The sequence below is a fragment of the Reyranella aquatilis genome, from assembly GCF_020880995.1.
Classification (GTDB): Bacteria; Pseudomonadota; Alphaproteobacteria; order Reyranellales; family Reyranellaceae; genus Reyranella; species Reyranella aquatilis.
The window spans coordinates 169,199-280,067 of the sequence record NZ_JAJISD010000006.1 but is presented as its reverse complement, the minus strand read 5'-3'; the positions used below and the strand labels follow the sequence as shown (position 1 = coordinate 280,067).

117 protein-coding genes and 1 tRNA gene (2 of these 118 cut by a window edge) are annotated in these 110,869 nt (G+C 67.4%); 62 read left to right on the top strand and 56 right to left on the bottom strand.

Annotation, left to right across the window (positions count from 1 at the left end; translation table 11 throughout):
• From LJ725_RS15805 to LJ725_RS15790, 4 genes are all read left to right on the top strand, one after another.
• A protein-coding gene (locus tag LJ725_RS15805) for an ABC transporter substrate-binding protein (RefSeq protein WP_230551602.1) crosses the window boundary here: on the top strand, window positions 1–1,389 show its 3' portion. It extends 180 nt beyond the left edge of the window; 1,389 of the gene's 1,569 nt are visible here — the last part of the coding sequence; its start codon lies off the left edge, out of view; the stop codon is at window positions 1,387–1,389.
• Between the two features lie 90 nt (window positions 1,390–1,479).
• Entirely contained in the window at window positions 1,480–2,421 is a 942-nt protein-coding gene (locus LJ725_RS15800) for an ABC transporter permease (protein ID WP_230551601.1), read from the top strand.
• A complete protein-coding gene (locus LJ725_RS15795; RefSeq protein ID WP_268990678.1) occupies window positions 2,418–3,353 on the top strand; it encodes an ABC transporter permease in 936 nt (311 codons plus the stop codon). Before LJ725_RS15800 ends, LJ725_RS15795 begins: the two co-directional genes overlap by 4 nt.
• Window positions 3,353–4,984, top strand: coding sequence for an ABC transporter ATP-binding protein (locus tag LJ725_RS15790; protein WP_230551600.1), 1,632 nt, complete (start codon window positions 3,353–3,355; stop codon window positions 4,982–4,984). The genes LJ725_RS15795 and LJ725_RS15790 overlap by 1 nt, the downstream gene beginning before the upstream one ends.
• A 51-nt stretch (window positions 4,985–5,035) precedes the next feature.
• Here LJ725_RS15790 and purB read toward each other — a convergent pair whose 3' ends face one another.
• Window positions 5,036–6,445 (bottom strand): adenylosuccinate lyase, encoded by a 1,410-nt coding sequence (gene purB / locus LJ725_RS15785; RefSeq protein ID WP_230551599.1) that lies wholly within the window; start codon window positions 6,443–6,445, stop codon window positions 5,036–5,038.
• Between the two features lie 69 nt (window positions 6,446–6,514).
• On the opposite strand from purB, the gene LJ725_RS15780 reads away from it, so the two are divergent.
• The 4 genes from LJ725_RS15780 to LJ725_RS15765 all read left to right on the top strand — a co-directional run bounded on the left by LJ725_RS15780 (window position 6,515) and on the right by LJ725_RS15765 (window position 12,442).
• Entirely contained in the window at window positions 6,515–8,143 is a 1,629-nt protein-coding gene (locus LJ725_RS15780; protein WP_230551598.1) for an acyl-CoA dehydrogenase family protein, read from the top strand.
• A 39-nt stretch (window positions 8,144–8,182) separates the two neighbouring features.
• Window positions 8,183–9,382, top strand: a complete 1,200-nt coding sequence (locus tag LJ725_RS29205; RefSeq protein WP_230551597.1) for a helix-turn-helix domain-containing protein — start codon at window positions 8,183–8,185, stop codon at window positions 9,380–9,382.
• A 43-nt stretch (window positions 9,383–9,425) separates the two neighbouring features.
• Window positions 9,426–10,877, top strand: coding sequence for a serine hydrolase domain-containing protein (locus LJ725_RS15770; protein WP_230551596.1), 1,452 nt, complete (start codon window positions 9,426–9,428; stop codon window positions 10,875–10,877).
• A gap of 95 nt (window positions 10,878–10,972) precedes the next feature.
• Entirely contained in the window at window positions 10,973–12,442 is a 1,470-nt protein-coding gene (locus LJ725_RS15765) for a M81 family metallopeptidase (protein ID WP_230551595.1), read from the top strand.
• 21 nt (window positions 12,443–12,463) lie between these two features.
• Here the strand turns inward: LJ725_RS15765 and LJ725_RS15760 are convergent, their stop codons facing one another.
• Both LJ725_RS15760 and LJ725_RS15755 read right to left on the bottom strand, forming a co-directional pair.
• Window positions 12,464–13,204 carry an amino acid ABC transporter permease gene (locus LJ725_RS15760; protein ID WP_230551594.1) on the bottom strand — a complete coding sequence of 247 codons (741 nt, stop codon included), beginning with the start codon at window positions 13,202–13,204 and terminating at the stop codon, window positions 12,464–12,466.
• A gap of 18 nt (window positions 13,205–13,222) precedes the next feature.
• Window positions 13,223–14,056 carry an ABC transporter substrate-binding protein gene (locus tag LJ725_RS15755; RefSeq protein WP_230551593.1) on the bottom strand — a complete coding sequence of 278 codons (834 nt, stop codon included), beginning with the start codon at window positions 14,054–14,056 and terminating at the stop codon, window positions 13,223–13,225.
• Between the two features lie 131 nt (window positions 14,057–14,187).
• Here LJ725_RS15755 and LJ725_RS15750 point away from each other — a divergent pair, with 131 nt between their 5' ends.
• The 5 genes from LJ725_RS15750 to ychF all read left to right on the top strand — a co-directional run bounded on the left by LJ725_RS15750 (window position 14,188) and on the right by ychF (window position 18,719).
• A complete protein-coding gene (locus LJ725_RS15750) occupies window positions 14,188–15,096 on the top strand; it encodes a TauD/TfdA dioxygenase family protein (RefSeq protein ID WP_230551592.1) in 909 nt (302 codons plus the stop codon).
• Window positions 15,097–15,241: 145 nt separating this feature from the next.
• A complete protein-coding gene (locus tag LJ725_RS15745) occupies window positions 15,242–16,174 on the top strand; it encodes a ribose-phosphate pyrophosphokinase (protein WP_216957112.1) in 933 nt (310 codons plus the stop codon).
• 76 nt (window positions 16,175–16,250) lie between these two features.
• Window positions 16,251–16,937, top strand: coding sequence for a 50S ribosomal protein L25/general stress protein Ctc (locus LJ725_RS15740; protein WP_230551591.1), 687 nt, complete (start codon window positions 16,251–16,253; stop codon window positions 16,935–16,937).
• A 27-nt stretch (window positions 16,938–16,964) separates the two neighbouring features.
• On the top strand, window positions 16,965–17,618 hold the full coding sequence (pth, locus tag LJ725_RS15735) for an aminoacyl-tRNA hydrolase (RefSeq protein ID WP_230551590.1): 654 nt from the start codon (window positions 16,965–16,967) through the stop codon (window positions 17,616–17,618).
• 3 nt (window positions 17,619–17,621) lie between these two features.
• A complete protein-coding gene (ychF, locus tag LJ725_RS15730; RefSeq protein WP_230551589.1) occupies window positions 17,622–18,719 on the top strand; it encodes a redox-regulated ATPase YchF in 1,098 nt (365 codons plus the stop codon).
• A 186-nt stretch (window positions 18,720–18,905) separates the two neighbouring features.
• Here ychF and LJ725_RS15725 read toward each other — a convergent pair whose 3' ends face one another.
• Window positions 18,906–20,837 (bottom strand): PhoX family protein, encoded by a 1,932-nt coding sequence (locus LJ725_RS15725; RefSeq protein WP_230551588.1) that lies wholly within the window; start codon window positions 20,835–20,837, stop codon window positions 18,906–18,908.
• 153 nt (window positions 20,838–20,990) lie between these two features.
• Here LJ725_RS15725 and LJ725_RS15720 point away from each other — a divergent pair, with 153 nt between their 5' ends.
• Window positions 20,991–22,361, top strand: a complete 1,371-nt coding sequence (locus LJ725_RS15720) for an esterase-like activity of phytase family protein (protein WP_230551587.1) — start codon at window positions 20,991–20,993, stop codon at window positions 22,359–22,361.
• A 1-nt stretch (window position 22,362) separates the two neighbouring features.
• On the opposite strand, the gene LJ725_RS15715 is transcribed toward LJ725_RS15720, so the two are convergent.
• The 5 genes from LJ725_RS15715 to LJ725_RS15695 all read right to left on the bottom strand — a co-directional run bounded on the left by LJ725_RS15715 (window position 22,363) and on the right by LJ725_RS15695 (window position 27,077).
• The gene (locus LJ725_RS15715) at window positions 22,363–23,871 is read right to left on the bottom strand and encodes a tripartite tricarboxylate transporter permease (protein WP_230551586.1); all 1,509 of its coding nucleotides are present in this window, start codon (window positions 23,869–23,871) and stop codon (window positions 22,363–22,365) included.
• A gap of 3 nt (window positions 23,872–23,874) precedes the next feature.
• Entirely contained in the window at window positions 23,875–24,360 is a 486-nt protein-coding gene (locus LJ725_RS15710; protein ID WP_230551585.1) for a tripartite tricarboxylate transporter TctB family protein, read from the bottom strand.
• Window position 24,361: 1 nt separating this feature from the next.
• Complete coding sequence (locus LJ725_RS15705; protein ID WP_230551584.1) at window positions 24,362–25,342, bottom strand: tripartite tricarboxylate transporter substrate binding protein; 981 nt, start codon at window positions 25,340–25,342, stop codon at window positions 24,362–24,364.
• Window positions 25,343–25,387: 45 nt separating this feature from the next.
• Entirely contained in the window at window positions 25,388–26,314 is a 927-nt protein-coding gene (locus LJ725_RS15700) for a tripartite tricarboxylate transporter substrate binding protein (RefSeq protein ID WP_230551710.1), read from the bottom strand.
• Between the two features lie 139 nt (window positions 26,315–26,453).
• Window positions 26,454–27,077: an FMN-binding negative transcriptional regulator gene (locus LJ725_RS15695; RefSeq protein ID WP_230551583.1), complete on the bottom strand. Its 624-nt coding sequence runs from the start codon at window positions 27,075–27,077 to the stop codon at window positions 26,454–26,456.
• 67 nt (window positions 27,078–27,144) lie between these two features.
• Between LJ725_RS15695 and LJ725_RS15690 the strand changes: the two genes are divergently transcribed.
• From LJ725_RS15690 to LJ725_RS15680, 3 genes are all read left to right on the top strand, one after another.
• Window positions 27,145–27,816, top strand: a complete 672-nt coding sequence (locus LJ725_RS15690; protein WP_230551582.1) for a dienelactone hydrolase family protein — start codon at window positions 27,145–27,147, stop codon at window positions 27,814–27,816.
• Between the two features lie 113 nt (window positions 27,817–27,929).
• Entirely contained in the window at window positions 27,930–29,180 is a 1,251-nt protein-coding gene (locus LJ725_RS15685) for a CaiB/BaiF CoA transferase family protein (protein ID WP_230551581.1), read from the top strand.
• Window positions 29,177–30,070: an HpcH/HpaI aldolase/citrate lyase family protein gene (locus LJ725_RS15680; protein WP_230551580.1), complete on the top strand. Its 894-nt coding sequence runs from the start codon at window positions 29,177–29,179 to the stop codon at window positions 30,068–30,070. Before LJ725_RS15685 ends, LJ725_RS15680 begins: the two co-directional genes overlap by 4 nt.
• A 40-nt stretch (window positions 30,071–30,110) precedes the next feature.
• Here LJ725_RS15680 and LJ725_RS15675 read toward each other — a convergent pair whose 3' ends face one another.
• The 4 genes from LJ725_RS15675 to LJ725_RS15660 form a co-directional block, all read right to left on the bottom strand.
• A complete protein-coding gene (locus LJ725_RS15675) occupies window positions 30,111–30,908 on the bottom strand; it encodes a cytochrome c1 (RefSeq protein WP_230551579.1) in 798 nt (265 codons plus the stop codon).
• Window positions 30,909–30,913: 5 nt separating this feature from the next.
• The gene (locus LJ725_RS15670) at window positions 30,914–32,149 is read right to left on the bottom strand and encodes a cytochrome b (protein WP_230551578.1); all 1,236 of its coding nucleotides are present in this window, start codon (window positions 32,147–32,149) and stop codon (window positions 30,914–30,916) included.
• A 41-nt stretch (window positions 32,150–32,190) separates the two neighbouring features.
• Window positions 32,191–32,757 carry a ubiquinol-cytochrome c reductase iron-sulfur subunit gene (petA, locus tag LJ725_RS15665; protein ID WP_230551577.1) on the bottom strand — a complete coding sequence of 189 codons (567 nt, stop codon included), beginning with the start codon at window positions 32,755–32,757 and terminating at the stop codon, window positions 32,191–32,193.
• A gap of 318 nt (window positions 32,758–33,075) precedes the next feature.
• On the bottom strand, window positions 33,076–33,864 hold the full coding sequence (locus LJ725_RS15660; RefSeq protein ID WP_230551576.1) for a bestrophin-like domain: 789 nt from the start codon (window positions 33,862–33,864) through the stop codon (window positions 33,076–33,078).
• Window positions 33,865–34,252: 388 nt separating this feature from the next.
• Here LJ725_RS15660 and LJ725_RS15655 point away from each other — a divergent pair, with 388 nt between their 5' ends.
• Both LJ725_RS15655 and hemF read left to right on the top strand, forming a co-directional pair.
• On the top strand, window positions 34,253–34,711 hold the full coding sequence (locus LJ725_RS15655; RefSeq protein WP_230551575.1) for a tRNA (cytidine(34)-2'-O)-methyltransferase: 459 nt from the start codon (window positions 34,253–34,255) through the stop codon (window positions 34,709–34,711).
• Entirely contained in the window at window positions 34,708–35,634 is a 927-nt protein-coding gene (gene hemF / locus LJ725_RS15650; RefSeq protein ID WP_230551574.1) for an oxygen-dependent coproporphyrinogen oxidase, read from the top strand. The genes LJ725_RS15655 and hemF overlap by 4 nt, the downstream gene beginning before the upstream one ends.
• Window positions 35,635–35,720: 86 nt before the next feature.
• Here the strand turns inward: hemF and LJ725_RS15645 are convergent, their stop codons facing one another.
• From LJ725_RS15645 to LJ725_RS15625, 5 genes are read right to left on the bottom strand one after another with little or no spacing between them, the layout of a single operon-like run.
• On the bottom strand, window positions 35,721–36,869 hold the full coding sequence (locus LJ725_RS15645; RefSeq protein ID WP_230551709.1) for an AAA family ATPase: 1,149 nt from the start codon (window positions 36,867–36,869) through the stop codon (window positions 35,721–35,723).
• Window positions 36,870–36,871: 2 nt separating this feature from the next.
• On the bottom strand, window positions 36,872–37,276 hold the full coding sequence (locus LJ725_RS15640) for a hypothetical protein (protein WP_230551573.1): 405 nt from the start codon (window positions 37,274–37,276) through the stop codon (window positions 36,872–36,874).
• Window positions 37,273–38,487 (bottom strand): CCA tRNA nucleotidyltransferase, encoded by a 1,215-nt coding sequence (locus tag LJ725_RS15635; protein WP_230551572.1) that lies wholly within the window; start codon window positions 38,485–38,487, stop codon window positions 37,273–37,275. Before LJ725_RS15635 ends, LJ725_RS15640 begins: the two co-directional genes overlap by 4 nt.
• A complete protein-coding gene (locus tag LJ725_RS15630; protein ID WP_230551571.1) occupies window positions 38,484–38,717 on the bottom strand; it encodes a hypothetical protein in 234 nt (77 codons plus the stop codon). The genes LJ725_RS15635 and LJ725_RS15630 overlap by 4 nt, the downstream gene beginning before the upstream one ends.
• A gap of 18 nt (window positions 38,718–38,735) precedes the next feature.
• Window positions 38,736–39,362 carry a CoA pyrophosphatase gene (locus tag LJ725_RS15625; RefSeq protein ID WP_230551570.1) on the bottom strand — a complete coding sequence of 209 codons (627 nt, stop codon included), beginning with the start codon at window positions 39,360–39,362 and terminating at the stop codon, window positions 38,736–38,738.
• 47 nt (window positions 39,363–39,409) lie between these two features.
• Between LJ725_RS15625 and LJ725_RS15620 the strand changes: the two genes are divergently transcribed.
• The 5 genes from LJ725_RS15620 to LJ725_RS15600 all read left to right on the top strand — a co-directional run bounded on the left by LJ725_RS15620 (window position 39,410) and on the right by LJ725_RS15600 (window position 46,878).
• The gene (locus LJ725_RS15620; RefSeq protein WP_408015745.1) at window positions 39,410–40,444 is read left to right on the top strand and encodes an AAA family ATPase; all 1,035 of its coding nucleotides are present in this window, start codon (window positions 39,410–39,412) and stop codon (window positions 40,442–40,444) included.
• Between the two features lie 33 nt (window positions 40,445–40,477).
• Window positions 40,478–41,374 carry a DUF58 domain-containing protein gene (locus LJ725_RS15615; protein ID WP_230551568.1) on the top strand — a complete coding sequence of 299 codons (897 nt, stop codon included), beginning with the start codon at window positions 40,478–40,480 and terminating at the stop codon, window positions 41,372–41,374.
• A 4-nt stretch (window positions 41,375–41,378) separates the two neighbouring features.
• The gene (locus LJ725_RS15610) at window positions 41,379–44,171 is read left to right on the top strand and encodes a DUF4159 domain-containing protein (protein WP_230551567.1); all 2,793 of its coding nucleotides are present in this window, start codon (window positions 41,379–41,381) and stop codon (window positions 44,169–44,171) included.
• A 2-nt stretch (window positions 44,172–44,173) separates the two neighbouring features.
• Window positions 44,174–46,252, top strand: coding sequence for a hypothetical protein (locus tag LJ725_RS15605; RefSeq protein ID WP_230551566.1), 2,079 nt, complete (start codon window positions 44,174–44,176; stop codon window positions 46,250–46,252).
• A gap of 92 nt (window positions 46,253–46,344) precedes the next feature.
• Window positions 46,345–46,878, top strand: a complete 534-nt coding sequence (locus LJ725_RS15600; protein ID WP_230551565.1) for a hypothetical protein — start codon at window positions 46,345–46,347, stop codon at window positions 46,876–46,878.
• An 11-nt stretch (window positions 46,879–46,889) separates the two neighbouring features.
• Here LJ725_RS15600 and LJ725_RS15595 read toward each other — a convergent pair whose 3' ends face one another.
• From LJ725_RS15595 to LJ725_RS15585, 3 genes are read right to left on the bottom strand one after another with little or no spacing between them, the layout of a single operon-like run.
• Entirely contained in the window at window positions 46,890–47,618 is a 729-nt protein-coding gene (locus tag LJ725_RS15595) for an SDR family NAD(P)-dependent oxidoreductase (protein WP_230551564.1), read from the bottom strand.
• On the bottom strand, window positions 47,615–48,586 hold the full coding sequence (locus LJ725_RS15590; protein WP_230551563.1) for a Bug family tripartite tricarboxylate transporter substrate binding protein: 972 nt from the start codon (window positions 48,584–48,586) through the stop codon (window positions 47,615–47,617). The genes LJ725_RS15595 and LJ725_RS15590 overlap by 4 nt, the downstream gene beginning before the upstream one ends.
• 23 nt (window positions 48,587–48,609) lie before the next feature.
• Window positions 48,610–49,665 (bottom strand): LacI family DNA-binding transcriptional regulator, encoded by a 1,056-nt coding sequence (locus LJ725_RS15585; protein WP_268990676.1) that lies wholly within the window; start codon window positions 49,663–49,665, stop codon window positions 48,610–48,612.
• Between the two features lie 81 nt (window positions 49,666–49,746).
• On the opposite strand from LJ725_RS15585, the gene LJ725_RS15580 reads away from it, so the two are divergent.
• From LJ725_RS15580 to LJ725_RS15560, 5 genes are all read left to right on the top strand, one after another.
• Entirely contained in the window at window positions 49,747–51,408 is a 1,662-nt protein-coding gene (locus tag LJ725_RS15580; protein ID WP_230551561.1) for a flavin-containing monooxygenase, read from the top strand.
• Window positions 51,405–51,944, top strand: a complete 540-nt coding sequence (locus LJ725_RS15575) for a VOC family protein (RefSeq protein ID WP_230551560.1) — start codon at window positions 51,405–51,407, stop codon at window positions 51,942–51,944. Before LJ725_RS15580 ends, LJ725_RS15575 begins: the two co-directional genes overlap by 4 nt.
• Window positions 51,945–52,130: 186 nt before the next feature.
• The gene (locus LJ725_RS15570) at window positions 52,131–52,847 is read left to right on the top strand and encodes a pirin family protein (protein WP_230551559.1); all 717 of its coding nucleotides are present in this window, start codon (window positions 52,131–52,133) and stop codon (window positions 52,845–52,847) included.
• A 70-nt stretch (window positions 52,848–52,917) separates the two neighbouring features.
• Window positions 52,918–53,691 (top strand): SDR family NAD(P)-dependent oxidoreductase, encoded by a 774-nt coding sequence (locus LJ725_RS15565; RefSeq protein WP_230551558.1) that lies wholly within the window; start codon window positions 52,918–52,920, stop codon window positions 53,689–53,691.
• Window positions 53,692–53,730: 39 nt separating this feature from the next.
• Entirely contained in the window at window positions 53,731–54,255 is a 525-nt protein-coding gene (locus LJ725_RS15560; protein ID WP_230551557.1) for a hypothetical protein, read from the top strand.
• A gap of 172 nt (window positions 54,256–54,427) precedes the next feature.
• On the opposite strand, the gene LJ725_RS15555 is transcribed toward LJ725_RS15560, so the two are convergent.
• Entirely contained in the window at window positions 54,428–55,198 is a 771-nt protein-coding gene (locus LJ725_RS15555; RefSeq protein WP_230551556.1) for a glucose 1-dehydrogenase, read from the bottom strand.
• A 72-nt stretch (window positions 55,199–55,270) separates the two neighbouring features.
• On the opposite strand from LJ725_RS15555, the gene LJ725_RS15550 reads away from it, so the two are divergent.
• Together LJ725_RS15550 and LJ725_RS15545 are read left to right on the top strand one after the other, a co-directional pair.
• Window positions 55,271–55,867 carry a 2-hydroxychromene-2-carboxylate isomerase gene (locus tag LJ725_RS15550; protein ID WP_230551555.1) on the top strand — a complete coding sequence of 199 codons (597 nt, stop codon included), beginning with the start codon at window positions 55,271–55,273 and terminating at the stop codon, window positions 55,865–55,867.
• Window positions 55,864–56,301 (top strand): OmpA family protein, encoded by a 438-nt coding sequence (locus LJ725_RS15545; RefSeq protein ID WP_230551554.1) that lies wholly within the window; start codon window positions 55,864–55,866, stop codon window positions 56,299–56,301. The genes LJ725_RS15550 and LJ725_RS15545 overlap by 4 nt, the downstream gene beginning before the upstream one ends.
• Window positions 56,302–56,396: 95 nt before the next feature.
• Here LJ725_RS15545 and LJ725_RS15540 read toward each other — a convergent pair whose 3' ends face one another.
• The 5 genes from LJ725_RS15540 to LJ725_RS15520 all read right to left on the bottom strand — a co-directional run bounded on the left by LJ725_RS15540 (window position 56,397) and on the right by LJ725_RS15520 (window position 60,662).
• The gene (locus LJ725_RS15540) at window positions 56,397–57,416 is read right to left on the bottom strand and encodes an NADPH:quinone oxidoreductase family protein (RefSeq protein WP_230551553.1); all 1,020 of its coding nucleotides are present in this window, start codon (window positions 57,414–57,416) and stop codon (window positions 56,397–56,399) included.
• A 19-nt stretch (window positions 57,417–57,435) separates the two neighbouring features.
• On the bottom strand, window positions 57,436–59,271 hold the full coding sequence (locus LJ725_RS15535) for a carbamoyltransferase family protein (protein ID WP_230551552.1): 1,836 nt from the start codon (window positions 59,269–59,271) through the stop codon (window positions 57,436–57,438).
• 18 nt (window positions 59,272–59,289) lie between these two features.
• A complete protein-coding gene (locus LJ725_RS15530) occupies window positions 59,290–59,442 on the bottom strand; it encodes a DUF5989 family protein (protein ID WP_216957152.1) in 153 nt (50 codons plus the stop codon).
• Between the two features lie 18 nt (window positions 59,443–59,460).
• Entirely contained in the window at window positions 59,461–59,904 is a 444-nt protein-coding gene (locus LJ725_RS15525) for an SxtJ family membrane protein (protein WP_230551551.1), read from the bottom strand.
• A gap of 83 nt (window positions 59,905–59,987) precedes the next feature.
• Window positions 59,988–60,662, bottom strand: coding sequence for a TetR/AcrR family transcriptional regulator (locus tag LJ725_RS15520; protein WP_230551550.1), 675 nt, complete (start codon window positions 60,660–60,662; stop codon window positions 59,988–59,990).
• 116 nt (window positions 60,663–60,778) lie between these two features.
• Between LJ725_RS15520 and LJ725_RS15515 the strand changes: the two genes are divergently transcribed.
• From LJ725_RS15515 to LJ725_RS15490, 6 genes are all read left to right on the top strand, one after another.
• A complete protein-coding gene (locus tag LJ725_RS15515; protein WP_230551549.1) occupies window positions 60,779–61,444 on the top strand; it encodes an HAD-IA family hydrolase in 666 nt (221 codons plus the stop codon).
• A 4-nt stretch (window positions 61,445–61,448) separates the two neighbouring features.
• The gene (locus tag LJ725_RS15510) at window positions 61,449–62,000 is read left to right on the top strand and encodes a regulatory protein RecX (RefSeq protein WP_230551548.1); all 552 of its coding nucleotides are present in this window, start codon (window positions 61,449–61,451) and stop codon (window positions 61,998–62,000) included.
• A gap of 33 nt (window positions 62,001–62,033) precedes the next feature.
• Window positions 62,034–62,384: an arsenate reductase (glutaredoxin) gene (gene arsC / locus LJ725_RS15505; RefSeq protein ID WP_230551547.1), complete on the top strand. Its 351-nt coding sequence runs from the start codon at window positions 62,034–62,036 to the stop codon at window positions 62,382–62,384.
• A gap of 4 nt (window positions 62,385–62,388) precedes the next feature.
• Window positions 62,389–64,056, top strand: a complete 1,668-nt coding sequence (locus LJ725_RS15500) for an adenylate/guanylate cyclase domain-containing protein (RefSeq protein WP_230551546.1) — start codon at window positions 62,389–62,391, stop codon at window positions 64,054–64,056.
• Window positions 64,057–64,118: 62 nt separating this feature from the next.
• Window positions 64,119–64,601 carry a tetratricopeptide repeat protein gene (locus LJ725_RS15495; RefSeq protein WP_230551545.1) on the top strand — a complete coding sequence of 161 codons (483 nt, stop codon included), beginning with the start codon at window positions 64,119–64,121 and terminating at the stop codon, window positions 64,599–64,601.
• Between the two features lie 171 nt (window positions 64,602–64,772).
• A complete protein-coding gene (locus LJ725_RS15490) occupies window positions 64,773–68,294 on the top strand; it encodes an indolepyruvate ferredoxin oxidoreductase family protein (RefSeq protein ID WP_230551544.1) in 3,522 nt (1,173 codons plus the stop codon).
• A gap of 423 nt (window positions 68,295–68,717) precedes the next feature.
• Here LJ725_RS15490 and LJ725_RS15485 read toward each other — a convergent pair whose 3' ends face one another.
• The gene (locus tag LJ725_RS15485) at window positions 68,718–68,879 is read right to left on the bottom strand and encodes a hypothetical protein (RefSeq protein ID WP_230551543.1); all 162 of its coding nucleotides are present in this window, start codon (window positions 68,877–68,879) and stop codon (window positions 68,718–68,720) included.
• 220 nt (window positions 68,880–69,099) lie between these two features.
• Here LJ725_RS15485 and LJ725_RS15480 point away from each other — a divergent pair, with 220 nt between their 5' ends.
• The gene (locus LJ725_RS15480; protein WP_230551542.1) at window positions 69,100–70,035 is read left to right on the top strand and encodes a hypothetical protein; all 936 of its coding nucleotides are present in this window, start codon (window positions 69,100–69,102) and stop codon (window positions 70,033–70,035) included.
• A 102-nt stretch (window positions 70,036–70,137) separates the two neighbouring features.
• Here LJ725_RS15480 and LJ725_RS15475 read toward each other — a convergent pair whose 3' ends face one another.
• Window positions 70,138–70,662, bottom strand: a complete 525-nt coding sequence (locus tag LJ725_RS15475) for a hypothetical protein (protein ID WP_230551541.1) — start codon at window positions 70,660–70,662, stop codon at window positions 70,138–70,140.
• Window positions 70,663–70,904: 242 nt separating this feature from the next.
• On the bottom strand, window positions 70,905–71,501 hold the full coding sequence (locus LJ725_RS15470) for a YqgE/AlgH family protein (RefSeq protein ID WP_230551540.1): 597 nt from the start codon (window positions 71,499–71,501) through the stop codon (window positions 70,905–70,907).
• Window positions 71,502–71,667: 166 nt separating this feature from the next.
• Between LJ725_RS15470 and LJ725_RS15465 the strand changes: the two genes are divergently transcribed.
• Entirely contained in the window at window positions 71,668–72,150 is a 483-nt protein-coding gene (locus tag LJ725_RS15465; protein ID WP_268990675.1) for a peroxiredoxin, read from the top strand.
• A 68-nt stretch (window positions 72,151–72,218) separates the two neighbouring features.
• Window positions 72,219–73,088, top strand: a complete 870-nt coding sequence (locus LJ725_RS15460; RefSeq protein ID WP_230551539.1) for a shikimate dehydrogenase family protein — start codon at window positions 72,219–72,221, stop codon at window positions 73,086–73,088.
• Between the two features lie 155 nt (window positions 73,089–73,243).
• Here the strand turns inward: LJ725_RS15460 and LJ725_RS15455 are convergent, their stop codons facing one another.
• The gene (locus LJ725_RS15455; protein ID WP_230551538.1) at window positions 73,244–74,005 is read right to left on the bottom strand and encodes an SDR family NAD(P)-dependent oxidoreductase; all 762 of its coding nucleotides are present in this window, start codon (window positions 74,003–74,005) and stop codon (window positions 73,244–73,246) included.
• A 25-nt stretch (window positions 74,006–74,030) separates the two neighbouring features.
• Window positions 74,031–75,248 carry an SGNH/GDSL hydrolase family protein gene (locus LJ725_RS15450; protein ID WP_230551537.1) on the bottom strand — a complete coding sequence of 406 codons (1,218 nt, stop codon included), beginning with the start codon at window positions 75,246–75,248 and terminating at the stop codon, window positions 74,031–74,033.
• A gap of 65 nt (window positions 75,249–75,313) precedes the next feature.
• Here LJ725_RS15450 and LJ725_RS15445 point away from each other — a divergent pair, with 65 nt between their 5' ends.
• Complete coding sequence (locus LJ725_RS15445) at window positions 75,314–76,165, top strand: class I SAM-dependent methyltransferase (RefSeq protein ID WP_230551536.1); 852 nt, start codon at window positions 75,314–75,316, stop codon at window positions 76,163–76,165.
• Window positions 76,166–76,181: 16 nt separating this feature from the next.
• Here LJ725_RS15445 and LJ725_RS15440 read toward each other — a convergent pair whose 3' ends face one another.
• Window positions 76,182–77,309: a 2OG-Fe(II) oxygenase family protein gene (locus LJ725_RS15440; RefSeq protein WP_230551535.1), complete on the bottom strand. Its 1,128-nt coding sequence runs from the start codon at window positions 77,307–77,309 to the stop codon at window positions 76,182–76,184.
• Window positions 77,310–77,456: 147 nt separating this feature from the next.
• On the opposite strand from LJ725_RS15440, the gene LJ725_RS15435 reads away from it, so the two are divergent.
• On the top strand, window positions 77,457–77,846 hold the full coding sequence (locus LJ725_RS15435; protein ID WP_230551534.1) for a translational machinery protein: 390 nt from the start codon (window positions 77,457–77,459) through the stop codon (window positions 77,844–77,846).
• Between the two features lie 34 nt (window positions 77,847–77,880).
• On the opposite strand, the gene LJ725_RS15430 is transcribed toward LJ725_RS15435, so the two are convergent.
• Entirely contained in the window at window positions 77,881–78,432 is a 552-nt protein-coding gene (locus tag LJ725_RS15430) for an HdeD family acid-resistance protein (protein ID WP_230551533.1), read from the bottom strand.
• Between the two features lie 19 nt (window positions 78,433–78,451).
• Window positions 78,452–78,931 carry a DUF992 domain-containing protein gene (locus tag LJ725_RS15425; protein ID WP_230551532.1) on the bottom strand — a complete coding sequence of 160 codons (480 nt, stop codon included), beginning with the start codon at window positions 78,929–78,931 and terminating at the stop codon, window positions 78,452–78,454.
• A 161-nt stretch (window positions 78,932–79,092) separates the two neighbouring features.
• On the opposite strand from LJ725_RS15425, the gene LJ725_RS15420 reads away from it, so the two are divergent.
• From LJ725_RS15420 to LJ725_RS15405, 4 genes are all read left to right on the top strand, one after another.
• Entirely contained in the window at window positions 79,093–79,929 is an 837-nt protein-coding gene (locus LJ725_RS15420; protein WP_230551531.1) for a universal stress protein, read from the top strand.
• A 98-nt stretch (window positions 79,930–80,027) separates the two neighbouring features.
• Entirely contained in the window at window positions 80,028–80,405 is a 378-nt protein-coding gene (locus LJ725_RS15415) for a response regulator (protein WP_268990674.1), read from the top strand.
• Window positions 80,392–81,351, top strand: a complete 960-nt coding sequence (locus LJ725_RS15410; protein ID WP_230551529.1) for an ABC transporter transmembrane domain-containing protein — start codon at window positions 80,392–80,394, stop codon at window positions 81,349–81,351. The genes LJ725_RS15415 and LJ725_RS15410 overlap by 14 nt, the downstream gene beginning before the upstream one ends.
• Before the next feature lie 90 nt (window positions 81,352–81,441).
• A complete protein-coding gene (locus LJ725_RS15405) occupies window positions 81,442–82,122 on the top strand; it encodes a helix-turn-helix domain-containing protein (protein ID WP_230551528.1) in 681 nt (226 codons plus the stop codon).
• A gap of 31 nt (window positions 82,123–82,153) precedes the next feature.
• Here LJ725_RS15405 and LJ725_RS15400 read toward each other — a convergent pair whose 3' ends face one another.
• The 13 genes from LJ725_RS15400 to LJ725_RS15340 all read right to left on the bottom strand — a co-directional run bounded on the left by LJ725_RS15400 (window position 82,154) and on the right by LJ725_RS15340 (window position 92,371).
• Window positions 82,154–82,903: a L,D-transpeptidase family protein gene (locus LJ725_RS15400; RefSeq protein ID WP_230551527.1), complete on the bottom strand. Its 750-nt coding sequence runs from the start codon at window positions 82,901–82,903 to the stop codon at window positions 82,154–82,156.
• Entirely contained in the window at window positions 82,882–83,709 is an 828-nt protein-coding gene (locus LJ725_RS15395; RefSeq protein ID WP_230551526.1) for a universal stress protein, read from the bottom strand. The genes LJ725_RS15400 and LJ725_RS15395 overlap by 22 nt, the downstream gene beginning before the upstream one ends.
• A gap of 37 nt (window positions 83,710–83,746) precedes the next feature.
• Complete coding sequence (locus LJ725_RS15390; protein ID WP_230551525.1) at window positions 83,747–84,730, bottom strand: zinc-dependent alcohol dehydrogenase family protein; 984 nt, start codon at window positions 84,728–84,730, stop codon at window positions 83,747–83,749.
• 27 nt (window positions 84,731–84,757) lie between these two features.
• Entirely contained in the window at window positions 84,758–85,075 is a 318-nt protein-coding gene (locus tag LJ725_RS15385) for a hypothetical protein (RefSeq protein WP_230551524.1), read from the bottom strand.
• On the bottom strand, window positions 85,072–85,389 hold the full coding sequence (locus tag LJ725_RS29200; protein ID WP_230551523.1) for a glycine zipper domain-containing protein: 318 nt from the start codon (window positions 85,387–85,389) through the stop codon (window positions 85,072–85,074). The genes LJ725_RS15385 and LJ725_RS29200 overlap by 4 nt, the downstream gene beginning before the upstream one ends.
• Window positions 85,390–85,473: 84 nt before the next feature.
• Window positions 85,474–86,583: an SbmA/BacA-like family transporter gene (locus LJ725_RS15375; protein ID WP_230551522.1), complete on the bottom strand. Its 1,110-nt coding sequence runs from the start codon at window positions 86,581–86,583 to the stop codon at window positions 85,474–85,476.
• Window positions 86,580–87,530, bottom strand: a complete 951-nt coding sequence (gene glk, locus LJ725_RS15370) for a glucokinase (RefSeq protein ID WP_230551521.1) — start codon at window positions 87,528–87,530, stop codon at window positions 86,580–86,582. Before glk ends, LJ725_RS15375 begins: the two co-directional genes overlap by 4 nt.
• The gene (locus tag LJ725_RS15365; RefSeq protein WP_230551520.1) at window positions 87,527–88,909 is read right to left on the bottom strand and encodes a GH1 family beta-glucosidase; all 1,383 of its coding nucleotides are present in this window, start codon (window positions 88,907–88,909) and stop codon (window positions 87,527–87,529) included. Before LJ725_RS15365 ends, glk begins: the two co-directional genes overlap by 4 nt.
• 7 nt (window positions 88,910–88,916) lie before the next feature.
• Complete coding sequence (locus LJ725_RS15360) at window positions 88,917–89,990, bottom strand: NAD(P)-dependent alcohol dehydrogenase (protein ID WP_230551519.1); 1,074 nt, start codon at window positions 89,988–89,990, stop codon at window positions 88,917–88,919.
• A gap of 78 nt (window positions 89,991–90,068) precedes the next feature.
• Window positions 90,069–90,368: a hypothetical protein gene (locus tag LJ725_RS15355; protein ID WP_230551518.1), complete on the bottom strand. Its 300-nt coding sequence runs from the start codon at window positions 90,366–90,368 to the stop codon at window positions 90,069–90,071.
• Between the two features lie 35 nt (window positions 90,369–90,403).
• On the bottom strand, window positions 90,404–90,778 hold the full coding sequence (locus LJ725_RS15350) for a hypothetical protein (RefSeq protein WP_230551517.1): 375 nt from the start codon (window positions 90,776–90,778) through the stop codon (window positions 90,404–90,406).
• The gene (locus tag LJ725_RS15345; RefSeq protein ID WP_230551516.1) at window positions 90,778–91,041 is read right to left on the bottom strand and encodes a hypothetical protein; all 264 of its coding nucleotides are present in this window, start codon (window positions 91,039–91,041) and stop codon (window positions 90,778–90,780) included. The genes LJ725_RS15350 and LJ725_RS15345 overlap by 1 nt, the downstream gene beginning before the upstream one ends.
• Before the next feature lie 34 nt (window positions 91,042–91,075).
• The gene (locus tag LJ725_RS15340; RefSeq protein ID WP_230551515.1) at window positions 91,076–92,371 is read right to left on the bottom strand and encodes an Nramp family divalent metal transporter; all 1,296 of its coding nucleotides are present in this window, start codon (window positions 92,369–92,371) and stop codon (window positions 91,076–91,078) included.
• Between the two features lie 172 nt (window positions 92,372–92,543).
• On the opposite strand from LJ725_RS15340, the gene LJ725_RS15335 reads away from it, so the two are divergent.
• Window positions 92,544–93,302, top strand: coding sequence for a YbaY family lipoprotein (locus LJ725_RS15335; protein ID WP_230551514.1), 759 nt, complete (start codon window positions 92,544–92,546; stop codon window positions 93,300–93,302).
• A gap of 13 nt (window positions 93,303–93,315) precedes the next feature.
• Here LJ725_RS15335 and fixJ read toward each other — a convergent pair whose 3' ends face one another.
• From fixJ to LJ725_RS15310, 5 genes are all read right to left on the bottom strand, one after another.
• Window positions 93,316–93,960: a response regulator FixJ gene (gene fixJ / locus LJ725_RS15330; protein WP_230551513.1), complete on the bottom strand. Its 645-nt coding sequence runs from the start codon at window positions 93,958–93,960 to the stop codon at window positions 93,316–93,318.
• Complete coding sequence (locus LJ725_RS15325) at window positions 93,953–95,107, bottom strand: two-component system sensor histidine kinase NtrB (RefSeq protein WP_408015743.1); 1,155 nt, start codon at window positions 95,105–95,107, stop codon at window positions 93,953–93,955. The genes fixJ and LJ725_RS15325 overlap by 8 nt, the downstream gene beginning before the upstream one ends.
• Window positions 95,108–95,177: 70 nt before the next feature.
• Entirely contained in the window at window positions 95,178–95,393 is a 216-nt protein-coding gene (locus tag LJ725_RS15320; protein WP_230551512.1) for a hypothetical protein, read from the bottom strand.
• Between the two features lie 12 nt (window positions 95,394–95,405).
• Window positions 95,406–96,764 carry an oxygen-independent coproporphyrinogen III oxidase gene (gene hemN / locus LJ725_RS15315; protein WP_230551511.1) on the bottom strand — a complete coding sequence of 453 codons (1,359 nt, stop codon included), beginning with the start codon at window positions 96,762–96,764 and terminating at the stop codon, window positions 95,406–95,408.
• 11 nt (window positions 96,765–96,775) lie between these two features.
• Window positions 96,776–97,609 carry a universal stress protein gene (locus LJ725_RS15310; protein ID WP_230551510.1) on the bottom strand — a complete coding sequence of 278 codons (834 nt, stop codon included), beginning with the start codon at window positions 97,607–97,609 and terminating at the stop codon, window positions 96,776–96,778.
• Window positions 97,610–97,712: 103 nt separating this feature from the next.
• Between LJ725_RS15310 and LJ725_RS15305 the strand changes: the two genes are divergently transcribed.
• Window positions 97,713–98,447 (top strand): sulfite exporter TauE/SafE family protein, encoded by a 735-nt coding sequence (locus LJ725_RS15305; RefSeq protein ID WP_230551509.1) that lies wholly within the window; start codon window positions 97,713–97,715, stop codon window positions 98,445–98,447.
• A 76-nt stretch (window positions 98,448–98,523) separates the two neighbouring features.
• Here LJ725_RS15305 and LJ725_RS28970 read toward each other — a convergent pair whose 3' ends face one another.
• Window positions 98,524–98,658, bottom strand: a complete 135-nt coding sequence (locus tag LJ725_RS28970; protein ID WP_268990673.1) for a hypothetical protein — start codon at window positions 98,656–98,658, stop codon at window positions 98,524–98,526.
• Window positions 98,659–98,749: 91 nt separating this feature from the next.
• Window positions 98,750–99,568, bottom strand: a complete 819-nt coding sequence (locus LJ725_RS15300; protein ID WP_230551508.1) for a DUF2189 domain-containing protein — start codon at window positions 99,566–99,568, stop codon at window positions 98,750–98,752.
• 122 nt (window positions 99,569–99,690) lie between these two features.
• Here LJ725_RS15300 and ccoN point away from each other — a divergent pair, with 122 nt between their 5' ends.
• The 9 genes from ccoN to LJ725_RS15255 are packed head-to-tail and all read left to right on the top strand — an operon-like array spanning window position 99,691 to window position 107,650.
• Window positions 99,691–101,151, top strand: a complete 1,461-nt coding sequence (gene ccoN, locus LJ725_RS15295; RefSeq protein WP_230551507.1) for a cytochrome-c oxidase, cbb3-type subunit I — start codon at window positions 99,691–99,693, stop codon at window positions 101,149–101,151.
• 10 nt (window positions 101,152–101,161) lie between these two features.
• Window positions 101,162–101,887 carry a cytochrome-c oxidase, cbb3-type subunit II gene (ccoO, locus tag LJ725_RS15290; protein ID WP_230551506.1) on the top strand — a complete coding sequence of 242 codons (726 nt, stop codon included), beginning with the start codon at window positions 101,162–101,164 and terminating at the stop codon, window positions 101,885–101,887.
• Between the two features lie 9 nt (window positions 101,888–101,896).
• Complete coding sequence (locus LJ725_RS15285; protein WP_082751840.1) at window positions 101,897–102,052, top strand: cbb3-type cytochrome oxidase subunit 3; 156 nt, start codon at window positions 101,897–101,899, stop codon at window positions 102,050–102,052.
• A 10-nt stretch (window positions 102,053–102,062) separates the two neighbouring features.
• Complete coding sequence (gene ccoP, locus LJ725_RS15280; protein ID WP_230551505.1) at window positions 102,063–102,923, top strand: cytochrome-c oxidase, cbb3-type subunit III; 861 nt, start codon at window positions 102,063–102,065, stop codon at window positions 102,921–102,923.
• A gap of 22 nt (window positions 102,924–102,945) precedes the next feature.
• Window positions 102,946–104,415 (top strand): cytochrome c oxidase accessory protein CcoG, encoded by a 1,470-nt coding sequence (gene ccoG, locus LJ725_RS15275; RefSeq protein WP_230551504.1) that lies wholly within the window; start codon window positions 102,946–102,948, stop codon window positions 104,413–104,415.
• 11 nt (window positions 104,416–104,426) lie between these two features.
• Entirely contained in the window at window positions 104,427–104,912 is a 486-nt protein-coding gene (locus LJ725_RS15270; protein ID WP_230551503.1) for a FixH family protein, read from the top strand.
• Window positions 104,909–107,278, top strand: coding sequence for a copper-translocating P-type ATPase (locus tag LJ725_RS15265; protein ID WP_230551502.1), 2,370 nt, complete (start codon window positions 104,909–104,911; stop codon window positions 107,276–107,278). Before LJ725_RS15270 ends, LJ725_RS15265 begins: the two co-directional genes overlap by 4 nt.
• Window positions 107,278–107,424 carry a cbb3-type cytochrome oxidase assembly protein CcoS gene (ccoS, locus tag LJ725_RS15260; protein WP_068194737.1) on the top strand — a complete coding sequence of 49 codons (147 nt, stop codon included), beginning with the start codon at window positions 107,278–107,280 and terminating at the stop codon, window positions 107,422–107,424. Before LJ725_RS15265 ends, ccoS begins: the two co-directional genes overlap by 1 nt.
• A gap of 25 nt (window positions 107,425–107,449) precedes the next feature.
• Window positions 107,450–107,650, top strand: a complete 201-nt coding sequence (locus LJ725_RS15255) for a hypothetical protein (protein WP_230551501.1) — start codon at window positions 107,450–107,452, stop codon at window positions 107,648–107,650.
• A gap of 83 nt (window positions 107,651–107,733) precedes the next feature.
• On the opposite strand, the gene LJ725_RS15250 is transcribed toward LJ725_RS15255, so the two are convergent.
• Window positions 107,734–107,810: transfer RNA gene (locus LJ725_RS15250), tRNA-Arg, on the bottom strand.
• A 331-nt stretch (window positions 107,811–108,141) separates the two neighbouring features.
• Here LJ725_RS15250 and LJ725_RS15245 point away from each other — a divergent pair.
• The 5 genes from LJ725_RS15245 to lon all read left to right on the top strand — a co-directional run.
• Window positions 108,142–108,882, top strand: a complete 741-nt coding sequence (locus tag LJ725_RS15245; protein ID WP_230551500.1) for a hypothetical protein — start codon at window positions 108,142–108,144, stop codon at window positions 108,880–108,882.
• A gap of 79 nt (window positions 108,883–108,961) precedes the next feature.
• Complete coding sequence (locus LJ725_RS15240) at window positions 108,962–109,384, top strand: DUF4864 domain-containing protein (protein ID WP_230551499.1); 423 nt, start codon at window positions 108,962–108,964, stop codon at window positions 109,382–109,384.
• Window positions 109,385–109,398: 14 nt separating this feature from the next.
• Window positions 109,399–110,280, top strand: a complete 882-nt coding sequence (locus LJ725_RS15235; protein WP_230551498.1) for a DMT family transporter — start codon at window positions 109,399–109,401, stop codon at window positions 110,278–110,280.
• Window positions 110,281–110,334: 54 nt separating this feature from the next.
• Window positions 110,335–110,757 (top strand): Hsp20/alpha crystallin family protein, encoded by a 423-nt coding sequence (locus LJ725_RS15230; protein WP_230551497.1) that lies wholly within the window; start codon window positions 110,335–110,337, stop codon window positions 110,755–110,757.
• Window positions 110,754–110,869, top strand: the 5' portion of a protein-coding gene (lon, locus tag LJ725_RS15225; protein WP_408015742.1) for an endopeptidase La. Its footprint extends 2,290 nt past the window's final position; 116 of the gene's 2,406 nt are visible here — the first part of the coding sequence; it begins with the start codon at window positions 110,754–110,756; its stop codon lies beyond the right edge, outside the window. The genes LJ725_RS15230 and lon overlap by 4 nt, the downstream gene beginning before the upstream one ends.

Sequence of the window (110,869 nt, the reverse complement as noted above, 5' to 3'; positions counted from 1 at the left end):
GCCTCCGACGAGAACAATGCCATCAAGCCGCAGATGGTCGACAAGTACGACGTCTCCGCCGACAAGACGGTGTGGACCTTCACCCTGCGCGACGGTCTCGAATGGCACGACGGCAAGCCGGTGACGTCCGAGGACTGCATCGCCTCGATCAAGCGCTGGGGCGCGCGCGACTCGATGGGCCAGAAGCTCATGGACTTCGTGAAGGAATTCAAGGAAGTCGATCCCAAGACCTTCCAGATGGTGCTGAAGGAGCCCTACGGACTGGTGCTCGACTCGCTCGGCAAGCCGTCGTCGCAGGTTCCGTTCATGATGCCGAAGCGGATTGCCGACACCGACCCCTTCAAGCAGATCGACAGCCAGATCGGCTCCGGCCCGTTCATCTACGTGAACGCCGAGTCCAAGCCCGGCGAGAAGCACGTCTACAACAAGAACGCCAAGTACAAGCCGCGCGCCGAGCCGCCCTCGGGTCTGGCCGGCGGCAAGGTCGTGAAGGTCGACCGGGTCGAGATCATCGAGATGCCAGATCCGCAGCAGCAGGTGAATGCCATCGCCGCGGGCGAGATCGACGTCATCGAGCAGCCGCCGCACGACCTGATCCCGATCCTGAAGAAGGAGAAGGGCGTTACGCTCTTCAACTGGAACCCGCTCGGCCACCAGTTCATCTTCCGCATGAACTGGCTCCAGCCGCCGTTCAACAATCCGAAGATCCGCGAAGCCGCGCTGCTGAGCATCCGCCAGGAGGACTACCTCAAGGCAACCGTCGGCGAGCCGGAATTCTACAAGGTTTGCACGGCCGCGTTCATCTGCGGCACGCCGAACGCCGTCGACGCGCCGGGCGACCTGTTCGTGAAGCCGAACTTCGAGAAGTCGAAGGCTCTGCTCAAGGAAGCCGGCTACGACGGCACGCCGATCGTACTGCTTCAGTCGACGACCCTGCCGGTTCTCACCAACATGGCCCCTGTGACAAAGGCACTGCTCGAACAGGGCGGCTTCAAGGTCGACATGCAGTCGATGGACTGGCAAACCGTCGTCACGCGTCGAACCAACAAGGGTCCCGTGAGTCAGGGTGGCTGGAACCTGTTCCACACCTTCTCGGTGGCGGCGGACATCCTGAACCCGATCTCGACCTCTTACATGGTCGCGAACGGCGACAAGGCATGGTTCGGCTGGCCGACCGATCCGGAGATGGAAAAGCTGCGCGACGCCTACGCCAAGGAAACCGACCCCGCGAAGAACAAGGCGCTCGCCGCCGCCGTTCAGGCCCGGGCCTTGCAAACCGCGCAGTATGGCTGGGTCGGCCAATGGTACGGACCCGGCGCCATGCGCTCCAACGTCTCGGGCTGGCTGAAGGCGCCGGTTCCGGTGATGTGGAACATCGAAAAGAAGTGACAGCAGGGCCACCCGTCGGTGGCCAGGCTGTCATCCTGAGCAGAGCGGAGGTTTCTTTTCGCTCTGCCCGGGGTGACATGTAGAGGGAAAATGCTCGACTTTATCGCCCGTCGTCTCATAGCCATCATCCCCGTCCTGGCGGTGGTGGCTATCTTCGTCTTCCTTATGCTCCGATTGACGCCTGGCGACCCCGCCGCCGTCATCGCCGGCGACAACGCCACCTCCGACCAGATTGCCGACATCCGCAACAAGCTCGGCCTCGACGAGCCCATCTGGACGCAGTTCGCGATCTGGATCGGCAACGTGCTGCAGGGCAATTTTGGCGAAAGCTTCTTCTTCAAGAAGACCGTTGCCGAGTTGATCGCCCAGCGCGTCGAGCCGACGCTGGCACTCGCGATCTGCACGCTGCTCTTCGCCGTCAGCGTCTCGGTGCCGATCGGCGTCCTCGCGGCCTACCGGCAGGGGTCGGTGTTCGACCGTGCGGTCATGGGCTTCTCGGTCCTCGGCTTCTCGGTGCCGGGCTTCGTGATCGGCTACTGCCTCATCTATGTCTTCGCCATCGAGCTGGGCTGGCTGCCGGTGCAGGGCTATGTCCGCATCGGCGTCAATTTCTGGCAGTTCCTCGAGCGCATGGTGTTGCCGTCGCTCACCCTGTCGGTCGGCTTCATCGCCCTGATCTCGCGCATCACGCGGGCCTCGGTGCTGGAAGTGCTGAACGAGGACTATATCCGCACCGCCCGCGCCAAGGGCCTCAGCAACCGCGTGGTGCTGATGCGCCACGCGCTGCGCAATGCCGCCGTGCCGATCCTGACCGTGATCGGCCTCGGCATCGCCATCCTGATCGGCGGCGCGGTGGTGACGGAAAGCGTGTTCGGCCTTCCGGGTCTCGGCCGTCTCACGGTCGAGGCCGTGCTGAGCCGCGACTTCCCGACGATCCAGACCGTCATTCTTCTGTTCTCCGTCGTCTATGTCGTGATCAACCTGCTCATCGACATCAGCTACACCCTGTTCGACCCGAGGATCCGGTATTGAGCGCGATCACTGAAGAAGCCGTCGATTCTGCCTCCATTGCGGCGGCGTCGACCAAGCGCAAGAGCCTCTGGCTCGTTGCTCTCCGCAATCCGAACGTGATCTTCGGCGGCGTCATCCTGCTGACCATGCTGATGATCGCCATCCTGGCGCCGTTCCTCGGCACCGTGGACCCGCAGCGCATCGATCCGGCGGCCAGGAACAAGAAGCCAGGGACGGAAATCACCTACCGGCTTGACGACGGCCAGACCGCCAAGCGCGTTGCCATCATGGGCACCGACAGCCTCGGCCGCGACGTCTACAGCCGCGTGCTGTACGGCGCGCGCGTCTCGCTCGCCGTGGGCGTCGCCGTGTCGGTCATCTCGGTGGCCATCGGCATGGTGATCGGCCTGATCTCCGGTTACATCAGGTGGGCCGACGGGATCATCATGCGCATCATGGATGGGTTGATGGCGATCCCGGGCATATTGCTCGCGATCGCCCTCGTCTCGATCTGGCGCGCCGGCCTCATCACGGTGGTGTTCGCCATCGTCGTGCCCGACGTTCCACGCGTGGTGCGACTGGTGCGCTCGATCGTGCTGACGGTGCGCGAGGAGCCTTATGTCGAGGGCGCGATCTCGGTGGGCACGCCGACCTGGATCCTGATGTTCCGCCACATTCTGCCCAACACGGTGGCGCCGCTGATCGTGCAGGGCACCTTCCTCGCCGCCGCGGCGATCCTGACCGAGGCCGCCCTGTCGTTCCTCGGCATCGGCATTCCGCCCGAGATCCCGAGCTGGGGCAACATCATGGCCGAGGGCCGCACGCTGTTCCGCGTGTTCCCGCACAACATCCTGTATCCCGGCATCTTCCTTGCCTTGACGGTGCTGGCCATCAACATCATGGGCGACGGTCTGCGCGACACGCTTGACCCGAAGATGAGCAAGAAAGTCTGATGTCGACAGAAACCAAGAGACCCGTCCTCGAAGTCCGCAACCTGAGCGTCGCCCTGCCCAAGGGCGGCGACCGCGTCCATGCCGTCGAGAAGGTGAGCTTCACCGTCAATCCCGGCGAGATCGTCTGCCTCGTGGGCGAATCCGGCTCGGGCAAGTCGGTCATCGCCTTCACGGTGATGGGCCTGCTGGCCAAGGCGCTGAAGCCGACCTCGGGCGAGATCCTGCTCGAAGGCGAGAACATCCTCGCGGCCAGCGAGGACCGGCTGCGCGAGCTGCGCTGCACGCGCATGTCGATGATCTTCCAGGAACCCATGACGGCACTCAATCCCGTCATGACCTGCGGCGACCAGATCGACGAGGTGCTGAGCACGCACACCCAGCTCGATGCCGCCGCGCGTCGTGCCAAGATCCTCGCGATCCTGGCGCGCGTGAAGCTGCCCGAGCCGGAGCGCATCTACGCCTCCTTCCCGCATCAGCTTTCGGGCGGCCAGCGCCAGCGCATCATGATCGCCATGGCGCTGGTGCTCGACCCGGTGCTGCTGATCGCCGACGAGCCGACTACCGCGCTCGACGTCACCACCCAGGCCGAGATCCTGAAGCTCGTCGCCGAGCTGCAGGCCGGCCAAGGCACCGGCGTGCTGTTCATCACGCACGATTTCGGCGTCGTCGCCGAGATCGCCCATCGCGTGGCCGTGCTGCGCTGGGGCGAGCTGGTGGAGATGGGCCCGACCGAGCAGATCCTGTCGCGGCCCGTGCAGGGCTACACCAAGATGCTGATCTCGTCGGTGCCGTCGATCACACCCGCCCATCGCGGCGTGCGGCGCGACGGCAAGACGGTCCTGCGCACCGAGAAGCTCGGCAAGATCTACACCGGCAACGCCTTCTTCCAGAAGGCGCGCGTCGTGAAGGCCGCCGTCGATGTCGATCTCGACATCCGCCGCGGCGAGACGCTGGGCATCGTGGGCGAATCCGGCTCGGGCAAGTCGACCGTGGCGCGCTGCATCGCCCGGCTGATCGATCCCTCCGAGGGCAAGATCTATCTCGGCGACACCGAGATCGCGACCATGTCGGCGCGCAAGCTGCGTCCGCACCGCCGCCGGGTGCAGATCGTCTTCCAGGACCCGTATCGCTCGATGAACCCGCGCATCACCGTGGGCGACTTCATCATCGAGGGGCCGATGAACTTCGGCATCGGCCGCGAGGAGGCGATGGCCCGGGCGCGCAAGCTGATGGAGACGGTGCGTCTCGATCCCAACGCGCTCGACCGCTACCCCCATCAGTTCTCGGGCGGCCAGCGCCAGCGCATCTGCATTGCCCGCGCGCTCGCCATGGAGCCCGAGCTGCTGATCGCCGACGAGGCCGTCTCGGCGCTCGACGTGTCGGTGCAGAAGCAGGTGCTCGAGCTGCTGGACGAGATCCGCGTCCGGCTGAACCTCGCGGTGCTGTTCATCACCCACGACCTGCGCGTCGCGGCGCAGATCTGCGACTACGTCGCGGTGATGAGCAAGGGGCGGGTCGTCGAGTACGGCTCGGCCGAGCAGGTCTTCGGCTCGCCCAAGGACGACTACACCAAAGCCCTGTTCGCCGCCGCACCTGGCCGCCACTGGGAATTCGGCAAGTTCGCCGCCTGATCCTCTCCGCCGCTCCTTCCCGCGGCGCGGGAGGGAGCGGCGTGACGCGGTCTATTTCTTCGCGAGCATGCCTGCCATGCCGGTATAGGTTTCCGGCCGGAGCGCGCGAAGCCGCGCCTTCAGATCGGGAGCCACTTCGAGCCCGTCGATGAAGGTCGCGAAATCCTGCAGCGTGACCTGGCGGCCGCGCGTCAGCGCCTTCAGCTTCTCGTAGGGCATCTCGACCTCGGCCACGCGCAGCATCGTCTGGATCGCCTCGGCCAGCACTTCAGGATGCGCCATCAACGCCTCCTGCAGGGCCGCTTCGTTGACGCTCACCTTGCCGAAGCCGCGCAGCAGCGCGCCATAGCCGATCAGCGCATGCGCGAAGGCGGTGCCGAAGGTGCGGGCGACCGTCGAGTCCGAAAGATCGCGCTGCAGGCGCGAGATCGGCAGCTTGCGCGAGAGATGCTCGAACAGCGCATTGGCGACGCCGAAATTGCCCTCGGCATTCTCGAAGTCGATCGGATTGACCTTGTGCGGCATGGCCGACGAGCCGATCTCGCCTTCCTTCGGCTTCTGCGTCACCCAGCCGTCCGAGATGTAGCGCCACATGTCCTGCGACAGGTCGATCAGGATCGTGTTGATGCGGCGAAGCGCATCGAACATTTCGGCGAACGTGTCGTGCGGCTCGATCTGGGTCGTCACCTCGTTGAGCGCGAGGCGCACGGCGTGCTCGCCGCCCGCGCCCGGCCGGTTCAGGCGCTCCACGAAGGCATGCGCGAACGCCAGCCAGTCGACCTGCGGCAGCGCCACCATCTGGGCGTTGTAGTTGGCCGTGGGGCCGCCCCACTTCACCAGCACGGGGTTGCGGCCAAGATAGGCGACCTGCCGGGCAAGACGCGTCGCGAAGACGTTCATCTCCTTGCCGAAGGTCGTCGGCGTGGCGCTCTGGCCGTGCGTACGCGCCAGCATGGCGGTGTCGGCATGCCGGCGGGCGAGGCCCTCGATCTCCTTCGCGACCTTCGCGAGCGTCGGCAGCATCACCGCCTCGACCGCCCCGCGCAGGCAGAGCGCATGGGCGGTGCTGTTCACATCCTCGGAGGTGAGCGCGAAATGCACCCATTCCAGAACGTCGGCCAGGCTCGATCCCTTGAGCTTCAGCTTGATGAAGTACTCGACCGCCTTGACGTCGTGGTTGGTAGCGGGGATTCCGGCATGGCCCTCGCGCTCGAACTTGCGGATGATGCGCGCGTCCTCGACCGAGATGTCGGGCAGTGCCTTCAGCATCTCGGTTTCGGCCTCGGTGAGCGCGCGCATGCCGACGCCCTTGGTCTCCGACAGGGCGGCGAGATATTCGCACTCCACGACCACGCGCGCCTTCATGAGCGCATACTCGCTGAAATAGCCGGCCAGCGCCTCGGAGGTGGTGCGATAGCGGCCGTCGACGGAGCTGACGGCGGTAAGGGAATCGAGCTGCATGCCGGCCACATAGCACAGCCCGCGGCCGGCTGCTTGCCCTCCCCGGGAGCGCCGGTTCAGACTGGCCCGATGAGCATGTCCGGCTACCTCGAAGACGCCTCGTTCAACCAGTCGCCGGCCTTCGGCGACGTCGATCTCTTGTCGGCCGACCGGCCGCTGGCGGACGCCGCGGGCCGCGCGGGCCTCGACCTCGCCGCCCTGTCGGCCTGCGGAAAGGATTACGGCGCGGCCGACACGCTCGATCTCGGGCGGCTGGCCAACGAGAACCCGCCCCGGCTGCGCACCATGGACGGCAAGGGCAACCGCCTCGACCGTGTAGAATTCCACCCCGCCTACCACGCGCTGATGCAGAAGAGCATTGGCCACGGCATCCATGCCTCGGCGCATGATGGCAGCGACAGGCCGGCGCCGATGTCGGCGCGCGCCGTGCGCCTCTATCTCGCGACGCAAGCCGAGAGCGGGCACATGTGCCCGATCACCATGACCCATGCCTGCGTGGGCGCGCTGCGTTCCGAGCCGGCGCTGCTCGACCGGTGGCTGCCGAAGATCCAGACGCGCATCTACGACCCCCGGCCGCTGCCGTGGTGGGAGAAGAACGGCGTGACCCTGGGCATGGGCATGACCGAACGCCAGGGCGGCACCGATGTGCGCGCCAACATCACCAATGCGACGACGCACGGCGACCATGCCGAGATCAGCGGGCACAAATGGTTCATGTCGGCGCCGATGTGTGACGCCTTCCTCGTGCTCGCCCAGGCGGAAGGCGGCCTCACCTGTTACCTGATGCCGCGCCACCGCCCCGATGGCTCGCAGAACGCCATCCGCTTCCAGCGGCTGAAGGACAAGCTCGGCAACAAGTCGAATGCCTCCTCCGAGGTCGAGTTCCATGGCGCCTGGGCCGAGCGGGTCGGCCCCGAGGGTGCGGGAATTCGCACCATCATCGAGATGGTGAACCTGACGCGCCTCGATTGCGCCATCGCCTCGGCCGGCCAGTCGCGCATCGCGCTCAGCCAGGCGCTGCATCACATCCGCAATCGCTCGGTCTTCCAGCGGCGGCTGGCCGACCAGCCCGCCATGCGCGCGGTCGCCGCCGACATGGCGCTGGAGCTCGAGGCGCAGGTGGCCCTGGTCTTCCGTCTCGTACGCGCCGCCGAACATGCGGCGCACGATCCGCGCGAGGCGGCCTATGCGCGGCTGCTGACGCCGGCGGTGAAGTTCCTCGTCTGCAAGAGCACGCCGCAACTCGTCACCGAAGCGCTCGAGTGCCTGGGCGGCAATGGCTACACCGAGGACCTGCCGATGGCGCGCTACTTCCGCGAATCGCCGCTCAACGCCATCTGGGAAGGCTCCGGCAATGTCATGGCGCTCGACGTGCTGCGCGCCGCCGGCCGCCATCCCGAAGCCGCGACCGACACACTCTCGCGCCTCGTGCGCACCGCCGACCCTGCCTTCAGGGCCGGCCCGCTGGCGCAGGCGCTGGAACGGACATTGAAGTCCGGCGAGGCCGAGCGCCGCGCCCGCTTCGTCTGCGAGAGCCTGGCCAAGCTCGCCGCCGTGGCGGCGCTGGTCGAAGCCTGCTCGCCCTTTGCCGCGCTCTACGCCGAAACGCGTCTGGGAGGCTCGCCTTACGCGCAGTTCGGTGCCGCCGATCTCGGCGGCAGCGAGACGGCGCTGATGGATCGCGCGCTGGCGGCGTGATCCAGGCCGACGCTTGCAGACCGAGCCCCCTTGATCGCCGTGAACGACACGCTCCTCCTCTCCCTCGACTGGATGCTGCGCGGCGGCACGATCGCACTCGTGCTGCTGATCGCCGGCACGCTGCTGCGCGATTTCGGTGGAATACTGTCGGCGCGCCTGGGTGCGCTGTTCGCACTCGGGACCGCCACCTACGCGCTTTCTTCGGCTGCCGGCTTCCAGGCCTTCGGCGGCTGGTGGGCGTTTCCGGCGCTGGCCCTCTCGGCCGGCAACAACACCGTCTTCTGGCTCTTCGCCTCGTCGCTGTTCGACGACGGCTTCCGCCTGCGCCCCTGGCACGCCGGCCTCTGGCTGCTGCTCGTCGGCGCCGGCCTTGCCGAATGCTTCCTCGCAGGCCCGCGCGACTCCGCGTTCGGACACGCGCTGGGCATCGGCCTCACGCTGTCGTCGTTCGCCTTCGCCGTCCTCGCGGTCGCCAGGACCCTGTCCACCTGGCAGGCGGATCTGGTCGAGGGCCGCCGGCGGCTGCGGCTGTTCGTCGTCGTCGGCTCGTCCGCCTACATCGGCCTGATGGCACTCTCGCAGCTCTTCGGTGCGGTGCGCGCCGCCCCGGAGCGCGCCAGCCTGGTGGCCGCCGTCGCCCTGCTTGCAATTGCGGCCAGCGTCGCTTGGTCCCTCCTGCGGCCCGGCGCAGCCCGGTCGCTGTTCGTCGGCATCCCGGCGGCCGATCGACCGGCGGAACCCGCGCGCGTCCCGGAGGCGACGCCTTCAGCCGCCCGGAGCGGGGAGCCACCGCAGGCCGAGCCGGTCGATGGGGGTCTGCTTGCGTCGCTGGAACACGCCATGACGGTCGAGCGAACCTATCGGCAGGACGGCCTCACCATCGCGGCCCTGGGTCAGAAGCTCGGCCTGCCGGAGCATCGGCTGCGGCGCCTGATCAACCAGGGGCTGGGCTACCGCAACTTCAACAGCTTCCTGAACCACTACCGCATCGCCGAGGTGAAGGCGGCCCTCGCCGACCCCGGCCAGGCCGAGGTGGCGGTCCTGACCATCGCCCTCGACGCCGGCTTCAGCTCCCTGGGGCCGTTCAACCGGGCGTTCAAGGCCGAAACCGGCCTGACACCCACCGACTATCGCCGCCTGCACGGCGGGAAATCGCAACAAACAGTGGCCGATTCCGGAATCGGCCAGCCGCCGTTCGGATTCGGCGCGAAGGATTCGCCCGCCTCCCTAGGGTCCTGACAGGTCCGGGCGACGCCCGGCCATCACACCCCGGGAGAGATCCATGCGCCGTTCCCCCTTGCCCCCCGTCGTCCTGCTGCCGCTGGCAGGCATCGCCCTGCTGTCCCTGGCGGGCTGCGGCCGCTTCGATCCGGGCCGGATGGCCGGGGTGGCAACCGGCTTCGTCAGCCACCAGATGTGCTCGGCCACCTTCGTCTCGGGCCTCGATCCGCAGGCCTTCTACCGCGAGGCTGTCGCGCCCACGACGAGGCCGATCGACCCTCTGCTCAGCCATCGCATCGACCGCGACCGCGGCGAGGTCACGGTCACGCTGGCCGGCATGGCCGAAAGCCGGGCCGCCTATCGCGGTCCGCTGGGCTGCCTGGTGCTGCATGATCCGCTGCCCGCGGCGGAAGCGATCGAGCGGACGCCGCCGGCTGCCCCTCTTCTGCCGCCGATCGCTGGCCCCGCGCTGGTCGAGCCGGCGACACCCGCCCTGAAGGTGGCGCTCGACCGCGCCTTCGAGGAGACCTCGGCGCCGCCGCATCGCCGGACCAAGGCCATCGTGGTCGTGCGCGACGGGCGCATCGTCGCCGAGCGCTATGCGCCGGGTGTCGGGATCGACACGCCGCTGATCGGCTGGTCGGCCACCAAGTCGGTGATGAACGCCCTGACCGGCATCCTGGTGCGCCAGGGCAGACTGAGCCTCCATGGACCCGCGCCGGTCGCGGCCTGGTCCGATCCGAACGACCCGCGCCACGCCATCTCGGTCGACAACCTGCTGCGCATGACCAGCGGCCTCGATCTCGGCAATTCGCTGACCGCGGGTCCCAGCGACCTGATCGATCCCTCCTCGCAGATGCTGTTCGACGAGCGCGACATGGCGGGCTTCGCCGAGCGCGCCCGGCTGAAGGCCGCGCCGGGCACGAGCTGGGCCTACGCGAACGGCAACACGCTGCTCCTGTCGCGCCTGGTGCGCGACAAGGCGAGCAATGGGGCGAGCAATGGGGCGAGCAATGGGGCGGGCGGCAATGCCGCGGCAACGCTCGCCTTTGCGCGCCGCGAACTGTTCGACCGGCTCGGCATGACGAACGTCACCCTCGAATTCGACGCGGTCGGCACGCCCGTCGGATCGAGCCACATGCTGGCGCCGGCCCGCGACTGGGCGCGCTTCGGCATGCTCTATCTCGACGATGGCATGGTCGGCGGCACGCGCCTGCTGCCCGAGGGCTGGGTCGACTATTCGGCAGCCCCGACACCGGGCAGCGAAAGGTTCGGGTACGCCGCGGGCTTCTGGACCAATCGCGGCGACAGCACCGGGGCGCGCCATCGCACCCGTCTCGGCCTGCCCACCGATTCGTTCATGGCCCGTGGTGCGTTCGGCCAGTACGTCATCGTCGTGCCGTCGCGCCGCCTGGTCGTCGCGCGCTTCGGCATCTCGCACAGTCATGACAACGACATGGCAACCGTGGCGCGGCTGGTCGCGGACGTGATCGCCGCGACCGACATCGAATGATCCGCCTTCGACGAAGCCCGTGCTTGCCGTGACGCGGTGCGCCACTAGACTTGGCTTTTGGGCGTTTCATTCACCGCAGAGTGTCGGACATCGAGATGAAAAAGATCTTCACGGCGTGCCTTGGCACGGAGACCAATACCTTTGCCTCCATCCCGACCGGGCACGGCCTGTTCGAGGAGACCTGCCTGTTCCGCAAGGGCAGCTACGGCGACAAGGTGCCGATGTTCGGGGCGCCGCTCGACGTCTGGCGCAAGCGCTCCGAGGCCAAGGGCTGGCAGGTGGTCGAGAGCCTCTGCGCCTTCGCCCAGCCGGCCGGCAAGACCGTGAAGAAGGTCTACGAGGCGTTCCGCGACGAGATCATTGCCGACCTGAAGGCGGCGATGCCGGTCGATGCGGTGTTCCTGTCGATGCACGGCGCCATGGTGGCCGAGGGCTACGACGACTGCGAGAGCGACCTGCTCGCCCATGTGCGCAAGGTCGTCGGGCCGGACGTTCCGGTGGGCGCCGAGCTCGACCTGCATTGCAATATCGGCGAAGGCACGATGCGCGATGCCACGGCGCTGGTCCTGTTCAAGGAGTATCCCCACGTCGACGTGTCGGACCGTGCCGACGACCTGTTCAACGTCATGGAAGGCGCCATCGAGGGCCGCACGAAGCCGGTGATGGCCACCTGGGACTGCCGCATGATCGGCGTATTCCACACGACGCGCCAGCCGATGCGCGGCTTCGTCGACAAGCTGATGGCGATGGAAGGCAAGGACGGCGTGCTCTCGCTCTCCGTCGCCCACGGATTCCCATGGTCGGACATCAGGGAGATGAGCAGCCGCATCATCGCCATCACCGACGGCGACAAGCCCAAGGCCGAAAAGCTCGCCAAGGAGCTGGGCATGGAATTCTTTGCCATGCGCGAAGCCACCCAGCCGCCCTATGTGACGCTGGAGGCCGCCATGGCGCGCGTCAGCTCGCACAACCTGCCCAAGCCCATGGTGCTGGCCGACGTGTCGGACAATGCCGGCGGCGGTGCCGCTTCGGACTCGACCTTCATCCTGCAGGCCCTGCTCGACGGCAAGGTGAAGGACGCGGCGATCGCCATGTTCTGGGATCCCGGCGCGGTGAAGCTCGCCTTCGAGGTGGGCGAAGGTGCCGAACTCGACATCCGCCTGGGCGGCAAGCTCGGCCCGCAGTCGGGTCCACCGGTTGATGCGCGCGCCAGGGTGCTGAAGCTCGAGAAGAACGTGTTCATCCAGTTCGGTGGCGCACGAAAGGGCACCAGCCCGATCGGCGATGCCGCCGCGCTGCAGATCGAGGGCGTGACGGTGATCGTCAACTCCACGCGCTCGCAGTGCCACAGTCTCGACTGCTTCACCAAGCTCGGCGTCGATCCCTCGACCAAGAAGGTCGTGGTCGTGAAGTCGATGCAGCACTTCCATGCCGCCTATGCGCCGATCGCCAGCGAAGTGGTCTATGTGGCGGCTCCCGGCGCGCTGGTGCCGGACTGGTCGCTGCTGCCCTACAAGAAGGCCGACAAGACGCAGTGGCCCTTCGTCGCCAACCCGCACGCGTGAGCCGATCGACGCAAGCAGCCCTCAGCGCGGCAGAGCGGCCTGTTCCACGGCGGGCATTACGACAGCGGTGCCCGCCGTCTTCTCCTTTGTCTCCGTCGTCCGCGTCGGATCGTAGCGGCGTTCGAGCCAGCGCTGGGCGCGGTCCCACAGGGTCGTCAGCACGAGGTAGTAGACGGCGGCGGCGGCGAAGACTTCGAGCACGTCGAACTTGATCTGCATGATCATCTCGGCGCGCCGCATCAGCTCCTCCATCGAGATCACCGAGGCGATCGACGTGGCCTTGAGCAGGCCGTTCACCGAATTGCCGAGCGCCGGCAGGATGATCCGCGTGGCCTGGGGCAGCAGAACCTTGCGCAGCGCCAGCGAGCGCGAGAGGCCGAGCGCCTTGGCGGCATCGTGCTGGCCGGCGGGGATGGCGAGGAAGCCGCCGCGGATGATCTCGGCCATGTAGGCCGCCTCGTTCAGGACCAGCGTCACGATCACCGAGGTGAGCACGCCGAACTTGATGCCGAGCTGCGGCAGGCCGGAATAGATCATCACCATCTGGATCAGGAGCGGCGTGCCGCGGAAGAACCAGATGTAGCCCTGTGCGATCCGGCTGACCGTGCCGTGGCGCGACGCCCGCATCAGCGCGATGGCAAGGCCCAGGATCAGCCCGCCCGCCAGGCCCGCCACGGTGAGGCCCGCCGTCACCAGCACGCCGACCAGCAGGAACTGGTTGGTCAGCGCCGCGTAGAAGTCGCCGACGTCGAAGCCTCTCATGATGCGACCGCGCCGAGACTAGGCCGGGCCGGGGCCGCGAATGACGAAGGTCTCGACCGGCAGCTTGGTGAGGCCGTACCTGTCGAACAGCTTGTCGTAATAGCCTTCCTTCTTGAGTTCGGTGAGCGCGGCCGCGACCTTCTCCGCGACGTTCTTGTTGCGATACATCTGCGTGGTCGGCGCGCTGCCGAGCCCCGTTGCGGTGATCTCGATCAGGCCGCGACGCTTGATCTCGACCGCCGTCACGTCGATCAGGATTGCCGTCTCGACCTGGCCTGCACGCAGCGCCGCCAGCACGTCGGTGGCGGTCTTGAAGGTGAGGATCTCGATCGGCTTGGCACCCTTCGCGACCTGTTCCTTGTCGACGCCGCGCAGCCAGCGCTCCTGGTAGGAATTGACCTCGACGCCCGCCTTGCGGCCGGCCAGCGACGCCGCGTCGGTGAGCTTCAGCGGTGAATTGGCGGTGACGGTGAGCGCGATGGTCTGCTGCGCATAGGGCACGGTGTAGGCGATCTTGGAGCGCTCCTCGGTCCAGAACATGCCGGTATTCACGCCGTCGAAGCGGCCGCTCTGCATCGCCGGGATCATCGGCGGGAAATCCATGCGGATCAGCTCGAGCGGGATGCACAGCTTCTTGGCGATCTCGCGCATCAACTCGACGTTCAGCCCCTGCAATTCGCCCTTCTCGTCGACGAACTGCTGCGGCGGCAGCGTCGGGTTGATCGACATCTGAAGCTTGCCGGGCGCGACGAGATCGCTGTCGGCGATCGCCGGCTTGCAGGTCTGGGCTGCCCCGGGCATCGCGGCGAAGCAGAGCGGAAGAAGCACGGCCGAGATCAGTGGAACACGCATGACATCCATCCTCGATAGGCCTGTCGCCACGAGGGTCCGCGGCACAGCGCTTGCAGTGGTGTTGGCCCAGAGGTCGATCCAGGTCCCTGCCCTGGGAAACTGCAATAACGGTGCCACGGAAGGAGTCCGCCATGACCGCACAGGTCGATCCGTCGTTCGATTGGCGCAGCGCCGCTGCCGCGCGCGGGCTCGTCGTCACCGATCTCGCCGAGAATGTCGCGACGTCGATCGAGGGCATCGACCTCAGCGATGACCATGACGATGAGATGATCGCGATCATCCGCGCCGCCTGCGTGGCGCGCACGCTGCTGCTGTTCCGCGGCCAGGAAAAGCTCTCGCCGGCCGGCTATCTCGCCTTCGCCAACCGCTTCGGCGGGCGCCCCGACCTGCACTCGCTAAGGCACTATTGCCTGCCGGATCACCACGAGATCTTCGTGGTCGGCAACGTGCACGAGGATCAGGCGAGGGTCGGCTCTCCGAAAGTCGGCCTCAACTGGCACACCGACCACTACCACCTGCCCGAACCCGGCCTGTTCACCTATCTGCACGCCATCCAGGTGCCCGAGGGTCAGGGTGACACACGCTATGCAAACGGCATCGCCGCCTACGAGGCCCTGCCCGACGCCAAGCGCGCGGAGATCGACGGATTGAAGGTGCTGCACAGCCGCGCCCGCCTGTTCCGCAATCTCTTCCCCGAAGCGACGGAGGAAGAGGCGGAGGCCGAGCGCCTTAAGATCCCCGACGTCGTCCATCCGCTGGTCCGCACCCATCCGGAGATCGGCAAGCGCGGCCTCTACCTGGGCGGCGAATGGGGCTCCTGCATCGACGGCATGCCCGCCGACGAGGCACAGGCCCTTTACGACGAACTGCTGCAGCACATGATCCAGGACCGCTTCTCCTACCAGCATCGCTGGCAGCCGGGGGACGTGCTGATGTCGGACAACCGCTGCAGCCTGCACCGGGCCAGCGAATGGGACGAGGCGACGCAGGTGCGCCGGCTTCATCGCATCATCATGATCGACGACAAGGTGCCCTACTGAGGTGAGCGAAAGCCCCGTATTTCAGGGCGTTTACAGACCACCGACTCATTGGTATGTTCCGCCCCGTCGCGGCCAGGGATGGCCGTTTTGTCGTTTTAGATCAACGGCTTAACGATATCCCGCCCCGGCGCGAGGGACGCGATCCATGAAGATTCTGACCGGCAACAGCAATCGACCGCTGGCCGAAGCCATTTCCGCCAAGCTGGCCCTGCCGCTGGTGAAGGCCAACATTCGCCGATTCTCGGACAACGAGATCTTCGTCGAGATCCTGGAGAACGTGCGCGGCGAGGACGTTTTCGTCATCCAGTCGACCAGCTTCCCGGCCAACGACCATCTGATGGAACTGCTGATCACCATCGATGCGCTGCGCCGCAGCTCGGCCCGCCGCATCACCGCGGTGATCCCCTATTACGGCTACGCCCGTCAGGACCGCCGGACCGGCTCGCGCACGCCGATCTCGGCCAAGCTGGTCGCCAACCTGATCACCCATGCCGGCGCCCATCGCGTGCTGACGCTCGACCTGCATGCCGGCCAGATCCAGGGCTTCTTCGACATCCCGCTCGACAATCTCTACGCCGGCCCGGTCTTCTCGAAGGACATCAAGGAGACCTTCTCCAATCGCAGCCTGACCGTCGTGTCGCCCGACACCGGCGGCGTGGTGCGCGCCCGCGCCATCGCCAAGCGCATCGACGCCGATCTCGCGATCATCGACAAGCGCCGCGAGGCGGCCGGCGTCAGCGAAGTGATGAACGTGATCGGCGACGTGAAGAACCGCGACTGCATCCTGATCGACGACATCGTCGATTCGGGCGGCACGCTGTGCAACGCGGCGGTCGCGCTGATGGACCAGGGCGCCAAGTCGGTTTCCGCCTACATCACGCACGGCGTGCTGTCGGGCGGTGCGGTGGCCCGCGTCGCGGCCTCGCCGCTCGAGAAGATGGTCATCACCGATTCGATCATGCCGACCGAGGCGGTGCGCGTGTCGCCGAACATCCGGCCGCTCAGCATCGCGACGCTGATGGCCGAGGCGATGAAGCGCATCACCGACGAGGCGTCGGTTTCGAGTTTGTTCGACTGAGGAATTTCAAGAGATCCGGCGATGGGCACCCCTGGAGGCCACGCCGCGATGACAGAGCAACCCAAGGAGATGTGAGATGGCAGAGACGACCAAAGTCGTCGCGAAGATGCGGGATCGGGCCGGTAAAGGGGGCGCCCGTTCCAGCCGTCGCGATGGACTGATTCCCGCAGTGATCTACGGCGACAAGCAGCCCCCGGTGATGATCGCCGTCGAGCCGAAGACGATCGAGCGCGAGCTTCACAAGGAAGGCTACTTCAACCACCTGATGAAGATCGCCGTCGATGGCACGGACTACGACGTCCTGCCGCGCGACGTGCAGGTCGATCCGGTGACGGACAAGCCCCTCCATCTCGACTTCCTGCGCATCGGCCCTGAGTCGATCATCACCGTGCAGGTGCCCGTGCACTTCCGCAACGAGCTGGCGTCGCCCGGCATCAAGCGCGGCGGCGTGCTGAACGTGGTGCTGCACGAGATCACCGTGCGTACCAAGGCCAGCTCCATTCCGGAGTATTTCGAGGTCGACCTGACCGGTCTCGAGATCGGCCACTCGATCCACATGTCGACGCTGAACATCCCCGAGAGCGTTCGGGTCGTGACGCGCGACAAGAACGCGACGGTGGCTTCGATCGCCGCCCCGACCGTGGCGCGCGAAGCGGCCGCGACGGAAGCGGCTCCGGCCGACGGCGCGGCGCCGGCGGCGGGTGCGGCCGCGGCGGCAGCTCCGGCGGCAGGCGCCAAGGCGCCCGCTCCGGCGAAGAAGTAACGGGCGGGCGAAGGCTCCGCTCCGTCGATGCTTCTGCTGGTCGGGCTCGGCAATCCCGGGCCGCGCTATGCGGGGCACCGGCACAATGTGGGATTCATGGCGGTGGACGAGATCGTCCGCCGCCGTGTCTTCTCCCCGTGGCGTTCGCGTTTCAACGGCGAGGTGGCCGAGGGCCATCTGGGCGGCGAGCGCGTCATCGCCCTGAAACCGATGACGTTCATGAACGAATCGAGCAAGGCCGTGGGCGAAGCCGTGCGCTTCCTCAAGGTGCCGCTCGACCGTCTGGTCGTCTTCCACGACGAACTCGACATCGCGCCCGGACGGGTGCGCATGAAGAAGGGCGGCGGCGCCGGCGGACACAACGGCCTGCGCGACATCGACGCCCATGTCGGCAAGGACTATCGCCGCGTCCGCATCGGGATCGGTCATCCGGGCCACAAGGACCTGGTGCTGCACTGGGTGCTGCGCGACTTCGAGCGCGACGAGCGTGATCCCAGCACCGGCTGGGTCCCGAAGGTGCTGAGCGCACTGGCCGAGGAAGCGGCGCTGCTGGTCGAAGGCGGCGCCAAGGCCGACGAGAAGTACATGAGCCGGGTGGCGCATCTCGCGCCGCCTCCCGACCTTCCGGCCCGCCTCGACATCAAGGGCGCCCAGAACGGCAAAGAGCACAGCAAAGAGTAGATCATGGGTTTCAACTGCGGAATCGTCGGCCTGCCCAATGTCGGCAAGTCGACCCTGTTCAACGCGCTGACCGCCACGCAGGCGGCGCAGGCGGCCAACTATCCGTTCTGCACCATCGAGCCGAACGTCGGCCGCGTCGCGGTGCCCGACCCGCGGCTCGACAAGCTCGCCGCGATCGCGGGCTCGGCCAAGATCATCAACACGCAGCTCGAATTCGTCGACATCGCGGGTCTCGTGAAGGGGGCGTCGAAGGGCGAAGGCCTCGGCAACCAGTTCCTCGGCAACATCCGCGAGGTCGATGCGATCGCCCATGTGCTGCGCTGCTTCGAGGATGGCGACGTCACGCACGTCTCGGGCAATGTCGATCCCGTGCGCGATGCCGAGGTCGTCGAGACCGAGCTGATGCTGGCGGACCTCGACAGTCTCGAGAAGCGCCTGCCCAATCTCGAGAAGAAGGCCAAGGGCGGCGACAAGGAAGCAGCGGCCGAGGCCCCCGTCGTGAAGAAGGCGCTCGACGCGCTGCGCGACGGCAAGCCGGCCCGCGAGGCCAAGCTGACGGACGACGAGCGCGCCGTGTTCTCCCGCCTGCAGCTCATCACCGCCAAGCCGATGATGTACGTGCTCAACGTCGAGGAAAGCTCGGCCGCGACCGGCAACGAGCACAGCGCCAAGGCGGAGGCCTTCGCAAAGTCACGCGGCATGCCGTCGGTCGTGATCTCCGCCGCCATCGAGGCCGAGGTGGCGCAGCTCCCGGCCGAAGATCAGAGCGACTACCTGTCGTCGCTCGGCCTCGAGGAGACCGGCCTCGCCCGCGTCGTGCGCGCGGGCTACGCGCTGCTCGACCTCGTGACCTTCTTCACGGTCGGCCCCAAGGAAGCCCGCGCCTGGACGGTGCGGCGCGAGGCCAAGGCGCCGGAAGCGGCCGGCGTCATCCACACGGATTTCGAGAAGGGCTTCATCCGCGCCGAGACCATCGCCTACGACGACTACGTCGCCCTGAACGGCGAAGCCGGCGCGCGCGATGCCGGCAAGCTGCGGCTGGAAGGCAAGGAGTACGCCGTGAAGGACGGCGACGTTTTCCATTTCAGGTTCAATGTTTAATGCGCTTGCGCGTCAAACATTGGTGAGCGGCAGCGCTTGTAACCAAGCGCGAGAGCTCACTCGGCGCAGAATGGACAAGAACAGAGGCGCGAAGCTTCTCAACGGAGCGCGCCACTCCAGTAGCGCTCATATCTCATTGGACTGACGGTGCATAAGCGCCACTGGAGTGGCGCGCTCCAATGAGTCTTAACTCCCGATAACGCCCCCGCCCTTCTTCGTGATCGCGATCACCGACGGCCGCGGCGGCATGCCGGGCTTGAAGTCGGGCCAGCGCGTCGAAGGTTTCTCGAAGGTCGAGTTCCGGTCCTCGCCAGGATGCTGGATGGCAAGGAACAGGGTGGTGTCACCGGGTGTGAAGATCGGCCCGCAGACTTCGGCGCCCGTCGGCGCCTGGTAGAAGCAGCGCGTCAGCGCGCGGCCGAACCCCAGCGTGTCGGCGGCGTAGACACCGTCGGCCACGCCGGCCGCCGAAGGCGCACCGTCGGTCGCGATCCACATGCGACCCTTGCTGTCGAAGGCAATGTTGTCGGGGCAGCTCAGCCAGCCATTCTCCGACGTGGCGCGATGATAGCGGGCGCCGGCATCCTGCCCGGGCTTGCCGGCCAGCAGGAAGATCGACCACGTGCCCTCCGGCGCGGCGTGATCGCCGTCCTTCGGGGCGATCTCCAGGATATGGCCGTGATCGTTGGTGGCGCGTGGGTTGGCCTTGTCCACCTGATCCGGCTTGCGCAGACCGTTGTTGGTCAGCACGACATAGACGCGGCCGTTGACGGGATTGGTCTCGATGTCCTCGGGCCGGTCCATCGGCGTCGGCTTCAGCAGATCGGCCGCCAGCCGCGTCTTCACCAGCACGTCGCCTTGGGTCGCGAAGCCGTTCTCCGCCGTCAGCGGCCCCTGCCCCTGCACCAGCGGCAGCCACGCGACCTTTCCGTCAGCATCGAACCGCGCGACCGAGAGCGTGCCTTCGTCCAGCAGGTTCTTGTTGGCCGCGCGATCGTTGGGATTCCACGCCTTCGACGTGACGAAGCGGTAGACGTACTCGAAGCGCTCGTCGTCGCCGCTGTAGAAGACGACCCTTCCATCCTTTGCCAGCGCATAGGTGCAACCCTCGTGCTTGAAGCGGCCGAGCGCCGTGCGTTTGATCGGCGGCGAGCCGGGATCGTAGGGGTCGGTCTCGACCACCCAGCCGAAGCGGTTGGGCTCGTTCGGTTCCTTGTCGAAGTTGAAGCGGTCGACATGCTGGCCCCAGGCGTTGGTCGCCTTGGCGACGCCATAGCGCTTGCCGAGCTCGGTATCGGCCAGGCGCGCCGCGTCTCCGTCGAAGTAGAAGTGGAAATTCTCCTCGCAGGTGAGCCAGGTGCCCCACGGCGTACTGCCGCCGGCGCAATTGCCGAAGGTGCCCAGCACGCGCGTCCCCGTCGGATCGGCGGAGGTCTTCATCTTGGCATGGCCCGCCGCCGGACCCGAAATCTCCATCGGCGTCGTGGCGGTGAGGCGGCGCGCGTATTTGCTGTCGGGCACGACCTTCCAGCCGGCGCCCTCACGCGCGATCTCGATGATCGCGCCGCCGACCGACGCCATCTCGACGGCCACCTGCTCCTTCGTGGCCTTCAGCGCGGCGCCGCGGCCACTGCCCAGCCCTGCGAACATCAGGTTCGGATTGGTGTATTCGTGGTTCACGACCATCAGGAAACGGTCGCCGCTGCGATTGCCGGCCGGCATCGGATAGAGGCCGAGATAGTCGTTGTTGTAGCCGAATCGCTTCTCCTGCTCCGCCGCGGTCAGGGTTGCAGGATCGAATTCCAATCCGCCGCCGATGATGGGATCGCCCCAGCGGATCAGCACCTGCATGTCGTAGCCGTCGGCGACATGCTGCGTGTCGTCGAGCGTGTGCGCCAGTTCCTTGAAGGTGAGCGTCGAGGGTCCGTTCACCTGGGCCTGCGCGTCGGTGACCGCGAACGGGCTGCCGAGCGAGGCGGCAACACCTACGCCTGCCAAGCCTCTCAGCGCGTCGCGCCGGCTGAGGCGCCTTTCGATCAACTCGCCGATCGACGGCTCGGTGCTGGCATTCACGCCGATAGAGTCGGGATCGATGAAGTCGTCGCTGTGCGCAGCCATGTCCACTCCCGGAAACAGCCCGTCTGGTAACCGGCGATCGTGGCGTTTCCGTTACGAGTTTGCCCGGCCTGCGGTGCGATCCACAAGCACCGTCAGCAAACCGTAGCGTGACGCCTGTAGCAGGCGGTCGTCACACCTCATGAAGAGACAGGCATGAAATCCCATCTGCTGCTTGCGACCTCCGCCACCGCCCTGCTGCTGGCGGCTCTCCCCGCCTCGGCTCAGACGAAGTATTCCGCCACGCTGGAAGGCCACGCGATCCTGCCGGCGATGACCCTCGTCCCCGCCCCGGCCGATGCGCCGCAGGACCTCCAGATCTCCGGCCGCTACGCCGGCCCCGCCGGCCAGCGGGTCGACGCGCCCGAGAGCGTGCCCGGCATGTCGGCGCTGTCGGACAAGGCGGCACCGCGGCCCACCGGGCTCAGCCTCCCGTTCAAGGGCCAGCCGGTGCAGGGCTTCTCGGGCATCCGCAAGCTGCCGGACGGCTCCTATCTCACGATCAGCGACAACGGCTTCGGCAGCAAGGCGAACTCGCCGGACGCCATGCTGATGTTCCACATCGTCAGGCCGGACTGGAAGGCGGGAACGGTCGAGCGCGTCTCCACGGGCTTCCTCAGCGACCCCGACCGCAAGGTGCCGTTCCGCATCGTCAATGAGAACACGCCGAAGCGCTATCTCACCGGCGGCGACTTCGACCTCGAATCGGTGCAGCCGATCGGCGACTACCTCTGGTTCGGCGAAGAGTTCGGCCCCTACCTGATCAAGACGGACAAGAGCGGCAAGGTCCTGCAGGTCTTCGAGACCAAGGTCGACGGCAAGCTCGTGCGCTCACCCGATCATCCGGCAATGACCCTGCCGGGTGCGCCCGGCGCGGTGAAGTTCGAAGTCCGGCGCAGCAAGGGCTTCGAGGGCATGGCCCAGTCGCCCGACGGCAGGTTCCTCTATCCGCTGCTCGAAGGTCCGCTGATGACCGAATCGGGCGAGATGGAAGCCAGGGACGGCAAGCGCTTCCTGCGCATCCTCGAGTTCGACGTGGCCAAGGGCGAGTACACGGGCAGGAGCTTCAAGTACACGCTCGAAGCGCCGGGCAACGCCATCGGCGACTTCAACATGATCGACGCCAGCACCGGCCTGATCATCGAGCGCGACGACACCGAGGGCGACGCGGCGCAGGCCTGCAGGGACGGCGCGATCAAGGCCGACTGCTTCAACGTGCCGGCCAAGTTCAAGCGCATCTACAAGATCGACATGAGCCAGGCCGATGCCGATGGCTTCGTGAAGAAGGTCGGTTACATCGACCTGATGGATATCCAGGACCCGAACAAGGTGGCGCGCGCCGGTGCGAAGGACGGCAAGCTCACCTTCCCGTTCTTCACCATCGAGAACGTCGACGTGGTCGATGCCGACCACATCATCGTCGGCAACGACAACAACCTGCCCTTCTCGTCGGGCCGGGCGCTCGGCAAGTCCGACGACAACGAGCTGATCCTCCTGAGGGTCACCGACCTCCTGAAGGCGAAGTAACCTACTCGGTCACGTCGAGCGCCACCTTCTCGCGCTTCTTGCGGAGCGCGGGAAGGAGCGGCGCGATCAGCAACAGCGCGGCGAGCGCAAGGCAGGCCACCGAGATCGGGCGCATGACGAAGATGTCGAACGAACCCTGGCTCAGGATCAGCGACTTGCGCAGGTTGTTCTCCAGCATCGGTCCCAGCACGAAGGCCAGCACCAGCGGCGCCGCCTCGTAGCCGAACTTGCGCATGAGATAGCCCAGCAGGCCCGTGCCGATCATCACGAACACGTCGAACACCGCGTTGCCCGAGGCGAAGACGCCGACGATGCAGAACATCAGGATCAGCGGGAACAGGATCTTGTAGGGCGCCTTCAGCACCTGAACCCACATGCCGATCAGCGGCATGTTCAGCACCAGCAGCATGACGTTGCCGACATACATGCTGGCGACGATCCCCCAGAAGACCTTGGGGTTCTGGCTCATCATCAGCGGGCCGGGCTGCAGCCCGTGGATCACGAAAGCACCCAGCAGCAGCGCCATGATGACGTTGGGCGGGATGCCGAGCGTCATCAGCGGGATGAAGGCGCCGCCGGCCGCTGCGTTGTTGGCCGCCTCGGGTCCGGCCACACCCTCGATGGCGCCCTTGCCGAACCGCTCCGGCGTGCGCGACAGCTTCTTCTCGATCGCGTAGGAGGCGAAGGAGGCGATCACCGCGCCGCCGCCGGGCAGCACGCCCAGCAGGAAGCCCAGCAGCGTGCCGCGACCGACCGGCCCGGCGCTCGCCTTCAGGTCCTCGCGCGAGGGCAGCAGGCTGCCGATCCGCGACTGCACGATGTCGCGCCGGATCTGCTGCTCGATGTTGGCCAGGATCTCGGCCACGCCGAACAGGCCCATGACGACGGGCACGAGGCCGATGCCATCGACCAGCTCCAGGCGGTCGAAGGTGAGGCGCGGCATGGCGTTGATCTGGTCGAGACCGATCAGGCCGATGACGACACCGACCGCCGCCATCAGCAGCGCCTTGGCCATCGAGCCCTGCGTCAGGAACGACAGGATGGTGAGACCCAGCACCATCAGGCTGAAATACTCGGGCGGGCCGAACGCCACCGCGACCTTGGCCAGCATCGGTGCGACCAGCATCAGCGCCACGATGGCGAAGGTGCCGGCGACGAACGATCCCAGGGCGGCGATGCCCAGCGCCGGGCCGGCACGACCGCGCTTGGCCATCTCGTGGCCGTCGAGACAGGTGACGACCGACGCCGCCTCGCCCGGGATGTTGACCAGCACCGCCGTCGTCGAGCCGCCGTACATCGAGCCGTAGTAGATGCCGGCCATCATGATGATACCCGACTCGGGTGAGCCGGAGAGCGTGACGGGCAGCAGCAGCGACATGGCCGAGATCGGGCCGATGCCCGGCAGCACTCCGACCAGAGTGCCGATGAACACGCCGATGAAGCAGTAGAGGAGATTGATCGGGTCGAGCGCGACCGCGAAGCCCTGTGCCAGGCCGGAAAGCACGTCCATCGATCAGCCCGCCAGCCAGGAAAGATAAGGCACGTCCTCCAGCCAGCTTCCCTTGGGAAGCTGCACCAGCAGGACTTTCTCCAGCACGTACCAGACACCGACCGAGGCCACCAAGGAGATCGGGATGGAGAGCTTGGGCGACACCGGATCGACGAAGGTCATCAGGAAGAGCAGCAGCGCCAGGCTGCAGATCACGAAGCCCAGCTGCTGGAACAGCGCGCCGAAGGCGATCAGCGCCGCGATCACCATCACCACGTTGCGCCAGCGCGCGCCGCGCCACAGATCGGCCAGCAACGGGCCGTCACCGCGCGCCCCGGCCACCGTGATCGACAGCGCCAGCGCCGACATGAAGAGGCCCAGCCAGAAGAAGACGAACCCCGAGCCGGGCTCGTTCAGCGTGCCGAGTTCCAGCAACCAGCCCTGCCAGGTGACGAAGGCTCCGAGGGCCAGCCAGAAAAGGCCGCCCCAGAATTCCGCGCGACGCAGCATCTCAGCTCTTCTTGGCGAGCCCGAGCTGCTCCACGACCTCGCGCTGCTCGTCATACTGCTGCTTGGCGAACTTCGCGTAGTCCGCGGTGTTCATGTAGCGCTTGGGATAGTCGTACTTGACCATGAGCTCGGCCACCTTGGGATCGTCGAGGGCAGCCTTGAAGGCGTCGTGCAGCTTCTGCACCACGGCCGGGTCCATGCCCTTCGGCCCCGCGAGACCGAACGGCGAATCGAGGGTGAGGTTGAAGCCGAGCTCCTTCAGCGTCGGCACGTCGGGCCAGCGCGGGCTGCGCTCCTGCGTCCAGATGCAGAGCAGGCGGAACTTGCCTGAATCCACCAGCGGTGCCCAGCCGGTCGCGTCGGCGTCGGCCATGACGTGGCCGCCTTCGAGCGCCGCCCAGCCCTCGGGGCCGCCCTTGAAGGGGACATGGGTGAACTTCACGCCCGCCTTGTGTGCGATCTGCTCCATGCCGATGTGCAGCGAGCTGCCGGCGCCCGGAGTCGCATAGGTGAACTTGCCGGGGTTCGCCTTGGCGAAGGCGATCACGTCCTGGAAAGTCTTCAGGGGTGAATCGGCGCGCACCACGACGCCAAACGTGTAGGCCGACGTGTGGAGGATCCAGGTGAAGTCCTTCATCGGATCGTACGGCGTCTTCTGCATGTGCGGCAGGCGGAAGACGGTCACCGGCATCTGCGCGATCGTGTAGCCGTCGGGCTTGGCGGTCGCGGCCATGCTGGCCGGACCGGTCGTGCCCGCACCGCCGGTGCGATTGTCCACGATCACCGGCTGGCCAAGCAGCTTGCCGGCGGCATCGGCCATGGCGCGATGCCAGAGGTCGACGCCGCTGCCCGCCGGCCACGGCATGATCAGCGTGATCGGCTTGTTCGGGAAATCCTTCGCGCCCTGGGCCTGTACGAGTGCGGGGGCGGCGAAGGCCGATGCGACGGCACCCGATGCCACGATGAACGAACGACGACGCATTGTTTTCCTCCCCTGCACCATTCTGCGCCCGCTTTGCGGGGCGTGCTAGCTCTTGGCGGCCAGTCCGAGCTTCTCCAGCGCGGCCTTTTCCTCGACGTAGAGCTGGCGGGCGAACTTGTCGTACTCCGCCGCCGGCATGTAGCGCGGGGACATGTCGTACTTTTCCAGGGTCGCGATCACTTCCTTGTCCTCGAGCGCGACCTTGAAGGCCTCGTCGAGCTTCTTGACCACCGCCGGGTCCATGCCCTTCGGGCCGCCCATGCCGAACGGCGAATCGAATACCATGTCGAAGCCGAGATCCTTCAGCGTCGGCACGTCCGGCCAGTTCTTGGTACGCTTCTCGGTCCAGACGCAGAGCAGGCGGAGCTGGCCTGCATCGACCAGCGGCTTCCAGCCGGTCGAATCGGCCTGCAGCGTGGTGTGCTTGCCCAGCACGGCCGCGTTGGTTTCCGCACCGCCCTTGAACGGCACCTGCGTCCACTTGATTCCGGCCTGGGCTGCGATCCGCTCCATGCCGATGTGCAGCGAGGTGCCGGCGCCGGGCGTACCGTAGGTCACCTTGCCCGGATTGGCCTTGGCGTACTCGATCACGTCCTTGAAGGTCTTGTAGGGCTGGTCGGCCGCGGTGGTGACGCCGAACGTGTAGCCGCTGAGATGCGAGACGTAGGTGAAGTCCTTCAGCGGATCGAACGCCGTCTTCTGCATGACCGGCAGACGGAACACCGAGATCGGCAGCTGAGAGAGGGTATAGCCGTCCGGCCGCGCCGTGGCGGCCATGGTGGCCGGCCCCAGCGTGCCCGAGGCACCGCCCTTGTTGTCGATCTGGAAGGGCTGGCCCAGCACCTTGCCGGCGCGCTCGCACATGGCGCGCAGCGTTATGTCGCTCGATCCGCCCGCGGGCCACGGCACGATGAAGGTGATCGGCTTGTTCGGATAGGACTGCGCGCGCGCCGCCGGCAGATAGAGCGGCATGCCGACACCGGCGGCAATCGCAGTTCCCAGGCCCCGCTTGACGAGGCCGCGGCGACGAATCGTCATTTCATTTCCTCCGCTGTTTGCGCAGGAAATTGGCCGAAGGTTCACACGATGTAAAGCGATTGCAGAACGTGTGTCACGGCAGGACGCGCTTCATCCAGTGGGCCGTCGCCTGCGCGTCCTGGTTGTCGCTTTCCGCGAGCTTCTGCATCACGCGCTGCCCGTCCTCCAGGTCGCGGTTCTGGCTGAGCTTGAGCTTGGTCTGCAGGCGCGCGAGCGGCATGCGGAAGGCGACGATGCCTCGCGTCTGCGCTTCGGCATTTCCCGGCGGCAGGCGATCCAGCCCCCACGAAGAAGCATCGGCGCCTTCATACGCGGCCGCGAGCTTCGCGAGCACGTCGAGCGCACCCTGCGTATCCTCGACGACCTCCGGCCGGCCATAGGCATGGACGGTGACGTAGTTCCAGGTCGGCACCTTGGGGCCGGGCGTGTACCAGGTCGGCGAGACATAGGCGTGCGGGCCCCAGAACAGCGCCAGCGATTCGGCCGGTCGCTCGAACAGCTTCCAGTGGGGATTGGCGCGGGCCAGATGGCCGATCAGCGAGCCGTGCTCGCTGCCGTCGTCCTGCCAGAGCAGCGACAGGTGGGTGGCGAAGGGCGCGCCGGCCTCGTCGGTCGTCATCAGCAGCGCCCAGCTATGGGCCTGCATGACGTCCCGACCGACCGCCTCGTCGCCTGCGAAATGCTTCGGAAGATACATGGTGCGGATTCCTTGAACGTCGCGGGCTTAGCATGGTCCAATGCGGACCACAGAGGGAGGATTATTCATGGGCGAAGATATCCGTCTTAAGTCTGCCGCCGGCGAGATCGGCGCCTACCTGGCGACCCCGGCGGGCACGCCGAGGGGCGGCATCGTGGTCATCCAGGAGATCTTCGGCGTGAACCAGCACATCCGCGCCGTGACCGACAAGTTCGCCGCGGAGGGCTACCTGGCCCTCGCGCCGCGCTTCTTCGACCACATCAAACCCGGCATCGAGCTGGGCTACACGCCCGACACCATCGCCGAGGGCCGCGGCTACGTCATGACGCCGGGCTTCACCGACAAGGCCGTCCAGGACGTGCAGGCCGCGATGGACGAGCTGAAGAAGCGGGGCGTGAAGAAGGTCGGCGTGACCGGCTACTGCTGGGGCGGCACGATCAGTTGGCTGGCCGCGACCCGGCTCAAGCCCGACGCGGTATCTGCCTACTACGGCGGCGGCATCCATGGCGCCCGGAACGAGAAGGCGACCGTGCCGACGCAGATGCATTTCGGCGACAAGGACATGCACATCCCCATGGCGCACGTGAACGAGCTGCGCGCGCTGCATCCCGACGTCGAGATCTTCGACTATCCGGCCGACCACGGCTTCCATTGCGACGAGCGCGGCAGCTGGGACGCCGCCGCCTCGAAGAAGGCGATGGAGCGCACGCTGCAGCTGTTCGCCAAGCACGTCGGCTGACTCAACGACGCCGTTCCCACCACCATTGTCATCCCGAGCGTAGGCGAGGGACCTTTCCCGGCATCGCCAAGGGTTCCTCGCTGCGCTCGGGATGACAGGATTGTTGTTCAAAGATGCCGGCGAAACGCCCCGCAAAGAAGACCTTCACCCCCAGCGCGCGCGGTCCCCTGAACGGCGTCCGGGTCGTCGACCTGTCGCGGCTGGTCGCCGGCAACGTGCTGACGCTCCAGCTCGCCGACTTCGGCGCGGAGGTGATCAAGATCGAGCCACCCGAGGGCGATACGTTGCGCTCATGGCGCGTGAAGGGCGTCGAGACAGCCTGGAAGGTCTATAGCCGCAACAAGAAGAGTGTTGGGCTCGACCTGCGCTCGAATGCCGGCCGCGCCATCGTGCGCGAACTGGCGAAGACTGCCGCCATCCTGGTCGAGAGCTTCCGGCCGGGCGTCATGGAGGATATGGGCCTCTCGCCCGCCGAATTGCATGCGATCAACCCGAAGCTGGTGATCGTGCGCATCTCAGGCTGGGGACAGGACGGACGCTATCGCCACAAGCCGGGCTTCGGCACGCTGATCGAGGGCTATAGCGGCTTCGCCTCGATGAACGGCTTCGCCGATCGCGAGCCGGTGCTGCCGCCGATGTATCTCGCCGACTGCATGGCCGCGCTGAACGGCTACGGCGCCGTTATGGTGGCGCTGCGCGAGGTCGAGATGAACGGCGGCAACGGTCAGGTGCTCGACCTGCCGCTGTTCGATCCGCTCTTCTCGATGCTGGGGCCGCAGGCCGCCAACCACAAGCTGACCGGCGAGGTAAAGGTGCGCACCGGCAGCCGCTCCACCAACGCCGCGCCGCGCAACGTCTATCAGACGAAAGACGGCAGCTGGGTCTGCCTGTCGGCCTCGACACAGGGCATGGCGATGCGTGTGCTGGACAAGATTGGCCGGCCGGAACTGAAGGAAGATCCGCGCTTCGCGACCAACATCGAACGGGTGCGCAACGGTGTCGAGCTCGACCGCATCATCGGCGAGTTCGTCGGCGCGCGCGACCTCGCCGAGAACCTGCGCTACTTCGACGAGGCGGGCGTCACCATCGGTCCCGTCTATGACATCTCGCAGATCGTGCAGGACGACTATGTGCTGGAGCGCGAATCGCTGATCGAGATCGACGACGACGACATGGGCGAAATCCCTACCCATCCGGTCGTGCCACGCATGTCCGGCACGCCGGGGGCGCTGAAGAGCGCCGCCCCCAAGGTCGGCGAACACAACGAGGCGCTGCTGAAGCCGATGCTGGGTGCCGCCGAGTACGACAGGCTGTGCGCCTCCGGCGCGATCTCCAACGGCAGGACCGCGGGGACGAAGAAGTGAACCGGCCCGTCCCGCCCGTCTGGCGCTCGATCCTCTACGTTCCCGGCAACGTCCCGAAGTTCATCGACAGGGCGCACGAGCGCGGCGCCGATTGCGTGCTGGTCGATCTCGAGGACAGCGTGCAGCCGGCGCAGAAGCCCGAGGCGCGGGCGATGCTGCCGGAGACGATGAGGAAGGTGGTACGTGGCGGCGCCGACGTCGCGGTGCGCATCAACCGCCCGCTGCGGCTGGCGATCCCCGACATCGAGGCGGCGGTGCGGCCCGGGCTCTCGGCCCTGTTCGTCACCAAGACCGAGGGCGTGCAGCATCTGCGTCTGCTCGACGAGGTGGTGAGCGAGCTGGAGCGCGAGCGCGGCATGCCGGTCGGCAGCGTCGGCTTCGCCGCCATGATCGAGCATCCGCGGGCGCTCACCGAACTGGCCGACATCGCCGAGCGCGGCCCGAGGGTCGTGGCCATGATGCTGGGCGGCGAGGATTTCGCGCTCGAGACCGGCTCGGTGCCGGGCGACGAGACGCTCGAGTTCCCGAAGCGCATGGTGGCGTTTGCGGCCCAGGCGCATGGCGTGTCGATGATCGGCATCCTGGGAACGGTGGCCGACTATTCCAACCCCGATGCGTACAGGAAGAGCGCCGAGCGGGCGCGCCGCTTCGGCTTCTCCGGCGGTACCTGCATCCATCCCGGCCTGGTCGATGCGTTGAACGGTGCCTTCACGCCGACGGCCGACGAAGTGGCCTATGCGCGGAAGCTGATCGCGGCCGACGAAAAAGCCGCGGCTGAGGGCCGCGGCTCGTTCTCGGTGGATGGCAAGATGATCGACATCCCGGTGATCGACCGCGCCCGCCGGCTGATCCAGCGTCACGAGGCGATCGAACGGCGCCTCAAGCGGTAATCGTCCGGCGGGCGAGCCGAAGGCCCGCCCGGCAAAACGATCAGTGCTTGTCGGCCCACACCATGCGCTTCACGGCGTACATCATGCCCGCCAGCGCAATCAGGAAAAGGATGACGCGAACGCCGGTGCGCTTGCGGTCTTCCATGTGCGGCTCGGAGGCCCAGGCCAGGAACTCGGTGACGTCGGCGGCTTCCTGGTCGAGTGTGGCCTTGGTGCCGTCGGCGTAGGTCACCTTGTCGTCGCTGAGCGGCGGCGCCATGGCGATCTTGTGGCCGGGGAAGTACTTGTTGAAGTTGTCGTCCTTCTTGACGTCGAACTCCTTGATCTGCGCCGGCGTCAGCTTGTCGTACGGAACGTAGCCGGTGAGGATGCCGTAGATGTAGTCGGGGCCGTACTCGCGCGCCTTGACGATGACGCTGAGGTCGGGCGGCGCCTTGCCGTTGTTGGCGGCGGCCGCGGCGGCCTGGTTCGGGAACGGCTTCTTGAAGCGGTCGGACGGGCGCGCGGGACGATCGACCGGTGCGCCTTCGTCGTTGAGATCGGTGACGGTGATGTCCTTGATCAGGCCCTTCACCTGGTTCTCGGTCAGGCCGAGTTCGGTGAGGTTGCGGTAGGCCACCAGCGACAGCGAATGACAGGCCGCGCAGACTTCCTGGTAGACCTGGAAGCCGCGCTGCGCGGCAGCGCGATCGAAGGTGCCGAACGGGCCCTGGAAATGCCAGTGCCTGTGCGGCGGATGCTCGGTGCCGCCGGCCGCGATGGCCACGGTGCCGACGGTGAAGGACGCCAGCGCGATGGCGCCGGAGACCAGGAGATTGCGGGCGAACGGCTTGCGCATGGCTCTTAAACCGCCTTCTTCTTGAGCACCGAGTCGGCGATGCTGGGAGGCAATGGCAACGGCCGTTCGATCTTGCCCAGGATCGGCAGCACGACGAGGAAGTGGGCGAAGTAATACAGAGTCGCGAGCTGCGACAGCGGCACCCAGAAGCCTTCCGGCGGCTTGGAGCCGCAGATGCCGAGGACGATCACGTCCACGACCAGGAACATCATGAACCACTTGTAGATTGGCCGGAACGTGCACGACCGGACGCGCGACGTGTCCAGCCACGGCAGGATAAACAGCACCGCGATGGCGCCGAACATCGCCAGCACGCCGCCCAGCTTGTCGGGAATGGCGCGCAGGATGGCGTAGAACGGCAGGAAGTACCACTCCGGCACGATGTGCGCCGGCGTGACCAGCGGGTCTGCCGGGATGTAGTTGTCCGGATGGCCGAGATAGTCCGGCGCAAAGAAGACGAACCCGGCATAGACGATCAGGAACACCATGACGCCGAAGCCGTCCTTCATCGTGTAGTACGGATGGAACGGAACGGTATCCTGCGGGCCCTTCGGATCGATGCCGGTCGGATTGTTCGAGCCGTGGACGTGCAGCGCGACGACGTGCAGCGCCACCACACCGACGATGATGAACGGCAGCAGGTAGTGCAGCGCGAAGAAGCGGTTGAGCGTCGGGTTGTCGACGGCGAAGCCGCCCCACAGCCAGGTGACGATCGACTCGCCCACGATCGGGATCGCCGAGAACAGGTTGGTGATGACGGTGGCGCCCCAGAAGCTCATCTGGCCCCACGGCAGCACGTAGCCCATGAACGCGGTCGCCATCATCAGCAGGAAGATGACCACGCCCAGGATCCACAGCAATTCGCGCGGCGCCTTGTAGGAGCCGTAGTACATGCCGCGGAAGATATGGATGTAGACGGCGATGAAGAAGAACGAGGCGCCGTTCATGTGCAGGTCGCGGATCAGCCAGCCCTGCGGCACGTCACGGTCGATGCGCTCGACCGAGTCGAAGGCCATCAGCACGTGCGGCGTGTAGTTGGTCGCGAGCACGATGCCGGTGGCGATCATGAGGACCAGCATCACCGTGGCGATCGCGCCGAAATTCCAGAAGTAGTTGAAGTTCCGGGGCGTCGGAAACGTGTGATATTCCTTCTCGATATACGAGAAGATCGGCAACCGGTGATCGATCCAGGCGACCACCTTGTTATTGAAGACCGGCGGCGTGCCGTGAGACGAGGCCATTCTGGGAACTCCAGCGAGATCTGAGCGGGCGATCTGGTCGATCAGCCGATGCGGACGAGAGCGTCGGAAGTGAACAGGTAATCCGGAACGACGAGATTCTTGGGCGCCGGCCCTTTGCGGATGCGGCCCGACGTATCGTAGCTCGAGCCGTGGCAGGGGCAGAACCAGCCGCCGAACTCGCCCTTCGGGTCACCCGCCTTGTTGCCGAGCGGCACGCAGCCCAGATGGGTGCAGACGCCGATCATGATCAGCCACTCCGGCCGGACCTTCTTGGCGGTGTCGGTCACGCGCTTGTTGTCGGTCTCGGGATCCGGCAGCTGCGACATCGGCACAGCCTCGGCTTCCTTGATCTCGGCCTCGGTGCGGTGACGGATGAAGACGGGCTTGCCGCGCCACTTCACGGTGACCGCCTGGCCGACCGCGATCGGCTGGAGGTTCACCTCGATGGTCGACAGGGCCAGCGTGTCCGCGGCGGGATTGAGATTGTTGATGAACGGCCATGCGACGGCCGCCGCGCCGACGGCGCCGAGGGCGCCCGTCGCGACCATGAGGAAGTCGCGCCGCGTCGGATCGCTGTGCCCGTTTGCCGTTGTGCTTGAAGAAGCCATGATTACTCTCTTCCGTCCCCCCGAGGAGATGGCGGGTATATAGCCGGGAAAGCCCCTTTTGTTTCAAGGCTCTGTTGGTCGCAGGCGCGATGAGTGGCGTTGTGTGACAGCGTGCCGCACAAAAGCCTCTTTCGCGATGCGGTTCGTGCAATAAACCGCATATTTTTGGCCCATTTCCTGCCGGTTTTCCGCCGACTCGCTTTCGACTGGTCCGCCTGTCAGTAGGGCCCATCCCCCACGGCTCGCGGTCGAGCCCTGCGACTTCCGCATTCACAACCAAAGACAATCCGCACAGCGGCCCTTGTGCTGACGGCGGCGCTATTGCCGGAGGGTCTCCAGGACCTGACGCAAAGGCTCGGCCGATATCCGAATGGGCGGCGGCGTCACGCGAATGCCGCGATCGAAGGGATTGTCGAGATCGAGCACGAGCTTGATGGCCATCGACACCGCCACGACGCTGAACAACAGGGCGACCACGGTCGTGGCATTGCGGGGCGCAAAGACGCCGAAGCTGCCGTAGATGACGATCAGCCACAGCGCGACGACGCCCACGAACGGCAGCGGCAGCGTATTCACGTTCTGCTGGACCAGCTGCGCCCGCGCCGTCCGGACCGCGGTCGCCAGCCGCAGGGCCTCGCCGATCAGCCACTTCTGGCGGTCGTCGGTCGGCTTGAGGGCCACGAGCCGGTCTTCCACCTCGTCGAAGACTTTGGCGGTCGCCGGGTTGTCGACCTTGTGCTTGCCGGTCGGATCTTCGGCGAACAGATCCTCGAACTTCAGCGCCGCGAAGCGCTGCAGGTTCTCCCTTATGGGGTCGGCCTCCGGACCATAGCGGCGCAGCAGCGTGTCGAGCTGGCTGACGTTGGAGGACAGGAGCGAGACGGTGGCGTTGCGCGCATTGAATGCAGCGTTGGCGTTCGAAATAAGAAACCCGATCACAAGCGCCGTCATGGTGCCGACCACGGCGATCGAAACCGAAACCGTCGCCTTCGCTTCGGCGCTCAGGTGATGATCGGGCAGGCGGCGGCTGATCAACATGCCGAGCATGGCGCTGCCGAAGACGATGCAAAGGACGGTGAACGCAATCTGAGCTGAGTTCAGGATCATATGCGGTCGTCTTTCCCCGGGCGTGGCAGCGGTCGTGGCGCTCTGATGACGCCGGGCGACTATTGCGTCAACAATGACGCCCGCACAAACGCGCGTTGTACGCACGATGCACGTTCAATGCCGGCGGGAAGTCCCGAGGCTCGGGATCGACGCGTGTGAGCGACCTTATCCTCGCCCATCTGACGGGCTGGAGCCCTGCCCCTCACGTCGAGCTCTGGCGGCCGCGACACCGAGGCCGCGACGACAGGCGACCGGGCCCGACTGGTCGTAAGATCCGCCCTTTCGTCCCGCCATCATCCCGGCTACGTCCCCCGACCATACCGGTCGGCGAAGCCGCCGAACGCGCTGCCCCAGCACTTTCGCGACCGGGGCGGAAGGAGACGAATCCATGCGGCTGGCGCTGTTCGAGCCCGACATTCCCCAGAACCTGGGGGCGTTCATCCGCCTCTCGGCGGGGCTGGGCGTCCCGCTGCATGTCATCGAACCGTGCGGCTTCCCCGTGGACGACAGGCGGATCCGCCGGGCCGCCATGGATTACTTCCATCTGGCGACCCTCGTCCGGCATGCCTCCTGGGCCGCCTTCTGCCGGGACCGGCCTCCCGGCCGGCTGGTTCTGTTGACCACGGCCGGCGCGACCCGGCTGCCGGAGGCGGTTTTCCAGCCGGACGACGTCCTGCTGCTGGGCCGCGAGAGCGCCGGAGTCCCGCCCGAGGTCCATGAACGGGCCGACCTGCGCGTCCGTATCCCGCTGCAGGCCGGGGCGCGTTCCCTCAATGTCGCCTTGTCGGCCGCAATGGTATTGGGTGAGGCCCTTCGCCAGACCTCGGGGTTCGAAAAGCTCGCATGACCGCCAAGCCAAGCCGCACCGCCACCGGCCCCAACGGCCCCTCGCCCCTGCCCGACGAGGCGACGATCGTCCAACGCAAAGCGGAGGCCGCGACCTGGTTCGCCAGCCTGCGCGATCGCATCTGTGCCGAATTCGAGCGCATCGAGGACGAGCTGGAAGGCACCCATCGCGAGCGCCCGCCCGGCCGCTTCGAGCGCAAGAGCTGGCAACGCGACAAGGGCTCGAACGGCGAGGATCGCGGCGGCGGCACCATGTCCTTGATGCGCGGCCGCGTGTTCGAGAAGGTCGGCGTCAACATCTCGACCGTGTTCGGCGAGTTCAGCCCCGAGTTCCGCGGCCAGATTCCCGGCGCGGCTCAGGACCCGCGCTTCTTCGCCTCCGGCATCTCGCTGGTCGCCCACCTGCAGTCGCCCCGCGTGCCGGCGGTGCACATGAACACGCGCTACATCGTGACGACGCGCAGCTGGTTCGGCGGTGGCGCCGATCTCACGCCGATGGTGCCGCACGAGCCGGACACGCGCGACTTCCACGCCGCGCTGCGGGCCACCTGCGATGCGCACGATCCGTCTTATCATCCCAATTTCAAGGAATGGTGCGACGAGTACTTCTTCCTGCCGCACCGGCGCGAGCCGCGCGGTGTCGGCGGCATCTTCTACGACTATCTCGACAGCGGCGACCATGCGCGCGATTTCGCCTTCACGCGCGCCGTCGGCGAGACCTTCCTCGACATCTATCCGAAGCTGGTCCGCCGCCACATGAACGAGCCGTGGACCGAGGCCGAGCGCGCCTACCAGCTCGCGCGCCGCGGCCGCTACGTCGAGTTCAACCTGCTGCACGATCGCGGCACGCGCTTCGGCCTGATGACCGACGGCAACGTCGAGGCGATCCTGATGTCGCTGCCGCCCGAGGTGCGCTGGCCTTAGCAAATGGAGCGCGCCACTCCAGTGGCGCATCATGAGTTATGAGCGCAACTGGAGTGGCGCGCTCCAATGAGCCGCCTCGCTCTCTATTAGCGTGCCGGCCAATTCCACATCGGACGTTCTTCGCCCTCGGCAACCGTCTCGCCAAGTTCCTTCGCCAGCGTGATGCGGCGTCCGCCGGCCTTCGTCAGCGCCGAGACGAGGCGCTCTGCATGCGATACCACAATGATCTGCGATCGCTTCGCGGCGGCCGCGATGAGGCGCGCGAGCGGCGACAGCAGGTCGGGATGCAGGCTGGTCTCGGGCTCGTTCAGGATCATCAGCGACGGCGGCCGCGGCGACAGCAGCGCGGCCACCAGCAGCAGGTAGCGCAGCGTTCCGTCCGACAGCTCCGTGGCTTTCAGCGGCCGCAGCAGCCCATGCTGCAGCATCTCGACCTCGAAATAGCCGTCGCTCACCGCGACATCGACCGAGCCGCCGGGAAAGGCATCGGCCACGGCGGCGTCCAGCTCGCCCTCGATGCCGATCTCCCGGATGGTGGCCAGGGCCGCCGCGAGATCGGCGCCGTCGCCTGCCAGCACCGGCGTGCGCGTGCCGACCTGGCGGCGACGCGCCGGCGCTTCGATATCGGTGCGGAAGTGATCGTAGAAGCGCCAGTCGCGAAGCTGCTCGCGCAACGACAGCAGCTCGGCGCCATCCTCGGGATTGGCGCAATGGGTCAACATGCTGTCGAACGGCTGCAGGTGTGTGTGCGCCTGCCGGCGCTGGCCGGTGCGGTCGCGCAAGGTGACTGACGGACCGTTTCGTTCGGCGAAGGCGTTGGCGCGTTGCAGGACGAGGCCGGTCCACAGCGACTCCGCCTTGATCACCGGATCGCGTCCGAAAAGGCCGCCTGGGACCGGCAGGCCGAGGTCGATCGCGTAGCCATACGACTCGGACGAGAAGCCGAGCTTCAGGCTGATCGGAGCCTTGCGCACTGTGCCCTGCACCGCCTGCTCGCCGCGCTTCATGCCGCGCGAGAACTGCTCGGGGCCCGCCCACAGCACCGAGGAGATGCCGCCTTCGAGCGCCAGCGACGGAACGATGCGGCCCTGCGCAACGTCGGCCAGCAGCCGCAGCGCACGATAGAGGCTGGACTTGCCACTGCCGTTGGCGCCGGTGACGACGGTGAGCGGTTCGATCTCCAGCCGCACGTCGCGCAGCGAGCGGTAGCCCGCGATGCAGAGCCGCGAGACGATGCTCATCGCCGGCCGGCCAGCGCCCATCCCGCCACGACCGGCGCCACGAACAGCACGAGGACCAGCAGCGGATAGGGCGCGCCCCACCAGAAGCCGAGGCGATCGAAGAAAGCCTCCAGGCCTTCCTCGTAGGCGAGGCGGGCATAGAGCAGGCTCGCCAGCATCGTCGAGGTCGGCCACAGGAGGGCGGCCAGCAGGGAGGCTTCGAACCAGCGCTCGCCCCGCGTGCGTCCCGCATGGATGATCGCCATCATCGCGACATAGGGCATCGGCACGAGCGCCTTGTACCATTCGACCGCGCGCACCGAGAGCGACGCGGCGATCCAGGTGTCACCCACGAAATCGTTGAGCACGACGAGGATCGCGATCGCCAGCCAGAGCGCGAAGGTGATGCCGGGACGGATCATGGCGCGGCGCGGACCCGCCGTTCGAGTTCGGCGAGGCAGGCCGCGCGGTCGGCCGCGAAATCGCCGTCGATCCACCAGCGCTCGACCGCTTCGATCAGGCTGCCCACCTTCGGTCCCGGCTTCAGGCCGAGCTTCAGCGCATCGCCGCCGCTCACCGGCAGTTCCGGCGGCGTCCAGTCGCGCGCCATCGCGAGCGCACCGCGCCAGTCGCCCGGCGCTTCCGTCGCGAGCAGCAGCCGATCGGCGTAGAGGTTTCCGCCCAGGGCATAGATCTGCGCCCGCCACGCCTTCGGCCCGCCGGCCACGTCGATGACCGGATCGGCAGCGAGCATGACCTCGAGCCGCAGCGCCTGCTGCGTCGAGAGCCGCAGCCGCTTGCCGATCGCCGTCGCATCGGCATCGGGCGACAGGAGCGAGGCGAGGCGGCGCACGGACGCGGGCTCGTCCTCGCGCGCGATCAGCGCCCGCAGCTTCGCCACGCCGATACACTCGGGAAGCCAGTGATCGAGGATGGCGGCTTCGCGCATCGCCCCGACCGTGTCGGCCGGCGCGGGCGCTTCGAGCAGGCGGAGGAATTCGTTGCGCACGCGCTCGCCCGACAGGCCGCGAAGGCCCCCGGCATTGCGGCGGCACGCCATGAAGCCCTCCGAGTCGAAAGGTGGCTTGCCGTACCATGCGTGGAACCGAAAGAAGCGCAGGATGCGCAGCCGATCCTCCGCGATCCGCTGATCGGCATCGCCGATGAAGCGCACGTGCGCGGCGGCAAGATCGGCGCGCCCGTCGAACGGATCGTAGAGCGTGCCGTCGGGATCGGCATAGAGAGCGTTGAAGGTGAAGTCGCGCCGGCTGGCATCCTCCAGCCAGTCGTCGGTATAGGCCACGACGGCGTGACGGCCATCGGTTTCGACATCGCGGCGCAGGGTCGTGAGTTCGAAGGGACGGCCGGCGATCACCGCCGTCACGGTGCCATGCTTCAGTCCCGTGGGCACGACCTTGATGCGCGCCGCTTCCAGAACGTCCATCAGCGTCTCCGGCGGCCGGTCGACGGCAAGATCGGGCTCACCGCGCAGCGGCGCGCCGCGCACGGCGTCGCGCACCCAGCCGCCGACGAAGCGCGCGGTGATGCCGGCGGGACCCAGCACGTCGAACAGCGTGCGGACCGCCGCGTCGTGCGACCACGGCGCCGCATCCAGTCGGCCGGACGGCTTCATGATGCGAAGAGCCCGCCGTAGCCCTGGTTCTGGGTGAAGAACATGACGATGAAGCCCAGGATGGCGCAGGCGAAGCCCGCGATGCCGAGCCACGTCATCGGCATGTCCTGCCATGACGGCAGGGTGCCGGCGATCTTGCGCTCCTGCTTGATCTTCACCGCCCACGCCCAGAGGAAGAAGGCGCCGAACGGCGCCAGCACCAGGGCGAGGATCAGAAGGACGACGCGCATGAAGACTCCCGGCCGGCGTCAGCCGCTGGCGGTCAGGATGAAGTGGAGGTTCTTCAGCATACCCGCCGTGGCGCCCCAGATGTAGCGCTCGCCGTAGGGCATCGCGTAATAGCGGCGCTCGCGGCCCTGCCAGACCCGGCTGTCGATGCGGTGATTGCGTTCGTCGAGGAAGTGGGCGAGCGGCACCTCGAAGACGTCGGCGACCTCGCGCGGGTCTGCACGGGGCGTGAATCCCGGCGTCACCATGCCCACGATCGGCGTGATCTCGTAGCCGGTGCCGGTCCGGTACTGGTCGACCGGCCCGATGACCTCGATGAAATCCCGGGTCAGGCCGACTTCTTCCTCGGTCTCGCGCAGCGCCGTGGCGACGGCGTCGATATCCTCCGCCTGCCGGCGACCGCCGGGAAAGGCGATCTGGCCGGCGTGACTGGGCATATCCTCGGTGCGCTGGGTCAGCAGCACCGTGAGTCCGGGCTCCCGGCGCACCAGCGGCACCAGCACGGATGCGGGACGCCAGACCTGAGGCATCGACGCGACGCCATTCAGCGAGAAGTCGCTGCCGAGGGGTGGCGTCGCAACGGGCAATCCGGATGCCAAACGCCTGCTGCGCTCGCTCACCCGCCGCACAATTTCGTCAACCGTCATGCCCTTGTTCCGGCCTCAATTCTGGGCTTCCCTCAATTACAATTCCCATCGACGACAGGAGCGCCCTGGTGGCCCCCGATACATCGACAGCTACCGACGCCGACGCCCAGGCCGCCCTCGCCGACATCGAACGGCTGGGTGGACAGCTCCGCGCCGCCCGCACCTCCATCGGCAAGGTCATTTATGGCCAGCAGGACGTCATCGATCAAACGCTGGTTGCCCTCCTGTCGGGCGGTCACCTCCTTCTGATCGGCGTTCCCGGTCTCGCCAAGACCAAACTGGTCGACACGCTGGGCGTGGTGCTGGGCATGGAAGCCAAGCGCATCCAGTTCACGCCCGACCTGATGCCGGCCGACATCCTGGGCTCGGAAGTGCTCGAGGAGAGCGAAGGCGGCCGCCGTACCTTCCGCTTCCTGCAGGGTCCGGTCTTCGCCCAGCTGCTGATGGCCGACGAGATCAACCGCGCGAGCCCGCGCACCCAGTCGGCGCTGCTGCAGTCCATGCAGGAGCGGCACGTGACCGTGGCCGGCAAGCGCTACGACCTGCCCGCGCCGTTCCATGTGCTGGCGACGCAGAATCCGCTGGAACAGGAAGGCACCTATCCGTTGCCCGAAGCGCAGCTCGACCGCTTCCTCCTGCAGGTCGATGTCGGCTATCCCGACGAGGAGGCCGAGCGCCAGATCATGATCGGCACGACGGGCGCCGAGCAGGCGGTCGCCACGCAGGCCCTGTCGCCCGGCGACCTGATGGCCGCGCAGGCGCTGGTCCGGCGCCTGCCGATCGGAGAGAGCGTCGTCGACGCCATCCTGAAGCTGGTGCGGGCCGGCCGTCCCGAACACACCGATCTCGACATCGTCCGCCAGCGCGTCGCTTGGGGTCCGGGTCCCCGCGCCAGCCAGGCCTTCATGCTGGCCTGTCGCGCCCGCGCGATCATCCAGGGCCGCCTCGCGCCGTCGGTCGACGACGTCGTGGCGCTGGCCGGGCCGATCCTGCGCCATCGCATGGCCGTCAACTTCTCCGCCCGCGCCGAAGGCGTCACCGTCGAGTCCGTCATCGCCCAGATGTGCGCCCGCCTCGGGTAGTCGTCTGGCCTAGGCATTGCACTGCGGGTGTTCATGGCTTCGCCTTCAACCCTTCATCGGTCGCTCGAACTCGCCGGCACGCTGCCCGCCCTGATGGTGGCCGCCGATCGCGTCGCCGCGACCGTCATCCAGGGCGTGCACGGGCGTCGCCGCGTCGGCCAGGGCGACGCCTTCTGGCAGTATCGCCCCTATCGCGACGGCGACAGCGCGAGTCAGATCGACTGGCGCCAGAGCGCACGCAGCCGCAATCTCTTCGTGCGCGAGACCGAGTGGGAGGCCGCGGCCAGCATCTGGCTGTGGCGCGACGCGTCGCCCTCGATGCAGTACGCCTCGCTGAAGAACATCGACACCAAGGCGGTGCGCGCCGAACTCATCACGCTGGCCGTCGCCAGCCTGCTCGCCGATGCCGGCGAGCGTGTCGCCGTACTGGGTGGGGGCATGCGCCCCGCCTCCGGCCGCGTCGCCGTGCGGCGCGTGGCCGAGACCCTGCTCGACGAAAGCCGCGACAGCACGCGCACGCCGGCCAGCCTGCCGCCGATGGTGCCGCTGCCCGCGCACGGCACGATCGTGCTGGTCTCCGACTGGCTCGACCCGCTGGAGAAGATCGAGGAGATCGTCCGCTACTACGCCAGCGTCGGCGTGCGCGGCCATCTCGTCCAGATCCTCGATCCCGCCGAGGAAGAGCTGCCGTTCGACGGTCACGTGAAGTTCGAGGGTCTCGAAGCCGAGGGCCAGCACACGATCCGCCGCGTCGAGGCGGTGCGCGCCGCCTACGGCGCCCGCCTCACCGCGCAGAAGGAAGGACTGAACCGCCTGGCGCGGCCGGCCAACTGGACCGTGCATCTCCATCGCACCGACCGCTCGCCGCAGACCGTGCTTCTCTCCCTTTACCTCGCCATGGCCGACATGGGTCGGCTGAACATGGCCTGATGACATGCTGAGTCTCGGCGCGTTCGCCTTTGCCGCTCCCGGCATGCTGGCCCTGCTGGTGGCCCTGCCGGCGATCTATTTCCTGCTGCGGCTGATCCCGCCGCTGCCCAAGCTCGTGCGCTTCCCGGCAATCCGGCTGCTTGTCGGCCTGGAGCCGGCCGAACAGACGCCGATGAAGATGCCTTGGTGGCTGCTGCTGCTGCGGCTGCTGCTGGCGACCGCGCTGATCCTCGCCGTGGCGCGCCCGCTGCTGAACCCGCAGGCCGAGTTGCCGGGCCGCGGACCGCTGCTGCTGGTGATCGACGACGGCTGGTCGAGCGCGCCGGGCTGGGCCACGCGCACCGCCCATGCCGAGCGCCTGATCCAGCGCGCCGAGCGCGCCAATCGTCCGGTCGTGCTGGTCGGCACCGCGCCTGCGCCGCTCGATGCGCCCGCGGTCCGTCGCGGCGCGATGCGGCCCGACGAGGCGCGCACGCTGCTGCGCGCCTTCCGCCCCAAGCCCTGGCCGACCGATCGCACGGCCGCGGCCGCCGCCATCGACCAGATACAGATCGAACCCGGCGCCTATGCCGTGTGGCTGAGCGACGGCCTCGAAGACGAGGGCGCGACGCGCCTCGCCGAACGCCTGCGCCGCTTCGACGGCCTGCAAGTGCTGCTGCCCGACCAGGCCACGACGCCGCTGCTGCTCCTGCCGCCCGCCGCCGAAGGGCGCGACCTCAAGGTGCGGGCGCTGCGCGCCGCCGCCGACGGTCCACGCAAGGCCGCCGTCCAGGCGTCCGACGAGCAGGGCCGTGTGGTCGCCCGCATCGACCTCGACTTCGCCGCCACCGCCACCCAGGGCGAAGGCGTGCTGGCCATACCGGCCGAACTGCGCAACCGCATGGCCCGCCTCGACATCGAGGCGCAGGGCGGCGCCGGCAGCACGATCCTGCTCGACGAGCGCCATCGCCGCCGTCCCGTCGCCATCCTGGGCGAACGCGCCACCGCCGGCGGCCAGCCGCTGCTGCAGGAAGTCTACTTCCTCGAACGCGCGCTCGATCCCTATGTGAGCCTGAGCATCGGCGATCGCGAGGCGGTGCTGACGCGCAACACCGCCGTGCTGCTGATCCCCGACGGCTCCACCCCGTCAGCCAACGACCGCGAGGAGATCGCCAAGTGGGTCGAGCGCGGCGGCATTGCCGTGCGTTTCGCCGGCCCCAATCTCGCGGCCGGCGCCGACAATCTCGTGCCGACCAAGCTCCGCCTGGGCGACCGCGCGCTGGGCGGCATCATGAGCTGGGGCCAGCCGAGCGCGCTGGCCGAATTCCCGCCCAACAGCCCCTTCCTCGGCATCCCGATCCCCAAGGACGTGCGCATCTCCCAGCAGGTGCTGGCCGAGCCGACGCCCGACCTCGCCGACAAGACCTGGGCGCGCCTGGCCGACGGCACGCCGCTGGTCACGGCCGAAAAGCGCGGCCAGGGTTATCTTGTGCTGATCCACACCACCGCGAACACGGGCTGGAGCAACATGGCTTTGTCGGGCCTGTTCGTGAACATGCTGCAGCGTCTCGTGACGCTGTCGCGCGGCGTCGCCGGCGACGGCGTCAACAAGGCGCTGAAGCCGTGGCGCACGCTCGACGGCTTCGGCCGCCTCGGCGCGCCGCCCGCCGGCATCCAGATCCTGCCCGCCGATGCCGCCGAGACCTTCCAGCCCAAGCCGTCTTCCCCGCCAGGCCTCTACGGCGACGAGAACGCCCAGGTCGCTTTCAACATTGGCGGCCGCATTCCCGCGCCCAAGCCGCTGGCGCTGCCGGGCGGCATCTCGACCGACAAGCTCTCGGAAGGCGGCGAGACCGACCTGTCGAAGTGGTTCCTGCTGGCCGCCCTCGTGCTGTTGCTGGCCGACCTGCTGATCTCGCTGTGGCTGCGTGGCCTGCTGCCCAAGGCGGTCCGTTTCGGCCGCGCCGCACCGGCCGCATTGCTGCTCGGCGCTCTCGTCTTCACGGGATCGACCGACCTCCAGGCGCAGCAGCCCGCGCCGCCGCAGCGTCCCGGGTCGACGGCGACGGCGCCCGCCGCAAGGCCCGGCCCGCCGCCGCTCACCGACGAGCAGGCGCTGAAGGGTTCGCTCGACATCCGGCTGGCCTATATCGTCACCGGCGACAAGGAAGTCGACGACATCAGCAAGGCGGGCCTTGAGGGCCTGAGCGAGATCCTGCGCAGCCGCACCTCGGTCGAGCCCGCCGATCCGGTCGGTCTCGATCTGGAGCGCGACGAGCCGCGGCTCTACCCGCTGATCTACTGGCCCGTGACCTCGACCCAGCCGGCTTTGTCGCCGCGCGCGCAAGCCGCGCTCGACCGCTACCTGCGCACCGGCGGCATCATCTTCATCGACACGCGCGACCAGCAGATGAGCTTCGACCGGCCCGCCGGCGGCAATCCCGATCTCAAGCGCCTGCTGGCCGGCGTCGAGACGCCGCCGCTGGTCGCCATGCCGCCGGACCATGTGCTGAGCCGCGCCTTCTATCTCCTGTCGGACATGCCGGGCCGCTGGACGGGTGGAAAGCTCTGGATCGAATCGGGCGGCGGTCGCGTCAATGACGGCGTCACGACCATCCTGATCGGCTCCAACGACTATGCCGGCGCCTGGGCCACCGACCAGCGCGGTCGCGGCCTCAACCCGGTGTCGCCGGGCGGCGAGCAGCAGCGCGAGATGTCCTATCGCTTCGGCGTCAACCTCGTGATGCATGCGCTGACCGGCAACTACAAGGACGACCAGGTTCACCTGCCGGACATCATGCAGAGGTTGAGGCGATGAACATGACCTCCGCCGTTTCGGTCGCCTTCGATCCGCTGCTGCCGTGGACGGTGCTGGCCGTGCTGGGCGCGATCGGCCTTGTGCTGGTCCTGCTCGGCCTGCGGGCCGGTGCGCGCGGCACGATCTGGCGCCTCGGTTCGCTCGTCGTCGTGCTGGCGGCGCTGGCCAATCCCTCGCTGATCGAGGAGCAGCGCAAGCCCATCGCCGACGTGGCGCTGGTCGTGGTCGACGACAGCGATTCGATGGCGATCGGCGAACGGCGCCAGCAGGTCCAGAGCGCGCGCGAATCCCTGAAGCGCAAGCTCGGCCAGCAGGACGGGCTGGAAGTGCGCGAAGTCGTGTTGCCGCCGTCGCAGATCCAGCTGGGGAGCGAGCGGCCGGGCGGCACGCGCCTGATCGATGCGATGCGCTCGGCCCTGATCGAGATCCCGCCGGAGCGGCTGGCCGGCGTCGTGCTGTTGAGCGACGGCCAGGTTCATGACGTGCCGGCCGGCGTGCCGCCGGAACTGGGCGGCGCGCCCGTGCATGCGCTGATCGCCGGCAAGAAGAACGAGCGCGACCGCCTGATCGTGCTCGAACAATCGCCGCGCTTCGGCGTGGTCGGCCGCGAGGTCATGGCGAAGTTCCGGATCGAGGACCCTGCCGGCGGTACCGCGCCCGTCACGCTGTCGGTCGGCGGCGAGGTCGTGAAGCGCATCGACGTGCCGGTCGGCCGCTCGGTCGAGCTGCCGATCACCGTCGGCAATCCCGGCGCCAACGTCGTCGAACTGGAAGTCGGGCCCGGCCCCAGCGAACTCACTCTCGACAACAACCGCGCACTCTTCACCATCAACGGCGTGCGCGACCGGCTGCGCGTGCTGCTGGTTTCGGGCGAGCCCTACCAAGGCGAGCGGGCGTGGCGGAACCTCCTCAAGAGCGATCCCGCAGTTGATCTCGTGCACTTCACCATCCTGCGCACGCCGCAGAAGGACGATTTCACGCCGGTGCGCGAACTGTCGCTGATCGTCTTCCCGATGCGCGAGCTGTTCGAGCAGAAGCTCAAGGAATTCGACCTGATCATCTTCGACCGCTACGAGTCGGGGAACCTGATCACGCGCGACTACTTCCGCAACATCACCGAATACGTGAAGGGCGGCGGCGCGCTGCTGGTCTCGGTCGGTCCGGTGTTCGCGACGCAACGCTCGCTGTACCGCACGCCGCTTGGCGCGATCCTGCCCGGCGCGCCGACCGGCGACGTAGTGGAGACCGGCTTCAAGCCCAAGGTCACCGAGATCGGCCAGCGTCATCCGGTGACGGCCAACCTGCCGCAGGCCGGCGATCCCAACAAGGAGCCGGAGTGGGGCCGCTGGTTCCGCCTGATCACCTCGCGCACCGAACGCGGCAACGCCGTGCTGGCCGGCGCCGAGGAGAAGCCGCTGGTGATCCTCGACCGGGTCGGCGAGGGCCGCGTGGCGCAGCTCCTGTCCGATCATCTGTGGCTGTGGAATCGCGGCATCGATGGCGGCGGGCCGCAGCCCGAACTGGTGCGCCGCGTCGCGCACTGGCTGATGAAGGAACCGGACCTCGAGGAAGAGGCGCTGCGCGCCACTGCCGTCGGCGGCCGCATCGAGATCACGCGCCGCACGCTGGCCGCGACCTTTCCGCAGGTCACGATGACGTCGCCGGGCGGCGCCACGCGCACGCTCGACCTGCGCCAGACCGCGCCCGGCCTCGGCCTCGCCGTGGTCGACGTCGACAAGCCTGGCCTCTACCGGTTCGACGACGGCAGCCTGCGCACCGTCGCCGCCGTCGGCAGTCCCGACCCGCTGGAATTCTCCGACGTGCGCGCCACCGATGCCAAGCTGAAGCCGCTGGTCGACGGCACCGGCGGCGGGCTGATGTGGATCGCCGACCAGTCCGAGCCCGACATCCGCACCGTGCGCCCCGGCCGCGCCGCCGGCGGCTCCGACTGGATCGGGCTGCGCCGCAACGAGGGCTATACGGTCGCCGGCATCAACCAGCTCCCGCTGCTGCCTGGCCTGCTCGTGGCGCTCGCCTTCCTGATGGCCATCGCCAGCGCCTGGTGGCGCGAGGGGCGTTAAGCGCGCCTTCGATCAGTGGCACTTGGTTCGCAACGGCCCTGCCTTCGTGCCAAGCGTCGGGCCGTCGCCACGCTTTGTTGGACGAGATCGGCGTGACCCGCATCCAGCGCTTCACGCTTTGCTCGGCGTTTTCGATGGTCGGGCTGGCCGTACTGACCAATGCAATTCTGATCGCAGCCGATACACGGGACCATTACCTTCTCGCCGGAATCGCGGAGACCTTCGGCATGACCCCCACTGGGCGGGTCTGCAACATCGCGATCGGCGCCAGGATATTGTTCTGGTTGCTACTGGCCGTCGAGCTCGTGATCGTGGCGCGTGCGGTCTCGTTCAAGCTGACCGCATCGGAACGGGCTGAACTCCAGAAGGTATCGACAGCTCCGGCCGAGACCTCGCGGGATCGCCTCCTGATCGCCCTGTTGTTTCCGATATTCGTGGCCGGTTTCTATTTTATTTCCTATTCGATCGGTCATCACGCCGGTGGCCGGTTCAAGCTGTGCTCCACCGCGCCGGGCACGCAGCTTGCCTACCATTGGTACCTTCTCGTGGCGTCCAGCGGGCGAGCAGCAATGATCGCGCTGGCTTGCCTTCTCTACTTCCGGCGGAAGGCATCAGCTGTCTCTTGAGGCCACGCTGCTCAGTAGGTCGCCCGACCGCCAGAAATGTCGAAGACCGCGCCGGTCGAGAAGGAGCAGCCGGGCGACGTCAGCCAGAAGGTCAGTTCGGCGACCTCCTCCGGCCGCACCATCCGCGCCATCGGGACGTTGGCCAGAAGCTTCGCGCGGCGCTCGTCGGTAAGGTCGCCGAAGATCGCGGTCTCCGACGCCGACGGCGTGATTGCGTTCACCAGCACACCTGAGGTCGCGAGTTCCTTGCCCATCGACTTAGTGAGCGCGATGACGGCGGCCTTCGACGCGACATAAGCCGCGACGTTCGGATTGCCGTCCTTGCCCGCGATCGAGGCAATGTTGACGATGCGGCCGTAGCCGCTCGCCACCATGTCGGGCACGGCGGCCTGGCAGCATCGGAAGGTACCGTTGAGGTTGATGTCGAGAACGCGGTGCCACATCTCCTCAGGATACGAGGCGATGCCTGCGGAGGGGCCGAGGATGCCGGCGCTGTTCACCAGGATCGACGGCGTGCCGAGCGCGGCCTTGCTCGCCGCCCAGGCGGCGCGCACGGATCCGGTGTCGGTGACGTCGACGACGAAGGCCTCTGCGCGCCCGCCCATGTCTGCGGCCGCGCGCTTCGCCCCGGCAGGATCGAGGTCCCACAGCGCGACCCTGATGCCCTCTTTTGCGAAGCGCTGCGCAATGGCGCGGCCGAGGCCGCTGGCCGCGCCTGTGACGACTGCCGTGCCGCTCACGGCTTGATGTTCGCGGCTTGCGCGATCTTGCGCAGGGTCGCGATGTCCTTGGCGGTCTGGGCCTTGAGATCGTCCGGGCTGATGGTCGAGGCGGTCATGCCGAACTCCAGCCAGCGCTCCTTGATGTCGGGCATCGCCAGGATCTTCATCAGCTCGGCATGCAGGCGCTGGACGATCGGCTTCGGCGTGTTGAGCGGCGCCATCAGGTCGTAGCGCCAGACGAAATCGAAATCGACGCCCTGCTCGACGAAGCCCGGCACGTCGGGGAAGTTGATCGAACGGCGCGTGCACGAGACCACGACCTTGACCTTGCCCGACTTCACCATCGGCACCGCCGACTGCACGTCGGAGAAGCCCAGCTTGATGTGGCCCGCCGCGACGTCGTTCAGCACCGGCGCCGCGCCCTTGTAGGGCACGTGGGTCATGTTGATGCCGGTGCCGACGCGGATGATTTCGGCGCAGAGATGGCCGGTGGAACCGTTGCCCCAGGTCCCGTAGTTCACTTCGCCGGGCTTGGCCTTGGCGAGCGCGATCACGTCGCGCAGGTCCTTCACCGGATAGTCGGGGCTGGCCACCATCACCACCGTCGCCGAACCGATGTCGGCCAGGTGCTCGAAATCCTTCACCGGATCGTAGGGCAGATCCGGCATCACCGCCGGATTGACGACGACCGTGCTGGCCGATCCGAGGACCAGCGTATAGCCGTCCGGTGGCGCCTTCTGGGCCGCCTCCATGGCGATGACGCCCGAGGCGCCGGGCTTGTTGTCGACGATCACGGTCTGGCCGAGCGCCGTGCCGAGCTTCTCGGCCAGCGCACGTGCCACCAGGTCGGTGCCGCCGCCCGCCGCGAACGGCACGATCAGGCGGATCGGCTTGCTCGGCCATTTGGCGTCGCTCGTCTGAGCCAAGGCCGGTGTCGTGAGGCCCAAAGCCAAAGTCAGGGCAAACGCCCGCCGCAGCAGTCTCATTCTTTCCTCCACGTGGTTCTTGATTAATGCGAAGCCGGCGGCCCGCAGGAGTCGCGCAGCACGAGATCGACCGGCAGCAGCGCCCGCGCCTGCCCCTCTCCGCCCGTGCCCCGCAGCCGCTGCAACAGCAGTTCGGCGGCCGCACGGCCGACGTCTTCGAGGCTCCAGCGCAGCGCCGTGATCGCCGGCGAATGCACGGCGGCGAGATCGGTGTCGCCCACGGCGATCACCGACAGGTCCGCCGGAATGGCCAGACCGAGATCGCGTGCGGCGCGCAGCGCGCCGGCCAGGATGCGGGTGCCGAGCGCGATGATCGCGGTCGGGCGCCGCTCGCGTTGCAGCAGCGCGAGGGCATCGCCCTGCGCGAAATCCATCGACGATTCCTGGAGGCAGACCTCTGCCCCCGCCGGGTCGATGTCGGCCTCGGCGAAGGCCGCGCGGAAGCCCGCGATACGCTCGCGGCCCGGCCGCATGCGCGCGCCCGGTGTCAGGAGCGCGATGCGGCGATGGCCGAGCCCGATCAGATAGCGCGTGGCCGTCCGCGCGCCCTCGCGATGATCGACCAGCACCGCGGGCCACGGCTGCGTCTCCTCCGGCGGCCGCTCGAGATGAGGCACGTCGCGGTCGAGGATGACCACCGGCGCCCCGCCGGCAGCGAGGTCGCGCCACGCCCGGTCGTTCTCGTCGCTGCCCGGCGCCACCAGGATCCCGTCTAGGCGACGGCTGCGAAAGGCCGCGACCATCGCGCGTTCGCGCGCAGGATCGTTCGCGGTATTGGCGACCACCATCAGCAGCCCGGCATCGCGCAGCCGGGCTTCGGCCGCCTGCACGATGCTGGCGTAGAGCGGATTGGCGACATCGGAAACCAGACAGCCCACCATGCCGGTGGTGCGCGTCCTGAGGCTGCGCGCCAGGAAATCCGGCTGGTAGCCGAGTTTCTCCGCCGCCGCCGCCACGTCGCGCGCCACCCGGGCGCTGACGTTCTTGCCGCCGTTCAGCGCGCGCGACACAGATCCCACCGACACACCGGCGGTGCGGGCAACGTCGCGAATTGTGGCTCTGGAAACGATTTCCGTCATACGAGGCCGCATATTTGACATCGGCAGCGCTACTTGCAAGGTTAAACTGGAAACGTTTCCATTTTCAGGGGTGCGGTTAGCATGGCGGCGAGCGTCCAGGAGCAGGCGGGTGCGAGCGAGACTGGCATCGACGCATGCGATGTCGTGGTGGTGGGGGCCGGCTTCGGCGGCCTCTATGCGCTGCACAAGCTGCGGGAGAACGGCCTGTCTGTGCGGGGCCTCGAGGCGGCGCCGGACGTGGGCGGCACCTGGTATTGGAACCGCTATCCCGGTGCGCGCTGCGACGTGCCCAGCCTGTTCTACTCCTATAGCTGGTCGCCGGAGCTGCGCCGCGAATGGCGCTGGACCAACCGCTACGCCGGCCAGGACGAGATCCTGCGCTATGCGCAATTCGCCGCCGACCGGCTCGACCTGCGCCGACTGATCCAGTTCGACACCCGGGTCGTGAGCGCGACCTTCGACGAGCGGTCAGAGCGCTGGATCGTCGAGACCGATCACGGCGGCCGACTCACCGCCCGCTTCGTCATCATGGCGACCGGCGGCCTGTCGGTGCCCAACACGCCCGACATTCCCGGCGTCGCCGATTTCAAGGGCGAGATCTTCCACACGGCGCGCTGGCCGCAGGAGCCCGTCAACTTCGAGGGCAAACGCGTCGGCGTCATCGGCACGGGGTCGTCGGGCATCCAGGCGATCCCGATGATCGCCCAGGCCGCAAAGCAGCTCATCGTCTTCCAGCGGACGCCGAACTTCTCGGTGCCGGCGCGCAATCGCCCGCTGACCGACGAGGACCACAGGAGCTTCGACGAGGGGCTCGAAGCCTATCTCGCGAGCCTCGAGCAATCCGACTTCGGGCGCGTGCCGCCGACCGCCTTCGCCGCCGAGGTGCCGCCGCGCGACGTCCAGTGGAAGCACTATGAGAAGCTCTGGCAGGAGGGCGGCAGCGGCGGCTTCCTGAAGGCCTTCCCCAACATCCTCGTCCACCCCGGCGTCAACGATGTCGCCGCCGACTTCGTGCGCCAGAAGATCCGCGAGACGGTGAAGGATCCCAAGACTGCCGCGGCGCTCTCGCCCGAGGGCTATCCGTTCGGCGTGAAGCGGCTGTGCGTCGATACCGACTACTTCGACACCTACAACCGCGCCAACGTCGAGCTGGTGAACCTGCGCGAGGAGCCGATCGAATGGATCGCCGCCGCCGGCGTCGACACGGCAAAGCGGTCGTTCGACCTCGACGCGCTGGTCTTCGCCACCGGCTTCGATGCGGTGACCGGCGCCCTGCTGGCCGTCGATATCCGGGGCCGCGACGGTGCCACGCTCAAGGACGCCTGGTCGGAGGGGCCCCAGACCTATCTCGGCCTCACCGTCGCGGGTTTCCCGAATCTATTCACGATCACCGGACCCGGCAGCCCGTCGGTGATCGGCAACGTCATCACCAACTGCGAGTATCACGTCGACTGGATCACAGAGTGCGTCACCCACATGCGTCGACACGGTCTTGCGACGATCGAACCCGACGAAGAGGCGCAGGTCGCCTGGGGTCGGCATGTCGCCGAAGTCGCCGACCGCACGCTCTTTCCCAAGGCCAATTCCTGGTACCTCGGCGTCAACATTCCCGGCAAGCCGCGCGTGTTCATGCCGTACATCGGCGAGGGCTATCGCACGACCTGCAAGGAGATCGTGGCCGACAACTATCGCGGCTTCACGTTCGGCGTTTCGGCCGACCGTGAACGGGCGGCCGCAGAATGAGCCGGCTGTTCGGTCCCATCCGCCAGAACGGCTATGTCGTGCGCGACATCGAGGCGGCGATGGCGCACTGGATCGACGTCCTCAAGGTCGGCCCGTGGTTCTACATCGACCGCGTGAAGACCGACTGGTTCCGCCATCGCGGCCAGGACTCGGCGCTCGAACTCAGCATCGCGCTCGCCAACTCCGGCGACCTGCAGATCGAGCTGATCCAGCAGCGCAACGATGCGCCCTCGATGTACAAGGAGTTCCTGGATTCCGGCCGCGAGGGGCTCCAGCACGTCGCCTTCTGGTCGACCGACTACCAGTCGCTCTACGACCGCGCGCTGGGGCAGGGCTACAGGCTCGGCCACGAAGGCCAGATCGGCGGCGAACAGGGCCGTTTCGCCTATTTCGATACCGGCGCGCCGGCCAATCCCCATGCCGGCACCGTGATCGAGATCTCCGACATCAGCGGCAACAAGGGCCGGTTCTTCGAGTACGTTCGGGAGCGTTCGCGGACCTGGGACGGGTCGGATCCCATCCGGCGTTTGCGTTAAATGTCGCCCCGCAGGGGCGGAGGGGTCATGAAGCTCCGATGGTCGTTCTTCCTTCGGCGCTCCCGGACATTGCCCAGGCAATGTCCTGCCGCTCATGGGGGCTGAGCTTCGCTCAGCCCCGTTACCAACCCGAAACTTGATCCCCCTCCTCGTTGCGCCATTTTTGGGAGCAGCAAGGAGAACACCATGATCGAGCTCAGACCCTTCGAGAAATTGGGCAAGTCGGACCACGGCTGGCTCAAGGCGAACTTCCATTTCAGCTTCGCCGACTACCGCAACCAGGACCGGATCCACTGGGGCGCCCTGCGTGTCTGGAACAACGACCGCATCGCGCCGCAGTCGGGCTTCCCGCCGCATCCCCACCGCGACATGGAAATCGTGACCTACGTCATCAAGGGCGCGATCACGCACAAGGACCATCTCGGCAACGAGGGCCGGACCGAGGCGGGCCAGATCCAGGTGATGAGCGCGGGCAACGGCATCCAGCACGCCGAATACAACATGGAGCAGGCGGAGACCGAGCTGTTCCAGATCTGGATCCTGCCCAACAAGCAGGGCGTACCGGCGCGCTGGGAGACGGTGCAGTTCCCCGCCGACGCGCGCGACGGCAGGCTGGTGCCGCTGGCCTCGGGCCGCGGCGACGACGGGGCGATCCCGCTCTATGCCGACGGTTCGCTGATGGCCGGCACGGTGAAGGCCGGCCAGTCGATCCGCCAGAAGCTGAACGGCAAGCCGACCTATCTCGTCCCGGCCAAGGGCCGCATCGAGGTCCGCGGCAGCGACGGCAAGGTAGTGACGGCGAAGGCCCGCGACGGCGTGGCGATCGTCGACCAGGACGAGATCGAGATCGTGGCCCTCGAGGATGCCGAGATTGTGCTGGTCGAAACGGACCGGCTGAACTGACCTCCCGTCAGATTGACGCTATGGGCCGGGCGGGGTTTGATCCCGCCCGGTTTTCGTTTGGGAGAGACGCATGGCCTACAAGGGCTTCGATCTGACGGGCAAGGTGGCGCTGGTGACGGGCGGCAACGGCGGCATCGGCCTCGGCATGGCCGACGCGATGGCCCAGGCCGGCGCAGGCGTCTGCATCTGGGGGACGCGCAAGGAGAAGAACGACGCGGCCGTCGAGCAGCTCAGGAAGCACGGCGGCAAGGTCCACGCCCAGATCGTCGATGTCGGCGATGAGAAGCAGGTCGCCGAGGCCTTTGCCGAGACGGTCAAGGTGATGGGCCAGGTCGACAACTGCGTCGCCAATGCCGGCGTCTCGGGCCGCGGCAAGGGCTCGATCCTGGAGATGGACTATGCCGAATGGCGCCGCGTCCTGCAGATCAACCTCGACGGTGTTTTCTTCACGTTCCGTGCAGCCGCCAAGCACATGGTCGAGCGCGGCCAGGGCGGTTCACTGGTGGCGATGGCCAGCACCGCCGCCATCGAAGGTGCGGCCCGCTCCAGCCACTACGGCGCCAGCAAGGGCGGCGTCACGGCGATGGTGCGTGCGCTGGCCGTCGAGCTGGCGCGCTACAAGATCACCGTGAACTCGATCCTGCCGGGCTGGATCGAGACCGAGATGACGGCCAATGCGGTCGCCAATCCGAAGTTCGCGGGCAATGTCCTGCCGCGCATCCCGGCCCGCCGCTGGGGCACCGGCGCCGACTTCGGTCCGATCGCCGTCTACCTGGCGAGCAGCGCCTCCGCCTACACGACGGGGCGCGACTTCGTCATCGATGGCGGCTATACGTTGTTCTAGCCTGCCGCCTGTCCAGCATCAGTCTTTGGGGAAACACTCATGATCAATCGGTTTGCAACCGGCCTCGCCGTCGTCCTCGCCTTCGGCACCCTGCCCGCGCTCGCGCAGCAGCAGCCCAAGCCGGCGGCCGCCGCGGCGACCCCGAAGGCCGATGAGGACAAGTATGTCGGCTACTACTATCCGAAGCCGACGGCGATCGAGACCTATACCTCGCCGATGCAGACGATCGCCGGCGCCGAGCGCGCCCAGCGCGTGCAGTTCGCCACGGTCGTGTCGCAGGGCACCATCCAGTCGGCCTATCGCGTTCCCTACGCGGTGTTCGTGAAGGGCGAGAAGGCCGACAAGATGATCATCGTCGGCCTGCAGCCCGGCGAGATGAGCACGATCTTCCGCGCGCGAGCGATCCTCGCGAACATGACCACCATGTCGCGCCTGTCGCCCTTCTTCCAGGAGCGCACGATCGCCGAGGACGCGAACTTCTTCGACCTGCTGAAGCTGCTGGGCTTCCAGCAGATCACGATCAGCGACGGTGACAAGTTCACCCACCAGGTGAACATCAAGTAGGGCTGAGCTTCGCTCAGCCCCAGGAGCGTCAGGGCATTGCCTTCGGCAATGTCCGGGAGCGCCGAAGGAAGAGCGCACCTCCATCTTTCCTGCGCCATGCGGCGCCCGCGCTTCGGTCGCTGTGCTCCCTGCAGCGCTACACGCCGCCAGTCGCTCCGCTTAGCGGAGCGACCTAGATCGCATTCATCCCCCCGTCGATCACCAGTTCGGCACCGGTCATGAAGCGGGACTCGTCGGAAATCAGGTAGAGCACGCCATAGGCGATGTCCTCCGGCGTGCCGAAATGGCCGACCGGCACGCGCTGGCGCGTGCGTTCGCGCGCCTTCTCGCTGGGAAGGATGCTCTCGCCCATCGGCGTCATGATGATGCCGGGATGAACCGAATTGCAGCGCACCTTGTAGCCCTTGCGCGCGCAATCCATCGCCACCGTCTTCGTGAACTGGCGCACCGCGCCCTTGCTGGCGCCGTAGGCCGAGAGATCGGGCGTTCCGAGGAAGGCCGCCAGCGACGACAGGTTCACGATCGATCCGCCGCCCGAAGCGCGGAGCGCGAGAACGCCGTACTTGCAGCCGAGGAACACGCCCTCGACGTTGATCGACAGGATGCGGCGCCACTGGTCGAGGCTCTCGCCCTCGAAGGTCGAGGGGAACGGGCCCGCGATGCCGGCATTGTTCACGAGCCCGTCCAGCCGCCCCTCGCGCGCCAGGATGTCGTCGATGATGCGCTTCCAGTCGGCTTCCTTCGAGGTGTCCTGCTCCTCGAAGCGCGCCGTGCCTCCGGAGTTCAGGCCGTCGATCTGCTGGACGGTCTCAAGGCCGCCGGCGCGATCGATGTCGGTCACGATCACCGTTGCGCCCTCCGCCGCCAGCAGCTTCGCCGAGGCGCGGCCTATTCCCGATCCCGCGCCCGTCACCAGCACGACCTTGTCTGCAACACGGCCCATGCGTGCCTCCCTTGAACTTTCTTGTCGCAAGGCTAGAAGCGGCGCAGGCTCGCCACAAGCAAGGAGGAATGCATGGCCCGCACGCTGGAATTCTACTTCGACTATGGCAGCCCCTACAGCTATCTGGCCGACACCCAGGTCGAGGCCATCGCCCAGCGCTCCGGCGCCACCTTGGTGCGCAAGCCGATGCTGCTGGGCGGCGTGTTCAAGGCGACGGGCAATCATTCGCCGGCCGAACTGCCGCAGAAATCCAAATGGAGCGGTTTCGACATGCCGCTTTGGGCGCGCCATTACGGCGTGCCGTTCCAGCGCAATCCCTTCTTTCCGGTGAACACGCTGGCGCTGATGCGCGGCGCCGCGGCGGCACAGATCGACGGAACTTTCGAGCGCTATCATCCCGCGGTCTACAAGGCGATGTGGGTCGACGGGCGCAACCTGAACGACATGAAGGAGATTGCCGCCGTGCTGGCCGCGGCCGGCCTCGATCCGGCGAAGGTCGGCGCGCGCATCCAGGATCAGGACGTGAAGGACCGGCTCAAGGCCACCACCGAGGAGGCCGTCGCGCGCGGCGTGTTCGGTGCGCCGACCTGCTTCGTGGACAACATGATGTTCTTCGGCAACGATCGCCTCCCCTTCGTTGAAATGGCCCTCAAGGGAGAGCTCAAGTGAAAAGAATCGGCGCCCTCATCGCCGCCGGCATCGTGCTCGCCGCCACGCCGTCCTTCGCGCAGACCGTCGGCACCTGCCCGCGCGGCGGCGGCAGTACCCAGCCGCAGCCGGTCCGCATCCTGTTCGACCTCAACAGCTCGCACCTGCGGCCCGCCGAGAAACCGATTATCGCGCAGGCCGTCAAGACGGCGAAAGACCGCCAGGTCTCGGCCGTCTGCCTGATCGGCCATACCGACAAGCTGGGCGACAAGGCCTACAACCTGAAGCTCGCCCGTGCGCGCGCCCAGACGGTGGCTGCAGAGATGATCCGCGATGGCTATCCGGCCAAGAACATCACCATCGTGGCGGACCCCGAAGCGTTCGGAAACATGAGCTTCGGCAACGACAACGCCTCGGAGATCGATCGCAAGGTGACGATCTTCTACGCGCGATAGATGACCGTCATCCTGAGCGAAGCGAAGGACCTCACATAGCGGTTAGATGACTCCGGAACGGGCGCGAGATCCTTCGCTGCGCTCCCGGGCGGAGGCTACTGCGCCTGCGATGGCAAGGAGCTCATCTCGATCGCGACCTTGCCGACGACCTTGCGGTCGATCAGGACCTGGAACGCCTCGGCAGCCCGTTCCATCGGGAAGCGATGCGAGACATGCGGGCGCATGACGCCCAGTGCCGCAAGCCGCGGCAGTTCCTCGACATAGTCGCGGCCCAGTTCGGGCGAGAGGCGCAGGATGGTCTCGCCGGCGCGCACGCCCAGCACCGACAGGCCCTTGATCAGGATGTGGTTGGACATCAGCTTGCTCGGCCCGCCCGAGGTGAACCCGACCACCAGCAGCCGTGCGCCGTAAGCCGCCGCGCGCACCGATTTCTCCAGCACTTCGCCGCCGACCGGATCGTAGATCACGTCGCAGCCCTTGCCGTTCGTCAGTTCCTTCACAGCGGCGACGAAGTCGCCGGTGCGATAGTTCACGACCTCGTCGGCCCCGTTCGCCCGCACGACAGCCAGCCGTGCATCGTCGCTGCCGGTCGCGATCACGTGCGCGCCAATATGCTTGCCGAGCTGCACCGCCGCGAGACCGACGCCGCCCGAGGCCCCATGCACCAGCAAGGTCTCGCCCTTCTTGAGCGCGGCGCGATGGACCAGCGAGTGGTAGGCGGTCTGCGCCGCGACCCGGAAGCCCGCGCCCTCGGCGAAGGACCAGTCGGACGGCAGTCGCAGGAGCTGGCCGCTCGCCTTCAGCTTCACGTATTCGGCGAAGGCGCCGGGACGCACGCCGAAGATCACGCGATCGCCGGGTTTCCAGTTCTCGACGCCGGCGCCGACCGCGTGGATCATTCCCGCGCCTTCCATGCCGGGCACGAAGGGCAGTTCGGGCTTGTGCTGGTAGCCGCCGGCCACCATCAGCACGTCGGGGAAATTGACCGAACCGGCGCCGACCCTGACGACGATCTCGCCCGGCCCGGCTTCGGGGATCGGACGTTCCTCGATATGGAGAACGGAAGGATCGCCCAGGCGATCGCAGACCAGGGCCCGCATGAGAGGGGCGCGCATTGCGGGAGCGCCCACCGGGCTAGTCGAGCTCGAAGGCGTTCTTGTAGTCGAGCTTCAGCGCCGGATCCTGGTCTTCCTTGCGCAGCAGGCAGTTGCCGACCACGAGGACCTCGATCTCGCTGCCCATGAAGCAGCGCCACGCATCCTCCGGCGTGCAGACGATTGGCTCGCCGCGCACGTTGAAGGAGGTGTTCACGATCACCGAGCTGCCGGTCTTCGCCTTGAAAGCCGAGATCAGGTCGTAGAACGGCTTGTTCGTCTCTTCGTGGACCGTCTGGATGCGGCCCGAGTAGTCGACGTGGGTGACGGCCGGAATGTCGGAGCGCGGCACGTTCAGCTTGTCGATGCCGAACAACGCCTCTTCCTCGGCCGTCATCTTGCGACGACGGCTTTCGACGACCGGCGCGACCATCAGCATGTAGGGGCTGTCGGTGTGGAACTCGAAATACTTGTCGACGTCCTCGCGCAGCACCGCCGGCGCGAACGGACGGAACGACTCGCGGTACTTCACCTTGAGGTTCAGAGTCTTCTGCATCGACGGCGAGCGCGCATCGCCCAGGATCGAACGGGCGCCCAGCGAGCGCGGACCGAACTCCATGCGGCCCTGCATCCAGCCGACCGCCTTGTCGTCGGCCAGCGCCTGCGCGGTCTGGTCGATCATCTCTTCCCGGGTGAGGCGCGAGAACTTGGCGCCAACGGCGGTGAGGCGCTCGGCGATCTCGTCGTCGGTGAACTCCGGGCCGAGATAGGAGCCGGCCATGCCGTCCATGTGGCCGTTGAGCTTGCGCGGCTGACCGAGGAAGCCGTGATAGGCCGCGAACGCCGCACCGACCGCGCCGCCGGCATCGCCGGCCGCGGGCTGCACCCAGATGCCGTCGAAGATGTTCTCGCGCAGCAGCTTGCCGTTGGCGACGCAGTTCAGCGCCACGCCGCCGGCCAGGCAGATGTTCTTGACGCCGGTTTCCTTCTTCACCGACCGGCCGAGGCGAATCACGATCTCCTCGGTCACGGCCTGGATCGACGCCGCGAGGTCCATGTGATGCTGCGTCAGCATCTCCTCGGCGTTGCGCCGCTTGCCGCCGAACAGGTCGCCGAACTTGTCGTTCGTCATCCGCAGGCCGGTGCAATAGTCGAAGTAGCTCTGGTCGAGGCGGAAGGTGCCGTCTTCCTTGAGGTCGACGATCTTGTCGAGGATCAGGTTCTTGAATTTGGGCTCGCCATAGGGCGCGAGACCCATGACCTTGTATTCGCCCGAGTTGACCTTGAAGCCGGTGTAGTAGGTGAATGCCGAGTAGAGGAGGCCGATCGAGTGCGGGAAGTGGATCTCCCGCAGCATCTCGAGCTTGTTGCCGCTGCCCATGGCCAGCGACGTCGTCGCCCATTCGCCCACGCCGTCCATGCAGAGCACGGCGGCCTCTTCATAAGGCGAAGGAAAAAACGCCGAGGCAGCGTGGCTCTGGTGATGCTCGCCGAACAGCAAGCGCTTCTGCCAGTCGAAGTCCGGCTGCCACTTCTTCATCTCGTCGCGCAGCAGCGTCTTCTGGAAGAGCTTCTCCTTCAGCCACAGCGGCATGGCCATGCGGAAGGACGTGAAGCCCCGCGGCGCATAGGCGAGATAGGTCTCGAGCAGGCGCTCGAACTTCAGGAATGGCTTGTCGTAGAAGGCGACGTAGTCGACGTCCTGAAGCTTGATGCCGGCGCGGTCCAGGCAGAACTGGACCGCATTCTGCGGGAAGCCCGCGTCGTGCTTCTTGCGGGTGAAGCGCTCTTCCTGCGCGGCGCTGACGAGATGACCGTCCTCGATGAGCGCAGCCGCGCTGTCGTGGTAAAAGGCCGAGACGCCGAGCACACGCATGGAAGAGTCCTTAACCGCCTAGAACAGCGTGTAGATGAAGGGCGCGATGGCCGACCCCTTGGTGAGCACGATCAGGCCGCCGAAGATCACCATCATGACGAGGATCGGCAGCAGCCAGAACTTCTTGCGCTCCCGCATGAAAGCCCAGAGTTCGACAAGTATGGAGCCCATTGCTCTGTCCTTTCGCGATCAGAATTGGTTGCGCATGGATTGCGGCGGCGGTCCCGGCGGGGCGCGCTCGATCCAGTAGGTCTTGGCGTTACGGTCGAGCTTCAGGCGCAGGAAATCCTTGCCGAACGCCCGCATCACCAGGCCGATCGGCATGATGGTGACGAAGAACAGCAGGCCGAGGATCAGCGGGTTCATGACCTTGTAGAGGAGCAGGCCGAACTTCAGCCACAGCCGGTTCAGCGGGCCCAGCGCCTTGGGATACACAAGGGCAACCACCAGGAAGGCCAAGGCGACCGGAAGCATCCACTTCCAGGCCGCGCCCTTCTCGAACCCATGGTTCCACAGGTTGATCGCGGTCAGGATTCCGAAGAAGCCCGCGAAAACGAACCCGAAGCCGCGATCGGTGCCCGCCTTGACGTGCTCCTCGCGCGAGAAATCTTCATGAAGCTGGCTGGTCGCCATTTACCGAGCGTTTCGACAGTTGATTGGGGCTCTTAACTCTCTGATCCCAAACGCCAAGTCAATCGGCGACCAGCAGGGGGTGGCTATTCCGCCGCAACCGAGGCGAAGCGGTGCGACAGCAGGGCCTCGAGGGTCATCCGCCAGACGGCAGCGGCCCGCTCGAAGCTGAGGTTGTCGCGGCGGCGCAGGACGATCCAGGCGTCGAGGGACAGGGCGGCGCCGATGGCGTCGGCCAGTTCCTCGCGGGCCGGCTCGCTCAGGCTGGCGAATTCGGGCGCGAAGGTCTCGAAGGTCGAGTTCCGCAGCTCCTGCTTGAAGGCCTGACCGCGCTCGATCAGGGCCGGATGGCCGACGAACTGGCCGGCGGCGACGCGCAGCGGCACGATCTTGTCGAACACCTCGGCCAGGTTCTGGACCACCGAGGCGATGCGGTCGGACAGCGGCCGGGTGTTGGCCGTCGGCGGCGGGACGACGATGTCCTGCCGGATGGCATCCATAACGGTTACGAAAAGTGACTCGACATCGCCGAAATGCTGGAAAACCGAGCGCACGGACACGTCGGCGCGGCGCGCCACGGCGACCACGGTCGGAGCGGTGCTGGTCTCGGCGATCATGAGCTTGGCGGCTTCGATGATCTTGCGACGGGTCTCGGCGGCCCGCCGATTGCGCCCGTCGGGACGCGCCGTCTGGTTGTTGTCCGTCGCTGCCGCCACTACCGCCACTGCGTTGCCGCGCGGCATTACCGCTGCTTCGCTCATGTGCAAATTCCTAATCCGGAGTTCAGGTCGATGGTCAACGCACGACCAGTCGCCTATGGAGGGCGTGAGATAAGGGCCGACTGCGGCAGCAACAAGGTAAAGACCGTCGCACCATCATGAATACGAGCCATGCAAAAACCCCGCTCGCGGTCCTGTGGGACTTCGGCGGCGTGATCCTTTCGAGCCCCTTCGAGGCGTTCAATCGCTACGAGGCCGAGGCCAATCTTCCCAAAGATTTCCTGCGCGGGCTGAATGCGCGCAACCCCGATACGAATGCCTGGGCAAAAATGGAACGAAGCGAGGTTTCACTCGATGGCTTCGTTGAATTGTTCGAGGAAGAAGCCCGCCTTCAAGGCTACCGGGTGGACGGCTGGAAGATTTTGCAGGCACTGAGCGGCGACATTCGGCCGCAGATGGTCGAGGCGCTCCGGCGCTGCAAGTCGACTTTCAGGGTAGCCTGCATCACCAACAACATGAAGTCGGGCGAAGGGCCCGGCATGGCGCGCGGCCCCGAAAAGGCCAGGGCCGTGGCTGAGATCATGTCGCTTTTCGAGCATGTCGTGGAATCGAGCAAAGTCGGCCTTCGCAAACCCGACCCGCGCATCTACCTGCATGCCTGCGAGCTGTTGGGCGTCCCGCCCGACCGCTGCATCTATCTCGACGACCTCGGAATCAACCTGAAGCCGGCCCGGGCGCTCGGCATGCGCACCATCAAGGTCGTCGATCCAGAGGCCGCGATCGACGAACTCCAGGCGATGGTGGGGATTCCGCTCCGGGGCTGATGCCGTGAAGCGGACCGCCTCTCCGATCACGGCAAGGTATCTCCAGAACGCCGCCGTGTTCTATCTCGAGCGCTACGCCAGTTCGGCCGAGGGATTGCGGCGCGTCCTGCGCCGCCGGGTTTCCAAGGCCCGGATGCTCGAAGCTCCCGTGATGGACAATGTCGACGAGGCCATCGAGGCGCTCGTCCAGAAGTTCGTCACGGCCGGCCTGCTCGACGACAAGGCGTTCGCCCAGACCAAGGCGCGGTCGCTGCATCGCCGCGGCATGTCGGGGCGGCTGACGCGCCAGCGGCTGCAGGTGGCGGGCGTCGCCGCCGAAGATGTCGAGCAAGCCATGGCCGCGCTCGACGACGAACTCGGCACCGATCCCGCCAAACGCGAATTGCAGGCCGCCCTGGCCTTCGCCCGCCGCCGTCGCCTCGGTCCCTTTCGCGCCAAGGACCGCGAGGCCTACAAGGCGCGCGATCTCGCCTCGATGGCTCGTGCGGGCTTCGCCTACAGCCTCGCCCGCAGGGTCATCGAAGCCGCCGACCCCGATGCGCTGGACGAAGGCTGAGCGGCTCGCCATGGTTCGGCCAACGAGGAAAGCATGACGGTCACGATCTGGCACAATCCGCGCTGCAGCAAGTCACGGCAGACGCTCGAACTGCTGAAGAGCAAGGGCGTCGAGCCCAGGGTGCGCGAGTATCTGAAACAGCCGCCCAGCAAGGCGGAGATCGAGAAGCTCATCGCGCAGGTCGGCGGCGATCCGCGCGAGCTAATCCGCGACGGCGAGACCGAGTTCAAGTCCCTCAAGATGCGGAAGGCCGATCTCACCAAGGCCGACATCGTGAAGGCCATCGCCGAACATCCCGTCCTGCTGCAGCGTCCGATCGTCGTGAAGGGCACGCACGCCGCCATCGGCCGGCCGCCCGAAGCGGTCCTTGCCGTCCTGAAATGACGCCATGACGGGACGGCTTCGCCTCTGGTCGGGCTACGTCCTCTTCATTTACGTCGTCACCCATCTGCTCAATCATGCGCTTGGCCTGATCTCGCTGCGCGTCCTCGAAGCGGGACGGCACTGGTTCGCAGCGATATGGAGCAACCCCGTCGGACTGACGGCGCTCTATGGGGCGATGCTCGTCCACTTCCTGCTCGCGCTGTGGTCGCTTTACCGGCGGCGCGCGCTGAAGCTGTCGCGCTGGGAGTGGGCGCAATGGATCCTCGGCGCCTCGATCATCCCGCTCGGCGTGATCCACGTGGTCGGCACGCGACTGGCGGAAACCCTTTACGACGTCCAGTCGGGCTATCCCTGGGTGCTGGGCACGCTCATCGCCGGCGGCTGGGGTGGAATCCTGAGACAGTTCTCGCTGCCGCTGGTCGTCTGGATGCATGCCTGCATCGGCCTGCACTTCGCGCTGCGCCTGAAGCCCTGGTATCGCGGCTGGCTACCGCTGCTCTACGGCCTCGCCCTGCTGATCCCCGCCGCCAGCCTCGCGGGCGCCGCCGTCGCGCTGCGCGATGTCGCCGAGCTGGCGCAGCGGCCCGGGTTTCTCGAGCAGTTGTTCGAGCAGGCGCGCATTCCCGCCCCCGGGCAGATCGCCGATCTCTACTCGATCGCGGCCGGGTTGGAGTACGCGGCGCTCGCTCTGCTGGTCGCCGCACTCGCCGCGCGGCCCCTGCGCGACCTCTGGGAACGACGTGCCGGCGTCGTCCGTCTCGACTACGGCGAGCGTCGCAGCGTGACGCAGCCTGCCGGCCGCACGATCCTCGAGATGAGTCGTATTGCCGGCATCCCCCACGCGTCGGTCTGCGGCGGCCGCGGGCGCTGCTCGACCTGCCGCGTGCGCATTGCCGGCGAAGATCGCCAACGGCTGCCGCCGGCCTCGCCGGAGGAAGCCAAGGTGCTGGCGCGGATCGGCGCGCCCGCGAACGTGCGCCTTGCCTGCCAGCTGCATCCGCCACCTGGCCACTATCGCGTAACCCCGCTGCTGCCGGCCACCGCCGGCCCGGTCGAGGCCTATCGCCGCCTGCCGCAGGCGCATGGCGGCGAGCACTATGTCGCCGTACTGTTCGCCGACATCCGCGGCTTCACGACCATCTCCGAAGGCAAGCAGCCCTACGACGTCGTGTTCCTGCTCAACCGGTACTTCCGCGCCACCGGACAGGCCGTCGAAGCCGCTGGCGGCCGCCTCGACAAGTTCATCGGCGACGGCGTCATGGCGGTCTTCGGCCTCAATCAGGAGCCGCAGATCGCCTGTCGCCAGGCACTCGACGCGGCGCGGCGCATGGCGCTGGCACTCGACGATCTCAACGAGGCGATGTCGGGCGATCTCGACGCGCCACTGCGCATCGGCATCGGCCTGCATGCCGGGCCGGCCATCGTGGGCGAGATGGGTTATGCCCGGGCCGCCCAGATCACCGCCATTGGCGACACGGTGAACACGGCCAGCCGGCTGGAATCGATGACCAAGGAATTCGCCGTCGAGCTCGTCGTCTCGCAGGAACTCCTGGACCGTGCCGGCATCGATCTCAGCGACGCGCCGCGCCACGAGGTCGATATTCGCGGCCGCCAGAGCCGGCTGGCTGTGCGGGCAGTCGCGAAGGCCGCCGATCTCACGGCAATGTCATAATATTTTCGTTGTCCGGCGGGCCGTCCGGGCGACAATTCCCGCCAGATTCCAGGAGGACTCCGATGCGCGCCCTTTTTGCTGCCGCCGCCATGACAGTGACGGCCCTCGGCCTGTCCCTGCCCGTCCAAGCCGCGGGCGGTGGCGCCTCGATGGAGACCCCGGCCAAGCCGGTCGACCCCAATTTCGCGCGCGCCAAGGCGATGATCGAGGCGCGCGACTACAAGGGCGCGCTGCCGCTGTTGCAGCAGGTCGTGACCAAGGACCCGAAGAACGCCGACGCCTACAACCTGATGGGCTTCGCCACCCGCAAGTCGGGCGATCCCAACGGCTCCCTGGTGTACTACCAGCAGGCGCTGGCAATCGATTCCCGCCACATCGGCGCCTACGAGTATCTCGGCGAAGCCTATCTGATGCTGGGCCGGCTGCCCGAGGCCGAACAGCAGCTCGCCCGACTGAATTCGCTCTGCACGTTCGGCTGCGCCGAGCACCGCCAGCTCAAGGCCGCCATCGCCGACTACAAGGCAGGCAAGCGTCCGACGAACTGACGACTCGTCACCTCCCCCATCCGAAGCGGAGGATGTTGAATTGGACGGTCTCGCGCTCTAGCGAAATTCACTTCGCGGAAAGGCTCAACGGGCTTTTGCGCCGGCGGCGCGTCCCGCTATGCTGCGGCCAATAAACGCCCGTTCACGCCGCCGCATCGGAGGGCTCCCGCGATGAGCACCGTCACCCCAGTTCCGCTCGTTTTCGGCGATTACGCCCTCGAGGACCGCTACCGGCTCGGCAAGGGCCGCGTCTACATGACCGGCATCCAGGCGCTGGTGCGCCTGCCGATGATGCAGCGCCAGCGCGACCTCGCGGCGGGCCTCAATACCGGCGGTTTCATCTCCGGCTATCGCGGCTCGCCACTCGGCATGTACGACAACGCCCTGTGGGGCGCGAAGCGCTACCTGAAAGAGAACAACATCCACTTCCAGCCCGGCCTCAACGAGGATCTCGCGGCGACCGCGGTGTGGGGCACGCAGCAGACCAACCTGTTTCCCGGCGCCAAGGTCGATGGCGTCTTCTCGATCTGGTACGGCAAGGGTCCGGGCGTCGATCGCTCGATGGACGTGCTGAAGCACGGCAATGCCGCCGGCACCTCGCCGCATGGCGGCGTGATCGCGCTGGCCGGCGACGACCATGGCTGCCAGTCCTCGACCCTGCCGCACCAGAGCGAGCAGGTCTTCTCGGCAGCGATGATCCCGGTCGTCAATCCGGCGACCGTCCAGGAATATCTCGACTTCGGCATTCTCGGCTTCGCCCTGTCGCGCTATTCGGGTTGCTGGGTCGGCTTCAAGGCAATCTCCGAGACGGTCGAGAGCGGCGCCTCGGTATGGGTCGATCCCGAGCGCATCCAGATCGTGATGCCGACCGACTTCCAGCTGCCGCCGGGCGGGCTCGGCATCCGCAATCCCGATCCGCCGCTGGAAGCCGAGCGCCGCCTGCACGGGCCGAAGATGGCGGCGGTCGCCGCCTTCGTGCGCGCCAACGGCTTCGACCGCACCGTGATCGAGCCGACCGAGACCGGCACGAAGGCCCGCATCGGCATCATGACGACGGGCAAGGCCTATCTCGACACGCGCCAGGCGCTGGAGGATCTCGGCATCGACGACGCGCGCGCCCGTGCGCTGGGCATCCGCCTCTACAAGGTGGGCGTCACCTGGCCGCTGGAGGCCGAAGGCGCGCGGCGCTTCGCCGAAGGCCTGCAGGAAGTGATCGTCGTCGAGGAGAAGCGCTCGAACCTCGAGGACCAGCTGCTGCGCATCCTCTACCACCTGCCGGCCGACCGCCGCCCGACGGTGATCGGCAAAGCCGACGAGACCGGCCGCATCATCCTGCCGAGCGAGGGCGAGCTCACGCCGACCGGCGTCGCCATGGTGATCGCCGCGCGCCTGATGAAGCACCAGGGCGAATCGCCCGAGCTGCGCCAGCGCCTCGCGCGCCTCGAGGCCAAGGAGAAGCTGCTGTCGGCACCGCCGCCCAAGGTCGCGCGCACGCCGTTCTTCTGCTCGGGCTGCCCGCACAACACCTCGACCAAGGTGCCCGAGGGCAGCCGCGCCATGGCCGGCATCGGCTGCCACGGCATGGCGATCTGGATGCCCGAGCGCCGCACCTCGCTGATCAGCCACATGGGCGGCGAGGGCGTGGGCTGGGTCGGCCAGGCGCCGTTCCATTCCGACAACCACATCTTCCAGAATCTGGGCGACGGCACCTATTACCATTCCGGCCTGATGGCGATCCGCCAGTCCGCCGCCGCCGGCGTCAACATCACCTACAAGATTCTGTTCAACGACGCGGTCGCGATGACCGGCGGCCAGCCGCACGACGGGCCCCTGACGGTTCCCGAGATCACGCGGCAGGTCGAGGCCGAGGGCGCCAAGAAGGTCGTCGTCGTCACCGACGAGCCGGACAAGTACCCGATGAACGCCGGCTTCGCGCATGGTGTCACGATCCGTCATCGCGACGAGCTCGACGCCGTGCAGCGAGAGCTGCGCGAGATCCCGGGCCTCACCGTCCTCGTCTACGACCAGACCTGCGCGGCCGAGAAGCGCCGCCGCCGCAAGCGCGGCACCTTCCCCGATCCCGACCGGCGCGTCTTCATCAACGACGCGGTCTGCGAAGGCTGCGGCGACTGTTCGGAGAAGAGCAACTGCGTGTCGGTGAAGCCGCTCGAGACCGAGCTTGGCCGCAAGCGGCAGATCGACCAGAGCAATTGCAACAAGGACTTCTCCTGCGTGAACGGCTTCTGCCCCAGCTTCGTGTCGGTGCGCGGCGGCGTCCCCGCCAAGGCCCGCCCGCGCAAGCTCGAGGTGGTGAAGGACGATCCCTTCGCGTCCCTGCCGATGCCGACACTGCGGCCGCTGAGCGAGGCCTACGGGATCCTGGTGACCGGCATCGGCGGCACCGGCGTCATCACCGTCGGCGCGCTGATCGGCATGGCGGCCCATCTCGAAGGCAAGGGCTGCACCGTCCTCGACTTCACGGGTCTCGCGCAGAAGAACGGCGCGGTGATGAGCCATGTGCGGCTCGCGCCGAAGCCCGAAGACCTCCATGCCGTGCGCATCGCCGCCGGCGGCGCCAACCTGGTGCTGGGCTGCGACATGGTCGTGGCCGCCTCGCCGGCCGCGCTGTCGCGCATCGAACAGGGCGTCACCAAGGCCGTGATCAACGGCTATGTCCAGCCGGTCGCCGCCTTCGTCATGAACGGCGACATGGATCTCGGCGCCGAAGCGATGATGAAGGCGATCCGCGATGCAGCCGGCGACGAGGCGACCTCGTTCATCGACGGGACCGGCCTCGCCACGGCGATCCTGGGCGATTCGATCGCCACCAACCTCTTCATGCTGGGCCATGCCTGGCAGAAGGGCCTGGTGCCGCTCTCGTTCGAAGCGCTGATGCGCGCCATCGAGCTGAACGGCGTCGCCGTCGAGAGCAGCAAGCGGACCTTCAACTGGGGCCGCCTCGCCGCCCATAATCTCGCCGCGGTGCAGGCGGCGGCCAAACCCGCGCTGCGTATCGAGAAGCCGGTCGCGCGCACGCTCGCCGAGATCGTGTCGAAGCGCGTCGAGCTGCTGACCGCCTACCAGGACAAGGAATATGCCGAGCGCTATCGCGCGCTGGTCGACAAGGTGGCCAGGGCCGAGAAGGACAAGGCGCCCGGCCGCCGCGGCCTCGCCGAGGCGGTTGCCAAGTCGCTCTACAAGCTGATGGCCTACAAGGACGAATACGAAGTCGCCCGCCTCTACAGCGACGGCGAGTTCCACAGGAAGCTGCGCCAGCAGTTCGACGGCGACTACAAGATCACCTTCCATCTCGCACCGCCCTTGTTCGCCGACCGCGATCCGGTGACGGGCGAATTCAAGAAGAGCGAGTTCGGCTCGTGGATGATGCCGGCCTTCCGCGTCCTTGCCTCGCTGAAGCGGCTGCGCGGCGGCACGTTCGACATCTTCGGCTACAGCGAGGAGCGTCGCATGGAGCGCCGCCTGATCGGCGAGTACGAAGCGACGATCGAAACGCTGTTGGCGACGCTCGGCCAGGACAATCACGCGCTGGCGATCCAGATCGCCTCCGTGCCGGAGACGATGCGCGGTTTCGGCCACGTGAAGGAGAAGAACGTGAAGGCCGCGAAGGAGCGCGAAGCCTCGCTGCTCGCGGCCTACAAGAGCCCCGCCACCCAGTCGATCGCCGCGGAGTAAAGGTCCGGCGAGAAGGCCGGGTTCCTTACGTACCCGTTCGATCTTGCGCTCGACCGCCGCCTGCCGCTCCGGCTGGATCGCCGCGCGCTCGGGATCCTGACCGATCGCGGCCTCGACTGAGTCGGCATAGAGATCGCTGAGGCCGGTGCGCACCGCCGTGTCGGTCCGGCCCGTGTCCCAGCCTTTGCGTTCGCCCTGGTAGCGCAACTCGTCCACCACGGTGGCGCCCAGCGTGCGCAGATCGGCCCGGTCCTGCCAGGACAGCGTCGCATCCTGCCCCAGGTCGGCGAGACGCTCGGCCACGATGCGGTCGTCCAGCGCCGACGCCGCCCGCGCCACGATCCGCCCGAGCTCGCCGCCGGCGCGGTCGAGGCGGCGGTCGATCAGCGGTTCGAGCATCGCCGTCTGCCGCGGGCCCCTTGCCTACCCCAGGTAGCGGTCCTTCAGCTCGGCCAGCAGCGTGATGGTCCGGGCGATCCCGGCCAGCGCCGCTTCGGGGTCCTTCCCCGCGAGACCCGTCGCCGGGTCGGTCGCCAGGCCACGCACCTCGCCCGTGAACCCGGTGTCGAGCTGGCGCGCGAACATCTCGTCGGCCTGCAGGTCGAGCGGGCTGTCATCCCCGAGCTCGTTGCGCGGCCATGACTCCGCCGCCGGCGCTGCCGGCGGCAGCCCCTTCTATCTCGATGCTTGCCATGTTCGCCTCCAGGCCAAGTCGTTTGAGGCTAATCTGCTCCAATCAAGATGCGGAGGTTTGGTAAGCCTCCACTATTTATGATAGTTTTATTTTATGCGGACACAACTATCCGTGGTAACTGTCTGCGGGTTTCGCTTAGTCGCGCGCTTCGTCGTTCTTCTGGTCGCCCTATCCGTTATGTTCGACTTGATGGGACAGATCAGTGTCGACTATCTCGAACAGGAAGGGCCTTTCGAGCCGGACGAGCGGGCCTTTTCCTCCGCCCTTTATCTCGGAATGCTGAACGAAGACTGGGGCAAAGGCAGCCTTGCCGGACTCGCGTGGCACTATATGCCGGCGATCGTCCTGTCCTTGTCGATCGTTATCGCCTGGGCGCTGATCGATATCGCTTGGGCTACGAAAGATTTTCGGCAAAAAGCCCACATCAACACGGCGCCCTTGCCGCACCTGCCTCGCCTGGCTCTGCGCTTCGTCGTTCTTCTGGTCGTCATGTCCTTTCTATTCGACCTGATCGGGCGGACCTGTTTCGGCTCTCTCGAACTAGAAGGGCCTTTCGTGCTGCAAAAGATGACCTTCTGCTCTTTTTTTACTTTCGGAATGCTGCAAGACGCCTTGGCCGAAGCCAGCCTTGCCGGCCGCTTGTGGCATTATCTGCCGGCGATCGTCGCGTCCTTGTCGATCGCCATCCTCTGGTCCTTGGTCGATCGCCATCGCCTGACCTCCGAAAGAGGTTCGGCGAAAAGCCGCATCAACAAGGCGCCCTTGTCGCTCTTGCGTCGCCTGACCCTGTGCTTCGCAGTTCTGTTGTTCGCTCTGGCGACTCTATACGATTTTTCCAAACCATTAAGTGTCTGCTTCAATCCGCGCTCACCGATTCTGCCGGAAACCCTCCCTATCTGCTTTCGCACTCACTTCGAAAACTGGATCCTGATGGCGCGCAAGGGCGGCCTTCCTGGGCTTGCGTGGCATTATCTACCCGTTGCCGTGGTTGCGACCATCATCTTGATCGATTGGGCCTGGACGCATTGGCGGGGTCGGCGGAAGTGAAGGCGTGACTTTTCTCGCTGCGTAGCGACGTTCGATCCACTGTTTGATTCGCGGATCCAGGTCGTAGGGCTCGCTTGGCATGTGGCTGCGAATACACGCCAATCAATCTGCCGTCCTCGGCGGTGCTTTGTTCTTTTTTAATAGAAATGGCAGATTGAAGGCGCCACTTTCTCCCGCTTCATAGCCGCGTTCGATCCACCGTTTGACTCGCGGATCCAGGCCATAGGGTTCGCACGGCATGTAGTTGCTCGAGTGTTCCTTTGCATACTCCCCCGCAATCTCCAAAACCCAGTCAAGGGGAAAGAGGCCAACCTTCTGCATGTACAGTCCCACGTTGAAATTCGAGACATCGCGAAATTGGCGCAACTGCAAGTAGCCCGGAGCGTCGTCGTCTGGGCTCCAAAGCCTCTGGTAGTCGAAACGTCCGCATTGGCCGAGGTCCTTGCGGACCAACTCACGGCCGTATGCCTTTGCTTTCATGGGGTCCGTGAGCGCTTTCCCCACGGCCCTCCTGCCCGCTTCCCAACCGGCCACAGCAACGGCGCTGAGGTCCTCGACCGGCGACATCAGGAACTCTGTTTTCCGATCTTCAGAGCTTGGCACGTTTAAGCCGTTCGGCAAGACCACGCGCTTTCCCGGGTCTGTGGCCGAATTCGTTGTCTGGACCCGGCGAGGACGGGACGCCCGCATTCCCTATTGGGGTTGGGGAAAGGAACGCGGACGTCCCGGGTACGCGCGTCGTCCGCGAAGGGAGGCAGGCGGGCGACGCACCTGCCGCTATAGGCCCGTTGGCCTGGGGAAGTTAACGACAATCCCGACGCGAAGACGCACACCTGATGCACCGCAATGCATACAGTCGCGCCGGGAACTCAGGCCCGGCCGGACTGTGGCGAAAACGATGCGAGATCGAACTTGCCGCCGGGCAGGCCGCGCCCCAGCCGGTCGAGCGCGCGCTGCCACTTCGCGGTCAGATCGACGTCGAACACCAGCTCCGGATCGCCATCGACGACGAGCCAGGCATTGTCCTGCATCTCGCGGTCGAGCTGTCCGGGCGCCCAGCCGGAGTGGCCGAGGGCGAGCCAGGCCTTCTTCGGCCCGCTGCCGTCGGCCATGTCCTTCAGGATTTCGAGAGAGGCGGTGAGCGCCATCCCGCCGTCGATCAGGAGGGTTTCGTCCCGCTTGTAGTCGGCAGAATGCAGGACGAGCCCGCGCGACGTCTCGACCGGCCCGCCGAACAGCACCGGCCAGTCCGCCACGGACTTCGGCACGGCGATTCCCAGCTGTTTGTAGACCTGGCCCAGCGGTAGATCGTCGACCTTGTTGTTCACGATGATGCCCAGCGCGCCGTCGTCGTCGTGCTTGCAGATGAAGACGACGCTCTTCTGGAAGCGCTCGTCGGGCATCGACGGCGCGGCTACCAGGAAGCGGCCGACCAGCGTGGCGGCGGGAGAGCTAGACCCGGGCATGGCGAATCATCTCCTGAATCCATGGGGATTGTCCGGTCAAAACACAAGACCCCACTCGAAGCGAGGGCGCTCCGGACACGCCTCGCATGGACAAAAACCCCACCCCGGCCTAGGGTCCGCCGGTTTGCAAAGGCCGCGGTTGGGCGGCGTATTGAAGGAGCTAATAATGGCGAAAGTCGGCGACAAGGTGCCCAGCGCCACGCTGCGCACCATGGGTCCCGAAGGCCCCAAGGCCGTGACCACCGAAGAGCTTTTCGCACCCGGCAAGAAGGTCGTGGCCTTCGCACTGCCGGGAGCGTTCACTCCCACTTGTTCAGCAAAGCACGTGCCCGGGTTCGTGGCCGAAGCAGCTGCTCTGAAGGCGAAGGGTGTCGACACCATCGCCTGCATTTCCGTGAACGATGCGTTCGTGATGGGCGCCTGGGGCAAGGACCAGAAGGCCGGCGACTCGGTGATGATGCTGGGCGATGGCAATGCCGAGTTCACGCAGGCGATGGGTCTGACGATGGACGGTTCCAAGTTCGGCCTCGGCACGCGCAGCCAGCGCTATGCCATGGTCGTCGAGGACGGTGTCATCAAGCACCTCTTCGTCGAGAAGCCGGGCGCGTTCGAGGTTTCCTCGGCCGAGTACGTGCTGAAGAATCTCTAGCGCCGGGCACCGCGCACGGCCAAGATCGACGGCGGAGCTCAGGCTCCGCCGTTTTCTTTTGGAGCGCCATGAATCCCACGGATCCGCAGCTCTTCAACGGCCTGTTCCAGGTCAACGGCGCCACGCGCCTCTACGGCACGATCGGCGATCCCATCCGCCAGCTGCGCATGACCGGCGTGATGCCGCAGGTCTTCGCCGCCACCGGCACAAACGCGGTGTGGCTGCCTTTCGAAGGCGGTGCCGACCTGCTGCCGCTGATGCTCGACGCGCTCGGCAAGATGCGCAACCTCGGCGGCTTCACCGTCACCATCCCGCACAAGACCTCGATCATCGACATGCTGGGCCGCGCCACGCCGCGCGCCCGTGCGGCCGGCAGCGTCAACCTCGTGCGCCGCGATCCCGACGGCGTGCTGGCCGGCGACAACGTGGACGGCGTGGGCTTCGTGCGCGGCCTCGAGGCGCAGGGCCACCGCGTGAAGGGAGCCAGCGTCTGGCTTGTCGGCCTCGGCGGCGCCGGCGGCGGCATCGCGGCCGCCCTCTGCGAGGCCGGCGTGGGCCGCCTGCTCGTCACCGAGATCAGCGAAACGCGTGCCAGCAAGGCGATCGATCGCCTGCTCACCCACTATCCCGACGTGCCCGTGGCAGAGGTTCGGACACCGCCCAAGGGCGTGCACATTGCCGTCAATGCAACACCGCTCGGCCTGCGCCCCGACGATCCGCAGCCCTTCGACCCGATGATCCTCGACCCCGATACGGTCGTTGCCGACGTGATCATGAGCCCCGTCGAGACGCCGCTGCTCAAGCGCGCACGCACGCACGGACGCCGCATCCATCACGGCCGGCACATGCTCGACCACCAGGTACCGCTCTACCTCGACTGGTTCGGCATCGATGCCAAGGGCATCGACATCATCCGCCTGGTCCGCTCGATCGGGTGAGTCTTTCCTCCCGTTGAAATGCGGAGGTGGCGACGTCTTGCGCCGACGGAAGGCTCTTAGTGATCCTTCGTTCTTCGGCGCTGCCGGACATCGCCGCACGTAGCGGCTTGCAATCAAGCCGCGGGCTGACGTCATCAGGCCGAGCTGCGCTCGGCCTACAGCGTGACGCCGCCGTTCACGTGCACCGTCTGGCCGGTGATGTAACTCGCGGCCGGCGAACACAGGAAGGCGATCAGCGCCGCCACTTCGGCGGGCTTGCCGTAGCGGCCCATCGGGATCGACTGGTTGACCTTCTCCATGCCGGTGCGTGGCACCGCGGCGTGGGCGTCGGGATCCTTCTCGATGAAGCCCGGGGCGACGCAGTTCACCGTGGCGCCCGACGCGGCGATATCGACGGCGAAGGCCTTGGCGAAGGCTTCGACGCCGGCCTTGGCCGCGGCCGAGGCCGGGAAGGTCATCAGACCGCGCGCGAAGGCATGGGCCACGAAGGACGAGACGCCGACCAGCCGGCCCGCGGAGCCCGCCTTCAGCAGCCATGGCTTGGCGGCCGTTGCGAGCTCGAAGAAGGCCGCGGTCATCGCGTTCTGGCTGGCGTCCCAGGTCGCTCGGTCGAGTTCGCCGACCTGGGTGCGATTGGCGAAGCCCGCGTTGCTGACGATCACGTCGAGATGGCCGAATTTCTTCACGGTCTCTTCGACGAGGCGCGCCGCCGTACCTGTCTCGGCCAGATCACCTTCCAGGAGAAGCGTCTGAGCACCCGCGCCGGTCGCGAAACCCGAGACACGGTCGAGGCCCGCGCGATTGCGGCGCGCATGCAGGGCAAGCGCAGTGTCGGGCGCGGCCAGCGCGCGAGCAGTTGCGGCGCCGATGCCGGAAGAGGCACCGGTGATGAGGACGACGCGGGACGGAGAAGCCATGCGACAGGAGTAGAATCCCGCGCCGCTAGCGGCAAGCCTCCCGCACGACGGGGGCCAGGAGTGCCGCAAGGCGACGCGCCCCGGCGGCCGAGAAGTGACCCTCGTCGACGAAGTCGGCCGCCCCGAATGCATCGACGGGAAGCGCCACGTAGGTGTCCCCCAACGTCTTCGCCGTCCGTTCGAGCAGGGCGTTCGATTGCTGGAGCAACGGCCAGAGATCGCGATCGCGAACGCGGGGCAGCCAGCCGTAGCGGCCATCGCCTTTCAGCCGGTCGCGATTGACGACCTGTCCGACCCAGATGGTCGGCGTGCCGCGCGTGCGGTTGATGGCGGAGATCGAGCGGACGTTGCGCTCGAAGATCGCCGCCTGCGCGGGATCCGACCCGCCGGCGGGCGGCAACGCGTAGGGATCCTTGCCGTACCGCACCGTGTCGACCTCGGCCGACACGAGGCGCGCCAGTACGGTGAGCAGCGGGGAGATCGTGACGTTGGAACCTCCCACCCGGCGCACTTTCAGCGAATCGACCTGGCTCGGAAGATGGAAGTCGGCATAGGCGGGATCGAGATCGGGAATGTGGGCGTTGCGCAGGTCGTTCCAGCCCACGAAGTAGATCGCGCAGCGCGGCGCCTTGCCGAACTTCTCGGGATAGAAAGCGGTCTGCAGCACATGCTCCGCCGTCGTGTAGCCCGGCACGCCGTGATTGACGACGAGCAGCCTGTCCCCCTTGAGCAGCTCGTCCAGCCGCTCGGGCCACGTGTCGCCCTCGCCGTTGCCGATATCGTAGGTCGCCGACCCGCCGAAGGTCGCAACGACGCCGCTCCCGGCCAGTCGAGAGGGGTCCGGGTCGCGACCGCGCGTGCCCTGCGAGGAATGGCGGATGGCAAGGCCCGTCGCGCTCTTGAAGGCGAGCCCGGGAACCGGCGCGGCCTGCAGCACGGGATGCCACTCGAAGCGCAGCGGCTCGGCCGTGACCGGCGGCAGAAGCGAGGGCGATCCCGGCGGCGCCAGCGCCCAGGAACCCAGCCCCCAGGCGAACTCGACGCACGCCAGCACGAGCAGCGTTCCCGAGAGGCGCGGCCAGCGTGCCAGCAGGATCGTCACCACGCAGAGCGCGGCCAGATAGAGGAAATACTCGGTGCGGGGGCCGGCGGCCTCGAGTTCGTCGATCCGCACCAGCCACCAGGCGGCGCCGACGACGACGAGCAGGCCCAGAAAGCCCAGGAAACGGAGGAACTTCGACACGGCAGCCGAGTGTAGGCCAGACCAAGTCGTTTGGGCAGGCTCGCCTCTTGTGCCAGAAAGGCGGCATGTCCCTGTGGCAACGCCTGCTTGGCGCAAACCGATCCGGCCGCCGCCGGCATGTCTTCTTCGATTACAGCTACCTGCCGCGGGAACGTGACTGGCGCCGGTCGCCCGGCGTCAACGCGCTTACACGCAAGGCATACGAGCGCGCAGACGACTACAAGGCGCTGCTCGCTCGTTTCGCTGCTCATCGCGCCTGGCTCGAGAAGATCCCGGCGCGTGCCGGCAGGGACGATCCCGCGCCGCGCTGGATCAACGGTTCGTTTCCGGCTCTCGACGCCGCGTCGCTCTACGGGCTGCTCGCCCTTCACAACCCGTCGATCTACGTCGAGGTGGGGTCGGGCAACTCGACCAAATTCGCCCGCCGTGCCATCCAGGATCACAGGCTTCGTACCCGCATCGTCTCGATCGACCCACAGCCGCGCCGCGAAGTCGACGCGATCTGCGACGAGGTGATTCGCCGTCCGTGCGAGGATGTCGACATGGCGTTCTTCGCCGGCCTGCCCGGCGACACGCTCCTCTTCGTCGACAATTCACACCGCTCTTTCCAGAACTCGGACGTCACGGTCTTCTTCATGGAGATCCTGCCGGTGCTGCGGCCCGGCACGATCTGGGGCCTGCACGACATTTTTTTCCCGCTCGACTATCCGCAGGCCTGGAGCGGCCGCTTCTTCAACGAGCAGTATCTGCTGATGAGCTACCTGATGGGCGGCGGTGGCCCTGACCGGATCCTGCTGCCCAATGCGCTGATCACCAGCAGTCCGTCGCTCCGGCCATCGGCGCTGGCGATCTTCGACGGCCCGTCGTTCGACGGCATCGAGAAGCATGGCGGCTGCTTCTGGATGCAACGCACGTGAGGCACTCCGGCCCGGTCTAGGAGACGTTCCGGTAGGTGCCGACCGACGGATCGAGGAACTGGTTGTTGGCCTCGCGGATTCGCGCGGCCGCCTCGTCGTAGAGGAAGGGCAGGAAGGCATAGCGCCGCCCCCGGAGCACCGGTGCGACGGCATGCATCAGGGAGCAGGAGAACACCACGGCGCCCCCGGGCGGCGGCCTGAACCCGCGCGGACCATATTCGGGGAAACTCACCTCGCCCCCGTCGAAGTCGTCGTTGAGGTTGATCGAGACCGCGAAGCGACGGTGCGCGGTCCCCTTGGTCGTGTTGTCGCGATGGGCCGCGAAGTGGCCGCCATCCTCGGCCGTGTAGCAACCGACCAGATAGCGCTCGATCCTCGTCGCCTCGAAGAAGTGGATGCGTGCGATCTCCGGCACGATGCGCCGCTTGATGCGCTGCTGGATCGCCAGGACGATCTTCTGGTCCTCGACGAGGCAGTCGCGCCGACGCTTGCGCGCGGGATCGACCCTTTCCACGGTCTTGCCGTCGACTTCGTTCATGAAGCCGGTGTCACGGCCGCCCATCGCTTCGTGAAGCGAGATGAGGCCGCGGCAGAAAGCCGGCTCGAACACGTTCGGCAGCACGAGCACGGGAGCCTGCAGAGCCTCGCCCGTGTGCAGATGGGGTGGCGGCAGGGCGTCGAGGAAGGCGAACAGCTCGGCGCATTCGGTGCCGCCCGGCTTGAAGCGGAAGATCTCCAGCACCCTCAGGGTCGGATCGAGCACGACCCAGAACTGGCGCACCTCCACCTGCGTGCCGGCGACCGCATCGCGCGGCAGGGCGCCGTAGGTCCTGGACACATGGCCATCGAAATCCCAGAAATGGCGGATACCGGGCAAGTCCTGCCGGACCCGGCCCGTATCGCGGTCCGACGGATCGACGGAAACACCGAAGAAGCAGGCACGTTCATCGTCGAACACGTGCCGGCGGGCGGCCACCGCCGCGAGCGCGGCGGCGCCGCCGGGCGTCGCACCCGACACATGGAAGCAGAGCACGACGTAGCGCCCCGCTACCGTGTCGAAGATGTAGCGTGGATTGCTCTCGGTCGCGGCCTGGAAGCGAGGCGCCGGATCTCCCCGGAGGAGCGTGACGAAGCTGTTTTCCATCCGGGCGCAGGCTATTCGGCTTTGTCCCCGGATTCAAAATCCGCCGCACCGGGCCTTGACCCATATCAAGGTGGAATGCGTGCTCCACCCGCACAGTCCAGCGCGAGAACGGGAGCAGCAATGACGCACATTCACGCAATCGTCTGGATGGACAGCAAGGAAGCCCACATCTTCCGCTTCAACGCGGTGGACGTCGAAGGCGAGGTGCTCAAGGCGCACAACCCCTTCCGCAAGGTCCATCACAAGGCCGGCGCGATCGGTTCGGGCCATGCGGCGATCGAACGCGATTTCCTGGATCGCATCGTCGATGCCGTTCGCGGCACGACGAGTTGGCTCCTCGTCGGGCCCGGGCAGGCCAAACAGGCGCTCGTCCGACATCTGGAGGAACACCTTCCCCACGACCTGAAGCGGCTGGCCGGCATCGAAGCAATGGACCACCCGACCGACGGCGAACTGCTCGCCCATGCCCGGCGCGCCTTCAAGGCGATCGACCGGATGGGCGGCCCCGTCGGCGAGGGGGCCCGCGCGCCGCACTGAGCGACACTGGAGGTTTAACGATGCGCTCGACGGTCTACCCGTCGAGCCAGGCCTGCACGAGCAGGAAGAGCGCGCCGAGCATTCCCGAGAAGATTCCGAGCATCCACACGAACGCCTCGAACTCGAAGCGGTAGCACAAGAGCAGGCCGAGACCGAAGGCGACGGCTCCCAGACCGTCGACGAGCACGATCCATCCGCGCTCGACCTCGGCCCGGATCTTCAGCGCGATCCAGACCTGCAGGACGCCGGTGAACGCGGCCCAGGCCGAAACCAGCAGCACCAGGTAGCGCCCCACGGCGTCGGGCGCGACCAGCGCGGTAGCGGCGCAGGCGACGCCCGCACCGCCCATCAGGCCCAGCCAGATCCGCGGCGTCCCCGGTCCACCGCGAACGGCCACCGCCCACGTGAGCAGCCCGTCGGCGAGGGAGTAGGTCGCCCACAGATAGACCAGGTGAACGGCCGCCAGGTGCGGCCAGAAGAAGACGAGCGCCGCGAAGACGATGGCGGCCATTCCCCGCCACTTGAGCAGCGGGGGATTGCCGGACGCCACCGTCTCCGGGCCGCCCTCCTCGCGATCCGCCGTCACGGGCCCGCCGCGCCCGGTGCTACTTCACAGCCCGGAGCTCGACCTCGGCGATGCCCGCCGCCACGTTCAGGCCCACGCTTCCCTCCACGCTGACGGGCTGCAGCGAAACCTGGTTGTTGCTGCCGCCGACCAGGACATTGGCACCGACGCCCGCGCCCGCAGTGGCCGACGCGGTCGCGCCGGCATAGACGCCCGCCAGCGCGCCGGACGACAGGCTGCCCGGGGCGAACACCAGCCAGACGATCTGCGCCTCCTTGGTGAAGCCGACGTCCAGGCCGAACTTCTTGATGGTGCCGGTGTAGCGCTCCGCCATGCCGTTGCTGCGGCTGAACAGGCAGGTGAGCTCCTTCGACGAGCCGAACACGAAGCCGACGCCGCCGGAGACAGTGCAGGTGAGCGAGCCGGCGTTGACGCCGGACTTGGTCTGCGCCGCGGCCGGCGCCGCGAAGGCGGCGAGAATGGCCATTGCAGCCGAAGCACGAAGAATGCGGGGGAACATCCTGACCTCCCTTAAGAGAGTGACTTGATGCAGAGAACCTAGTCAGTCCTCCCGGCAGCACCTTGAGACACATCAAGGAAGCGCAGCCTTTCCTCGTGACCTAAATCAAGGCCGTCCGCTGTCCGCTGTGCGATCAATACCCGTCGGACAAGGAGATGGCGATGGATTTCAAGACCATTCTCGTTCACTGCGACGCGGCGCCCGAAGCCGGCAAACGGCTCGCCGTTGCGGCCGAACTGGCCCAGCGCAACGCGGCGCACCTGGTCGGCGTACATGCCCGACCGCCGCTGCAGGTTTCCGCCTTCTTCGAAGGCGGCGTTGCCATGGATGCACTGTTCGCAAGTTACGATTCCGCCGCGCGGGCGGAGGCCGACAAGGCCAAATCTGCTTTCGAAAACGCACTTCGGGGGAACCAACTCTCCCACGAGTGGCGGATGGCCGACGGATACGTAGACGACGTGCTCGCCAGCCATGCGCGATATGCGGATCTTCTGATCCTCGGCCAGTCCAACCCGCAGGCCGCGACATCGACCCCGTCCGATCTGCCGGAAAGCGTCGCGCTGTCGGCCGGGCGGCCCTGCCTCGTCGTCCCGCGCATGAGCTCCGGCAAGCCACCGGGCACGAACGTCCTGCTCTGCTGGAACGCCTCACGGGAGAGCGCGCGGGCAGCCGCCGATGCGCTGCCGCTCCTGCGCGGGTCCAAGAGGGTGACGATTCTCGTCGTCGATCCCCGCAGTTCCCCCTCCGGCCACGGTGCCGAACCGGGGGCCGACGTCGCGACATGGCTGGCGCGCCATGGCGTTGCCGTGACGGTGCAGCGGGAGGTCGCGGCAGACAACGACGTAGGCGGCGTTATCCTGTCACGAGCCTCGGATCTCGATGCCGACCTGATCGTCATGGGGCTATACGGCCGTAGCCGCATCCGCGAAACGATCCTCGGTGGCGCCAGCAAAACGGTGCTGACCGAAACGACCGTTCCGCTCTTCGTCTCCCATTGAGCCCGCCAACCCTCCCGGCTGAGGTCGCCCGCCAAGAGGAGGCGCGGCGAATTGCTCTGGATCAAGGCAGGCTCCCGCCCGGTGGACAACCATTCGACATGGGAATCGAGGCGCCTCTTGTCCTGGTGGTGGACGACGATGACGCGGTGCGTAGCGCACTCGCCTTCGCCTTGCATGCGGAAGGCTTCTGCGTCCGCAGCTATGCCAGCTCCGCCGGGCTCCTCGCCGAACCCATTCCCGGCCAGAACTGCCTGCTGATCACCGACTACAGGATGCCGGAAGTCGACGGCCTCGAACTCATCGAGCGCCTGCGCGATAGCAAGCCCGACCTGCCCGTGATCCTGATCAGCGGGCTGGTCAATCGCGCGCTGCGGGGCCGGGCCGCGCAGCTGGGCGTGAGCGCCGTGCTCGAGAAGCCTCTCAGCGGGCCCGGGCTGGTCGAGACGATCCAGCACATTTTCCATGGCAGCGCCTGAGCCCGGCGCCCTGCTCCCGCGGCGGATCGCCGGATACGTCATCGCCTACTCGGGTCGCCACCAGATCGGTCTGGCCGCGCTGTCGGTGGCGGTCTTCGCGCTGGCCGCGCTGCCCCTCGAACTCCAGCGCCGTGTCGTCAACACCCTGGTCGACCATGGATCGTTCTCGACCGTGGCCTGGCTGGCCGCAGGCTACGGCGCGGTGGCGTTGGCCGAACAGCTGCTGAAACTCCTGCTCAACGTGTACCGGGGCTGGGTGGCTGAGGACTCGGTGCGGCACCTGCGCGAAGTCGTTTCGGCGGCCGCCGACCGGGCCGACCACATGGGGTCGGTCGAGGAAGTCGGGGCGCAGATTTCCATGATGCTGGAGGAGGCCGAGCCGATCGGCGGCTTCACCGGCATCAGCCTCTCCGAGCCGCTGCTGCAGGCGGGCATCCTGGCGAGCCTTGTCGGATACATGGTCATGCTCGACTGGCGGCTGGCCCTGCTCGGCCTTGCGTTCTTCCTGCCGCAAACCGTGTTCGTGCCGCTGCTTCAGGCCGGCATCAACCGCCGCGCGCGCGAGCGGATCCTCGTGAAGCGAAGCATCAGCGCCGGCGTGCTGGACAAGGTCGTCGCCCGGACTGCGGGGTGGGGCTGGGCGCACGGGCCGATCCGACGCGTCTTCTCGCTCAACATGGGAATCTACCGGCTGAAATTCACGCTCAACCTGCTGATGAACATGATGCACCACCTGGGTGTCGCCTCGGCGCTGTGCCTCGGCGGGTGGCAGGTCCTCGAAGGGAACATGGAAGTCGGCACCGTGGTGGCCATCGTCGGCGGCCTGGGCAAGCTGAATGATCCCTGGGGCGATCTCGTGAACTGGGCGCGGGAATTCGCCGTAGTCGGCGTCAAATACCGGCTTTTCTCGGAGTTCGTGAACGGCCTGTCCGGGCGGCCTACGTAGAATCCCTTAGTCTAAGACCCGAATAGCAGCCGGCATGCAGCCACGGTACCCAGCTGACAGTTCGATCGAGAACACCGTCAGGGGGACACAATGCAAGCAACCGCCATTCGTCCGCAGCACTCGACGCCCGCGATCATCTTCAAGCGTTCCGCCGCCCCCGCCAGCCGCTCCGGCGCCATCGGCCTCACGCAGCACTTCGCCAAGGGCGACGAGCTCTTCGCCGAAGGCGACGAGGCCGACTTTTTCTACAAGGTCGTCTCGGGCTCGATCCGATCCTACAAGCTGCTCAGCGACGGCCGGCGCCAGATCGACGCTTTCCACCTGCCCGGCGACATCTTCGGCCTGGAAGCCGACAGCGACCACCGCTTCACCGCCGAGGCCGTCGAGGCCACAACCGTGATCGCCTTCCGCCGCTCCCGGCTCGTCGAACTGACCGCCAGCGACCCCGCGTTCGGCGAGCAGGTGATGACGTCGATGATGCGCAGCCTGGAGCGGGCGCAGGACCACATGCTGCTGCTCGGCCGCAAGACGGCACAGGAGAAGCTCGCCAGCTTCCTGCTGGAAATGGCGGACCGCCTCTCCCAGGAAGACGGGCATGTGGTCCTGCCGATGCAGCGCGCCGACATCGCCGACCATCTCGGCCTCACCATCGAGACGGTATCGCGCACACTGACCCAGCTGGCGCGCGATCACCTGATCGGCTTGCGTTCTGGCAGCCGCGACGTCGACCTGTGCGACATCAAGGGACTGCGTCACCTCCAGGGCTGCTGACCGCCACATCCCTTCCCGTCCGCCCGCCACCTCAAAGGGCGGCGGAGCAGTGTTCCGCTCCTTCGTGCCCGCCGGCGGCCTGCGCGACGGTGCCGCGTCCGTAGACATCGGGATGATCGACCAGCCGCCCGGCGGCATCGGGAAAGCGCGTGCGGTAGACGAGGCGCGTGGGGATTTCGGCGGCCAGCGGTACGCGACGCGTGGCGCCAGCGGCGATCGCCGCATCGATCTCCGGCCGCGTCATGTCCAGCGCCCATGCAGCCAGCTCGCGCGCCTGCTCCACGCGGACGCAGCCGTGACTGAAGGCCCGGCTGGCCTTGTCGAAGTACGACCGGTCGTTCGTGTCGTGCATGAAGATCAGCTGATCGTTGTCGAGCTCGAAGAGCACGCGGCCGAGCGGGTTGTGCGGCCCCGGCGGCATGAAGCGGGCGCCCTCCCACCGCACCATCGCGGGCGTCGGCGTCCAGGACGGATTGAATTTCACGGCGGCGATGGCGGTGGCCAGTTCGGGCGTGGGCGTGGCCTTCCGCCCGACGACCACGCGACTGCGCAGGACCGGGGTGCCGTTCTCGAACGCGATGAGTTCGAACGAGGGGATGTTCACCACGACGAACTTGCCGCGCGCGGGCACGTCGACACCGACCTCCCTCAGCGCGGCGTTCCTCTCATCGCGCGGCGGTGGTGGTGCCGTACTTCCGGCGGGGTCCGGCGGGTTGCCGCCACAGGCCGCGAGCAGGAGCAGCGCGGCCGCGGTGAAGCCTAGTGTGAAAGAAACGCGCATCGCTCCCCCGTCAGAAGCTCGGCCGTGACGCCGCCCAGCGTCCATCTGCCTTCGCGACTGTAACCGTAGGCGCCCGCCACGATCAGGTCGGCATCGCCGCCCCGCGCGATCTCGAGAAGCTGCGAGGCGTTCGCCTTCGTGGTGGGAACGACCAGCGTCTCTGCCCTGACGTCATGGCGCGCCAGCCAGTTCGCCACGCGCGCGATGCTGCTGCGCGCCATCGCCTGGTCCTCTGCCGCGTCCATCGTGACGACCGTCACTCGGGTGGCGGATTTCAGCAGAGGCAGCGCGTCGGCGATCGCGCGCCTTGCCTCTCGCGAATCCTTCCAGGCCACCAGAATGCGATCGAAGGACACGGCATCGCGGGACTGCGGCAGGAGCAGCACCGGCCGGCCGGCCTTCATCACGAGATCGCAGAGATCGGGCTGTCGGGTCGCGTCGAACGGATCGTCCTTCTTCGCCGTGCCCACGACGATCAGGTCGGAGGCGGCCGACTCTTCCGCGAGGTAGTCCGCCAGCGGCTCGAGGCAACTGCGCCCGCTCCAGTCGACCGGCTGTTCGAGGTCCACGGTGGCCGCCCGGAAAGCGGCCTCCGCCTCCACGAGATGCCTCTCCCGTTGCCGGCGGTCCTCCTCGAACAGGCCGGCGGGAACGGGATAGTCGCGGCAGAGGCAATGGATGGGGCGACAAGCGGCGCGTCCGAGAAGCACGGCATCGAACCGCTTCGCCAGACTCACCGACGCCGCCAGCAGCCGGCCGTTGGCGCGGCCCGGCGGCAACGAAACCAGAATCGTCCGGTAGTTCATGGAATTGCCTCCACCGCTTCCGAATGCCGACACGCGATCAGGGAACCAGAACCGCGGCGCCCTGGAATGCGCCGGCGCGCAGATCGGCGATCGCCTCGTTTGCCGCCTCCAGCTTGTAGACGGTCGTCGACGTCTTCACCGGCACCAGCGGCGCCACCGCGAGGAACTCGCGCGCGTCCTCGCGCGTCAGGTTGGCGACGGACAGGACTTGTCGCTCCCCCCAGAGCAGACTGTAGGGAAACGCCGGAATGTCGCTCATGTGAATTCCCCCGCAGACCACCCGACCACCCTTGCGAACGACGCGAAGCGCCGCGGGCACGAGATCGCCGACCGGCGCGAACAGAATGGCGGCATCCAGCGGCGCCGGCGGCCGCTCGTCGGAGCCGCCGACCCAGGCCGCACCCAGCGAGCGAGCATGCGCCTGCGCCGCGCCGTCTCCGGGGCGAGTGAAGGCATGGACCTCACGCCCTTGCCACCGGCACACCTGGGCAATGATGTGAGCGGCCGCGCCGAAGCCGTAGATGCCGATACGGTGGCCCGCGCCGCTGAGCTTGAGGGCGCGCCAGCCGATCAGGCCGGCGCAGAGCAGTGGAGCCGCAGCAACCGGGTCGCCGAATCCATCGAGCGGGATCGTGAAGTCCGCGCGGGCGACCGCATGGGTGGCAAAGCCGCCGTCGCGGGTGAGGCCGGTGAAGACCGGCCGATCGCACAGGTTCTCACTGTCAGAGGTGCAATACGAGCAGCACCCGCAGGTTCCGCCCAGCCAGGGGACGCCGACGCGCGTGCCGAGACGGCGGTTGGGCACGCCGCTGCCGGTCGCTTCCACGATGCCGACGATCTCGTGACCCGGCACCAGCGGCAGCCTGATATCCGGCAATTCACCATCGACGATGTGGAGATCGGTGCGACACACGCCGCAGGCCTCGACCCGGATCAGGACCTCGCCCGCTCCCGGCTGGGGATCGGGACGCTGCACGAGATCCAGTCGCCCGCCTCGCGACGAGAGAACCATCGCCCTCAAGAAACCGCTCCTCCTGCCGCAGACCGTTCAGCGGGTCGATCGCCCGCGCCGGTCGCCCGACTGGAGGATCAGGGCGAGGACGAGTGCCGCCACCAGATAGACCGCGCCGAGAATCAGTCCGGCGTAGGAACTGTCGAGCCAGTGCGAGAGGAAGCCGAAGGCCGCAAAGCTGAAGAACCCGACGCTGACGGTGCAGAGCGCCGCCACGACGCTCCAACCGCCGATCTGCCGGGCCGTCCTTCGGACGGCATTGCCTGCCACGCCAGCCGCCATCAGGCCGAGCATCCGCAGCGCCAGGCTCGCGAGAGAAACGGCGCCCGACGACGACGCCCTGGTGTCGCTCACCGCCGCACCAGCAGGACACCCAGCAGCAGGCCGGCCGCCGCGGCGCAGGCCACCGACGTCCACGGCCGTTCGCGGATCGATCGCTCGAGTTCCTGGCGCCCGTCCCGCGCCAGGCTCGCGGCCTGATCCATGTCGATCTTGTCGGCGAGCGCCCTGGCCTTGGCCAGCAGGCCGCGGGCCGCTTCGTCGGCACTATGCAGCGCCTCCTTGCTCTCGGCGTTCACCATGGTCTCGAGGGTTGCCGCGAGCTTCTCCAGCTGTTCGCGCAGCACGCCCGGTTCGACGCCGAGATAACCGTAGGTATCTTTCGTCACGGCCGCCTCCCTTGATGGACGCATCATCGTCGCATGCACGGGACGCTGGCCCCTTGACGTACATCAACCCTGAAACGGCGACCGCTACCGTGGCGGAGCCGCAGGGCCGGCGGGCTTGGGATACAGGACCGCGAGCCTGTCGATCGCCAGCAGCAGGACGCCGACGCGGCTGGCCGACGAGGCCCATTCGGCCAATCTAGGATAGTTGTCGACCAGCCAGTTGAAGGCGATCTGGACGGCGGCGAACGCCGCCGCCGCCTGCGTCACCTCCCCCAGCGACAGGGAGCGGTCGATGTATTTCGGGACACAGAGGATCAATCCGATGATCGGTGCGAGCAGCGTATTGCCGTGCGAGACGAGCGTCGTCCGCACATGCTGGCCGCACAGCGAGGCCCAGGTGCGCAGGACCTCCTCCAGCGCAAAGCCCACGGGCGCAGCCTGCGCGATCGCACCGTGCACCCGTGGCTCGCCCTGTGCCGAGCGCAGCCGGGCCACCGCGAACTTCAGTTCGGATTCCGCCTGGTTCTTCCGCTCGATGACGTGCGCCATGCGACGTCCCACGAGGATCATCATTCCCGTCGTCAGCGCCGCATAGAGAACGCTGGCGAAGACCAGGTAGCCCGGCAATTCGAAGCCCAGTTCGGGCGGACCGACAGGCAGGCTGCCGCCGATCGTCCACAGCACGACCACGAAGGTCGAAGCGGTCAGGACCGACGACAGGAGCCCGGTGACGAGATCGATCGGCGCATCCGTGGCGATGCGCGCGTCCTCGGCGATGCGGTACTCCGGCAGCTGCGGCTCGTCCGCGCCGGCATCGAGCCGACGGCAGTTGTCGTTGTCGAGCCAGAGTTCGAGCAGGCGAATGGTCAGCCAGCCGCGCCACCGCCGCTGGAAGGTCATGCGCGCCCAGACCGCGAAGACGGCGAGCGCGATGCTGGCCGCCGCGAACTGCGGCAGCAGGTAGGTCTGGTTGCGGATCTCCGATCCGTCGCGCTGCTCCAGCGCATCGAAGAAGTCGCGATTCCAGATGTTCAGCCGGTATTGCACGAGCAGCTGCGCGATCACGCAGACGACCAGCGATCCGATGAGAAGCCACGGCAGCCAGCTTCCCGCACCGGTCCCGAAACCCGCCGCCGTTCGCCAGAAACGCCGCAGCGATCCTCGCCCTACGGCAGAGGGTGCGTCTTCCCTCACGTCCCGCTTCTCGTCGCCAGGGCCTTGAGGCCGAGGAAAGTCGGCTCCGGACGAACGATGACGCGGGTCGCGATCCCGGCGGCGTAGGACTCGAACCGACCCTTGCGGACGAACTTCGCCCGGAATGCCGAGCGCTGCAGCACCGAAGCGAGGCGAGGCCCGATGCCGCCCCCGATCAGGACGCCGCCCTTGGCGCCGAACAGGAGCGCCAGATCGCCGGCGAAGGATCCGAGGAACCCGCAGAACATGCCGACCGCGTCGCCGGCCTGCCGGTCGTCGCCCTGCAGGGCGCCTCGCACGATCTCCTCGGGCGTGACCGCATCGGCGCGGCCCCCGCGGCCACCGAGTGCCTGGTACAGGTTCACCAGCCCGCCTCCGGAGAGCACGCGCTCGGCGGAAACATGGTCGAAGCGGCGGCGCAGGGACTCGATCACGGATGCCTCTGCCGCATCTCCCGCCGCTAGGGTCGCATGCCCGCCTTCGCTCGAGAGCACATGCGAACCTTCGGCACCGGGTATGTAGCAGGCGACGCCCATTCCGGTGCCGGGCGCCAGAAGAACGACCGGGCTGCCCGGATCACAATAACCCTCGCCGATCGCCACGACGTCGCCGTCGGTCAGGTCTGGTACGCCCCAGGCGAGCGCGGCGAGATCGTTGACGAGCGTGACGTCGCGCAACGACAGCTGGCGCTGCAACTGCTCGCTCTCCAGCACCCACGACGCGTTCGTGAGTTTGCAGCGTCCGCCCGAGACCGGACCGGCCGCCGCGATCACGGCTTCCTCGACGACCCTCCCTTCCGCCAGGCCGTTGAGAAAGTGCCGGAAGGCATCGACAGCGCTCGAATAGGCGCCCGTCGGTACCGATTCGATGGCCCCCAGCCCTTCGCCGTCGAGAAGCGCGAACCGGGTGCGCGTCCCGCCGACATCGGCAAGGAGACGGCAGGTCATGCCGTGGCCTTCGCGCGATGCGACGCGATCCGAGCCGCGTACCATCTGGCCGACGCCTTGGGCGTGCGCGCCTGCGTGGCGTAGTCCACGCGAACGATGCCGAAGCGGTTCGAATAGCCCGCACCCCACTCGAAATTGTCGAGCAGCGACCACACGAAATAGCCTCGCACGTCGGCCCCGAGCACGGTCGCTTCTTCCAGCGCCTCGATGTACGCCGCGAGATACTCGATGCGCTCGCGATCGTCGACGGCGCCGGAGGCATCCGCCAGCTCGACCGCTCCCGCGCCGTTCTCGGTGACGTAGATCGGCAGGCCGTAGCGGTCGCAGGCGTCGATCAGGACGTCGCGAAAGGCGGCGGGGTCGATCTGCCAGCCGATGGGCGAGCGCGGCGCGTCGGCCGGCGCATCACTCCACGCGAACCCCAGCCTCGAGGCGGAATCGGCCCGCGCATAGACCGGCGAATAGTGGTTGATCCCCAGCCAGTCGACCGGGCGATGGATCCGCTTCAGGTCGCCGTCGCGGCAGAACGGCGCCATGCGGGCCGCGAGGGCGTCGGGATAGACACCCAGCATCTGCGGATCGGCGAAAGCGCGATTCCAGTAGCAATCGAGCATCCGCGCGGCCGCCCGGTCTTCCGCCGTCGCCTGCACCGGTCGCGCCGGCTGCATGTTGTGGATGGCACCCAGCGATGCGCCGATGATGTAGTCGCGCAGCACGTCGATGGCCATCCCGTGCGCCAGGTTGACGTGGTGGATCGCCGCATGATGGCTGGCCGCGTCGTCGACTGCGGGCGGATGCCAGCCGAAGGCATAGCCAAAGAGCGTGAACACACTCGGCTCGTTGAACGTTGCGAACCGCTTGACGCGATCGCCGAGGCGGCTCGCGACGAGGCGCGCATAGTCGGCGAACCAGCTGGCGCAGTCCCGGTTGACCCAGCCACCGGCCTCCTGAAGAGCCTGCGGAAGATCCCAGTGGTAGAGGCAGACCCAGGGTTCGATGCCGACGGCGAGCAGACTGTCGACCAGCCGGTCGTAGAATTCGAGTCCGGTCTCGTTCGCTTGCCCCCGGCCGGCGGGAAGGACACGCGGCCAGGCGACCGAGAACCGGTAGGCGCCCACGCCCAGCTGCCGCATCAGCGCGACGTCCTCGCGATAGCGGTGATAGTGATCGCAGGCCACGTCGCCCGTATCGCCATTGGCGATCCGGCCTTGCTGGCGGCAGAACGGATCCCAGATGCTCTCGCCGCGCCCGCCTTCCCGGGCGGCGCCTTCGATCTGGTACGACGAGGTCGAGACGCCCCAGACGAAATCGGGGCGCAGCAAGCCGTGTGTCTTCGCCGAGGATGGCGGTTCTGCACCGGGGTCGTTGACGAGGGTCATGCCGGCCTCAGGGCGTGATCGCCACTTTCAGCACGCCGTCGCGCTGATGGGCGAAGAGGTCGTAGGCCGCCTCGATGTCGGCCAGGGCGAAGCGGTGCGTGACCAGCGCCTCGAGGTTGGCCCGGCCCGAGGAGACCGCGGCCATCAGGCGGCGCATGCGTTCCTTGCCGCCCGGGCACAGGGAGGTGACGATCTTGTTGTCTCCCAGGCCCGCGGTGAAGGCATCGAGCGGGATGCGGAGGTCGCCCGAATAGACACCGAGGCTCGACAGCGTGCCGCCGGGGCGCAGCACGCGCAGGGCGTTCTCGAAGGTCTGCTGGGTGCCGAGTGCCTCGATGGCCACATCGACACCGCGACCGTCGGTCAACTCGCGGATCGCCGCCACCGGATCGCCCTTGCGGAAATCGATCACGTGATCGACGCCGAGCTTGCGGGCAACGGCCATCCGGGCCGCGACGGTATCGACGCCGATCACGGTGGTCGCCCCCATCAGCCGCGCCCCGAGCGCCGCGCAAAGCCCGATCGGGCCGAGGGCGAACACCGCCACCGTGTCGCCGATCCGGACCTGGCCGCTCTCGGCGCCGGCAAACCCGGTCGACATGATGTCGGGGCACATCAGGACCTGCTCGTCGCTGAGGTTGCCTGGCACCGGCGCCAGGTTCGCCATCGCGTCCGGCACCAGGACGAACTCCGCCTGGCAGCCGTCGATGGTGTTGCCGAAGCGCCAGCCGCCCGCCGGCTTGAATCCGTGGCGGGTTTCGGCCCCGTCCTGCGAATGCTGGCCGCAGAGGCAGGCGTAGCTGTGTCCGCTGGGGGTGATCGCGCCGGCGATGACGCGCTGGCCTTCCTTGTAGCCCTTCACCTGCGAGCCCAGCTTCTCGATGATCCCCACCGGCTCGTGACCGACGATCAGTCCCTTGCGGACGGGATACTCGCCGCGAAGGATGTGAACATCGGTGCCGCAGATCGTGGTCGTCGAGATGCGCAGCAACGCATCCAGGGGTCCGACGTCGGGCATCGGTCGCGATTCCAGGACGATGCGTCCCGGTTCGGCAAAGACGGCCGCCATCATCCTGGTCATGACGTTCCTCCGCGTTTCATGCGCGACGATAGGCTCCGACCGGTAGCGGCGGGTTGATCTGCCTCAACCGCCCGGCAATCAGGCGACGAGCGCGGCGGTCTCCTGCACCTCGTCCGATGTGGCGGGCGCGGAGGCCAGCAGTTCAATCTGCCGGCGGATTTCGTCCCGATAGTCGGACGAGAACTGCAGGGCCCAGTCCTGCTGGACCTTGTGCAGGTCGGCCGGCGTCCTCGCGCCCATGAGATCCTGGCAGCACTGCAGGTTGCGGTTGAGGCGCAGGAAGGCGAACTCGGTGATGCCGCGCTGCCATTCGACAAGCGAATCGCCGGCAGCGGACAGGCCGGGCTCGGGGATCAGGGATGGGAACGGTGCGGACATGTTGGCCTCCTTGGTTTCAGGACATCGGCTTGCCGTCAGCGGCGCAGGATGGCGGGCTTCACCTCGACGACACGAAAGGGCCTCGCGACACCGTCGTGCTCGGTGACGGTGATGTAGTCGCCGACCGTGAACTGATGCCGGTCGAGCTTGAAGATCGGCTCGTCGTCGTCCGGGCCGGGCGCGTACGAGAAGACCCAGCCGCCGCGCGTATGGATCAGCGCGCCGTGCTCGTCGTCGGCGCCGGCCCAGAATCGGCGAACGGTGCAGGCTGCCTTGGCATCCGAGAAACCCGCCGAGTCGAGATGACCCTTGGCGTCCAGGGGTGCCACGAGCTCGTAGCCGTGCGCCGCGCTGCCGTTGGGGAACTCGGGTGTCCGGGCAAGTTCCAGTCGAATCTGTTTCAGGTGCATTAGCCGTCTCCCTTTTGTCGATGCGTCCGCCGGGCATCGTCGGCGTCCTTCATCAGCCACCACCAGAGCAGGACGGCCAGCAGGCTGAAGGGAAGACAGATGACGAAGACGCGGACGTCGCTTGTGAGACCGGCCAGGATCAAGCCACCGAAGCCCAGAACGCCAATCGAGAGGAGTGCGCCCCAACGCAGCATGGGTTGCTCCGTGCCGGATACACCTTCCCAATAGACCCGAAGGCGCAGGTGGCCCTTGATATGGCTCAAGGTCTGCAGTTTTCCGCAGCGCCGAACTGCGGACCTACAGCAGGGCGAACATGGCCAGCGCGGCGGCACCCATCACCGCGAAGGTCAGCCATCCAAGGATTCGCTGCCACCAGCTGGCGACGAACGCCCCCATGATGTCCGGCCTCGACGCGACGACCATCATGGCAGCGATGAAGGGCACCACGATCACGCCGTTCAATACCGCCGACCAGACCAGCGCCTTGATGGGATCGAGGGCAAGGTGGTCGACCGCGAGGCCGATCCCGATGCCCGCGGCAATGACGGCGTAGAAAGGGAGCGCGTCGCGCGGGCGATTCTCGAGCCCCGTGGTCCAGCCGAGTACCTCGCCGAAAGCATAGGCCGCCGATCCGGCCAGCACCGGCACGGCCAGCAATCCTGTCCCGACGATGCCCAGGCTGAAGAGCAGGAACGTCGCCTCGCCGGCGATCGGCCGCAGCGCCGCCGCGGCCTGCTCCGTGCTCTGGATGTCCGTGACGCCGGATGCATGGAGAGTCGCGGCGGTCGTCAGCATGATGAAGAAGGCGACGATGTTCGACACGGCCATGCCGATGGCGGTCTCGCGGTTGATCCGGGCGATCTCGAGCCCGGCATGATCGGCGGATACGATCAGGGGCGCCGCTTCGGGGTCCGCCTCCTCGTCCTCGACTTCCTGCGACGTCTGCCAGAAGAAGAGGTAAGGCGCGATCGTCGTGCCGAGCACCGCCACGACCAGCATCAGCGTCCGGCTGTCGAGATCGAAGGCCGGAACCAGGGAACCGGCCGCCACGGCCGCCCAGTCGAGCCGCACCGTGAACACGATGCCGCCATAGGCCAGCAGCGAAAAGGTCAGCCATTTCAGGTAGCCGACATAGCGGCTGTAGGGCACGAACACGATCGCCAGCAGCGAGAGGGCGCCGAAGGCCAGCGTGTAGCCATGGCGGTCCCACGGCAGGAGCATGTTCACGGCGGCGCCCATCGCCGAAAGGTCCGCGCCGATGTTGACGGTGTTGGCCACGAACAGCAGGGCAACCGCCACCAGCACCAGGGGGCGCGGAAACACCCGGCACAGATTGGCCGCGAGCCCCCGCCCGGTGACGCGGCCGATCCGGGCGCTGACCGACTGGACCGCCACCATCAGCGGCCAGGTGAGGACCACCGTCCAGAGAAGACCGAAACCGGCCTGCGCCCCGGCCTGCGAGTAGGTCGCGATGCCGCTCGGATCGTCGTCCGCCGCGCCGGTCACGATGCCCGGCCCGATCCGACCCGCCAGCCGCGCGCCGCGCCGATCCGGCGAAGCCGTGCGCGGCAGGTCGGGATTTCCGTCTGACAAGGCGCGCCCCTGCTGGCTTCTGATGCGTGACGTTCGGCAGGCAGTTGTGTCCCACCGCGAATGCGGACCGTCGTTGATCTGGATCATGGGGGCCTTACCCGCCGGCTCTACTGTATCGGGGTGCCCGGACGAGCCTCGCGCTGGCCCGCCGTGCAAGGTCGGAGGAGCAGACATGACGCCGCAGCCCGAGCCACCCGCTCTCGCCCGATGGGGATGGACGCTCTGCGTCCGCTTCGCGCAGGCAGTGGTCGTGATCCTCGCGCTGGCCCTGTCGCTCGATGTGCGCGCCGAACCTTCCGACAGCTCGCCCGTTCCCCTGCTTTCGCGATGCGCCGGCAAGGCCGGCAGCACCGTGCGACAGGGCGATCCCGCCTTCATGACGCTCGCGCTCGACGGGCGTCCCTGGATGACCATCGACAGGACCGAGGATGCGGATTCGCGATCCGTCCTGACGACGATCACGAGCAACGGCTGGGCGAAGAGGCGCGACGGCACGTCGTTCCTCTTCCGCTTCACCTGCGTCCTGAACGCCGAGGGCCAGGCGACGATGTTCCATGCGAGCGCACTGCTGCGGGACCTCGGCGACCGCCTGCCGCCGGCGATCGTGATCAACGGGTCCGCGATCCATCCCCAGAAGGAGCCCCTGCAGAGAGGCATCGAACTTCAAATTCAGCTGCTCGATACGTCGCAGGATCCGCCGGGCGTCCTGACCGAACAGGTCGTGCGGAGCGGCTGGCACCTGCCGCTGGGCTTCTCGCTGCGCCTCCCGGCCGGCCTGTCCCTTGAGAACCGCTCGATTTCCCTGACCGCCCGTGTCGTGCTCGCGCACCGAACCCTGTTCGAGCTCGGCGAACCGCGCAAACTGTCCCAGGGCGAACTGACACGTTTCGTCGAGCTGAACCTCGTGCCGGTCGCCGACGGAAGGCGCTGAGCCGAAACAGCCTTCAGGTTGCCGCGGCGCCGTCCGGACCGGGGGTCTTGTCGGGTGGCGCGGTCGCCAAGACCATCCGCACCAGCGCCGACAGGCTGTCGGCCTGCATCTTGGTCATGACGTTGGCGCGGTAGACCTCGACGGTCCGGGCGCTGATGCCGAGATCGTAGGCGATCACCTTGTTGGGCTTGCCGTCGACCAGGCCCTTCAACACCTCGCGCTCGCGCTCCGACAGGAGGGCGAGTCGCGCGGTGATGGCCGCGACACGGGACTCGTGCTCGGTGTCGCGGGCGTGACGCGCCAGGGCGGAACGGATCGCGGCGAGCAGCACCTCGTCGTCGAAGGGCTTCTCGATGAAGTCGACGGCACCGGCTTTCATCGCCTGTACGGCCAGCGGCACGTCGCCATGGCCGGTCATGACGATCACCGGCAGGCGGGGCCGCAGCTCGGCGAGCCGCTTCTGAAGCTGCAGTCCGTCCATGCCCGGCATGCGGATGTCGGTGACGACGCATCCATCCTGGATATCCTGCAGCAACTGCAGGAAGGTGGTCGCCGAATCGTGAACGCGCACGGCCAGTCCCGCCGTACTCAGCAGGAAGGCCAGAGACTGGCGGACGTCGACGTCGTCGTCGATGACGTGGACCACCTGGCTAGACATCGTCTCCCTCCTCGCGTCCGGCCGTCGACGGCAGGGTGAAACGAAAGGCCGTGCCGCCGCCATCCCGGCCGGCGACGGATATCCGTCCGCCATGCGCCTCGACGATCGTACGACAGATCGAAAGCCCCAGGCCCATTCCCTTGCGCTTGGTCGTGACGAAGGGCCGGAAGAGATTGCGCGCCACCTCGGGCGCGAGACCAGCGCCCGAATCGGCGACCGAGACCTCGACGAACCCGCCTTCCCGCAGCACGGTCGCGATCTCGAGCCGGCGCGGCGGCGCGGACTCGGTCATGGCCTCTATGGCATTGCGGATCAGGTTGACCAGAACCTGCTGGATCTGGATGCGATCGGCAAACACCTGCGTGGCGCCCGGATCGAGCCGGAACACGGTCTCGATGCCGCTTTCGCGCGCACCGACAAGGGCAAACGTGCTGGCATCCTCGATCAGCTTCGGCAGGCTCTCGATCGTGCGCTCGCTGTCGCCGCGCGACACGAATTCGCGCAGGCGCCGGATGATCTGGCCGGCCCGCAGCGCCTGATCGGCCGCCTTGCCGATCGCATCGCGCAGTATCGCGGCTTCCTCGCCCTCGAGCCGCTGCAGGATGCGCTGCGAGCCCTTGAGATAGTTGCTGATGGCGGTGAGGGGCTGGTTGATCTCGTGGGCAAGGGTCGACGCCATTTCGCCCAGCGCCGTGAAGCGCGACATGTGCGTCACTTCGGACTGCAGTTCCTTCAGCCGCGATTCGGTGATCTGCTGATCGGTCAGGTCGCGGATGAAGCCGGTGAAATGATGCCGGTCGCCGGTGCGCAACTCGCCGACCGTCAGGTGCATGGGAAAGGTCGAACCATCCTTGCGCTGGCCGACGACGACGCGTCCGATGCCGATGATGCGCTTCTCGCCGGTGGCCAGGTACCGCTCAATATAGGCGTCGTGGCGTTCCCGGTCGGGGGACGGCATGAAGATGCTGACATTGCGGCCCACGACCTCGGCATGCTCGTAGCCGAAGAGCCGCTCCGCCGTCATGCTCAGCGATTCGATCTGCCCCTTCTCGTCGATGATCAGCATGGCGTCCGGCACGGTCTGCAGGACAGAGCGCAGCCGTGCCTCGGCTGCCTCCAGCGCCAGCGCTAATGTCGGTTCGCTCATGGATTTGGATTCTGCATCGATCGGCGGCGCTTGCCGCGAACGATAGCACGCCCGTGCGGCGGGATGAACCTCAGGGCCGGATGAAGGCCAGCGGCGCATCCTCGTCGAGATTGTCGATCGCCGCCGTGAGTTCCTCGGCAATGTCTCCGGCCGAGCGCTTCTGCCGGAAGATCCGGATCGCTTCGGACAGCAGGGAACGGGCGACGACGTCCTCGTCGATGCCCTTGGCCGCCGCTTCGGCGAGGGCGGCCTCGACATGGCGCTGAACGAGAAGATAGGTGCTCATCGAATGACTCCGTCAGATGCCGCTGGAATGGCGCCCCTTGCCGTGGGCGAGGTACTGGTCGAAGGCGGCGCAGACGAACCGCACCAGCGGCCGCCCGTCATCGGTGACATGCAGCCGCTGGCCGTCGAGGCGCACCAGGCCGTCGTCGATCAGCGCCGGCAGGTCCGCGATGCCGGCGAGGAACGAGCCCGATGCGATCCCGTGACGGCGGCAGATCTCGTCCAGATCCGCCGTGAAGTTGCACATCAACCTGTCGATGACCTCGGCCCGCAGCCGGTCCGCGGCATGGGTCGCCACGCCGCGCTCGGTCGCCAGAATGCCGGCCGCTATGGCGGACTGGTAGCGTTTGGTGTCGGACGCGTTCTGGACGAATCCCTGCGGCAGGCTCGAGATCGCCGAGGCGCCGAGACCGATCACCGACGGCAATTCCTCGGCGACGTATCCCTGGAAGCTGCGACGCAACCTGCCGCGGCCCGCCGCCGTCGCCAGCGGATCCGTTGGCAGGGCGAAATGATCGAGGCCGATCCGGTGGTACCCGGCCGCGACGAGCCGCTCGGCGACGAGATCGGCCATGGCGGCCCGCTCGGGCAGGCCGGGCAGTGTCGACACGTCGATGAGCTGCTGCCGCGCCTTCATCCAGGGCACATGCGCGTAGCCGAACACCGCAAACCGGTCGGGACGGATCGCGAGCGCGACATCGAGCGTGCGAGACAGAGAATCCAAGGTCTGGCGCGGCAGTCCATACACGAGATCGATGTTCACGTGGCGAACCCCGGCCTCACGAAACCGGCCGATCGCCGCTCCCGTGACTTCGACCGACTGCATCCGGTTGATGGCTTCCTGCACCTCGATGTCGAAGTCCTGGACGCCGAGGCTCACGCGCGTGACGCCGGCCTCCGCCATCGCGGCAACGAAGGCCTCGTCGCAGTAGCGCGGATCGACCTCGACAGACGTCTCCGAGCCGCTGGCGCGGTCGAACCGCGCCGCGAGATGTCGGGAGACCTGGGCGAGGCGCGCGGCCCCGAGCTGCGAGGGAGTTCCGCCACCCCACTGGATCGTCCCCACCAGCAGGTGCGGTACGGCATCGGCCACAAGGTCGATCTCGCGGATCAGGGCCTGAGCGTAATCCTCGAGCGGCTGCTTGCGGTTCATCGCCGACGTGTTGCAGGCGCAGTACCAGCAGAGTTGCCGGCAAAACGGCACGTGCAGATAGACCGTCGCTCGGGCATCGGGCAGGGCCGCGAGCCAGGCGTGATGATCGGCCGGCCCCACGTCGGCATGGAATTGCGCCGCCGTCGGATAGCTGGTGTAGCGCGGGACGGGGCGGTCGTACGCCGCCAGACTCCGCCGCGTGAGGTTGGTGCCGTCCACGGTCGCCGCCCTCAATGGGAAATGAAGACGGGGACGGTCATGCTCGAGAGCAGCGTCCGACTGGCGCCGCCCAGTACCATCTCGCGCACGCGGCTGTGGCCGTAGATGCCCATCACGATCAGGTCGACGTCGAGATCGGCCGCGCGCGAGAGAATGACTCCGCCGACATCCGTATCGGCCGCGACGTCGCGCTGGACCGTCACCTTCACGCCATGGCGCGCCAGCCAATGCGCAACGTCGGCGCCCGGCTCGGCGCCATGTCCGTTGGGCGAGGTGCGCGGATCGACGACCAGAACCGTCACCTTGCGGGCGGCGCGCAGGAACGGCAGCGCATCGGCCGCGGCGCGCGCGCTCTCGCGGGTCGCGTTCCAGCAAAGCAGCACGCTCTGGCCCGGCGGCTTGCGGACGCCGACGTGCGGCACGACGAGGCAGGGCCGGCCGGTCGAGAGAACAACGGATTCGGGAAGATCCGACGGTGTCGGCGTCTGCGCCTCGGGATCGGTCTGGCCGACCACGAGGAGATCGGCGTAGCGCGCCTGGACGGCGAGTTCGGTGTCGATGAAACCTTCCGTCACCCGCCATTCGGAAGAGAGGTGCCGGCCCTTGAGGACCCTGTCGAAGGCCTTGCGCGCGGCGGCCTCGTCGGCCCTGGCGCCGGCTTCGTAGCTGGCGAAGAGACTGTCCATCGGCATGCCTTCGAAGAAGACCGGCGCCTCCAGCGGCGGGCTGGCATGGAGGCCCACCAGGTGCGCGGCGTGAAGCTCCGCGAGGTCTGCCGCCACGGCGAGTCGCTGAGCGACCTTCGGGCCGGCATCGCAATGGACCAGGATCGTCTTGTAGGTCATCCGCAGCTCCCCTTCCGCAAGGATGAAAATCTGCTGCCCCATGCCGCGGCCCGCCTTGATGCAGGTCAAGTCGTTGCGCCCGCCGAGCGTGTCCACTGCCGCGATGGAGTTCGTCTCCCACCTGATCGCGCTGTGCAGCGACGGCCTGCATCTGCCAGCGGTCGCGGCGTCCCTGCCGCTCGCCCTCTTCCTGGCGGGACTGGCGGGCGGCGCGCTGCACTGCGTGGGCATGTGCGGACCCTTCGTGCTGGGCCAGGTGATGGCTGCCGCCGATGCGGCGCCCCTGTCGGGCTACGGCGAATGGCGCCGTCTCTCCGGCGCGGCGCTGTTGCCCTATCATCTCGGGCGCGCCACGACCTACACGGCGCTGGGCGCCACCGCCGGTGGCGCCACCGCGCTCTTCGCCGCCACCACTGGCTTTGCCTGGATCTCGTCGGTCCTGCTCGCCGTCGCGGCGCTGTTGCTGATCGCACAGGCCGCCGGGCTGGCCCTTGGAGGCGGAACGACTCCCTGGAGCGCGGCGCTGTCGCGACTCGCGGCGCCGCTGTCGCGCTCCCGCACCCCGGCCGGGCGCTATGGGCTCGGCATCCTGCTGGGCTTCCTGCCCTGCGGCCTGCTCTACGCCGCGCTCGCGGCCGCGGCCGGCACCGGGTCGGCGGCGGTGGGCGCCCTGGCGATGGCGGGTTTTGCCTTGGGCACGGTGCCCGCGCTCGTTGCCGTCGGGTGGGGCGGATTGATCATGCGCCGGCGCATGCGCGCTGCCGCCTCATGGGTGAGCGCCCCGCTGCTCGTGGGCAATGCGCTGCTGATGCTGGCGCTCGCGAGCCAGCGGCTTTAGTTGCTGCGGGCGAACTCGAATGCCGAAGACACGCCGGTATTGGCCCCGGGTGCGGCGCGCGTGTCCTGCGGGCGCCTCAGCTCGTCGCGAGGGTCTCGAGGGCGGCGCCGATCGCGAGCACGAGCAGGATGGAGGCGAACAGCCAGAGACCGATGCCGCTCACGTCCTGGACGAACTCCTGGCGAGTCATCGGCTTCTGATTTCTAGTCATGTCCTCTCTCCCAGTCCGGGTTCCCTTTTCACAAGCCCGTCAGTACGCGCAGTTTTGCGCGGGAAGAATTCAGGGATTCGACTACGGAGAATTACGAAGAGGCAGCAGCGTGTGCCGGGTCGGACGGCTGCTCGAAGACCACCACGTCGCGATAGGCGTGCCAGGTGGCGTGCGCCACCGTCGGCAACACGACGATCAGTCCGAGCAGGCCCGGCACCATGGCCATGGCCACGAGCATGACGATCAAGCCCGCCCACAGCAGCATCGGCCGCGGATTGAGGCGCACCGCGGCGACCGAGGTGGCGATCGCCTCGAACACGTTCGAGTGGCGGCGGTCGAGCAGGAACGGAATGGAGAAGGCGCCGATGACGAAGGCCAGCGCCGCCAGGGCCGCGCCGATCATCACGCCGGCCGCCAGGAAAGGGAGGCTGCGCGCCGAGTGCCACAGCACGTCGGTGAAGCGGTCCCACGACGGCACGCCCGACCCCTGGAACAGGGCGAACAGGAGCTGCGCGGCGCGCATCCACGCCAGGTGAAGCAGGAGCAGCACGACGCCCATCAGGGCGATCTGGTCGGGGTTGCGCCGCCAGGCACTGAGCGTCGCCCAACCATCGACCGGCAGGCGCGCCCCGAGTCTCCGGCTCGTCTCGTAGAGACCGACGGCCATGAAGGGGCCGACGAAGAAGAAGCCGGCGCTGAGCGGAAGGACCAGCCAGGGCTGGTCGAGCCACAGCAGCAGCGCGATGGCGACCCACCCTGCCGCGACCGCGGCCGCGCCCCAGGCGAGGCCGCTCACCGGTGCGGCCCAGAGATCGTTCCAGCCCGCGGCCAGCCAGACCCAGGGCCGGTCGATGGGCACGCGCCGGATCTGGGGCGATGGCCCCTGAAACACTGCGACAGGTTCGCTCATGGTGCGATTTTTCCTCACATGATGCGACACTTCATACCGGTCGGCGGCGCCAGGCCTTGACCCACATCAAAGGAGGCCGCGCCCGGCCTCCCTAGTCTCCCCGTGTCAAAGCGGGAGAGATCATGTCGAGTCCAGCCGTCCTGTCAGCCGGTGCGCGAACAACGCCGCACTATGTCGAGGATCCGATCCGGGCCGCCGTCGTCCTGACGATGTTCTGGGGCATCGCGGCCTTCCTTGTCGGCGTCATCATCGCCGCCCAGCTCGTCTGGCCGCAACTGAGCTTCGACAGTCCCTATCTCACCTTCGGAAGGCTGCGGCCGCTGCACACCTCGGCGGCGATCTTCGCCTTCGGCGGCACCGCGCTGATCGGCACCGCCTTCCACGTCGTGCAGCGCACCTGCCGCGCCCGCCTGTTCGGCGGCGAACCGCTCGCCTGGTTCATCCTGCTTGGCTACCAGTTCTTCATCGTCATGGCCGCCACCGGCTACCTGCTCGGCATCACGCAGAGCAAGGAGTACGCCGAGCCCGAATGGTTCGTCGACCTGTGGCTGACGATCGTCTGGGTCGCCTACCTGCTGGCCTATCTCGGCACCGTGCTGAAGCGCGAGGAGCCGCACATCTACGTGGCCAACTGGTTCTACCTCGCCTTCATCGTCACCATCGCGATGCTGCACATCGTGAACAACCTCGCACTGCCGGTGTCGATCACCGGGACCAAGAGCTACGGCGCCTGGTCCGGCGTGCAGGACGCGATGATCCAGTGGTGGTACGGCCACAACGCGGTCGGCTTCTTCCTCACCGCGGCCTTCCTCGGGATGATGTACTACTACATTCCCAAGGCGGCGAACCGGCCGGTCTACTCCTACCGCCTGTCCATCGTGCACTTCTGGTCCCTGGTGTTCATGTACATCTGGGCCGGCCCGCATCACCTGCACTACACGTCGCTGCCCGACTGGGCGCAGACACTCGGCATGGTCTTCTCGGTCATGCTGTGGATGCCGAGCTGGGGCGGCATGATCAACGGCCTGATGACGCTGTCGGGCGCCTGGGACAAGCTGCGCACCGATCCCGGCCTGCGCTTCTCCGTCACCGCCGTCGGCTTCTACGGCATGGCAACGTTCGAGGGCCCGGTCATGTCGATCAAGGCCGTCAACTCTCTCAGCCACTATACCGACTGGACGATCGGTCACGTCCATTCCGGCGCGCTGGGCTGGGTCGCCTTCATCGTGTTCGGCACGCTCTACTACATGGTGCCGAAGCTGTGGAACCGCCCCGGCATGTGGTCCACCCGCCTGATGGGCTGGCACTACTGGATCTCGACCATCGGCATCGTTCTCTACATCACGGCGATGTGGGTGAGCGGCATCATGCAGGGCCTGATGTGGCGCGCCTACGACGAGCTCGGCTTCCTGCAGTACTCGTTCGTGGAGACGGTCGCGGCCATGCAGCCCTTCTATGCGATCCGGCTGCTGGGCGGGCTCTTCTTCCTCACCGGCGGCCTGCTGATGGCCTACAACATGTGGCGCACGATCCGCGGCGAGGCAACGCTCGCCGCCCGTCCCCGCCCTGCACTCGCAGCCTAGGAGACGCGCGATGTTCATCCGTCACGAATGGATCGAGAAGAACGCCATTCTGATGCTCGTCCTGACGCTGATCACCGTATCGATCGGCGGCCTGGTCCAGATCATCCCGCTGTTCACGATCGAGACGACGATCGAGCGGGTCGATGGCGTGCGGCCCTACACGCCGCTCGAGCTGCTCGGGCGCAACATCTACATCCGCGAGGGCTGCTACGTCTGCCACAGCCAGCAGATCCGGCCCTTCAAGGACGAGGTCGAGCGCTACGGGCACTACAGCCTCGCCGCCGAGAGCATGTACGACAAGCCGTTCCAGTGGGGCTCCAAGCGCACCGGCCCGGACCTCGCGCGCGTCGGCGGCCGCTACTCCAACGACTGGCACGTGGCGCATCTCGCCTCGCCGCGCGCCGTGGTGCCCGAGAGCATCATGCCGGCCTACCCGTTCCTGGCCGACAAGCCGCTCGACTATGGCGACATCGCCCAGCACCTCAAGACGCTGCGCGCGGTCGGCACGCCCTATAGCGACGAGATGATCGCCAACGCCAAGGCCGACCTCGAGGCCCAGGTCAATCCCGACCTCGATCCGACGGCCCTCGAGAAGCGCTATCCGCGCGTCGTCGTCGGCAAGTTCAACGGCAGCACGACGGCCATCACCGAGATGGATGCGCTGGTGGCGTATCTGCAGATGCTGGGCACGCTGGTCCGCTTCGGCGACCTGCCGCCCGAGCGGCTGCGGCAGTAGGAGGCGGCCATGACCCTGCAATCGCTGGGCGAGTTCCTGGGCTCGCTGTGGACCGTGTGGGCGCTGATCGTCTTTGCCGGCATCGCCTTCTGGGCCTGGCGGCCACGCAACAAGAAGCGCTTCGAGAAGGACGCGCAGATTCCCCTCAAAGACGACGATCGCTGAAGGACCCGTCATGCCGACCAAGATCGAAAAGGACACATTGTCGGGCCGCGACACGACCGGCCACGAATGGGACGGCGTCAAGGAGCTGAACACGCCGCTGCCGACCTGGTGGGTCTATACCTTCTACGCCACCATCGTCTTCGCGGCCGTCTACTGCTTCCTCTACCCGTCCTGGCCGTGGCTGAACGGCCATCTGGAGGGCTCGCTGGGCTATTCGAGCCGCGTCGAGCTGACCCAGGCGCTCGAGGCGCAGGCCAAGTCGCGCGCGGTCTATGTCGACCGCATCCGCGCGACGCCGCTCGCCCAGATCGCCAAGGAGCCGGAGCTGCTCAACTTCGCGATGGCCGGCGGACGCTCGGCCTTCCAGACCAACTGCATGCAGTGCCACGGCGCCGGCGGCGCCGGCAGCCCGGGCTTCCCCAACCTGGTCGACGACGACTGGATCTGGGGCGGCAGCCTCGACCAGATCTACACGACGATCCGGTACGGCATCCGCAACGCCGACGACAAGTCGCGCCAGTCGATGATGCCGCGCTTCGGCGTCGACGGCGCGCTGACCGGCGCGCAGGTGGCCGCCGTCACCGACTATGTCCTCAGCCTCTCGGGCAAGGCCAAGGCCACGCCGGAAGGCGCGAAGATCTACCAGGAGCAGTGCGTCGCCTGTCACGGCGCCGAGGGCAAGGGCAACCAGGAATTGGGCGCCCCCAATCTCGCCGACGGGCTGTGGCTCTATGGCGGCGACCGCGATTCGGTCTACCGGTCCATCTTCTACGCGCGCAACGGCAGCATGCCGGCATGGAACGGCCGCCTCGACGAGGCGACCCTGAAGATGCTGGCCATCTACGTCCACGCGCTGGGCGGCGGCCGCTAGGCGCGATGCAGACAGGCGTACCATGGACAATCGCGTCCGCGACGACGAAGCGGTTTCCCTGCGCAAGCAGAAGGAAGCGTTGCCGCTCTACGTCACCCGCATCAAGGTCTACCCGCGCGCCGTCGCCGGACAGTGGCGGCGCATCAAGTGGGCCGTGCTCGTCCTGCTGCTCGGCATCTACTACCTCGTCCCGTGGATCCGCTGGGACCGCGGCCCGGATGCGCCCAACCAGGCGATCCTGATCGACCTCGACGGGCGGCGCGGCTGGTTCTTCGACACGGTGATCTGGCCGCAGGAAGTCTACTTCGTCACCGGCCTGCTGATCCTCGCCGCCTTCGGTCTGTTCCTCGCCACCTCGCTGTTCGGGCGCGTGTGGTGCGGCTTCACCTGTCCGCAGACCGTGTGGACCGACCTGTTCATGTGGGTCGAGCGGCTGATCGAGGGCGACCGCAACGAGCGCATGCGCATGGACCGCCAGCCGATGTCGGTTGCGAAGGCGGCGCGCAAGACGCTGAAGCATGCGGCCTGGCTCGTCATCGCCGCGGCGACCGGCGGCGCCTGGGTCTTCTACTATGTCGATGCGCCGAGCACGCTGGTGAAGATCCTCCGAGGCGAGGCGTCGGCGGAGGTCTATGCCTTCGTAGGCCTGTTCACCGCGACCACCTACGTCCTGGCGGGATGGGCCCGCGAACAGGTCTGCACCTACATGTGCCCCTGGCCGCGCTTCCAGGCCGCCATGCTCGACGAGCAGAGCCTGATCGTCACGTATCAGAAGTGGCGCGGCGAGAAGCGCGGCAAGCACAAGGCGGGCGACGACTGGGAAGGCCGTGGCGACTGCGTCGACTGCAACCTCTGCGTCGCGGTCTGCCCGACCGGCATCGACATCCGTGACGGCCAGCAGATCGAATGCATAGGCTGCTCGCTCTGCGTCGATGCCTGCACGCAGACCATGGACAAGGTCGGCCGCCCGCGCGGCCTGATCCGCTGGGACACGCTGGCCAACCAGCAGGTCAAGGAGCGGACGAAGGGCGGACAGCGGGCGCCCTGGCGCCCCGTGCGGCCACGCACGGTGCTCTATGCCGGCCTGCTGCTCGTCGTGTCGGCGATTTTCCTGACGGCCTTCGTGCTGCGCACCACCGCCGAGCTGACGGTCCAGCGCGACCGCAGCCCGAACTTCGTGCGCCTGTCCAACGGCGACATCCGCAACGCCTATACGGTGAAGATCCTGAACAAGCAGCGCCAGGAGCACCGCTACCGGCTTTCCGTGTCCGGCCTGCCGCAGGCGACGCTGGGCGTCGTCGGCGCCGGCACCGAGGGCGGCGAAGCCGAACTCGCCGTGCATCCCGACACGGTCGGCACCTTCCGCGTCTTCGTGACGGTGCCGGCGTCGGCCGCGCCGTCGGGGACGCGGCCCATCGCTTTCGGCATCCGCGACGCGGAGAGCGAGACCCGCGCCGCGCACGACGCAGTGTTCGTCGGACCAGCCCGCTGAGGAGAAACGCCATGACCGTCGCCGTCCCCGCAGACAGCCGCCGCGATCGCCACATCCCCTGGCTGTTCGTCCTGGGCTTCGCGATCGTGATCGCCGTCAACGGCACGATGATCTGGTTCGCCGTCGGCTCCTTCTCCGGCCTCTACACGCCCAAGCCGCGCGACCGCGGCCTGCACTACAACGACGTCGTCGCCGCCCAGCAGGCGCGCGATACACTCGGCTGGCGCATCGCCCCGCAGTGGCGGCCCGAGAGCGACCGGCTGGAACTCACCCTGACCGATCGCAGCGGCGCCCCGCTGGTGGGAGCGCGCGTCACGGTCGAGCTGGTGCGACCCGCCGAGAAGCGCCCGCCCATCGGCGTCGCGCTGGCCGCGGTCGACGGCGGCCGTCACGCCGGCCATGTCGACCTGCCCGCACGCGGCAACTGGGACCTCGACATCGTGGTGGAGCGCGACGGCGAGCGCTTCGCGCAGACGCAGCGGATGTTCCTCAAGTGACCGACGCCGCCCTCTTCGCCGCACCTACCGCAAGCCGCACGGCGCACGCCTGTGCGCATTGCGGCGCGCCGGTGCGCGGACGGGGCGACGACGAATTCTGCTGCAGCGGCTGCGCCAGTGCGCACGCCATCATCGGCGCCGCCGGCCTGGGCGGCTTCTATGCGCGCCTCGAGGAACGGCGGGCGCGACGGCCCGAACCGCTGGAGATCGACTTCGCGAGCCATGCGCGCGAAAACGGCAAGGACCAATGCACGCTCGAACTGCTGGTCGACGGACTCGACTGCGCGGCCTGCGTCTGGCTGATCGAGAGCCTGCTGGCCCGCAACCCGGCCGTCACGAAGGCGCGCGTGCACCTGTCGACGCGGCGCCTGTCGCTCGCCTGGCGCGGCTCGCCGGCCGAGGCCAACGCCCATGCCGGGCTGGTGGCGGCGCTCGGCTTCCGTCTCGCGCCCTACGACGCGCTCGCCGTCACGGCGGAGGACGATCGCGAGGCGCGCGATCTCCTGCGCGCCCTGGCGGTCGCGGGCTTCGCCGCGGCCAACGTCATGCTGCTCTCGGTCGCCGTCTGGTCGGGCCATGACGGTTCGATGGGCGAGGCGACGCGCACGCTGTTCCACTTTCTGTCCGCGGCCATCGCCCTGCCCGCCGTCGCCTATGCCGGCCAGCCCTTCTTCCGCTCGGCCTTCGCCGCCCTGCGCGCCGGCCGCACCAACATGGACGTGCCGATCTCGATCGGCGTCACGCTGGCCTGCCTCGTCAGCCTGCACGAAGCGTGGGCGGGCGAGCAGCATGCCTACTTCGATTCGGCGATCACGCTCCTCTTCTTCCTGTTGATCGGCCGCTATCTCGATCGCCGGGCCCGCGGCCGGGCACGGCATGCGGTGCGCGCGCTGATGGCGCTCACCACCCGCACCGCGACGGTCGTCCTGCCCGAGGGCGGCACCGCCGCGCGGCGCGTCGATGCGCTGGTGCCGGGCGACGTGCTGCTGGTCGCCGCCGGCGAGCGGCTGGGCGCCGACGGGCTGGTGAGCGAGGGCACCTCCACGCTCGACGCCGCGCTGGTCACCGGCGAGAGCGTGCCGCAGGCGGTGGCGCCGGGCTCGCGGGTCTTCGCCGGCATGGTCAATCTCGGCGCCGCCCTGCGCGTCCGCGTCACTGCTGCCGGCGAACGCACGCTGCTGGCGGAAATCGTGCGACTGGTCGAGGCGGCCGAGCGCGGCCGCTCGCGCTTCGTGGCCCTCGCCGATCGCGTCGCGCGCGCCTATGCGCCGGTGGTGCACGCCACGGCGCTGCTCACCTTCCTTGGCTGGTTCCTGCTGGGCGGCCTCGCCTGGGACCGCGCGCTGCTGGTCGCCACCGCGGTGCTGATCATCACCTGCCCCTGCGCCCTCGCGCTCGCGGTGCCGGTCGTGCAGGTGGTCGCCAGCACGCGGCTGCTCCGCTCGGGCGTGCTGCTGCTCTCGCCGACCGCGCTGGAACGGCTGGCCCGGATTGATCATGTCGTGTTCGACAAGACCGGCACGCTGACCCTGGGCCGGCCAGAACTCGTCGATGCTCCGGCCGACGCCGAGGTTTGCCGGCGCGCGGCAGCGCTGGCGGCCGCCTCGCGTCATCCGCTGGCCCGCGCCCTCACGCGCGCCCTGCCCGACGTGGCACCCGCCGAGGGCGTCGTCGAACATGCCGGTCAGGGACTGGCGACACACGACAGCCGGCTGGGCTCGGCCTCCTTCTGCGGCGTCGCCGCGCCGGCGGACGACGGGCGGTCCGAACTGTGGTTCGTGCGCGAAGGAGACACGCCGTACCGCTTCGCCTTCGCCGACCGGCTGCGGTCCGATGCGGCCGAGGCCGTCGCGGCGCTGCAGGCGCGCGGCCTCGAGGTCGAACTCCTGTCCGGCGACCGGCCGGCCGTGGTGGCGGAAGCCGCGCGCGCCGCCGGCATCGCGACCTGGCGGTCGGAAGCCACGCCCGCGGCCAAGGTCGAGCGCCTCGCCGCGCTGGCGGCCGAGGGACGCAAGGTGATGATGATCGGCGACGGGCTGAACGACGCGCCGGCGCTGGCCGCCGCGCATGCCTCGCTGTCGCCCACCAGCGCCGCCGAGGCCACGCAGAACGCCGCCGATGCCGTGTTCCAGGGCGATGCCCTCGCGCCCGCGGTCGAGACGCTCGACGTCGCGCGCCGCGCCGACCGGCTGGTGCGTCAGAACCTCGCGCTGGCGCTGCTCTACAATCTCAGCGCCGTGCCGCTCGCGATCCTGGGCGAGGTCACGCCGCTCGTCGCCGCGGTGGCGATGTCGTCTTCCTCGCTGCTGGTGATCGGTAACGCCCTCCGCCTCGGCGCGGGACGTCCGGCGAAGGGCTTGCGCTGATGGACAGCCTGCTGGTCCTCGTGCCGGTCGCGCTGCTTCTCGGTCTGCTCGCGCTCGCCGCCTTCCTGTGGGCGCTGCGCAACGGCCAGTACGACGACCCCGACGGGGCGGCCGGCCGCATCCTGTTCGACGACGACGACAAATAGAGACGACACCTAGAGGAGAAACGACATGTCTCACTGGATCATGGGAATCTTCGCCGGCCTGCTCGGCCTCGCGGGCCTGCTGATGGCGGGCGCCGCGCGCGACTTCGGCATCCTGGCCTTCGGCCTCTCGCTCAGCCTGTTCGGCGTGCTGTTCTGCTGGTGGATGATCAAGACCGCCTACGACGAGGCCGAACGCGGTCCCAATACGGCGCGCGAGCAGCCGTAGGATCGGGCATCGCCCGAAGTCTGATGGCCCTGTACTCGCGTCGGCGAGTGCAGGCTGTCAGTGTCTTGTCGATTGAAGAGAAATGGCGCGCCCGGAAGGAGTCGAACCTCCAGCCTTCTGATTCGTAGTCAGATGCTCTATCCAGTTGAGCTACGGGCGCACGGCCGAACCCCGAGGGGTCCGGCGAAGAAGGGCGCAACCTAATGAAACTGGTCCGGCGTTGCAAGCCGGGGACGACGGGATTCGGGGCTGCGACGCGGCGCCCCATGTCGGGCGAATCGCCCGCCGGAAACGACCGCCGGCACGGACGCAGGACATCCGCCAAGTCATTCTGCCGCCTCCGGAATCCGGCCTTGTCGGTTTTGCTTGCTTTAAGTTAGCATGACTGCCATCTGGATTTGGGGGCACGTGCCCCGGCTCGGCACGGCCTGCAGCCGGGCGCCGGATCGGAGCCCCTGATCGATGGTACCGGGGCAGGTTCGAGGCCGAAGATGGCGCTAAGTGTTCAACGATCCGCGCTTCTCCTGGCGATGATCGTTCTGGGCGGCTGCGACCAGGCCAACGTCTTCGCGCCCGCCGCCAGTTCCTCTCCTCCGAATTCCAACCCCGCCATCACGCAGACCGGCACGATGACGGTCCGCAAGAGCATCGAGCAGCTGCGCAGCGACCAGGCCGCGCTCAGCAACGGCATCGCCACGCAGCAGGCCCAGTTCAACGCCACGCGCGGACAGCTGGCCGGCGACGCCCGCACCTATTCCGGACTGGTGAGTGGCATCACCGCGCGCCTGCAGGCCGGCACGACGCCGGGCAACCCCGATCTCGTGAACCAGTGGAACGCCGCGCAGGGCAAGCTCGACGCCGTGACGATCGGCGTGGGCTCGCTGAATTCGCTGGCCAGCCAGGTGACCACCCAGGCGTCGGTGGCGGGCTACCTGCTCGAGAACGTGCGCGCGACCTACCGGGTCGGCGGCGCGGTCGACGAGGATCACCGCAACCTGCGCGCCATCGAGGCCGAGACAAGGCGCTCGATGCAGCAGATCGACCGGCTGATCGTGGACCTCAACGCCGAGATCGCGCGCGAGAATACCTTCCTCGGCCGCGAGCGCAGCAACCTGGCCGCCCTGTCCTACAACGTGAACGTCGGCCGTCTCGGCGCGCCGCCGGGCGCCTCGCCCGCCGGCCAGCCCGGTACCGTCGCGCCGCCGACGCGGCGCCCCGTTCCCCTCCAGTAGCCGCCGCCTCTCCGAGCTCAGGGCTGGTCTGCCCGGTCGGCAGTCGCGCGCTCCGGGCCCCGGGCGTACAGTCGCGCGCATGGGTGCCCGCTTCTTTCTGCTTCTCGGCCTGATCGTCGGCCTCGCGCTGCCGGCGGCGGCGCAGGTCTCTCCGGCCGACCAGACCGCGATCCGCGGCGTGATCGAGGGCCAGGTCGAGGCCTTCCGCCGCGACGACGGCGAGGCCGCCTTCGGCTTCGCCTCGCCCAACATCCGCAGCCTGTTCGGCACCTCCGAGACCTTCATGGAGATGGTGCGACAGGGCTATCGTCCGGTGTACCGACCGCAGGTCTTCGAGTTCCGCGAGATCGTCACGCTGCACGGGATGCCGACGCAGAAGGTCCATGTGGTCGGCCCCGACGGGCGACCGGTCACCGCCTTCTATCCGATGTCGCAGCAACCCGACGGAAGCTGGCGCATCGAAGGCTGCTACCTGCAGGCGCCGGAAGAACACCAGGCCTGATCCGTCGACCGTTCATGTCCCGCGTTTCGCCCAAGGTGCTGGCTCTGCTCGGCGCGCTCACCCTCGTCTGGGGGACCAACTGGCCGCTGTTCCGGATCGCGCTCGACGAGCTGCCGGTCTTCACCTTCCGCGCCCTCGTCCTGTCGTCGGCGGTGATCATGCTGACGACGATCCTGCTAATTCGTCGCGAGAGCTTCGCCGTTCCCAAGGGCAAGTGGCCGGCGCTGATCCTGGCCTCGGCGATGAACATCGGCATCTGGAACATCGCGACCTCGCTCGCCGTGCTCTACATCCCGTCCGGCCATGCGTCGGTGCTGGCCTACACCATGCCCTTGTGGGTCGCCGTGCTGGGCTTCGTCGTGTTCGGACAGAAGCTCACCGGCCGGCTGCTGGCGGCCATCGCGATCGGCGCGGCGGCCGTCGCCGCACTGATGATTCCCAATTTCAAGAGCTACGCCTCCGCGCCGCTCGGCCTGTTCTGGGGGCTGCTGGCGGGCTTCTGCTGGGCTGTCGGCACATTCGTGGTGAAGCGCACGAACTGGTCCGGCATGGGCCTGTCGCTCACCTTCTGGCAGGTGCTGATCACACTGCCCCCCATCGCCCTGGGCGCGCTGGTGTTCGACGGGCTGCCGAAGCACTGGCCCTCGACGCAGGCGCTCGCGGCCACGATCTATACCGGCGCGATCCCGATGGCGCTGGGCACCGCGACCTGGTTCACGCTGGTCAAGCTGCTGCCGGCGCAAGTTGCCGCGCTCTCGTCGATCGCCATTCCCATCGTGGCCATCGTGAGCGGCATCCTGCTGCTGAAGGAACCGCTTTCCGCGCTGCAGGCGGTGGCGATCGGCTCGACCGTGATCTCGCTCTGGCTCGCCCTGGTGCCGGGCCGACAGCGGTAGTTGTCGCGAGCCGATCCAATTCCCACATTGGTGTGGGTATTGGAGGCCCGGGTCATGGCAAAAGGCGATCCACGCGACTGGATGTGGGCCGAAGCGCTGCAGATGCTGGCGCAGGCGGAACGCATGCATCATCAGGTCTTCCGGCCGCAGACGGCCGGACGGCTGCGCGCGAGCTGGGAGCCTCCTGTCGACGTGCTCGAGACCGAGCGCGAGGTGCTGATCCTTGCGGCGCTGCCGGGCGTCGACGTCCGGCAGGTGGAAGCGGTGATCGAGAACGGCACGCTCGTCCTGTCGGGCGAGCGCACGGTCCCCGCCGAGCTGCGCACCGCCAAGATCCATCGCATGGAATTGCCGCAGGGCCGCTTCGAGCGCCGCATCGACCTGCCACCCGGGCGCTACGGCGAAGTGCGCCGCTTCGAGGTCAACGGTTGCCTGGCGGTGACGCTCGCCAAGGCCGGCATGCGGAGGCAGCCATGAGCCCGCAGGACGATGCCGGCAAGCCGGTGAACGCCCCCATGCCCGAAACCAAACCGGATATGAAGCCGCTGCCGTCCGACGCGCTGATCGTCGTGCCGGTGCGCGACCTCGT

Coding starts and splice junctions, on each gene's coding strand:
- LJ725_RS15535 (WP_230551552.1), bottom strand. CDS start 59,271: ATGCGTGTGCTCGGCGTCTCGGCCTTTTACCACGACAGCGCGGCTGCG.
- LJ725_RS15560 (WP_230551557.1), top strand. CDS start 53,731: ATGATCAATCGGTTTGCAACCGGCCTCGCCGTCGTCCTCGCCTTCGGC.
- LJ725_RS15245 (WP_230551500.1), top strand. CDS start 108,142: ATGGCGCTAAGTGTTCAACGATCCGCGCTTCTCCTGGCGATGATCGTT.
- ychF (WP_230551589.1), top strand. CDS start 17,622: ATGGGTTTCAACTGCGGAATCGTCGGCCTGCCCAATGTCGGCAAGTCG.
- LJ725_RS15520 (WP_230551550.1), bottom strand. CDS start 60,662: ATGAGCGAAGCAGCGGTAATGCCGCGCGGCAACGCAGTGGCGGTAGTG.
- LJ725_RS15715 (WP_230551586.1), bottom strand. CDS start 23,871: ATGGACGTGCTTTCCGGCCTGGCACAGGGCTTCGCGGTCGCGCTCGAC.
- LJ725_RS15615 (WP_230551568.1), top strand. CDS start 40,478: ATGGCTTCGCCTTCAACCCTTCATCGGTCGCTCGAACTCGCCGGCACG.
- LJ725_RS15770 (WP_230551596.1), top strand. CDS start 9,426: ATGCGCCGTTCCCCCTTGCCCCCCGTCGTCCTGCTGCCGCTGGCAGGC.
- LJ725_RS15230 (WP_230551497.1), top strand. CDS start 110,335: ATGGCAAAAGGCGATCCACGCGACTGGATGTGGGCCGAAGCGCTGCAG.
- ccoS (WP_068194737.1), top strand. CDS start 107,278: ATGGACAGCCTGCTGGTCCTCGTGCCGGTCGCGCTGCTTCTCGGTCTG.
- LJ725_RS15395 (WP_230551526.1), bottom strand. CDS start 83,709: ATGAACTACCGGACGATTCTGGTTTCGTTGCCGCCGGGCCGCGCCAAC.
- LJ725_RS15690 (WP_230551582.1), top strand. CDS start 27,145: ATGGGCGAAGATATCCGTCTTAAGTCTGCCGCCGGCGAGATCGGCGCC.
- LJ725_RS15635 (WP_230551572.1), bottom strand. CDS start 38,487: ATGAAGCCGTCCGGCCGACTGGATGCGGCGCCGTGGTCGCACGACGCG.
- LJ725_RS15240 (WP_230551499.1), top strand. CDS start 108,962: ATGGGTGCCCGCTTCTTTCTGCTTCTCGGCCTGATCGTCGGCCTCGCG.
- LJ725_RS15270 (WP_230551503.1), top strand. CDS start 104,427: ATGACCGTCGCCGTCCCCGCAGACAGCCGCCGCGATCGCCACATCCCC.
- LJ725_RS15710 (WP_230551585.1), bottom strand. CDS start 24,360: ATGCTGCGTCGCGCGGAATTCTGGGGCGGCCTTTTCTGGCTGGCCCTC.
- LJ725_RS15590 (WP_230551563.1), bottom strand. CDS start 48,586: ATGAGACTGCTGCGGCGGGCGTTTGCCCTGACTTTGGCTTTGGGCCTC.
- LJ725_RS15515 (WP_230551549.1), top strand. CDS start 60,779: ATGAATACGAGCCATGCAAAAACCCCGCTCGCGGTCCTGTGGGACTTC.
- ccoO (WP_230551506.1), top strand. CDS start 101,162: ATGTTCATCCGTCACGAATGGATCGAGAAGAACGCCATTCTGATGCTC.
- LJ725_RS15435 (WP_230551534.1), top strand. CDS start 77,457: ATGGACAGCAAGGAAGCCCACATCTTCCGCTTCAACGCGGTGGACGTC.
- glk (WP_230551521.1), bottom strand. CDS start 87,530: ATGACCTGCCGTCTCCTTGCCGATGTCGGCGGGACGCGCACCCGGTTC.
- LJ725_RS15530 (WP_216957152.1), bottom strand. CDS start 59,442: ATGGGCTCCATACTTGTCGAACTCTGGGCTTTCATGCGGGAGCGCAAG.
- LJ725_RS15485 (WP_230551543.1), bottom strand. CDS start 68,879: ATGTTCGCGCGCCAGCTCGACACCGGGTTCACGGGCGAGGTGCGTGGC.
- LJ725_RS15565 (WP_230551558.1), top strand. CDS start 52,918: ATGGCCTACAAGGGCTTCGATCTGACGGGCAAGGTGGCGCTGGTGACG.
- LJ725_RS15235 (WP_230551498.1), top strand. CDS start 109,399: ATGTCCCGCGTTTCGCCCAAGGTGCTGGCTCTGCTCGGCGCGCTCACC.
- LJ725_RS15585 (WP_268990676.1), bottom strand. CDS start 49,665: ATGACGGAAATCGTTTCCAGAGCCACAATTCGCGACGTTGCCCGCACC.
- LJ725_RS15610 (WP_230551567.1), top strand. CDS start 41,379: ATGCTGAGTCTCGGCGCGTTCGCCTTTGCCGCTCCCGGCATGCTGGCC.
- LJ725_RS15750 (WP_230551592.1), top strand. CDS start 14,188: ATGACCGCACAGGTCGATCCGTCGTTCGATTGGCGCAGCGCCGCTGCC.
- arsC (WP_230551547.1), top strand. CDS start 62,034: ATGACGGTCACGATCTGGCACAATCCGCGCTGCAGCAAGTCACGGCAG.
- LJ725_RS15525 (WP_230551551.1), bottom strand. CDS start 59,904: ATGGCGACCAGCCAGCTTCATGAAGATTTCTCGCGCGAGGAGCACGTC.
- fixJ (WP_230551513.1), bottom strand. CDS start 93,960: ATGTCTAGCCAGGTGGTCCACGTCATCGACGACGACGTCGACGTCCGC.
- LJ725_RS15790 (WP_230551600.1), top strand. CDS start 3,353: ATGTCGACAGAAACCAAGAGACCCGTCCTCGAAGTCCGCAACCTGAGC.
- LJ725_RS15425 (WP_230551532.1), bottom strand. CDS start 78,931: ATGTTCCCCCGCATTCTTCGTGCTTCGGCTGCAATGGCCATTCTCGCC.
- LJ725_RS15540 (WP_230551553.1), bottom strand. CDS start 57,416: ATGCGCGCCCCTCTCATGCGGGCCCTGGTCTGCGATCGCCTGGGCGAT.
- LJ725_RS15490 (WP_230551544.1), top strand. CDS start 64,773: ATGAGCACCGTCACCCCAGTTCCGCTCGTTTTCGGCGATTACGCCCTC.
- LJ725_RS15725 (WP_230551588.1), bottom strand. CDS start 20,837: ATGGCTGCGCACAGCGACGACTTCATCGATCCCGACTCTATCGGCGTG.
- LJ725_RS15720 (WP_230551587.1), top strand. CDS start 20,991: ATGAAATCCCATCTGCTGCTTGCGACCTCCGCCACCGCCCTGCTGCTG.
- LJ725_RS15350 (WP_230551517.1), bottom strand. CDS start 90,778: ATGCACCTGAAACAGATTCGACTGGAACTTGCCCGGACACCCGAGTTC.
- LJ725_RS15500 (WP_230551546.1), top strand. CDS start 62,389: ATGACGGGACGGCTTCGCCTCTGGTCGGGCTACGTCCTCTTCATTTAC.
- LJ725_RS15445 (WP_230551536.1), top strand. CDS start 75,314: ATGTCCCTGTGGCAACGCCTGCTTGGCGCAAACCGATCCGGCCGCCGC.
- LJ725_RS15570 (WP_230551559.1), top strand. CDS start 52,131: ATGATCGAGCTCAGACCCTTCGAGAAATTGGGCAAGTCGGACCACGGC.
- LJ725_RS15305 (WP_230551509.1), top strand. CDS start 97,713: ATGGAGTTCGTCTCCCACCTGATCGCGCTGTGCAGCGACGGCCTGCAT.
- LJ725_RS15405 (WP_230551528.1), top strand. CDS start 81,442: ATGCAAGCAACCGCCATTCGTCCGCAGCACTCGACGCCCGCGATCATC.
- LJ725_RS15625 (WP_230551570.1), bottom strand. CDS start 39,362: ATGACGGTTGACGAAATTGTGCGGCGGGTGAGCGAGCGCAGCAGGCGT.
- ccoP (WP_230551505.1), top strand. CDS start 102,063: ATGCCGACCAAGATCGAAAAGGACACATTGTCGGGCCGCGACACGACC.
- LJ725_RS15605 (WP_230551566.1), top strand. CDS start 44,174: ATGACCTCCGCCGTTTCGGTCGCCTTCGATCCGCTGCTGCCGTGGACG.
- LJ725_RS15780 (WP_230551598.1), top strand. CDS start 6,515: ATGAGCATGTCCGGCTACCTCGAAGACGCCTCGTTCAACCAGTCGCCG.
- LJ725_RS15630 (WP_230551571.1), bottom strand. CDS start 38,717: ATGCGCGTCGTCCTTCTGATCCTCGCCCTGGTGCTGGCGCCGTTCGGC.
- petA (WP_230551577.1), bottom strand. CDS start 32,757: ATGGCTTCTTCAAGCACAACGGCAAACGGGCACAGCGATCCGACGCGG.
- LJ725_RS15335 (WP_230551514.1), top strand. CDS start 92,544: ATGACGCCGCAGCCCGAGCCACCCGCTCTCGCCCGATGGGGATGGACG.
- LJ725_RS15310 (WP_230551510.1), bottom strand. CDS start 97,609: ATGACCTACAAGACGATCCTGGTCCATTGCGATGCCGGCCCGAAGGTC.
- LJ725_RS15285 (WP_082751840.1), top strand. CDS start 101,897: ATGACCCTGCAATCGCTGGGCGAGTTCCTGGGCTCGCTGTGGACCGTG.
- LJ725_RS15460 (WP_230551539.1), top strand. CDS start 72,219: ATGAATCCCACGGATCCGCAGCTCTTCAACGGCCTGTTCCAGGTCAAC.
- LJ725_RS15640 (WP_230551573.1), bottom strand. CDS start 37,276: ATGATCCGTCCCGGCATCACCTTCGCGCTCTGGCTGGCGATCGCGATC.
- hemF (WP_230551574.1), top strand. CDS start 34,708: ATGACCGCCAAGCCAAGCCGCACCGCCACCGGCCCCAACGGCCCCTCG.
- LJ725_RS15320 (WP_230551512.1), bottom strand. CDS start 95,393: ATGAGCACCTATCTTCTCGTTCAGCGCCATGTCGAGGCCGCCCTCGCC.
- LJ725_RS15440 (WP_230551535.1), bottom strand. CDS start 77,309: ATGGAAAACAGCTTCGTCACGCTCCTCCGGGGAGATCCGGCGCCTCGC.
- LJ725_RS15705 (WP_230551584.1), bottom strand. CDS start 25,342: ATGCGTCGTCGTTCGTTCATCGTGGCATCGGGTGCCGTCGCATCGGCC.
- LJ725_RS15660 (WP_230551576.1), bottom strand. CDS start 33,864: ATGATCCTGAACTCAGCTCAGATTGCGTTCACCGTCCTTTGCATCGTC.
- LJ725_RS15670 (WP_230551578.1), bottom strand. CDS start 32,149: ATGGCCTCGTCTCACGGCACGCCGCCGGTCTTCAATAACAAGGTGGTC.
- LJ725_RS15800 (WP_230551601.1), top strand. CDS start 1,480: ATGCTCGACTTTATCGCCCGTCGTCTCATAGCCATCATCCCCGTCCTG.
- LJ725_RS15465 (WP_268990675.1), top strand. CDS start 71,668: ATGGCGAAAGTCGGCGACAAGGTGCCCAGCGCCACGCTGCGCACCATG.
- LJ725_RS15255 (WP_230551501.1), top strand. CDS start 107,450: ATGTCTCACTGGATCATGGGAATCTTCGCCGGCCTGCTCGGCCTCGCG.
- LJ725_RS15470 (WP_230551540.1), bottom strand. CDS start 71,501: ATGCCCGGGTCTAGCTCTCCCGCCGCCACGCTGGTCGGCCGCTTCCTG.
- LJ725_RS28970 (WP_268990673.1), bottom strand. CDS start 98,658: ATGACTAGAAATCAGAAGCCGATGACTCGCCAGGAGTTCGTCCAGGAC.
- LJ725_RS15740 (WP_230551591.1), top strand. CDS start 16,251: ATGGCAGAGACGACCAAAGTCGTCGCGAAGATGCGGGATCGGGCCGGT.
- LJ725_RS15325 (WP_408015743.1), bottom strand. CDS start 95,107: ATGAGCGAACCGACATTAGCGCTGGCGCTGGAGGCAGCCGAGGCACGG.
- ccoN (WP_230551507.1), top strand. CDS start 99,691: ATGTCGAGTCCAGCCGTCCTGTCAGCCGGTGCGCGAACAACGCCGCAC.
- LJ725_RS15745 (WP_216957112.1), top strand. CDS start 15,242: ATGAAGATTCTGACCGGCAACAGCAATCGACCGCTGGCCGAAGCCATT.
- LJ725_RS15700 (WP_230551710.1), bottom strand. CDS start 26,314: ATGCCGCTCTATCTGCCGGCGGCGCGCGCGCAGTCCTATCCGAACAAG.
- LJ725_RS15360 (WP_230551519.1), bottom strand. CDS start 89,990: ATGACCAGGATGATGGCGGCCGTCTTTGCCGAACCGGGACGCATCGTC.
- LJ725_RS15655 (WP_230551575.1), top strand. CDS start 34,253: ATGCGGCTGGCGCTGTTCGAGCCCGACATTCCCCAGAACCTGGGGGCG.
- ccoG (WP_230551504.1), top strand. CDS start 102,946: ATGGACAATCGCGTCCGCGACGACGAAGCGGTTTCCCTGCGCAAGCAG.
- LJ725_RS15685 (WP_230551581.1), top strand. CDS start 27,930: ATGCCGGCGAAACGCCCCGCAAAGAAGACCTTCACCCCCAGCGCGCGC.
- LJ725_RS15415 (WP_268990674.1), top strand. CDS start 80,028: ATGGGAATCGAGGCGCCTCTTGTCCTGGTGGTGGACGACGATGACGCG.
- LJ725_RS15555 (WP_230551556.1), bottom strand. CDS start 55,198: ATGGGCCGTGTTGCAGACAAGGTCGTGCTGGTGACGGGCGCGGGATCG.
- LJ725_RS15765 (WP_230551595.1), top strand. CDS start 10,973: ATGAAAAAGATCTTCACGGCGTGCCTTGGCACGGAGACCAATACCTTT.
- LJ725_RS15365 (WP_230551520.1), bottom strand. CDS start 88,909: ATGACCCTCGTCAACGACCCCGGTGCAGAACCGCCATCCTCGGCGAAG.
- LJ725_RS15300 (WP_230551508.1), bottom strand. CDS start 99,568: ATGAGCGAACCTGTCGCAGTGTTTCAGGGGCCATCGCCCCAGATCCGG.
- LJ725_RS15410 (WP_230551529.1), top strand. CDS start 80,392: ATGGCAGCGCCTGAGCCCGGCGCCCTGCTCCCGCGGCGGATCGCCGGA.
- LJ725_RS15355 (WP_230551518.1), bottom strand. CDS start 90,368: ATGTCCGCACCGTTCCCATCCCTGATCCCCGAGCCCGGCCTGTCCGCT.
- pth (WP_230551590.1), top strand. CDS start 16,965: ATGCTTCTGCTGGTCGGGCTCGGCAATCCCGGGCCGCGCTATGCGGGG.
- LJ725_RS15455 (WP_230551538.1), bottom strand. CDS start 74,005: ATGGCTTCTCCGTCCCGCGTCGTCCTCATCACCGGTGCCTCTTCCGGC.
- LJ725_RS15575 (WP_230551560.1), top strand. CDS start 51,405: ATGAGCCGGCTGTTCGGTCCCATCCGCCAGAACGGCTATGTCGTGCGC.
- LJ725_RS15420 (WP_230551531.1), top strand. CDS start 79,093: ATGGATTTCAAGACCATTCTCGTTCACTGCGACGCGGCGCCCGAAGCC.
- LJ725_RS15755 (WP_230551593.1), bottom strand. CDS start 14,056: ATGCGTGTTCCACTGATCTCGGCCGTGCTTCTTCCGCTCTGCTTCGCC.
- purB (WP_230551599.1), bottom strand. CDS start 6,445: ATGCAGCTCGATTCCCTTACCGCCGTCAGCTCCGTCGACGGCCGCTAT.
- LJ725_RS15550 (WP_230551555.1), top strand. CDS start 55,271: ATGGCCCGCACGCTGGAATTCTACTTCGACTATGGCAGCCCCTACAGC.
- LJ725_RS15695 (WP_230551583.1), bottom strand. CDS start 27,077: ATGTATCTTCCGAAGCATTTCGCAGGCGACGAGGCGGTCGGTCGGGAC.
- LJ725_RS15675 (WP_230551579.1), bottom strand. CDS start 30,908: ATGCGCAAGCCGTTCGCCCGCAATCTCCTGGTCTCCGGCGCCATCGCG.
- LJ725_RS15760 (WP_230551594.1), bottom strand. CDS start 13,204: ATGAGAGGCTTCGACGTCGGCGACTTCTACGCGGCGCTGACCAACCAG.
- LJ725_RS15495 (WP_230551545.1), top strand. CDS start 64,119: ATGCGCGCCCTTTTTGCTGCCGCCGCCATGACAGTGACGGCCCTCGGC.
- LJ725_RS15580 (WP_230551561.1), top strand. CDS start 49,747: ATGGCGGCGAGCGTCCAGGAGCAGGCGGGTGCGAGCGAGACTGGCATC.
- LJ725_RS15400 (WP_230551527.1), bottom strand. CDS start 82,903: ATGCGCGTTTCTTTCACACTAGGCTTCACCGCGGCCGCGCTGCTCCTG.